This is a genomic window from Pseudomonas sp. O39 (assembly GCF_045447295.1).
Lineage (GTDB): Bacteria > Pseudomonadota > Gammaproteobacteria > Pseudomonadales > Pseudomonadaceae > Aquipseudomonas > Aquipseudomonas antarctica_A.
Genome location: NZ_JBJGXV010000012.1, coordinates 56,067 through 159,805, shown reverse-complemented (window position 1 = coordinate 159,805; position 103,739 = coordinate 56,067). Strand labels below are relative to the sequence as shown.

At 58.7% G+C, this 103,739-nt stretch carries 86 protein-coding genes, 2 tRNA genes and 1 other RNA gene (1 of these 89 only partly in view); 37 read left to right on the top strand and 52 right to left on the bottom strand.

Annotated features, from left to right (window positions below):
- Positions 1–7 precede the first annotated feature (7 nt).
- From msrQ to mrcB, 9 genes are all read right to left on the bottom strand, one after another.
- Entirely contained in the window at positions 8–628 is a 621-nt protein-coding gene (gene msrQ, locus ACI77D_RS17325; RefSeq protein ID WP_064454147.1) for a protein-methionine-sulfoxide reductase heme-binding subunit MsrQ, read from the bottom strand.
- Positions 628–1,641 (bottom strand): protein-methionine-sulfoxide reductase catalytic subunit MsrP, encoded by a 1,014-nt coding sequence (gene msrP, locus ACI77D_RS17320; protein WP_407017114.1) that lies wholly within the window; start codon positions 1,639–1,641, stop codon positions 628–630. The genes msrQ and msrP overlap by 1 nt, the downstream gene beginning before the upstream one ends.
- Before the next feature lie 63 nt (positions 1,642–1,704).
- Positions 1,705–2,562, bottom strand: a complete 858-nt coding sequence (gene pssA / locus ACI77D_RS17315; RefSeq protein WP_128587615.1) for a CDP-diacylglycerol--serine O-phosphatidyltransferase — start codon at positions 2,560–2,562, stop codon at positions 1,705–1,707.
- Between the two features lie 144 nt (positions 2,563–2,706).
- Positions 2,707–3,723 carry a ketol-acid reductoisomerase gene (gene ilvC, locus ACI77D_RS17310; RefSeq protein WP_407017113.1) on the bottom strand — a complete coding sequence of 339 codons (1,017 nt, stop codon included), beginning with the start codon at positions 3,721–3,723 and terminating at the stop codon, positions 2,707–2,709.
- A 46-nt stretch (positions 3,724–3,769) separates the two neighbouring features.
- Positions 3,770–4,261, bottom strand: coding sequence for an acetolactate synthase small subunit (gene ilvN / locus ACI77D_RS17305; protein ID WP_003176102.1), 492 nt, complete (start codon positions 4,259–4,261; stop codon positions 3,770–3,772).
- 2 nt (positions 4,262–4,263) lie between these two features.
- Entirely contained in the window at positions 4,264–5,988 is a 1,725-nt protein-coding gene (locus tag ACI77D_RS17300; RefSeq protein WP_407017112.1) for an acetolactate synthase 3 large subunit, read from the bottom strand.
- Between the two features lie 431 nt (positions 5,989–6,419).
- Positions 6,420–6,749 carry a YqcC family protein gene (locus tag ACI77D_RS17295; RefSeq protein WP_064454151.1) on the bottom strand — a complete coding sequence of 110 codons (330 nt, stop codon included), beginning with the start codon at positions 6,747–6,749 and terminating at the stop codon, positions 6,420–6,422.
- Positions 6,749–7,483 carry a hypothetical protein gene (locus tag ACI77D_RS17290; protein WP_221295651.1) on the bottom strand — a complete coding sequence of 245 codons (735 nt, stop codon included), beginning with the start codon at positions 7,481–7,483 and terminating at the stop codon, positions 6,749–6,751. The genes ACI77D_RS17295 and ACI77D_RS17290 overlap by 1 nt, the downstream gene beginning before the upstream one ends.
- Positions 7,484–7,500: 17 nt before the next feature.
- Positions 7,501–9,825, bottom strand: coding sequence for a penicillin-binding protein 1B (gene mrcB, locus ACI77D_RS17285; RefSeq protein WP_407017111.1), 2,325 nt, complete (start codon positions 9,823–9,825; stop codon positions 7,501–7,503).
- Positions 9,826–9,943: 118 nt separating this feature from the next.
- Here mrcB and ACI77D_RS17280 point away from each other — a divergent pair, with 118 nt between their 5' ends.
- The 3 genes from ACI77D_RS17280 (at position 9,944) to ACI77D_RS17270 (ending at position 12,414) form a co-directional block, all read left to right on the top strand.
- Positions 9,944–11,500: an AAA family ATPase gene (locus tag ACI77D_RS17280; RefSeq protein WP_407017110.1), complete on the top strand. Its 1,557-nt coding sequence runs from the start codon at positions 9,944–9,946 to the stop codon at positions 11,498–11,500.
- 93 nt (positions 11,501–11,593) lie between these two features.
- The gene (locus tag ACI77D_RS17275) at positions 11,594–11,938 is read left to right on the top strand and encodes a pentapeptide repeat-containing protein (protein ID WP_064454155.1); all 345 of its coding nucleotides are present in this window, start codon (positions 11,594–11,596) and stop codon (positions 11,936–11,938) included.
- A 203-nt stretch (positions 11,939–12,141) separates the two neighbouring features.
- Positions 12,142–12,414 (top strand): TfoX/Sxy family protein, encoded by a 273-nt coding sequence (locus ACI77D_RS17270; RefSeq protein WP_010562703.1) that lies wholly within the window; start codon positions 12,142–12,144, stop codon positions 12,412–12,414.
- A gap of 243 nt (positions 12,415–12,657) precedes the next feature.
- On the opposite strand, the gene ACI77D_RS17265 is transcribed toward ACI77D_RS17270, so the two are convergent.
- From ACI77D_RS17265 to ACI77D_RS17255, 3 genes are read right to left on the bottom strand one after another with little or no spacing between them, the layout of a single operon-like run.
- Positions 12,658–13,380 (bottom strand): heme ABC transporter ATP-binding protein, encoded by a 723-nt coding sequence (locus ACI77D_RS17265; RefSeq protein ID WP_407017116.1) that lies wholly within the window; start codon positions 13,378–13,380, stop codon positions 12,658–12,660.
- 44 nt (positions 13,381–13,424) lie between these two features.
- Positions 13,425–14,462, bottom strand: a complete 1,038-nt coding sequence (locus ACI77D_RS17260; protein ID WP_259763430.1) for an iron ABC transporter permease — start codon at positions 14,460–14,462, stop codon at positions 13,425–13,427.
- On the bottom strand, positions 14,459–15,337 hold the full coding sequence (locus ACI77D_RS17255; protein ID WP_407017109.1) for a hemin ABC transporter substrate-binding protein: 879 nt from the start codon (positions 15,335–15,337) through the stop codon (positions 14,459–14,461). Before ACI77D_RS17255 ends, ACI77D_RS17260 begins: the two co-directional genes overlap by 4 nt.
- Positions 15,338–15,493: 156 nt before the next feature.
- Here ACI77D_RS17255 and ACI77D_RS17250 point away from each other — a divergent pair, with 156 nt between their 5' ends.
- The gene (locus tag ACI77D_RS17250; protein ID WP_064454159.1) at positions 15,494–15,811 is read left to right on the top strand and encodes a Rieske 2Fe-2S domain-containing protein; all 318 of its coding nucleotides are present in this window, start codon (positions 15,494–15,496) and stop codon (positions 15,809–15,811) included.
- Here the strand turns inward: ACI77D_RS17250 and sfsA are convergent.
- Positions 15,808–16,521, bottom strand: a complete 714-nt coding sequence (sfsA, locus tag ACI77D_RS17245) for a DNA/RNA nuclease SfsA (protein WP_053258056.1) — start codon at positions 16,519–16,521, stop codon at positions 15,808–15,810. The genes ACI77D_RS17250 and sfsA overlap by 4 nt on opposite strands.
- Entirely contained in the window at positions 16,521–17,693 is a 1,173-nt protein-coding gene (locus ACI77D_RS17240) for a pyridoxal phosphate-dependent aminotransferase (protein ID WP_262666279.1), read from the bottom strand. Before ACI77D_RS17240 ends, sfsA begins: the two co-directional genes overlap by 1 nt.
- Before the next feature lie 320 nt (positions 17,694–18,013).
- On the opposite strand from ACI77D_RS17240, the gene dksA reads away from it, so the two are divergent.
- The 14 genes from dksA to ACI77D_RS17170 all read left to right on the top strand — a co-directional run bounded on the left by dksA (position 18,014) and on the right by ACI77D_RS17170 (position 37,598).
- On the top strand, positions 18,014–18,457 hold the full coding sequence (gene dksA / locus ACI77D_RS17235; protein WP_025857127.1) for an RNA polymerase-binding protein DksA: 444 nt from the start codon (positions 18,014–18,016) through the stop codon (positions 18,455–18,457).
- A gap of 83 nt (positions 18,458–18,540) precedes the next feature.
- A complete protein-coding gene (gluQRS, locus tag ACI77D_RS17230; protein WP_407017108.1) occupies positions 18,541–19,428 on the top strand; it encodes a tRNA glutamyl-Q(34) synthetase GluQRS in 888 nt (295 codons plus the stop codon).
- Between the two features lie 62 nt (positions 19,429–19,490).
- A complete protein-coding gene (locus ACI77D_RS17225) occupies positions 19,491–19,667 on the top strand; it encodes a hypothetical protein (protein WP_003176118.1) in 177 nt (58 codons plus the stop codon).
- Positions 19,651–22,605, top strand: a complete 2,955-nt coding sequence (locus tag ACI77D_RS17220; protein WP_407017107.1) for a sensor histidine kinase — start codon at positions 19,651–19,653, stop codon at positions 22,603–22,605. Before ACI77D_RS17225 ends, ACI77D_RS17220 begins: the two co-directional genes overlap by 17 nt.
- Before the next feature lie 22 nt (positions 22,606–22,627).
- Positions 22,628–24,067: a sigma-54 dependent transcriptional regulator gene (locus tag ACI77D_RS17215; RefSeq protein WP_053258060.1), complete on the top strand. Its 1,440-nt coding sequence runs from the start codon at positions 22,628–22,630 to the stop codon at positions 24,065–24,067.
- A gap of 697 nt (positions 24,068–24,764) precedes the next feature.
- A complete protein-coding gene (locus ACI77D_RS17210; RefSeq protein WP_407017106.1) occupies positions 24,765–26,168 on the top strand; it encodes a polynucleotide adenylyltransferase PcnB in 1,404 nt (467 codons plus the stop codon).
- A 2-nt stretch (positions 26,169–26,170) separates the two neighbouring features.
- Positions 26,171–26,656: a 2-amino-4-hydroxy-6-hydroxymethyldihydropteridine diphosphokinase gene (folK, locus tag ACI77D_RS17205; RefSeq protein WP_407017105.1), complete on the top strand. Its 486-nt coding sequence runs from the start codon at positions 26,171–26,173 to the stop codon at positions 26,654–26,656.
- A gap of 365 nt (positions 26,657–27,021) precedes the next feature.
- The gene (panB, locus tag ACI77D_RS17200; RefSeq protein WP_064454165.1) at positions 27,022–27,822 is read left to right on the top strand and encodes a 3-methyl-2-oxobutanoate hydroxymethyltransferase; all 801 of its coding nucleotides are present in this window, start codon (positions 27,022–27,024) and stop codon (positions 27,820–27,822) included.
- Positions 27,819–28,670, top strand: a complete 852-nt coding sequence (panC, locus tag ACI77D_RS17195; RefSeq protein ID WP_407017104.1) for a pantoate--beta-alanine ligase — start codon at positions 27,819–27,821, stop codon at positions 28,668–28,670. The genes panB and panC overlap by 4 nt, the downstream gene beginning before the upstream one ends.
- A 241-nt stretch (positions 28,671–28,911) precedes the next feature.
- The gene (gene pgi, locus ACI77D_RS17190) at positions 28,912–30,576 is read left to right on the top strand and encodes a glucose-6-phosphate isomerase (RefSeq protein ID WP_064454167.1); all 1,665 of its coding nucleotides are present in this window, start codon (positions 28,912–28,914) and stop codon (positions 30,574–30,576) included.
- Between the two features lie 105 nt (positions 30,577–30,681).
- Positions 30,682–32,619, top strand: coding sequence for an acetate--CoA ligase (gene acs, locus ACI77D_RS17185; RefSeq protein WP_064454168.1), 1,938 nt, complete (start codon positions 30,682–30,684; stop codon positions 32,617–32,619).
- Positions 32,620–32,635: 16 nt separating this feature from the next.
- A complete protein-coding gene (locus ACI77D_RS17180; protein WP_078827335.1) occupies positions 32,636–33,505 on the top strand; it encodes an oxygenase MpaB family protein in 870 nt (289 codons plus the stop codon).
- A gap of 55 nt (positions 33,506–33,560) precedes the next feature.
- Entirely contained in the window at positions 33,561–34,577 is a 1,017-nt protein-coding gene (locus ACI77D_RS17175) for a class I SAM-dependent rRNA methyltransferase (RefSeq protein ID WP_064454170.1), read from the top strand.
- 87 nt (positions 34,578–34,664) lie between these two features.
- On the top strand, positions 34,665–37,598 hold the full coding sequence (locus ACI77D_RS17170; protein WP_407017103.1) for a DUF748 domain-containing protein: 2,934 nt from the start codon (positions 34,665–34,667) through the stop codon (positions 37,596–37,598).
- 327 nt (positions 37,599–37,925) lie between these two features.
- On the opposite strand, the gene ACI77D_RS17165 is transcribed toward ACI77D_RS17170, so the two are convergent.
- The 16 genes from ACI77D_RS17165 to rlmE form a co-directional block, all read right to left on the bottom strand.
- Positions 37,926–38,525, bottom strand: coding sequence for a BON domain-containing protein (locus tag ACI77D_RS17165; protein ID WP_064454172.1), 600 nt, complete (start codon positions 38,523–38,525; stop codon positions 37,926–37,928).
- 294 nt (positions 38,526–38,819) lie between these two features.
- Positions 38,820–40,925 carry a polyribonucleotide nucleotidyltransferase gene (gene pnp, locus ACI77D_RS17160; RefSeq protein WP_053258071.1) on the bottom strand — a complete coding sequence of 702 codons (2,106 nt, stop codon included), beginning with the start codon at positions 40,923–40,925 and terminating at the stop codon, positions 38,820–38,822.
- Between the two features lie 194 nt (positions 40,926–41,119).
- A complete protein-coding gene (rpsO, locus tag ACI77D_RS17155; RefSeq protein ID WP_003176135.1) occupies positions 41,120–41,389 on the bottom strand; it encodes a 30S ribosomal protein S15 in 270 nt (89 codons plus the stop codon).
- A 115-nt stretch (positions 41,390–41,504) separates the two neighbouring features.
- Positions 41,505–42,422 (bottom strand): tRNA pseudouridine(55) synthase TruB, encoded by a 918-nt coding sequence (truB, locus tag ACI77D_RS17150; protein ID WP_407017102.1) that lies wholly within the window; start codon positions 42,420–42,422, stop codon positions 41,505–41,507.
- A 3-nt stretch (positions 42,423–42,425) separates the two neighbouring features.
- Positions 42,426–42,821 carry a 30S ribosome-binding factor RbfA gene (gene rbfA / locus ACI77D_RS17145; RefSeq protein WP_016973761.1) on the bottom strand — a complete coding sequence of 132 codons (396 nt, stop codon included), beginning with the start codon at positions 42,819–42,821 and terminating at the stop codon, positions 42,426–42,428.
- A gap of 159 nt (positions 42,822–42,980) precedes the next feature.
- On the bottom strand, positions 42,981–45,506 hold the full coding sequence (infB, locus tag ACI77D_RS17140) for a translation initiation factor IF-2 (RefSeq protein ID WP_064454173.1): 2,526 nt from the start codon (positions 45,504–45,506) through the stop codon (positions 42,981–42,983).
- Positions 45,507–45,533: 27 nt separating this feature from the next.
- Complete coding sequence (gene nusA, locus ACI77D_RS17135; RefSeq protein WP_003212187.1) at positions 45,534–47,015, bottom strand: transcription termination factor NusA; 1,482 nt, start codon at positions 47,013–47,015, stop codon at positions 45,534–45,536.
- Positions 47,016–47,062: 47 nt separating this feature from the next.
- Entirely contained in the window at positions 47,063–47,521 is a 459-nt protein-coding gene (gene rimP, locus ACI77D_RS17130) for a ribosome maturation factor RimP (RefSeq protein ID WP_159442625.1), read from the bottom strand.
- 140 nt (positions 47,522–47,661) lie between these two features.
- Positions 47,662–47,738, bottom strand: a tRNA-Met gene (locus ACI77D_RS17125).
- A gap of 96 nt (positions 47,739–47,834) precedes the next feature.
- Positions 47,835–47,920 (bottom strand) — tRNA-Leu (locus ACI77D_RS17120).
- A gap of 22 nt (positions 47,921–47,942) precedes the next feature.
- Entirely contained in the window at positions 47,943–48,326 is a 384-nt protein-coding gene (gene secG, locus ACI77D_RS17115) for a preprotein translocase subunit SecG (protein ID WP_010206600.1), read from the bottom strand.
- A gap of 4 nt (positions 48,327–48,330) precedes the next feature.
- Positions 48,331–49,086 carry a triose-phosphate isomerase gene (gene tpiA / locus ACI77D_RS17110; protein ID WP_064454174.1) on the bottom strand — a complete coding sequence of 252 codons (756 nt, stop codon included), beginning with the start codon at positions 49,084–49,086 and terminating at the stop codon, positions 48,331–48,333.
- A gap of 66 nt (positions 49,087–49,152) precedes the next feature.
- Positions 49,153–50,490 carry a phosphoglucosamine mutase gene (gene glmM, locus ACI77D_RS17105; protein ID WP_064454175.1) on the bottom strand — a complete coding sequence of 446 codons (1,338 nt, stop codon included), beginning with the start codon at positions 50,488–50,490 and terminating at the stop codon, positions 49,153–49,155.
- Between the two features lie 16 nt (positions 50,491–50,506).
- Positions 50,507–51,358, bottom strand: coding sequence for a dihydropteroate synthase (gene folP / locus ACI77D_RS17100; RefSeq protein ID WP_064454176.1), 852 nt, complete (start codon positions 51,356–51,358; stop codon positions 50,507–50,509).
- 8 nt (positions 51,359–51,366) lie between these two features.
- Positions 51,367–53,277 carry an ATP-dependent zinc metalloprotease FtsH gene (gene ftsH / locus ACI77D_RS17095; RefSeq protein ID WP_218264335.1) on the bottom strand — a complete coding sequence of 637 codons (1,911 nt, stop codon included), beginning with the start codon at positions 53,275–53,277 and terminating at the stop codon, positions 51,367–51,369.
- Between the two features lie 200 nt (positions 53,278–53,477).
- The gene (gene rlmE / locus ACI77D_RS17090) at positions 53,478–54,128 is read right to left on the bottom strand and encodes a 23S rRNA (uridine(2552)-2'-O)-methyltransferase RlmE (RefSeq protein WP_015885924.1); all 651 of its coding nucleotides are present in this window, start codon (positions 54,126–54,128) and stop codon (positions 53,478–53,480) included.
- Between the two features lie 105 nt (positions 54,129–54,233).
- Between rlmE and ACI77D_RS17085 the strand changes: the two genes are divergently transcribed.
- The gene (locus ACI77D_RS17085) at positions 54,234–54,542 is read left to right on the top strand and encodes a YhbY family RNA-binding protein (protein ID WP_017139256.1); all 309 of its coding nucleotides are present in this window, start codon (positions 54,234–54,236) and stop codon (positions 54,540–54,542) included.
- 20 nt (positions 54,543–54,562) lie between these two features.
- Here the strand turns inward: ACI77D_RS17085 and ACI77D_RS17080 are convergent, their stop codons facing one another.
- The 8 genes from ACI77D_RS17080 to grpE all read right to left on the bottom strand — a co-directional run bounded on the left by ACI77D_RS17080 (position 54,563) and on the right by grpE (position 65,030).
- The gene (locus ACI77D_RS17080) at positions 54,563–54,967 is read right to left on the bottom strand and encodes an MFS transporter (protein WP_407017101.1); all 405 of its coding nucleotides are present in this window, start codon (positions 54,965–54,967) and stop codon (positions 54,563–54,565) included.
- Positions 54,968–54,995: 28 nt separating this feature from the next.
- A complete protein-coding gene (greA, locus tag ACI77D_RS17075; protein WP_064454178.1) occupies positions 54,996–55,472 on the bottom strand; it encodes a transcription elongation factor GreA in 477 nt (158 codons plus the stop codon).
- A complete protein-coding gene (gene carB, locus ACI77D_RS17070) occupies positions 55,469–58,690 on the bottom strand; it encodes a carbamoyl-phosphate synthase large subunit (RefSeq protein WP_407017100.1) in 3,222 nt (1,073 codons plus the stop codon). The genes greA and carB overlap by 4 nt, the downstream gene beginning before the upstream one ends.
- A gap of 105 nt (positions 58,691–58,795) precedes the next feature.
- Positions 58,796–59,932: a glutamine-hydrolyzing carbamoyl-phosphate synthase small subunit gene (gene carA, locus ACI77D_RS17065; RefSeq protein WP_064454180.1), complete on the bottom strand. Its 1,137-nt coding sequence runs from the start codon at positions 59,930–59,932 to the stop codon at positions 58,796–58,798.
- A gap of 259 nt (positions 59,933–60,191) precedes the next feature.
- Entirely contained in the window at positions 60,192–60,998 is an 807-nt protein-coding gene (gene dapB, locus ACI77D_RS17060) for a 4-hydroxy-tetrahydrodipicolinate reductase (protein WP_064454181.1), read from the bottom strand.
- 10 nt (positions 60,999–61,008) lie between these two features.
- Positions 61,009–62,133 carry a molecular chaperone DnaJ gene (gene dnaJ, locus ACI77D_RS17055; RefSeq protein WP_053258081.1) on the bottom strand — a complete coding sequence of 375 codons (1,125 nt, stop codon included), beginning with the start codon at positions 62,131–62,133 and terminating at the stop codon, positions 61,009–61,011.
- 317 nt (positions 62,134–62,450) lie between these two features.
- Positions 62,451–64,367, bottom strand: coding sequence for a molecular chaperone DnaK (gene dnaK, locus ACI77D_RS17050; protein WP_064454182.1), 1,917 nt, complete (start codon positions 64,365–64,367; stop codon positions 62,451–62,453).
- A 102-nt stretch (positions 64,368–64,469) separates the two neighbouring features.
- Positions 64,470–65,030 carry a nucleotide exchange factor GrpE gene (grpE, locus tag ACI77D_RS17045; protein ID WP_053258083.1) on the bottom strand — a complete coding sequence of 187 codons (561 nt, stop codon included), beginning with the start codon at positions 65,028–65,030 and terminating at the stop codon, positions 64,470–64,472.
- A 254-nt stretch (positions 65,031–65,284) separates the two neighbouring features.
- On the opposite strand from grpE, the gene recN reads away from it, so the two are divergent.
- On the top strand, positions 65,285–66,958 hold the full coding sequence (gene recN / locus ACI77D_RS17040; RefSeq protein ID WP_064454184.1) for a DNA repair protein RecN: 1,674 nt from the start codon (positions 65,285–65,287) through the stop codon (positions 66,956–66,958).
- A gap of 98 nt (positions 66,959–67,056) precedes the next feature.
- Here recN and fur read toward each other — a convergent pair whose 3' ends face one another.
- Positions 67,057–67,461 carry a ferric iron uptake transcriptional regulator gene (gene fur, locus ACI77D_RS17035; RefSeq protein WP_053258085.1) on the bottom strand — a complete coding sequence of 135 codons (405 nt, stop codon included), beginning with the start codon at positions 67,459–67,461 and terminating at the stop codon, positions 67,057–67,059.
- A gap of 98 nt (positions 67,462–67,559) precedes the next feature.
- Here fur and ACI77D_RS17030 point away from each other — a divergent pair, with 98 nt between their 5' ends.
- Positions 67,560–68,087, top strand: a complete 528-nt coding sequence (locus ACI77D_RS17030) for an outer membrane protein assembly factor BamE (protein ID WP_053258086.1) — start codon at positions 67,560–67,562, stop codon at positions 68,085–68,087.
- Between the two features lie 63 nt (positions 68,088–68,150).
- Here the strand turns inward: ACI77D_RS17030 and ACI77D_RS17025 are convergent, their stop codons facing one another.
- Entirely contained in the window at positions 68,151–68,453 is a 303-nt protein-coding gene (locus tag ACI77D_RS17025; RefSeq protein WP_407017099.1) for an RnfH family protein, read from the bottom strand.
- Complete coding sequence (locus ACI77D_RS17020) at positions 68,446–68,880, bottom strand: type II toxin-antitoxin system RatA family toxin (protein ID WP_049711477.1); 435 nt, start codon at positions 68,878–68,880, stop codon at positions 68,446–68,448. Before ACI77D_RS17020 ends, ACI77D_RS17025 begins: the two co-directional genes overlap by 8 nt.
- Positions 68,881–69,046: 166 nt before the next feature.
- Between ACI77D_RS17020 and smpB the strand changes: the two genes are divergently transcribed.
- A complete protein-coding gene (gene smpB / locus ACI77D_RS17015) occupies positions 69,047–69,529 on the top strand; it encodes an SsrA-binding protein SmpB (protein WP_003176160.1) in 483 nt (160 codons plus the stop codon).
- Between the two features lie 38 nt (positions 69,530–69,567).
- Here the strand turns inward: smpB and ACI77D_RS17010 are convergent, their stop codons facing one another.
- Entirely contained in the window at positions 69,568–70,335 is a 768-nt protein-coding gene (locus ACI77D_RS17010) for a GntR family transcriptional regulator (RefSeq protein ID WP_053258089.1), read from the bottom strand.
- 262 nt (positions 70,336–70,597) lie between these two features.
- Between ACI77D_RS17010 and ACI77D_RS17005 the strand changes: the two genes are divergently transcribed.
- The 6 genes from ACI77D_RS17005 (at position 70,598) to ACI77D_RS16980 (ending at position 79,105) form a co-directional block, all read left to right on the top strand.
- Positions 70,598–72,292, top strand: coding sequence for a lactate permease LctP family transporter (locus tag ACI77D_RS17005; protein WP_407017098.1), 1,695 nt, complete (start codon positions 70,598–70,600; stop codon positions 72,290–72,292).
- A gap of 70 nt (positions 72,293–72,362) precedes the next feature.
- On the top strand, positions 72,363–75,173 hold the full coding sequence (locus ACI77D_RS17000; RefSeq protein ID WP_407017097.1) for an FAD-binding and (Fe-S)-binding domain-containing protein: 2,811 nt from the start codon (positions 72,363–72,365) through the stop codon (positions 75,171–75,173).
- 136 nt (positions 75,174–75,309) lie between these two features.
- The gene (locus ACI77D_RS16995; protein ID WP_221295667.1) at positions 75,310–75,588 is read left to right on the top strand and encodes a hypothetical protein; all 279 of its coding nucleotides are present in this window, start codon (positions 75,310–75,312) and stop codon (positions 75,586–75,588) included.
- 104 nt (positions 75,589–75,692) lie between these two features.
- Positions 75,693–76,089: a transfer-messenger RNA gene (gene ssrA, locus ACI77D_RS16990) on the top strand.
- A gap of 428 nt (positions 76,090–76,517) precedes the next feature.
- Complete coding sequence (locus ACI77D_RS16985; RefSeq protein WP_407017096.1) at positions 76,518–77,543, top strand: hypothetical protein; 1,026 nt, start codon at positions 76,518–76,520, stop codon at positions 77,541–77,543.
- A 128-nt stretch (positions 77,544–77,671) separates the two neighbouring features.
- Positions 77,672–79,105, top strand: a complete 1,434-nt coding sequence (locus ACI77D_RS16980; RefSeq protein WP_407017095.1) for an ArnT family glycosyltransferase — start codon at positions 77,672–77,674, stop codon at positions 79,103–79,105.
- 15 nt (positions 79,106–79,120) lie between these two features.
- On the opposite strand, the gene ACI77D_RS16975 is transcribed toward ACI77D_RS16980, so the two are convergent.
- The gene (locus tag ACI77D_RS16975; protein ID WP_064454204.1) at positions 79,121–79,609 is read right to left on the bottom strand and encodes a TIGR00645 family protein; all 489 of its coding nucleotides are present in this window, start codon (positions 79,607–79,609) and stop codon (positions 79,121–79,123) included.
- A gap of 162 nt (positions 79,610–79,771) precedes the next feature.
- On the opposite strand from ACI77D_RS16975, the gene ACI77D_RS16970 reads away from it, so the two are divergent.
- The gene (locus tag ACI77D_RS16970; protein WP_262666304.1) at positions 79,772–81,595 is read left to right on the top strand and encodes a hypothetical protein; all 1,824 of its coding nucleotides are present in this window, start codon (positions 79,772–79,774) and stop codon (positions 81,593–81,595) included.
- A gap of 3 nt (positions 81,596–81,598) precedes the next feature.
- On the opposite strand, the gene ACI77D_RS16965 is transcribed toward ACI77D_RS16970, so the two are convergent.
- Positions 81,599–81,928 (bottom strand): hypothetical protein, encoded by a 330-nt coding sequence (locus ACI77D_RS16965; protein ID WP_262666305.1) that lies wholly within the window; start codon positions 81,926–81,928, stop codon positions 81,599–81,601.
- A gap of 317 nt (positions 81,929–82,245) precedes the next feature.
- Positions 82,246–84,684, bottom strand: a complete 2,439-nt coding sequence (locus tag ACI77D_RS16960; RefSeq protein WP_064454206.1) for a Lon protease family protein — start codon at positions 84,682–84,684, stop codon at positions 82,246–82,248.
- Between the two features lie 267 nt (positions 84,685–84,951).
- Between ACI77D_RS16960 and ACI77D_RS16955 the strand changes: the two genes are divergently transcribed.
- The 3 genes from ACI77D_RS16955 (at position 84,952) to ACI77D_RS16945 (ending at position 88,409) form a co-directional block, all read left to right on the top strand.
- Positions 84,952–85,440, top strand: coding sequence for a DUF3015 domain-containing protein (locus ACI77D_RS16955; protein WP_017139294.1), 489 nt, complete (start codon positions 84,952–84,954; stop codon positions 85,438–85,440).
- Between the two features lie 91 nt (positions 85,441–85,531).
- Positions 85,532–87,385 (top strand): DUF4105 domain-containing protein, encoded by a 1,854-nt coding sequence (locus tag ACI77D_RS16950; protein ID WP_221295670.1) that lies wholly within the window; start codon positions 85,532–85,534, stop codon positions 87,383–87,385.
- A gap of 718 nt (positions 87,386–88,103) precedes the next feature.
- Entirely contained in the window at positions 88,104–88,409 is a 306-nt protein-coding gene (locus ACI77D_RS16945) for a chorismate mutase (protein WP_064454208.1), read from the top strand.
- A gap of 50 nt (positions 88,410–88,459) precedes the next feature.
- On the opposite strand, the gene ACI77D_RS16940 is transcribed toward ACI77D_RS16945, so the two are convergent.
- Positions 88,460–88,750, bottom strand: coding sequence for a DUF3077 domain-containing protein (locus tag ACI77D_RS16940; RefSeq protein ID WP_064454209.1), 291 nt, complete (start codon positions 88,748–88,750; stop codon positions 88,460–88,462).
- A gap of 429 nt (positions 88,751–89,179) precedes the next feature.
- Here ACI77D_RS16940 and ACI77D_RS16935 point away from each other — a divergent pair, with 429 nt between their 5' ends.
- A complete protein-coding gene (locus tag ACI77D_RS16935; RefSeq protein WP_221295672.1) occupies positions 89,180–89,536 on the top strand; it encodes a hypothetical protein in 357 nt (118 codons plus the stop codon).
- 70 nt (positions 89,537–89,606) lie between these two features.
- Complete coding sequence (locus ACI77D_RS16930) at positions 89,607–90,104, top strand: GreA/GreB family elongation factor (protein WP_064454211.1); 498 nt, start codon at positions 89,607–89,609, stop codon at positions 90,102–90,104.
- On the opposite strand, the gene gdhA is transcribed toward ACI77D_RS16930, so the two are convergent.
- Both gdhA and ettA read right to left on the bottom strand, forming a co-directional pair.
- Positions 90,101–91,438: an NADP-specific glutamate dehydrogenase gene (gene gdhA, locus ACI77D_RS16925; RefSeq protein WP_259763422.1), complete on the bottom strand. Its 1,338-nt coding sequence runs from the start codon at positions 91,436–91,438 to the stop codon at positions 90,101–90,103. The two genes, ACI77D_RS16930 and gdhA, sit on opposite strands and share 4 nt — an antisense overlap.
- Before the next feature lie 352 nt (positions 91,439–91,790).
- Positions 91,791–93,455, bottom strand: coding sequence for an energy-dependent translational throttle protein EttA (gene ettA / locus ACI77D_RS16920; RefSeq protein ID WP_407017094.1), 1,665 nt, complete (start codon positions 93,453–93,455; stop codon positions 91,791–91,793).
- Positions 93,456–93,738: 283 nt separating this feature from the next.
- Between ettA and ACI77D_RS16915 the strand changes: the two genes are divergently transcribed.
- Both ACI77D_RS16915 and glyA read left to right on the top strand, forming a co-directional pair.
- Positions 93,739–97,590, top strand: a complete 3,852-nt coding sequence (locus tag ACI77D_RS16915) for a bifunctional diguanylate cyclase/phosphodiesterase (RefSeq protein ID WP_221295674.1) — start codon at positions 93,739–93,741, stop codon at positions 97,588–97,590.
- Positions 97,591–97,794: 204 nt separating this feature from the next.
- On the top strand, positions 97,795–99,048 hold the full coding sequence (gene glyA, locus ACI77D_RS16910) for a serine hydroxymethyltransferase (RefSeq protein ID WP_064454215.1): 1,254 nt from the start codon (positions 97,795–97,797) through the stop codon (positions 99,046–99,048).
- Between the two features lie 197 nt (positions 99,049–99,245).
- Here glyA and yjiA read toward each other — a convergent pair whose 3' ends face one another.
- The 3 genes from yjiA to ACI77D_RS16895 form a co-directional block, all read right to left on the bottom strand.
- Entirely contained in the window at positions 99,246–100,205 is a 960-nt protein-coding gene (gene yjiA / locus ACI77D_RS16905) for a GTPase (RefSeq protein WP_407017093.1), read from the bottom strand.
- 170 nt (positions 100,206–100,375) lie between these two features.
- Positions 100,376–100,573, bottom strand: a complete 198-nt coding sequence (locus tag ACI77D_RS16900; RefSeq protein WP_003176208.1) for a YbdD/YjiX family protein — start codon at positions 100,571–100,573, stop codon at positions 100,376–100,378.
- Positions 100,574–100,588: 15 nt separating this feature from the next.
- Positions 100,589–102,655, bottom strand: a complete 2,067-nt coding sequence (locus tag ACI77D_RS16895) for a carbon starvation CstA family protein (protein WP_064454217.1) — start codon at positions 102,653–102,655, stop codon at positions 100,589–100,591.
- Positions 102,656–102,839: 184 nt separating this feature from the next.
- Between ACI77D_RS16895 and ACI77D_RS16890 the strand changes: the two genes are divergently transcribed.
- The gene (locus ACI77D_RS16890; RefSeq protein WP_064454218.1) at positions 102,840–103,208 is read left to right on the top strand and encodes a PilZ domain-containing protein; all 369 of its coding nucleotides are present in this window, start codon (positions 102,840–102,842) and stop codon (positions 103,206–103,208) included.
- A 4-nt stretch (positions 103,209–103,212) separates the two neighbouring features.
- On the opposite strand, the gene ACI77D_RS16885 is transcribed toward ACI77D_RS16890, so the two are convergent.
- Positions 103,213–103,739: the 3' portion of a hypothetical protein gene (locus ACI77D_RS16885; RefSeq protein ID WP_407017115.1), read on the bottom strand. 208 nt of this gene lie beyond the right edge of the window; the window shows 527 of its 735 coding nt (coding positions 209–735); the start codon falls outside the window, past its right edge — the gene reads right to left on this strand; its stop codon occupies positions 103,213–103,215.

Genomic DNA, 103,739 nt, shown 5'->3' with positions numbered 1-103,739 from the left:
GCGCTAATTACGCTTTTGTCGTAGAAAGTGGTTTTTTCGCAATAAGGCGGGGAATTCGACGCATCACTGGTGGAATCCGCAAGAGCAAAAGCAACGCGCCTATAGATGCATAGATAGCCCACTCCTTCAGGTCGGCCCGCACGATCCAAAGCATATGCAGCAAACCAAGCCCAAGAATCACATACACCAGACGATGCAGCTTCTTCCAACGGCTGCCGAGCCGACGCTGGCTATAACGATTTGACGTCACCGCCAGCACCAATAAACAGAGAAAACCCAGCGCGCCCACAATAATGTAAGGCCGCTTGCGCAGCTCTACACCAAATTGCGACCAATCAAGTCCAAGGATGAACACACAATAAGCCGCCAGGTGCAGAGCCACATACGCAAAACACCAGAGCCCCAACTGTCGGCGGACGGCTATCCACCCCGCCCACCCGCTGAGTTTCTGCAGTGGCGTCATGCACAGCGTGATCAGCAACAGAATCAACGTTCCAAGCCCCAGTCGATCCATCAACACTTTCCCGGGATCCGGCCCGAGCACAGAGCTCCACGCCTCATACAGCCAGAAAAATGGCCATATCGCCGCGGCTATAAAGACGCCAACGCGCCAGATCGGATAACGCATCAGTAGTTCTTCCGCAAATCGAGGCCTGTATAAAGAGAAGCGACCTCATCCGAGTAGCCATTGAACATCTGCGTCTCGCGCACATTCGGACTGAACAAGCCGCTCGGCAGACGACGCTCCCGCGCCTGGGTCCAGCGAGGATGATCGACTGTAGGATTCACGTTCGCGTAGAACCCATACTCATTGGCCGCAATACTCTGCCACGTGGTCTTAGGCTGCTCGCTCACCAGACTGATACGCACAATGGACTTCACACTCTTGAATCCATACTTCCACGGCACCACCAAACGCAATGGCGCACCGTTCTGGTTAGGCAACTCACGCCCATACATGCCAACCGCAAGGATCGCCAACGGATTCATCGCCTCATCCAGACGCAGCCCTTCTACATAAGGCCAGTCGATCAAGCCGAAGCTGGAGCGCTGCCCCGGCATGCTTTTGGGGTCCTGGAGCGTTTCAAAGCGTATGTACTTGGCCTTGGAGGTTGGCTCAACCTGTTTGAGCAAGGCTGATATTGGAAAGCCCATCCACGGAATCACCATCGACCACGCCTCGACACAGCGCAGCCGGTAAATGCGTTCTTCCAACTGATAAGGCTTCATGAAGTCTTCCAGCGCATAACGCCCAGGCTTCGCGACCTCCCCATCAATGACCACACTCCAGGGCTCAGTCTTGAGTGAACCCGCGTTCTTCGCTGGGTCGCCCTTATCCGTGCCGAACTCATAGAAGTTGTTGTAGTGGGTTGCATCCTTGAACGGAGTGATGGCTTCGCCCTTGACCGTGACAGCCTGCCACTGGGTACTCGGCAGTTTCTCGGCAAACCAGCTCGGAGCGTTACTCGGTTCGACATCAGCGTAACGCGCAGCATCGTCCGCACTCGCCCAACGCGGCAACGTACTTGCAGCGACACCGGCAAGCGCACCGCCGAGCAAGCTACGGCGAGAGAGATAGAAGGATTCAGGGGTGACATCCGATTCGTGGCAATCGGACGCTTTGGGGATCTTGATTAACATGGCAACTCCGCAGCATTGGAGAACTGATGCACCAATAGACTGCGGAGTATGGGGAATATTACATTAAGGCAATGTTTTGTCCCGGCGAAGATGCAGCAGGTACTGAACCGGCCCCGAAGCGGCATAGACCAAAAATGCCAGCAGCAATATGCGCGGCGGGTCACTGAACACGACGGCAAATACCAGTACCACCACCAGGATAGCCACGAAAGGCACGCGCCCCTTGAGGTCAAACTCCTTGAAGCTGTTGTACTTGATGTTACTGACCATCAACATCCCGGCCGCGGCAACCATCAAGGCCACCAGAAAAGACATCTTCGATCCCTGTATCCCGTAGTCACTGAACGCCCAGACGATACCCGCCACCACTCCCGCAGCAGCGGGGCTCGCGAGACCAATGAAGTAACGCTTGTCGGCGGTACCCACCTGGGTATTGAAGCGCGCCAGCCGCAAAGCTGCGCCCGCGACGTAGATAAAGGCAACCATCCAGCCGACCTTACCCATATCACCCAGCGCCCAAGCGAACGCCAGCAGTGCAGGCGCCACACCAAAGGCGACCATGTCCGACAACGAGTCGTACTCGGCACCGAAGGCGCTTTGGGTATTGGTCATGCGCGCGACACGACCATCAAGGCCGTCGAGCACCATGGCCACAAAAATTGCGATGGCAGCAAAACCGAAATACTTGCTGGCACTCGCCGCATCACCCGCCGCCAATGCGCTCTGAGCGCTCATGGAGTTGATGATGGAATAGAACCCGGCAAACAGGTTCGCGGTGGTGAACAGATTGGGCAGGAGATAGATGCCACGATGCCGGACCTTGCGGCCTTCCGCGTCATGCCCTTCTTCGACATGTTCATCGATCGGTAGCAGGCTATCGGCGCCAGAAGCCTGGCTTGGCTCGTCGGGACGTTCGCTCATGGACTTTACCTTGCAACGGTGTGAAAAAATTCGACAAATACTTGCGGCGAGTGTTCGCCCGCAAACGATGCAGCTTTATACCAGAACCTGCCTCCCAAACGAAAAAACGCGGCCTAAGCCGCGTTTTCTCTTGATGCGTACGACTTAGTTTTTGGCTTTGTCGACGATCTTGTTGGCACCGATCCACGGCATCATGGAGCGCAGTTGCTCGCCGATGATTTCGATACCGTGAGCGGCGTTGTTACGACGCTTGGCGGTCATCGAAGGGTAGCCGGTTGCGCCTTCGCTGATGAACATTTTGGCGTATTCGCCGTCCTGAATACGTTTCAGGGCGTTGCGCATAGCCTGACGGGACTCGGCGTTGATGACTTCCGGGCCAGTCACGTACTCGCCGTATTCGGCGTTGTTGGAGATCGAATAGTTCATGTTGGCGATACCGCCTTCGTACATGAGGTCAACGATCAGCTTCAGTTCGTGCAGGCATTCGAAGTAGGCCATTTCCGGCGCGTAGCCAGCTTCAACCAGGGTTTCGAAACCGGCTTTAACCAGTTCAACGGTACCGCCGCACAGAACAGCTTGCTCGCCGAACAGGTCGGTTTCGGTCTCGTCCTTGAAGGTGGTTTCGATGATGCCGGTACGACCGCCACCAACACCCGCTGCGTAGGACAGTGCAACGTTTTTGGCGTTGCCCGAAGCGTCCTGGTAGATCGCGATCAGGTCAGGAATACCGCCGCCTTTGACGAACTCGGAGCGCACAGTGTGGCCCGGGGCTTTCGGCGCGATCATGATCACGTCGAGGTCGGCACGCGGCACAACCTGGTTGTAGTGAATCGCGAAGCCGTGGGAGAAGGCCAGGGTTGCGCCCTTCTTGATGTTCGGCTCGATTTCGTTCTTGTACAGCACGGACTGGAACTCGTCCGGGGTCAGGATCATGACCAGGTCGGCAGCAGCAACAGCGGAAGCAACGTCAGTTACTTTCAGGCCATGAGCTTCAGCCTTGGCAACAGTGGCCGAGCCTTTACGCAGGCCAACAGTCACGTCAACGCCGGAATCTTTCAGGTTGCACGCTTGAGCGTGGCCCTGGGAACCGTAGCCGATGATGGCGACTTTTTTGCCCTGGATGATCGACAGGTCACAATCTTTTTCGTAATAAACTTTCATGAGGTTCCTCTATATATCCAGGCCGTTAGGCCATTCACTAATTGGGTTAGATGCTGAGTACTTTGTCGCCACGAGCAATCCCGGTGACGCCACTGCGTACAGTTTCCAAAATCGAGGCCGTCCCGATCGACTGGATGAAGCTGTCCAGCTTGTCGCTTGTACCGGTCAGTTGCACGGTATAAACGCTGGCGCTCACATCGACGATCTGCCCGCGATAAATGTCGGTAGTCCGTTTGATTTCGGCACGCTGGGCACCCGTGGCCTTAACCTTCACCAACATCAGCTCACGCTCGATGTGGGCACTTTCCGACAGATCGACCAGCTTGACCACTTCGATCAGTTTGTTGAGGTTCTTGGTGATCTGCTCGATCACCTCATCGTGACCCACGGTGGTCAACGTCAGGCGCGACAGGGTCGGGTCTTCGGTCGGGGCCACGGTCAGGCTTTCGATGTTGTAGTTGCGTTGCGAAAACAGGCCGACAACACGAGACAGAGCGCCGGGTTCGTTCTCCAGAAGCAGGGAGATAATGTGCCGCATGATTAAGTACGCTCCGTCTTGTTCAGCCACATATCGCGCATAGAGCCGTCTTTGATCTGCATCGGGTAGACGTGCTCGCTGGTGTCAACCTGAATATCAAGGAACACCAGGCGGTCCTTCATGGCGAACGCCTCTTCCATCATCGGTTTCAAATCCTTCAAATCAGTGATGCGCATGCCGACGTGGCCATAGGCTTCAACCAATTTGACGAAATCTGGCAGCGATTCCATGTAGGAGTGGGAGTGACGGCTACCGTAGCTCATGTCCTGCCACTGACGAACCATGCCCAGCACGCCGTTGTTCAGGCAGACGATCTTCACCGGGAGGCCGTACTGCAAGCACGTCGACAGTTCCTGGATGTTCATCTGGATGCTGCCCTCACCGGTGACGCACGCGACGTCGGTGTCGGGGAAGCTCAGCTTTACACCCATGGCCGCAGGAAAACCAAAGCCCATCGTGCCCAGGCCACCGGAGTTGATCCAGCGGTTAGGCTTGTCGAACTTGTAGTACTGCGCGGCGAACATCTGGTGCTGGCCCACGTCGGAGGTCACAAAGGCGTCGCCCTTGGTCACTTCGCAGAGGGTTTCGATCACGGTTTGCGGCTTGATGATGCTGCCGTCGCCCTTGTCGTAAGGGAACAGGCCGCGATCACCGCGCCATTCGTCAATCTGCTTCCACCAGCTGGCAACGGATTCCTTGTTCGGCGTTTCGCCGATGTCCTTGAGGGCGGAAACCATTTCAGTCAACACGCTTTCCACTGGGCCCACGATTGGCACGTCGGCCTTGATCGTCTTGGAGATGGACGCCGGGTCGATGTCGATGTGGATGATCTTGGCATTCGGGCAGAATTTGCTCGCGCCATTGATCACTCGGTCATCAAAACGCGCGCCTACAGCCAGGATCACATCGGCATGGTGCATCGCGAGGTTGGCGGTGTAGCTACCGTGCATACCGAGCATGCCGACGAACTGGCGGTCCGTGCCCGGAAATGCGCCGAGGCCCATCAAGGTGTTGGTCACCGGCAGATTGAGCAGTTTGGCCAGTTCGGTCAAAGGCGCCGAACCGCCACCCAGAATCACGCCACCACCCGAGTACAGCACAGGACGCTTGGCCGCCAGGAGCATTTCTGCCGCCTTGCGAATTTGCCCCGAGTGCCCACGAACGGCCGGGCTGTAGGAACGCAGCTTGGCTTTCTTCGGGAAGACGTATTCAAATTTCTCAGCCGGGTTGGTCATGTCTTTCGGGATATCGACCACTACAGGGCCCGGGCGACCGGACTGTGCAAGGTAGAACGCCTTTTTCATGACTTCCGGGATTTCCGAGGCATGCTTGATCATGAAGCTGTGTTTCACGATCGGCCGAGAGATACCGATCATGTCGGTTTCCTGGAATGCATCGGTACCGACCATGGTGCTTGCGACCTGGCCGGAAATGATCACCATCGGGATGGAGTCCATATAAGCAGTCGCGATGCCAGTAATGGCATTGGTTGCGCCTGGGCCGGACGTTACCAGTACCACGCCGGCTTTACCGGTGGCACGGGCGTAACCGTCAGCCATATGGGTCGCAGCCTGTTCGTGGCGCACCAGGATGTGGGTAACAGCCGGTTCCTTGAACAGTGCGTCGTAGACATGCAGCAGAGCACCACCTGGGTACCCGTAGATATAGTCGACGCCTTCGTCACGCAAAAAGCGGACGAGCATCTCCCCACCAGATAAAAGCTCCACGTTGTTCACCTCTAAAACGCCAGAATACCGTCCGTTAAAAACCGACGGGTCTTAATAGGTTTACTTCTCAACAGAGCATGAGCGACGGTGGTCGCCGACTACGTCAGCACTGACTGAGCAAGTATTGGGATCGTCCCAAGTGTTGCGGGCTTTTCCCACCCAGCGCGAGGTAACGCGTTGCGGGTGTTACAGGTCGGCGCGGGTGTGCGCCTCATGATCTGCTGAGCGGGCCTGCTTCTGGCAGTCCCGATACAGCGGACTTTGGATTCTTCTGTTTCAGCCCCTTCAAGTCAAGCAATAATTGCGCTTTTTTCCAACTAAGCGCATGAGAACGTAGAAGAAAGGGGTTTGAGGAGGGATAAAACTCGCCTGAATGTCGTCAAGCGGTAGAAATGTGCGCAAGACTGCCGGAAAAACCGGCAGTCAGGCAATTAACGAGCGTCGACGATCAGTTGGTCGAACTTTTTCAGCGCATTTCGTAAACCCAGGCTCTCGACCGGCCGATCGGCATAGACCATCTCGGCCATTTCCATGATCCCTGACGCATTGGGCAAGGGCAGGTCCTGCTGCAGAATCTGCTTCATGCGCACCAGGAAAATCCACTGCAGCCACTGGTGAAAGTCCAGGGTATCAACCGAGAAAGGCTCGACGCTGCTGAGCGCCTCGGCGCTGGGGGACACTTCGTCCCACCAACCCTGCACGCGCAACTCGCGCTCAATCAGCAATAACTGTTCAGCAATCGCTGGAAAACGTGCATCCATCAGAGGCTGACCTTGGCTTTTTGCCGAGCTTGAGCGGCCCCGGCAGCATCGCCTTGTGCGGCACGCGCGTCACCAATCAAGGCCCACAGGTTGGCTTGCAGGTCTGGACGACCATTGGCCATGGTCAGGCCGCGACGTGCGAACTGTTCGGCCTGCGGCGCATCACCCTGAGCCATACGCACTTGGGCGAGGCGATACAACACTTGCGGCTCGCGAGGTGCCACACGCTGGGCACGCTCAAGGCTCGACGACGCACCGTTCAAGTCGCCGCCGGCCTGCTGCTGCTGGGCAGTGGTCAGCAAAGCCAACACCGGACCATCCAGCTGCTCGTCAGCCGACAGACCGCCAGCGCTCGAACGCGACGGAATACCGCTCGGCGTGGACGGCATGTTGTAGTTGCCCTGGTTGACCGGCGCCGTTTGGATCGGCGTGGCGTCGATTGGCCCCGACGTGCTTGGCCCCGGGGTCCAAGGCTCCGCACTGATCGGTGCCGACGTAGCGGCACCCGCGCCCGGCACCATCACCACCACGCCCGAATCCTGCGGTATGGCTTGCGGTGTGGCTTGGGCAGGACGCTTGACTACGGTCTGACGGAAGCCGCCAGTGGCCGAAATGCGGTCGCTGTTGGAAACGGTCGTGCTCGAATCCACCACTGGAATCGAACCACGCTGCACGCTGGAGCAACCGCTGAGCACCGCCAGAGCTGTAATAGCTGGAATCAACCACTTGTTCACTTGAAACCCTCTTTAGCTTAATTCATCCAGCCCTTGACCCAATCCATCACCGATTCCGCGTCAGCAGGGGCACTGCCACCGCACGCGGCGCCGGGTGGTGGCTCGCTGCCGCGAATATACGGCATCTGTACCGCGCCCGGACAGTTGGCATCAGAACCTTGGCCGGTGTGTGGATCAATCCAAGCCTGCACGATGTTATCCGGCTGCGGCATGTTCAGCGGCAGCGGGTCGGCCTTGCGCATGAAACTGGTCCAGACCTGCAGGGCACCGGTCGCGCCGGTGAACGGCGTCTTGCCATTGTCGTCACGCCCAAGCCACACCACCGCCAGCACGTCCTGGCCGAAGCCGGCGAACCAGCTGTCACGCGAATCGTTACTGGTACCGGTCTTGCCCGCCAGCGTCAGGTTCGACGGCAGCACGCTGTAGACCGAGCGCCCGGTGCCTTCACGCATTACGCGCTGCATGGCGTTCTGGATCAGGTAGATGGAACCCGCATCAAAACGCTGCTGAATCTGGAACGGGTAGCGTTTGAGCGGCTCGCCCTCGGCGGTCAGCACACTGCGAATGCCGCGCATCGGAGTATTGAAACCACCGTTGGCGAGAGTCTGGTACATCGTGGCCACTTCCATCGGGGTCATGGCGCCAGCCCCCAGGAGCATGGACGGGAACGCCGGGAACTCACGGGTAACGCCCAGGCGCCCCAAGGTTTTCAGCACATTCGGTACACCCACTTCAAGCCCGAGGCGCGAGGTGGAGATGTTGTAGGAATGCGCCAGGCCCTGGTACAGGAACACGGTGCCGTGGGAGCGTCGATCGAAGTTCTGCGGCGTCCACACTTGGCCATCAGCACCTTTGACCGAGAGCGGATCATCCGACAACCAACTGGTCAGGGTGTATTTGCTCGGTTTTTCCAAAGCCGTCAGGTAGACCGCCGGCTTAACCAGCGAGCCAATCGGCCGCACGGCATCCAGTGCGCGGTTGAAACCGGCAAAACTGGCTTGTCGACTGCCGATCATGGCCTGGACTTCGCCGGTTTCCGGGTTGGTCACGACCATCGCCGCCTCGACTTCATCCGAGCCTTTACGGCCGGTCAGGCGCTTGAATGTGTCGTTCACCGATGCTTCGGCCTTCATCTGCAGAATCGGGTCGAAACTGGTGAAGATCCGCAGGCCTTCTTCGGTCAAGTCTTCGTCGCGGTAATCTTCACGCAACTGGCGTTTGACCAGGTCGATAAAGCCTGGGAAGGAGCTGTCCGCCAGCTTGCCGCGAGTGGTTACACCCAGTGGCATTTTCTTCGCGGCAGCGACTTGTTCGGCAGTGGCAACACCCTGCTGCTCCAGCACATCCAACACCAGGTTACGACGCTCGAGCGCACGCTCCGGGTTGCGGCGCGGGTTGTAATAGGACGGCCCTTTGACCATCCCCACCAACAACGCGACTTGATGCAACTTCAGCTCGGACAAAGGCTGGCCAAAGAAGAACTGACTGGCCAAGCCAAAACCGTGCACGGCGCGCTGGCCATCCTGACCGACGAAGACCTCGTTGAGGTACGCCTCAAGGATTTCCTGCTTGCTGTAATGCAGTTCCAGCAGCATTGCCATCATGGCTTCGGTGAGCTTACGGGTCAGGCTGCGCTCGTTGGTCAGGTAGAAGTTCTTGACCAATTGTTGCGTCAGCGTACTGCCACCCTGAGTCATCTTCCCGCCGGAGGTGTTGACCCAGATGGCGCGAGCAATCGACTTCGGTGACACACCCCAGTGGCTATAAAAGTCGCGATCTTCTACTGCAACCAAGGTTTCCAGCAGGTATGGCGGCACTTGGTCAAGCTTGATCAGGATGCGATCTTCAAGGTTCTTCGGGTAAATCCCGCCGATCATCAAGGGTTCCAGACGCACCACGGGCAACTTCGAGCCATTGAGCGACGACAGCTCTGCAACGTAATCGCCAGAGAAGCGCACGCGCACCGGCTGGGCTTTTTCCAGGCCTTCATAGAACTGGAAGCCGCGAGTGTTCAAATCGACGGTGTTGCCACTGACGGCGGCGGCACCCGGGCCGTTGCTCACGGGCTCGCGGCGGTAACCCAGGGCATCGAGTTCAGTGAGGAAGTCATCCTTGCTCAGCTTCTGGCCGGTGAACAGTTCCAGCGGGCGGGCGTACACCTTGGCCGGGATGGTCCAGCGCTTGCCGGAGAACTTCTCCTGGACCACGGCGTCGAGGTAAACCGCGAAGCCGGCGAGCACGACAAGGCCCACCAGGCTTAGCTTGAGCGCCCAGCCCAGCCACGGGCGCAGGCCGCGGGAAGGAGGTTTTTTACGGGAACGGGGAGATCGGGTTCGAGTCATGGCGGCGGATTATACGCACTTTATCGATGATCAACATGAGCCGGACAGCGGTTTGCACGACCGGCTGTAACCGCCATAATGCCAGCCATGATTTCCCCCAGACTTTGAAGGATCGCCTGTGAGCCAGTCCCTGATCGCTGCACTGCAAAACCCGGCTTTGTATCCGCATCCGGTTGAAGCGTTTCAAGTCATCGAGACCCATATTTCCTGGGTCATACTGACGGGCCCCTTCGCTTATAAACTGAAGAAACCGATGAATTTCGGCTTTCTGAATTTCACTGAGCTGGCCGATCGTGGTCATTTTTGCAACGAAGAGTTGCGACTCAACCAGCGCCTGACCGAAGACTTGTATCTCGAAGTGTTGCCGATCACCGGCACTGCCGAAGCCCCGCAACTGAACGGCGAAGGCCCGGTAATCGAGTACGCGCTGAAAATGCGCCAGTTCCCGCAAAGCCAAATGCTGAGTACCTTGCAAGCCAACGGCGAACTGACCAGCGCGCACATTGATGAGATGGCCAAGCAGATTGCGCATTTCCACCTGACCGCACCGAAAGTGCCGCAAGAACACCCAGCCGGCACCCCGGACGAAGTGATGGCGCCGATACGCCAGAACTTCGAGCAGATTCGCCCATTTCTCAGCGACAAGGCTGACCTGGCTCAACTGGAAGCCCTGCAAGCCTGGTCTGAAAGCAGCTTCGAACGCCTCAAGCCGCTGCTGGCACAGCGCAAGCTGGAGGGTTTCACTCGCGAATGCCACGGTGATATTCACCTGGGCAACGCCACGCTGATCGATGGCGAGGTCGTGATCTTTGACTGTATCGAGTTCAACGAACCCTTTCGCTTCACCGACGTCTACGCCGACACCGGCTTCCTGGCCATGGACCTGGAAGACCGCGGCCTCAAATCCCTGGCACGCCGGTTTATCAGCCAATACCTGGAGTTGACCGGCGACTACCAAGGCCTTGAACTGCTGAACTTCTATAAAGCCTACCGTGCGTTGGTCCGCGCCAAGGTGGCGCTGTTCAGCATGCCGAGCGAGGCAAGCCCGGTGCAGCGCGCCACCACCCTGCGCCAGTACCGCAACTACGCCAACCTGGCGGAAAGCTACAGCACCATTCCTTCGCGTTTCCTCGCCATTACCCACGGCGTATCGGCAGTCGGCAAAAGCCACGTTGCCATGCGCCTGGTGGAAGCACTCGGCGCTGTGCGCCTGCGCTCGGATGTGGAGCGCAAGCGCCTGTTCGGCGAGCAGAAGGTAGAGAACACGCCGCAAGCCGGTATCTATGCTGCCGATGCCAGCGCAGCGACCTACGCTCGCTTGAACGAAATCGCCGACACCCTGTTGCGTGCCGGGTATCCGGTGGTACTGGATGCCACCTTCCTGAAACGCGAGCAACGCGACGCCGCAGCGAAGATTGCTGAAGCCACCGGCGCGCCCTTCCTGATCCTGGATTGCAATGCGCCGCAAGCCGTTATCGCCAGCTGGCTGGCACAGCGTCAGGCCGATAAAAACGATCCTTCCGACGCAACGCTGAGCATCATCGAAGAGCAGCAAGCCAGTCGCGACCCGCTGACGGCCGAGGAGCAGCTCCTCAGCAAGCGTGTCGAGACGAATGAAAGCGGAACGCTGGACGCGTTAGTCGCGCACATTCGTCAGCACCTGCCCGGTCTGTAAGAAATATTTCTTGGTCGTGTCACCGATCTTGGGTGCACGACCCAGCAATAGTGGCACTATAATGGCGTCATAATTCCAACGGGAGTCGCCGTCATGAGTCAGCCCAAGCTTCTTGATACCCCGCTCTACGCGCTCCTGCACAAGGACGACATTCGAGGCTTCAACCAGGAACGCCCAATAGACGGGATTATTGACATGCGCGGTGGCGACTTCCGAGGGCTGGACCTGCGCGATTTGAATGCCATAGGCGTGGACTTCACCGACGCGTACTTCCGCTCTGCCGACCTGCGCGGGCTGGATTTGCGCGATTGCTCACTGGAAGGCGCCAGCCTGGCCCATGCGCAGATCTCCGGCACCTACTTCCCTGCCGAATTGACGGCTGACGAGATCTTGATGTCGGTTAATTTCGGCACTCGTCTGCGTTACCGCACCAGGTAACATCACACTCTGGGCCCCGGGTACGTATCGTGCGTACCGGGTGCCTCCTGCCTGCTTATCGTCAAAATTCCTGTGCCACTCTTATAGCGTTTCAGCCGCGCCTGACCAAAGAATCACGCTTTTCCTACTGAGCGCTACACTCCCTTTCAGGCCTGCCTGGTCACGATACCCACCGCACCATTCGGCCGTCGCAAGGAGGCTTGATGAACGATGAGCTGCAACACTTGAAAAATCTGGGAAAGACGTCAGCGCAGTGGCTGCACGCGGTGGGCATCCACAGCGCGTCCGACTTGCGCCGGCTGGGAGCGGTCGATGCCTATCGGGCCGTAAGGACTCGCGGGTTCCGAGCGTCGAAAGTCCTGCTGTATGCGATTGAAGGGGCGCTGATGGATGTGCACTGGAACGATATCCCGGCGGAGCGCAAGGAAGCTCTGAACCGTCAATTGGATGCGATTTCAGCGCGCCAGAAGAATTAGGTGAGTTAGCAAACCCAATATTTACAGGCGGTTCTAACGCTCGTTTGAGAAAAACGAAAGGACGTTCAAAAACAAATGTTGACTCTCAAATGAGAATCGTTATGATTATCACAACTGGTCGCGAGATCAGCCGATAACTGAAAGACCATTGGTTCGGACTCTCAGATTATCTCCTCATCAGGCTAATCACGGTTATTTGACCCGGCTCTTGCCGGGTCTTTTTTTGCCTACGAAAAACTGATTTCAGCGCGCAATAATCAGTGGATGCCCGCGCTCGGGGTGTGGCTGCACTAATACGTCCAGGCCAAACACCGCCTTGAGTGGCCCAGGCCGCATCACCTGTGCCGGCGTGTCCAGGGCATGTGGACGCCCGCCTTCCAGCAGCAGAATGCGATCACAGTAACGCGCCGCCAGATTCAGGTCATGGAGGATCACCAACACTGCCGCTCCCCGGTCGGCAAATGTACGTATTGCCTGCAAGGTCGTGTGTTGGTGCAAGGGATCGAGCATCGATGTCGGCTCATCCAACAGCAACGTCTGCCCCGCTTCCCCCGGCCACAATTGCGCCAGAACCCGCGCCAGGTGCACACGTTGGCGCTCACCGCCCGAAAGGGCCAGGTAACTGCGACCGCTCAAGTGCCCGATATCCGCCGCCTGCAGCGCCGCATTAATAATCTCGTCATCACGCACCCGCCCGGTCTGATAGGGCAAGCGGCCCATACCTACAACCTCTTCGACACGAAAAGCGAAGTCCAGGGTGGAAGTCTGCGGTAACACTGCCAGACGCTGGGCGCGCTGCGGTCCGCTCCAGTCCTGCAAGGCTTGCTGATCCAGCCACACATTGCCCTGATCCGGCTGAAGCTCTCCGCACAGCGCACCGAGCAACGTGCTTTTGCCAGCACCATTCGGGCCCAGCACACCGAGCACCTCGCCCGGTAACACGTCCAGGGTGACGTCCGACAGCACGGTTTTGCGACCACGCCTCACCTGCAACGCTTCGACTCGCAGCATCAGGCGCGCCCTCGCAGCAACAAATACAGAAAAAATGGCGCACCAATAAACGCCGTCACGATGCCGATCGGCAATTCAGCCGGCGCCAGGGCCAAGCGGGCCACCAGATCAGCAAACAGCAACAAGCTCGCCCCGGCCAGCACCGAGGCCGGCAACAGCACCCGATGATCAGGCCCCGCCAACAGCCGCACAAGATGCGGCACTACCAGCCCGACAAACCCGATCATTCCCGCCGCCGCTACCGCCGCGCCAACCCCCAAAGCCGTACAGAACACCAGTTCACGCTTGAGACGCTCCACATCAATCCCAAGGTGATTGGCCTCCGACTCACCCAGTAACAACGCATTCAACGCTTTCGCCCGGCGCGGCAACCACAACGCAACACCGGCACTTACCAGCAACAGCGGCCACAACCGCGAATAGCTTGCGCCATTGAGGCTGCCCAGGTTCCAGAAGGTCAGAGTGCGCAACGTGGCGTCATCCGCCAAATAGGTAAACAACCCCACCGCCGAGCTGGCGAGGGCCGTGAGGGCGATACCGGCGAGCAACATCGTCGCGACGTTGGTCTGGCCGTTGCGGCGGCCCAGCCGGTAAACCAGTGCAGTGACGCCCAAACCGCCGAGAAACGCGCACAACGACAGTAGGTAAGGACCGAACGCATCCGGTAGGCCGCCAAAAAACGAGCCGCCGACGATAGCGATCGCCGCGCCCAACGCCGCACCACTGGAAACACCGACCAACCCCGGATCGGCCAACGGGTTGCGAAACAGCCCCTGCATCGCGACGCCCGACAATGCCAGGACACCGCCAACGGCCAGCCCCAATAAGGTACGCGGCAAACGAATCTGCCCTAAAATCAGCTCTGCCTGCTCCAGGCCCTGAGCTTCAATCGGTGCCCCCATCATGCGCAAGGCGGCCTTCAGTGTATCCAGCAAAGGCAAGCTGACGGGCCCCAAGGCCAAGGAAAGCCAGGTTGCCAAAAGACATAACAGCGCCAGCCCAATAAATAGCGTTTTCGGTTTAACCAAAGTCGTCATGGGGCAGGTTTAGCCTGGGACGAATAAAACCCGGCAGACAGTTTCACCAGACTTTGCGGCAGGCGTGGCCCGAGCCCACCGACCAGCAGGGTCGGGTCCAACTCAAACACCCGACTATTCTTGGCCGCCGGCGTCGAAGCCAAAATCGGGTTCTCCTTGAACAAGGCGGCCCTCGCGGCGTCACCGGTTAAGGCGCGGTCAGCAAACACCAGCACATCGGGGCTCAACCCCGCCAACGACTCCACCGAAAATGGCTTGTAACCCGTATGGGTCGCCAAGTTTTTGCCGCCCGCCAGCTGCAACATCCAGTCGGCAGCCGTGTTTTTACCGGCGATCAGCGGTTTGCCACCCGCGTGACCGAGCAACAACAACACGCCCGGTGTCTTTTGGGTGGATTGGGCCTTGGCAACCCAGGCTTTTTGCTGCTCAAGCGCCTGCTCATACCCGGCAAACAATTCGTTGGCCTTGGCCTCACTGCCCAACAACTTGCCCAGATGCTGAAGATTCCCCTTCAACGTCGGTAAATCGGGCTGCGCCGAGAACATCTCCACCTGCACACCAGCCCCCCGAATCTGCGCCAGCACCGGTGGTGGGCCCATTTCTTCAGTGCCGACCAGAACCTGCGGGCGCAGGCTCAAAATACCTTCAGCCGACAACTGCCGTTGGTAGCCAATACTGGGCAACTTCTTGAGAGCATCAGGATGCTGACTGGTGGTATCGACGCCCACCAACTTCGACTCACCACCCAGGGCCGTCACCCATTCCGATAGCGCCCCACCGGCACTGACCCAGCGTTGTGGCAGTTCAGAGGCTTGCGCCCCGTGATTGACCAGCAGTGAGGCAACGAGCGCAATAGCGCTGGTACTCAGGCGCATATCAGGGTTTCCTTCCAAGGGCAGGGCCACTCAAGCACTCACCGATGTGACAGATTAAACCCGTCTGGCATCGTACTGAGCGCCCAATCAGCTAACGGGCGAAGCCGGCATTTGATAATTGTTTGCATTTGAACGTCAAGGCACTTAAGGATTGAAATGAAGTTTCTCTGCTCCTCCGACAGGCTCGCACCCAACAGCAGCCTCGGTTTCGAGATCGACGGCTGCAAGCTGTTGGCCGTGCGCCGGGACGGCGTTGCCTACTTCTATATCAACCGTTGCCCACATCGCGGCATCCCGCTGGAATGGCAGCCTGACCACTTCCTCGACGCCAGCGCCAGCCTGATCCAGTGCGCGACCCATGGCGCGCTGTTCCTGATCGAAAACGGCGAATGCATCGCCGGGCCGTGTGCAGGCCAAAGCCTCAAAGCCCTGCACGGCCGCGAAGATGCAAAGGGCCTGTGGGTTGAACTCTAGTCGCCGATCAGCACTTCCAAGCGGCGGTCGACGTAAATTTCCTCAGGCGTGACCTGTACACCATAAGCCAGCACTTCCACACCGGCCGCCTTGGCCTCACGCAACGCGGCAGCGTAACCAGCGTCGATTTCCACGGCCGGGCGCACGGCCTCGATACCCGACAGGTTGACGCAATACAGCTGCACCGCCCGCACGCCGTCGCGGGCCAGGTGCGCCAACTCGCGCAGATGCTTGGCACCACGTTGCGTCACCGCATCGGGGAAGGCCGCCACCGCCGAGCCATCGAAACCCAGGGTTACACTTTTAACTTCCACGTACGCCGCGCCCTGCGGGTATTCCAGGCGAAAGTCGATGCGGCTTTTTTCCTGGCCGTAAGGCACTTCACGTTTCAGCGCGGTAAAGCCATTGAGCTCAGTAATAACCCCGGCGCGCAGTGCCTCCTCAACCAACTGATTCGCGCGTGCCGTATTGACGCACGCAAGTCGGCCCTGCGGCGTTTCGGCAATTTCCCAGGTGCCTGGCAACTTGCGCTTGGGGTCGTCGGAACGACTGAACCAGACCTGGCCGCCCTCCACCATGCAATTGAGCATCGAGCCTGTGTTCGGGCAGTGAATAGTCAACAACTCGCCGGTAACGGTTTCGATATCCGTGAGAAAGCGCTTGTAGCGGCGAATCAGCCGCCCTTCTTCGAGGGGAGGATGAAAGCGCATCAGCCTTGCCAACTCCGCAGGCCACGCGCGATCCGGTCCACCGCCTCTTGTAGTCGATCGAGGTTTTGCGTGTAGGCGAAACGCACATGGTGACTGGCTTGATAGCGGCCGAAGTCCAGCCCCGGCGTAAAAGCCACATGTTCAGTTTCGAGGAAATGGCGGCAAAACGCGAAGGCATCGCCGCCGAACGCGCTGATATCGGCATACAAATAGAACGCCCCTTCAGGCTCCACGGCGATGCCGAACCCCAGCTCGCGCAAGGCGGGTAACAGGAAGTCACGACGGCGACCAAATTCGGCGCGGCGCTCTTCCAGAATGCTCAGGGTTTGCGGGGCAAAACAGGCCAAAGCCGCGTATTGGGCCATGCTCGGCGCGCTGATGTAGAGGTTTTGCGCCAGCTTCTCCAATTCACTCACCGCATCCGGCGGCGCTACCAGCCAGCCCAAGCGCCAGCCGGTCATGCCGAAATACTTCGAAAAACTATTCAGGACGAAGGCCTCGTCGTCGACTTCCAGCACACTGGCGGCGTCAGTGCCGTAAGTGAGGCCGTGATAAATCTCGTCCACCACCAGATGCCCATTGCGCGCCTTGATTGCACTCGACAACCCGGCCAATTCGTCGCGGGTGAGGACGGTGCCGGTGGGGTTTGCAGGGGACGCGACCAATGCGCCAACGCTGTCCTGGTCCCAATGCCTGGCAACCAGATCGGCGGTCAATTGGTAGCGCACTTCCGGGCCTACCGGCACCAGTTGCGCCGCACCTTCCACCAGCCGCAAAAAGTGCCGGTTGCACGGGTAACCCGGGTCCGCCAGCAGCCAGTGCTTGCCTGGGTCCACCAGCAGGCTGCTGGCCAGCAATAAGGCGCCGGAGCCACCGGGGGTGATCAGAATGCGCTCGGGATCGACGCTCAGCCCATAGCGTTGCTGGTAAAAACCACTGATGGCCTCGCGCAACTCCGGCACCCCACGTGCCGCGGTGTAGCGAGTCTTGCCGCTGGCCAGCGCAGCCTGGCCGGCCTGGATGATAGGTTCGGCCGTGGTGAAATCCGGCTCGCCGATTTCCAGGTGGATGACATCATGACCGGCTGCCTGCAGCTCATTGGCTCGCGCCAGCAACGCCATGACATGAAAAGGTTCGATGGCGCGACTGCGCGCACTGTAGGGCTGAGCCATTAGCCTTCCTTAGACGGTGAGGACAAAGTTTGGATTCTACCGAACCCGCGACGTAAAACATGTTCTATTGCCTGCTCGGCCACCTGTGCGGCCCGGGCAAGCGCGCGCAAAACGACTAAAATCAATATTCAGGCCCATGCATACCCAGCCATGGCGGGCTGCAGCAGTTTGCAACCCCCTGGCGATGGGCCACGACAACCGGGAGTGGCGCACCCCGAATCTATCTGGTAAGTTCGCCCGCTTGCAGCCGCAGGGCCGGCAGGTGTCGGTGACGTTGCAATCCTGCGCAATGGATTAGAAGAGTGAGAGGCGGTCTATTCATGTCCACCCAAGCAAAGCAACAGCAGACTCAAGGCCTCAATGGCTTCGAACCTTACGTCGAAAAGAAAGGTGAGGAGTACATGGGCGAGCCCATGCGCGAGCACTTCACCAAAATCCTCAACAAGTGGAAACAGGACTTGATGCAGGAGGTTGACCGCACCGTTGACCATATGAAGGACGAAGCAGCCAACTTTCCTGACCCGGCCGACCGTGCCAGCCAGGAAGAAGAGTTCGCCCTCGAACTGCGCGCCCGTGATCGCGAGCGCAAGCTGATCAAGAAAATCGACAAGACGCTGCAACTGATCAAGGACGAAGAATACGGCTGGTGTGAATCCTGCGGCGTCGAGATTGGTATTCGTCGTCTGGAAGCCCGCCCAACTGCGGACCTGTGCGTAGACTGCAAGACCTTGGCTGAAATCAAGGAAAAACAGGTCGGCAAGTAACCCTGCCGGGCTGAACGAATGGGGCGTGCGAACGCCCCATTTTTGTTTCTGGGATTTACCGTTTTTCCAGTAGTATCCGGCCCATGACAGCCTCTACCTATATCGGGCGTTTCGCCCCCACGCCCAGCGGCCATTTGCATTTCGGCTCGCTGGTTGCCGCCCTCGCCTCCTACCTCGATGCCCGCGCCAATCACGGCCGCTGGCTGATGCGCATGGAAGACCTCGACCCACCCCGTGAAGAGCCCGGCGCCCAGGCAGCGATTCTCCATGCCCTGGAAAGCTATGGCTTCGAGTGGGAGGGTGAACTGGTCCGACAAAGCGAGCGGCATGAGGCCTATGCCAAAGTCCTGAACGATCTGTTCAACCACGGCCTGGCCTACGCCTGCACCTGCTCGCGCAAACAGCTGGAACCCTACAACGGGATCTACCCAGGGCTGTGCCGAAATGCCGGGCATGATCAACAAGATGCGGCTATCCGCTTACGTGTCCCTGAGCTGGAATACCACTTTACCGACCGCGTACAGGGCGAATTCCGACAGCACTTGGGGCGTGATGTAGGCGATTTCGTCATCCGTCGCCGCGACGGCCTGTATGCCTACCAGTTGGCCGTGGTACTCGACGACGCCTGGCAAGGTGTTACCGACATCGTGCGCGGTGCCGACCTGCTGGATTCCACACCGCGCCAGCTTTACCTGCAAGAACTCTTGGGGCTGCGCCAACCGCGCTACCTGCACGTGCCGCTGATCATCCAGCCGGACGGTCACAAGCTGGGCAAATCCTACCGCTCCCCACCGTTGACACCCGACCAGGCCACGCCTTTGCTAGTGAGGGCCCTGCGCGCGCTCGGCCAACAACCCGGCAGCGAACTTCTCCACGCCAGCCCACGGGAGCTGCTGGATTGGGGCATTGCGCACTGGGATGCCACAATGATCCCGCGCACACTCACACTGGCCGAAGCGCAATTGAGCTGAAGGCGCTTGCAGCTTCCCAGCCATCCGTTACCATCGCCGCAGTTTTTTACTCAGAGGCCAACATGTACATCTATCGATTGGTCCTGCTGCTGGTCGTCGGGATCTACCTGTTTTCCCCCGCCATCATGGATTGGTGGATCGACGCCACGGGCGCCTGGTACCGCCCTTATCTGCTGTGGCTGATCCTGATCGTCGTGACCTTCATCCTGCAGAGCCAAAAAGATGCCGATGAGCTTTAGCCTCACCCAGATGCTGCTGATCAGCGCCGCCTACCTGGCAGCATTGTTCGGCGTCGCCTGGATCAGTGAGCGCGGAATGATTCCGCGGGCGATCATTCGCCATCCGTTGACCTACACCTTGTCCTTGGGCGTATACGCCAGCGCCTGGGCGTTTTATGGCACGGTGGGCCTGGCCTATCAGTACGGCTACGGCTTTCTTTCCAGTTATCTCGGGGTGTCCGGCGCATTCCTGCTGGCGCCGGTGCTGCTGTACCCGATCCTGAAAATTACCCGTACATATCAGCTGTCCTCCCTTGCGGACTTGTTTGCCTTTCGCTTTCGCAGCACCTGGGCTGGCGCACTGACCACGATCTTCATGCTGATCGGCGTGCTGCCGCTGCTGGCCCTGCAGATCCAGGCTGTGGCGGACTCCATCAGCATCCTCACCCGCGAGCCGGTGCAGCATCGCGTTGCCCTGGCCTTCTGCGCGCTGATTACGCTGTTCACGATTTTCTTTGGCTCACGCCATATCGCCACCCGTGAGAAACACGAAGGCTTGGTGTTTGCGATTGCCTTTGAGTCGGTCATCAAGCTGATCGCCATCGGCGGTGTCGGCCTCTATGCGCTGTACGGCGTATTCGACGGCCCGCAACAGTTGGAACTGTGGCTGCTGCAAAACCAGACCGCCCTCGCCGCCCTGCACACCCCGCTGCAGGAAGGCCCGTGGCGCACGCTGTTGCTGGTGTTCTTCGCCTCGGCAATTGTGATGCCGCACATGTACCACATGACGTTCACCGAGAACCTCAACCCGCGCTCACTGGTCAGCGCCAGCTGGGGCTTGCCGTTGTTCCTGCTGCTGATGAGCCTGGCGGTGCCACTGATTCTCTGGGCTGGCCTCAAGCTGGGGGCGACCACCAACCCCGAATACTTCACCCTCGGCGTCGGGATTGCCGCCAACAGCAAATCCCTGGCATTGCTGGCTTACGTCGGCGGCTTATCGGCGGCCAGTGGCTTGATCATCGTCACCACGCTCGCGCTCTCGGGCATGGCGCTCAATCACCTGGTGCTACCGCTTTACCAGCCGCCAGCTGAAGGCAATATCTACCGCTGGCTGAAGTGGACACGGCGCGCGCTGATCGTCGCAATCATCATGGCCGGCTTTGGTTTCTACCTGTTGCTGGGCCCCGGACAAGACCTGGCCAACCTCGGCATCGTCGCGTTTGTCGCCACGTTGCAGTTCCTGCCCGGCGTGCTGTCGGTGCTGTACTGGCCAACCGCTAATCGCCGTGGATTCATCGCCGGGCTGCTGGCCGGGATCCTTGTGTGGATTGTCACCATGCTGCTGCCGCTGGTCGGCAACCTGCAGGGCTTTTACATTCCCCTGTTGAACATGATCTACGTGCTGGACGACACCAGCTGGCACATGGCGGCCATTGCCTCCCTCGCTGCCAACGTGCTGATGTTCACCCTGATCTCGCTGTTCACCAACGCCAGCCCGGAAGAAACCAGCGCTGCCGAAGCGTGCGCGGTGGACAACGTGCGGCGCCCGCAACGGCGCGAACTGCATGCCGCCTCACCCCAGGAGTTCGCCACCCAATTGGCCAAACCACTGGGCGCCAAGGCCGCACAGAAAGAAGTCGAACAGGCGCTGCGCGATCTTTACCTGCCGTTCGACGAGCGTCGCCCGTATGCCTTGCGCCGCCTGCGTGACCGTATCGAAGCCAACCTGTCCGGCCTGATGGGGCCGAGCGTGTCTCAGGACATGGTAGAAACGTTCTTGCCCTACAAGGCCGGGGGCGAAAACTACGTCACCGAAGACATCCATTTCATCGAGAGCCGGCTGGAGGATTACCACTCACGCCTCACCGGTCTCGCCGCCGAACTCGATGCCCTGCGCCGCTATCACCGTCAAACCCTTCAGGAACTGCCGATGGGCGTGTGTTCCCTGGCCAAGGATCAAGAGATCCTGATGTGGAACAAGGCCATGGAAGAGCTGACCGGCATCGCTGCTCAGCGCGTAGTGGGTTCGCGCCTGAATACGCTGGCCGACCCGTGGAAAGAACTGCTGCAAGGCTTTATCAACCTGCCCGACGAGCATTTGCACAAGCAGCATCTGGCGCTGGACGGCCAGACCCGCTGGCTCAACCTGCACAAGGCTGCCATCGATGAGCCACTGGCGCCTGGCAACAGTGGCCTGGTGCTGCTGGTAGAGGACCTGACCGAAACCCAGATGCTGGAAGACAAGCTGGTGCATTCCGAACGCCTGGCGAGCATTGGCCGCCTGGCAGCGGGTGTTGCCCATGAAATCGGCAACCCCATCACCGGCATTGCCTGCCTGGCGCAGAACCTGCGCGAGGAGCGCGAAGAGGACGGTGAAATCGCCGAAATCAGCGGGCAGATCCTTGAGCAGACCAAGCGCGTTTCCCGCATCGTGCAGTCGCTGATGAGCTTTGCCCACGCGGGCGCTCATCAGAATCAGGACGAGGCGGTGTGCCTCGCCGAAGTGGCGCAGGATGCCATTGGCCTGCTGGCCTTGAACCGGCGCAATTTCGAAGTACAGTTCTTCAACCTGTGTGATCCGGACCACTGGGTTGACGGCGACTCCCAACGCTTGGCGCAGGTGCTGATCAACCTGCTTTCCAACGCCCGTGACGCCTCCCCGCCGCACAGCGCGGTACGCGTCAAGAGCGAGGCTTTCGAGCACACGGTCGATCTGATCGTGGAGGACGAAGGCAGCGGTATTCCACAGAACATCATGGACCGATTGTTCGAACCCTTCTTCACCACCAAGGACCCAGGTGAAGGTACCGGTCTGGGCCTTGCACTGGTCTATTCCATCGTTGAAGAGCATTATGGACAAATCACCATCGACAGCCCGGCTGACACTGAAAGCCAACGCGGCACCCGTATTCGGGTGACCTTGCCGCGTCATGTCGAAGCGACGTCCGCTGTGAACTGAGACCGTCGAGAGAATTGAATCAATGCCGCACATTTTGATCGTCGAAGACGAAACAATTATCCGCTCTGCCTTGCGTCGCCTGCTTGAACGTAATCAATACCAGGTCAGCGAAGCCGGCTCGGTGCAGGAAGCCCAAGAGCGATTCAGCATTCCCACGTTCGACCTGATTGTCAGCGACCTGCGCCTGCCGGGCGCGCCGGGTACCGAGCTGATCAAGCTTGGCCAGGGCACTCCCGTGCTGATCATGACCAGCTACGCCAGCCTGCGTTCGGCAGTGGACTCGATGAAGATGGGCGCGGTGGACTACATCGCCAAGCCGTTCGACCACGACGAAATGCTCCAGGCCGTGGCCCGCATCCTGCGCGACCGCCAGTCGGCCAGCAGTGCACCGGCCGAACAGCGCCCCGCCGGCAAAGGCGCCAACGGTGCGGACAAGCCAGGCGTCGACAACAGCAACGGCGAAATCGGCATCATCGGTTCCTGCCCTCCGATGCAGGACCTGTACAGCAAGATCCGCAAAGTCGCGCCGACCGACTCCAATGTATTGATTCAGGGCGAATCGGGCACTGGTAAAGAACTCGTCGCCCGCGCGCTGCACAACCTGTCCAAGCGCGCCAAGGCGCCGATGATCTCGGTGAACTGCGCGGCGATCCCTGAATCCCTGATCGAGTCCGAACTGTTCGGCCACGAGAAAGGCGCGTTTACCGGCGCCAGCGCCGGGCGCGCGGGTTTGGTGGAGGCGGCGGACGGCGGCACCTTGTTCCTCGACGAAATCGGCGAACTGCCTCTGGAAGCCCAGGCACGTTTGCTGCGCGTGCTACAGGAAGGCGAAATTCGCCGCGTAGGTTCGGTGCAATCGCAGAAGGTCGATGTTCGCCTGATCGCTGCGACCCACCGGGACCTGAAGAGCCTGGCCAAGATCGGCCAGTTCCGTGAAGACTTGTATTACCGCCTGCACGTGATCGCCCTTAAGCTGCCGGCCCTGCGCGAGCGTGGCGCCGACGTCAACGAGATCGCCAGCGCCTTCCTGCTGCGCCAGAGCGCGCGTATCAACCGTACCGACCTCAAGTTTGCCCCGGACGCTGAGCAGGCAATTCGGCACTACTCGTGGCCGGGTAACGTGCGAGAGCTGGAGAATGCGGTCGAGCGCGCAGTGATTCTGTCGGAAAGCCCGGAGATTTCCGCCGAGCTGCTGGGTATCGATATCGAGCTCAGTGACCTGGAGGACGACGATTTCATCGGCCTGGCCCCGCAACAGGGCGGCGCCAGCAATACCAGCCATGAGCCGACTGAAGATTTGTCACTGGAAGACTACTTCCAGCATTTCGTCCTTGAGCATCAGGACCACATGACCGAGACCGAGCTGGCCCGCAAGCTGGGCGTAAGCCGCAAGTGCCTGTGGGAGCGACGCCAGCGCCTGGGCATTCCACGGCGCAAGACCGGGGTTGCCAGCGAAAGTTGAGGGTGCGCCCTCACAGGTAACACCCTCAGATGTGAAAAAACTGTTACCGCTGAATTTTCACGTAACAAAAGCCGGGGCTTACGGTAACGAAGCCCCGGCTTTTTTTGGTCCATCAAAAAGCCAAAACCACCTCAACCCCCCGTTTTTGCTGGGCGGCACAAAAGTTGGCACGCACCCTGCTATATGCTTAGTACAAAAACAATAACAAGCTTTGTACAAGACAATAAAAATAAGACGAATCGACTCACGCATAACAAAAACAACACGGCGGAGGCGCAGCTAACTGATTCTTTTGGAGAGGCGTTGCATTTGGGGTTTGCCCCGCAACCAGGCCGAGAACAACAAAAACTGCCCTAAGGCAGAGCCTGAACTGGTTGGATCGTAGATCAGCAACACAGCGACCAAAGCAATCCGTTTGCTCTTGACTCCCGATTGGGAGTGTCATGAAGGTGAAGCTTCATGGCGAGGGCGATCAACAAAAACAAGAAGCCCGCAATCAATAATAAAAATAGAGCACGCAACTACTTCTGGGGGAGCTTCGGCTCCCCTTGTAGTTTCCGGGATTTGACAATTTTAGGCTTCTGGCTCAAGCCTTGCAGCTTGTTCCTACACCATCCCCCGACTAAATGCTAGAATCCCGGCCCATCATGCGGTCATTCTTCGTTATGGCCGAACATTCCTTCAAACAGTGCATCCCATGCTGAAGAAGTTGTTCCAGTCATTCCGTTCCCCCTTGCGTCGTACGCAACACATTCGCAGCACGCCTGAAGTGCTTAACAGCAATCAGCATTCATTGCAGCGCGCCCAATTCAGCCGTTATGCGGTGAACATCGTCGAACGTTTGCAGAACGCCGGCTACCAGGCTTACCTGGTGGGCGGGTGCGTGCGCGACATGTTGCTCAACATCACACCCAAAGATTTCGACGTCGCCACCAGCGCCACGCCCGAGCAAGTGCGTGCCGAATTCCGCAATGCGCGAATCATCGGTCGCCGCTTCAAATTGGTGCACATCCACTTTGGTCGCGAAATCATCGAGGTCGCAACCTTCCGTGCAGGCCATCCGCAAAACGATGAAGAGGAAGACACTAACCAGTCTTCCCGCAACGAGAGCGGACGCATCCTGCGCGACAACGTTTACGGCACCCTGGAAGAAGATGCGCAACGCCGCGACTTCACCATCAACGCGCTGTATTACGACCCGGTCAGCGAGCGCATCCTCGATTACGCCAATGGCGTACACGACATTCGCAACAACCTGATCCGCTTGATCGGCGACCCGACTCAGCGCTACCAGGAAGACCCGGTGCGCATGCTGCGCGCCGTGCGGTTTGCCGCCAAGCTGAACTTCGGCATCGAAAAACACACCGCCGCGCCCATTCGTGAGCTGGCGCCGATGTTGCGTGAGATTCCTTCCGCGCGCCTGTTCGAAGAAGTGCTCAAGTTGTTCCTGTCGGGCTATGCCGCCGACACGTTCGAAATGCTCGTCGACCTGCAGTTGTTCGATCCGTTGTTCCCGGCGAGCGCCGAGGCTCTGGAATACAACCCGACGTACACCCACACCTTGATCAGCGAAGCGTTGATCAACACCGACCTGCGCATCAAGCAGAACAAACCGGTGACCCCGGCGTTCCTGTTTGCCGCCTTGTTGTGGCCAGCCCTGCCCAAACGCGTCCTGCGTCTGCAAGACCGTGGCATGCCGCCGATCCCGGCCATGCAGGAAGCCGCGCACGAGCTGATCGCCGAGCAGTGCCAGCGTATTGCTATCCCGAAACGCTTTACCATGCCGATCCGCGAGATCTGGGACATGCAGGAGCGCCTGCCGCGCCGCAGCGGCAAACGCGCCGACCTGCTGCTGGACAATCCGCGTTTCCGCGCCGGCTATGACTTCCTGTTGCTGCGCGAAAGCGCGGGTGAGCAGACCGACGGCCTGGGCGAATGGTGGACTGACTACCAGGACGCCAATGACAGCCAGCGTCGCGACATGATTCGTGACCTCGGCAGCAAAGGCGATGGCGCCGGCGAAGGGCCGAAGAAGCGTCGCCGCAGTGGCGGCAAGCGCAAACGCAGCTCCACCGATGCCTCGGGCGCCACAGGCGAATAAACGTGGACCGTATCTACATCGGCATGGGCAGCAATCTCGCTGCCCCGGACCAACAATTGCGCAGCGCCGTCGAGGCGTTAGCGTTATTGCCAGGCACCACCGTCGCCGGCGTGTCGGCGTTTTATCAAAGTGACTCCCTGCTCCCGGGCCAACCGCGCTATACCAATGCGGTCGCCGCCCTGGAGAGTAGTCTCGCGCCACTGGCGTTGCTTGATGCGTTGCAAGCCATCGAGAACGACCAGGGCCGCGAGCGCCTTGAGCGCTGGGGCCCACGCACCCTGGACCTGGATATCCTGCTGTTCGGCGATCGCCTGATCGATGAACCGCGCCTCAAGGTGCCCCATTACCAGATGCACCTGCGCGCGTTCGTGTTGTACCCGCTGGCCGAGCTGGCACCCGCCAACCAGCAACTGCCAAACGGCCAAACGCTCAGCGAACTGCTGGCAGCTTGCCCGTTTGTCGGCCTGGAACGCCTCCCGGAAGCTTGATGCGATCCCGTTGGAAGCTGGCTTGCCTGCGATAGCGTCAACTCGGGGTGACGGATGTACCGAGTCGCCTGCATCGCCGGCAAGCCAGCGCCCACACTTGATCTCTGGCGTGACTCAAAGCGGCGGTCAACCTGCTGAATCGCGTCAGTAACAGCGGTAACACCCCACTCGTAACAATGCGGTAACACATCCAATTGACTTCCCGTGTCCTCATCACGACTATAGGCGTCCCGCTGCCGCCGACCCGGCGCTAAAGGGCGCAATCCAGGCCTTATAAGCACTGCTCTCAAGACAGTGCGCCTGTATAAACGAAGACTCGCGCGCGTTACTCGCTGTTTCCAAGCGCCTGAACGAGGACCCTTTTCATGCCAGACATTACCCTGACCACCTTGCAGAGCCTGAAGCTCAAAGGTGAAAAAATCACCATGCTGACCTGCTATGACGCCACCTTCGCCCAGGCCTGCTGCCAGGCCGGAGTCGAGGTGCTACTGGTGGGTGACTCCCTGGGCATGGTTCTTCAAGGGAATGACAGCACCCTGCCCGTCACCACCGATGAACTCGCCTACCACACCGCCAGCGTTAAACGCGGTAACGACGGCGCCTTCATCATCGCCGACCTGCCGTTCATGGGTTACGCCACGGTCGAACAGACCTTTCAAAACGCCGGCAAACTGATGCAAGCCGGTGCGCACATGATCAAAGTGGAAGGCGCCGTATGGCTCGCCGAGTCGATCCGACTGCTGGCTGAGCGCGGCGTACCCGTGTGTGTGCACATGGGCCTGACACCGCAGTCGGTCAACCTCCTCGGCGGCTACAAAGTACAAGGTCGCAATGAAGCCCAGGCGCGCCAGATGCGTGCGGACGCCATCGCCCTGGAACAAGCAGGTGCGGCGATGATTCTGCTGGAATGCGTGCCGAGCGAACTGGCGGCGGAAATCACGCAGGCTGTCAAAGTGCCGGTGATCGGCATTGGCGCAGGTTCCGCCACCGACGGCCAGGTCCTGGTGATGCACGACATGCTCGGCCTGTCGCTGACCGGCCGTGCGCCAAAGTTCGTGAAGAACTTCATGGCCGGCCAGGACAGCATCCAGGCGGCGTTGAGCGCTTACGTGGACGAAGTCAAAGCCGTTACTTTCCCAGGTGCCGAACACGGATTCTCTGCATGAACACCGTTAAAACCGTACGAGAACTGCGAGCCGCCGTCGCTCACGCGCGCAGTGCCGGCAAGCGCATCGGCTTTGTGCCCACCATGGGCAATCTGCACAGCGGTCACGCCACCCTGGTGACCAAGGCCGCGCAGCAATCGGACTTCGTGGTGGCGAGCATTTTCGTCAACCCGCTGCAGTTCGGTGCAGGCGAAGACCTGGACAAATATCCCCGCACACTGGCTGCCGACCAGGAAAAGCTGCTGCAAGCCGGTTGCAACCTGCTGTTCGCGCCGACCGTCGAAGAAATGTACCCCGGCGGCATGACCGGCCAGACCCGCGTGAGTGTCCCGCAGCTGTCCGAAGGCCTCTGCGGCGCCAGTCGCCCAGGGCATTTCGAAGGTGTGGCCACGGTAGTCAGCAAGCTGTTCAATATGGTCCAGCCGGACATGGCCGTGTTTGGCCAGAAGGACTACCAGCAACTGGCGGTTATTCGCGCCATGGTCCATGACCTGAACATGCCGATCCAGATCATCGGCGAACCGACCGTACGTGCCGCCGACGGCCTCGCGCTGTCATCGCGCAACGGTTACCTCACCGAAGAACAACGCGCCATCGCCCCCGTGCTGTACCGCAGCCTCAGCCAGATCGCTGCCGCCATCAAAGCGGGTGACCACGATTTCGCCAAGCTGCGCGCCGAACAGATCCAGCACATCGAAGCGGCCGGCTTGCGCATGGATTACCTGGAAGTGCGCCAAGGCGTGCACCTGCGTCCGGCCACGACTGAAGACCGTGATGTCGTTATCCTGGTGGCCGCGTATTTGGGCGCTACGCGCCTGATCGATAACTTGCACTTGAATCTGGCCTGACCCACCCGGCCTTTCCCCCTTAAAAACCGCTAAACAGTTGCCCTCCCTGCTGCGCCGGTATAAAAAAGTACCGGCTACAGCGCAGACAAAGCCAAGACATATCGACACGCTAGGTTTAATGTAATCGCCCTGCGCCATTATTGGCGCTGACCGGAACCCAACGCCTGATGAAAGACTGGACGTTCCGGATTTAGAAGTGTCCTAAAGGCAAGTCCCCGTAATAAAAAGGAAACCCGCAGCGATGGCGTACTACCGCACCCCTCATGACGTTACCGCTCTGCCCGCTTGGCAAGCGCTCAATCAACACCGCCACGCCATGCAGGATTTCAGCATGCGCGAAGCGTTTGATGCCGATCCCCAGCGCTTCTCCCAATTCACCCTGAGCAGCTGCGGGCTGTTCCTCGATTACTCGAAAAACCTGATCACCAGCGAAACCCGTGACCTGCTGGTGGCGCTGGCCAAGGAAGTCGACCTTAAAGGCGCGATCGAAGCGCTGTATGCCGGCGAACCGGTGAACTCCTCCGAAGGCCGCCCGGCCCTGCACACCGCCCTGCGCCGCCCAGTGGGCGACAAGCTGTCGGTCAACGGCGTCAACATCATGCCGGATGTGCACAAGGTGCTGAACCAGATCACCGACCTCGTGGGCCGTATCCACGATGGCCTGTGGCGTGGCTACACCGAAAAGCCGATCACTGACGTGGTCAACATCGGCATCGGTGGTTCGTTCCTTGGCCCGGAGTTGGTCTCCGAGGCGCTGTTGTCGTACGCCCACAAAGGCGTGCGTTGCCATTACCTGGCGAACATCGACGGCAGCGAATTCCACGAGCTGACCCAGAAGCTACGCGCCGAGACCACGCTGTTTATCGTCTCGTCGAAGTCCTTCAACACCCTGGAAACCCTGAAAAACGCCCAGGCTGCACGCGCCTGGTACCTGGCCCAGGGTGGTTCGGAAGCCGAGCTGTACCGCCACTTCATCGCCGTATCGAGTAACAACGCGGCGGCGGTAGCTTTCGGTATCCGCGAAGAAAACATCTTCCCGATGTGGGACTGGGTCGGTGGCCGTTATTCGTTGTGGTCCGCCATCGGTTTGCCAATTGCCCTGGCCATCGGCATGTCCAACTTCAAGGAGCTGCTGTCCGGGGCCTACACCATGGACCAGCATTTCCAGAATGCTCCGTTCGAAGCCAACATGCCGGTGCTGCTGGGTCTGTTGGGCGTGTGGTACGGCAACTTCTGGGGTGCGCGCAGCCACGCGATCCTGCCGTACGATCACTACCTGCGTAACATCACCAAGCACTTGCAACAGCTGGACATGGAATCCAACGGCAAGAGCGTGCGCCAGGATGGTTCGCCAGTGTCCACCGATACCGGCCCGGTTATCTGGGGCGGCGTAGGTTGCAACGGTCAGCACGCTTACCACCAGTTGCTGCACCAAGGGACCCAACTGATTCCGGCCGACTTTATCGTGCCGATCGTCAGCTTCAACCCTGTGTCCGACCACCATCAGTGGCTGTTCGCCAACTGCCTGTCGCAAAGCCAGGCACTGATGCTCGGCAAGACACGCAGCGAAGCCGAAGCCGAACTGCGCGAGAAGGGCATGCCGGAAGCCGACGTGCAGAAGCTGGCCCCGCACAAGGTGATCCCGGGCAACCGCCCGAGCAACACCCTCGTGGTCGAGCGCATCAGCCCGCGTCGCCTCGGCGCACTGGTGGCCATGTATGAACACAAAGTGTTCGTGCAGAGCGTGATCTGGGGCATCAACGCCTTCGACCAATGGGGCGTGGAGCTGGGTAAAGAGCTGGGCAAAGGCGTGTACAACCGTCTGACCGGCGCCGAAGAAACCTCGGCCGAGGATGCTTCGACCCAGGGCCTGATCAACTACTTCCGCGGTCGTCACCGCGGCTGATCCAGGTATCGCAAGGCCAACGTCCGTTTGGACGTCGGCCTTGAACCCTCCCCCCAGTGCGCGCATCTTTATGGCTTGTTCCGAAAACAAGAATAAGGACCGCTCATGTTCGATATCAGCACATTTCCCACCGCCGATGCCGTGCGCCGGGCGGCGCAGCTTAGTCAAGAAGACTACCAGCGCCTCTATCGCCAATCGATTGAGCAACCCGACATCTTCTGGGCCGAACAGGCCAAGCGCTTTCTCCACTGGATTACTCCGTGGCATACCGTTCAACACTCGGACATCAACACCGGCGCGGCCCAATGGTTTGCCGGCGGCCAACTGAACGTCAGCTACAACTGCATCGACCGTCATCTGGCGCAACGCGCTGACCAGCCCGCTTTCATCTGGGAAGGCGACGACCCTGCAACGTCTTCCAAAATCACCTACCGCCAACTCCACCAAAACGTCAGCCGCTTGGCCAATGTGCTGAAAAGTCGTGGCGTGAAGAAAGGCGACCGGGTGTGCATCTACATGCCGATGATCCCGGAAGCCGCCTACGCGATGCTGGCCTGCACGCGCATTGGCGCAGTGCATTCGGTGGTGTTTGGCGGGTTCTCGCCGGACGCCTTGCGCGATCGCATTCTCGATGCCGACTGCCGCACGGTCATCACCGCTGACGAAGGCGTACGCGGTGGCAAGCCGGTGGCCCTGAAAAAAAATGTCGACAAGGCCCTGGCCAGCTGCCCGAACGTCAGCACGGTAGTGGTGGTGGAACGCACCGGTGCGGACCTTGCCTGGGTAGAAGGCCGCGACCTCAAGTATCAACAGGCTCTGGAGGCCGCCAGCGACGACTGCCCGCCCGAGCCGATGGACGCCGAAGACCCGCTGTTCATCCTCTACACCTCCGGCAGCACCGGCAAACCCAAGGGCGTGTTGCACACCACGGGTGGCTACCTGCTGCAAGCGGCGATGACCTTCAAGTACGTGCTCGATTACCGCGACGGCGAAGTGTTCTGGTGCACCGCCGATGTGGGCTGGGTTACCGGCCACAGCTACATCGTGTACGGCCCGCTGGCCAATGGCGCCACTTCGCTGATATTCGAAGGTGTGCCGAGCTACCCGAACAGCTCGCGTTTCTGGCAGGTGATCGACAAACACAATGTGAATATCTTCTACACCGCGCCCACCGCATTACGCGCCTTGATGCGTGAGGGCCACGGCCCACTGGAGAGCACCTCCCGCGCCAGCCTGCGCCTGTTGGGCAGCGTCGGCGAGCCGATAAACCCGGAAGCCTGGGACTGGTATTTCAACGCCGTGGGCGAGCAGCGTTGCCCGATCGTCGATACCTGGTGGCAGACCGAAACCGGCGGCATCATGCTCAGCCCGCTGGTCAGCGCCCAACGGATCAAACCGGGGTGCGCAACCCAGCCCATGTTTGGCGTACAGCCTGTATTGCTCGACGAACAAGGCAAGGAGTTGAGCGGCGCCGGCAGTGGCGTACTCGCCATCAAAGCCAGCTGGCCTGGGCAAATCCGCAGCATCTACGGCGACCCGCAGCGCATGCTCGACACCTATTTCAAACCCTACCCCGGCTACTACTTCACCGGCGACGGCGCGCGGCGCGATGACGACGGCGACTACTGGATCACCGGGCGCATCGATGACGTTATTAACGTGTCCGGCCACCGTATCGGCACCGCCGAAGTGGAAAGCGCGCTGGTGCTGCATGACCAAGTGGCCGAAGCGGCCGTGGTCGGCTATCCCCACGACGTTAAAGGCCAAGGGATTTATGCCTTTGTCACACCCATGAATGGGGTCGAGCCCAATGACGAGCTGAAAAAGCACCTGCTTGACCTGGTCAGTAAGGAAATCGGCAGCTTTGCCAAGCCGGAACTGATCCAATGGGCACCCGCCTTGCCGAAAACCCGTTCCGGCAAGATCATGCGACGGATCTTGCGCAAGATTGCCTGCAACGAACTGGACAGCCTCGGCGACACCTCAACCCTGGCTGACCCCAGTGTCGTCGACGGCCTGATCGACAAACGCCTGAATCGATAGGACCCCCCGAGTCGCCATGGAATTTATCCGCAGCCGTATCGAAACCCAGCTGATGAGCCTCACCGGTCTGTCACTGGGCCAGTTGGACCTGGAAAACCCCAAGGGCGACCCAGGCCTGTTCGGACCGGACTCGGTCAGTTGGCAAGTCCATGGCGACTTCAGCAGCATGCTCATCGGGGGCATCAGCGCGTTGATGCTGCAAGCCTTGCATCCGCTGGCCCTGGCCGGTGTGTGGGACCACTCCAACTTTCGCCAGGACATGCTCGGACGCTTACGGCGGACCTCGCAGTTTATTTCCGGCACCACGTTCGGTTCGCGCAAGGACGCCGAATGGCTGATTGAAAAAGTCCGCACCATCCACCTGCAAGTGGTCGGACACGCCCCGGACGGGCGAGCCTACGCGGCCAGCGACCCGGAGCTGCTGACCTGGGTGCATGTGGCGGAAGTCAGCAACTTTCTCGCAGCGCACCTGCGTTATCGAAACCCGCACCTCAGCGGGCGGGACCAGGATCGTTACTACAGCGAAATCGCGCTGGTAGCCGAAAGGCTTGGCGCGCGACATGTTCCGCGCTCACGGCAGGAAATTTCGGATTATCTGGCGCGCATTCGTCCGCAATTGCTGTGCGACGAGCGCAGCCGCGAAGTGCTGCGCCTGTTGGTCAATGCGCCCGCCCCCAGCACACTGGCTAAACCCTTTGGCAGCTTGATGATGCAAGCAGGGATCGACCTGCTGCCGGACTGGGCCAGCACGATGCTCGAACAGCACCAGAGCCCGCTGCAACGCCAGATGATCCGCGCCGGGGTCAAGCGTAGCGCGCCGTTACTGCGTTGGGCGATGCGCAATGGTTCGGTACAGCGCGCCCATCGGCGGATGGGGTTGATGTAGGCCAGCGCCTATAGCTGTTAAACTCCGCGCCCCCATTTACAGCAAGGCGCGCTCCATGACTCCCTTGAATCAGGCGCTGCGCGCCGCCCTCGACCACCGCCAAGACCTGATCAACGAGCTGCATGCCCAAGGCACCGACTGCTACCGGCTGTTCCATGGCAGCCAGGAAGGCGCCGGTGGCCTGACCATCGACCGTTATGGCCCGCAACTGCTGGTGCAAAGCTTCCATCAGTCCCTGCACACCGAGGAACTGCTGGACCTGCACCAACAGGTCAATCAGTTCATGGGCCTGGAATTGCTGCTGGTGTACAACGACCGTTCCCGTGGCAACTCGCGAATCGACCGTGAAGACACGGTGTATCGCGCCGAACCCGTGGCCCTGGAAGACAAGGTCGGCCACGAATGGGGACTCAATTACCGTGTACGTGGGCGCCATGCCGGGCAGGACCCCCTGCTGTTCCTGGATCTGCGCAACACCCGCGGCTGGGTCAAGGACCACAGCGCCGGCAAAAGCGTACTGAACCTGTTCGCCTACACCTGTGGCGTAGGCTTGAGCGCGGCAGCCGGTGGCGCAAGTGAGGTGTGCAACCTGGACTTCGCTGAGGGCAACCTGGCAGTCGGTCGCGAAAACGGCCTGCTCAACCCGCACTTGCCGACCATGGATTTTGTGCAGTCCGACTACTTCCCGGCGATTCGCCAACTGGCGGGCTTGCCGATCACCCAGCGGCGCGGCCAAAAGCTGCCGAGCTATCCACGCCTTGAGCAACGTCAATATGACTTGGTGTTGCTCGACCCCCCGGCCTGGGCCAAGAGCGCTTTCGGCACCGTTGACCTGTTGCGCGACTACCAGAGCCTGCTCAAACCCGCGTTGCTGGCGACGGCCGACAATGGCGTGCTGATCTGCTGCAACAACCTCGCAAAAGTCAGCATGGATGACTGGCGTGAACAGGTGCTGCGTTGCGCCGAAAAAGCCGGTCGCCCGGTACGCGACTGGCAAATCATCACGCCGGGGGCGGACTTTCCTTCCCAGGACCAGCAGCCCCCCCTGAAAACACTGATGCTGCAACTGTAAGACTTGTCTCAACAGACCCGCTTCTTCGGAACCGAAATCCCGTGCCATACTCCAAGGCACTCTCGTTCGACATAGATGGCGTCACCCATGCCCAAAGGATTGATTCGCGCCATAGGCGCCTTGTTGACTGCCCTTGCTTTGTACAGCTTGCTGGGCTTTTTGATTCTGCCGGGCATCGCCCTTCGTATAGCCAACCAGCAACTGGCCAATTACGCCACGGTGCCGGCGCGGATCGAACGGATCGAGCTCAACCCGTTCAGCCTGGAGCTGACACTGTGGGGCCTGAAGATCGGTGAACCTGGCAAGGAACAGGTTGGCTTCGAGCGTCTTTACGCCAACCTGCAGATCGACAGTCTCTGGACGCGCGCCCTGCACCTGGCGGATGTGCAACTGGACCAGCCCAAGACCGAATTGCTGTTCGATAAATCCGGCCAACTGAATCTGGCGCAACTGTTCAAGCTGCCGCCGAGCGAGCCGACGCCGGCCGACCCGAATGCCAAACCCTTCCCGCTGCGTATCGACAGCATCAAGCTGGCCGGCGGTTATGTGCACTTCAAGGATCTGCGCCCGAGCGAGCCGATCGAATTCCTCTACAACAAACTCGACTTTGAGTTGAAAAACCTCAGCACCTTGCCGGAAGACAACGCCGACATGACGCTGGTGGCTGCCGGTCCTGAAGGTGGGCAGATCGACTGGAAAGGCAATTTCAGCCTGGTGCCGATCACTTCCGAAGGCACGCTGAAAGTCACCGACGGCAAGATGAAAGCATGGTGGCCGTACGTACGAGACGCCGTGCCGTTGGTACTTGAGGACGGTGTGTTGAATTTCAGCACCGACTACAAGTTCAGCCTGGCCAAAGAAACCGAGCTTAACCTGACCAACACGGCTGCGAGCATCGCGCCCTTTGCCATCAAGGCACCGGATGGCCGGCCATTGGTGCGGCTGGAACGCCTGGATGTCAGCGAAACCACTGTAGACCTGGCCAAGCAGCAAGTTGTTGTCGGCAAGATTCGCAGTAACAAGCTGGAAACCTGGGCCGCCCGCGAGGCCGATGGGCAACTGGATTGGCAAAAACTGTTTGCCGGCCAACCGAGCAAACCGGCCAAGGCGCCGGAACCCGCCACTGCGCCAGCCACCGCCGACTCGCCAAAAGCTCAACCGGCAGCGCCCAGCAAACCCTGGCAAGTGCTGCTCAAGGACGTGCAACTGCGTAATTACCAGGTACACCTGGCTGACCGTCAGGCCAAACCCGCTGTCGCACTGGAACTGGGCCCGTTGAATGTCGATGTGCAGAACTTCGACAGCCTCAACCAGAAGCCCTTTAGCCTGAAAGTCGACTCCGGGCTGGGCAAGCAAGGCAAGATCCAGGCGGCCGGTGAGGTCAACCTCAACCCGGTCAGCGCCAGACTGAAAGTGAATACTCAGGATATCGACCTGCGGGTCGCTCAATCCTATATCAACCCCTTTATTCGCCTGGAATTGCGCAGCGGCATGCTGGGCAGCAATCTGGATGTGAACCTGAAAAGCACGGACCCACTGGCCCTTCAGGTCACCGGCAGCGCTCAGGTCGATCAATTACACACCCTGGACACTCTCAAGAACCGCGACTTCCTCAAATGGCAACGCCTGATGCTGGAGGGCGTGAACTATCAGCACGGCAATAGCCTGTCGATCGACAAGGTCAACCTGCTGCAGCCTTATGCACGTTTCATGATCAACGATGATCGCACCACCAACATCGATGACTTGCTGATCCCGCAACCAGCCGACAGTGGCAACAAGACGGCGGCCAAGCCTGCGACCAGTAAAGAGAAGCCGTTGGGCATTCATATCGGGCAGATTGCGATCAATGACGGTTCGGCCAACTTCGCCGACTTCAGCCTCACGCCCAACTTCGCCACCGCCATCCAACAACTCAACGGGCAGATTGGCACCATTGACAGCCGCCAGGCCAAACCGGCGAGCGTCGACATCAACGGTAAGGTGGATCGCTACGCCCCCGTAACCATCAAGGGCAGCGTGAACCCATTTGATCCGATGGCGGCGCTGGATATCGCCACCAGTTTCAAACGCGTCGAACTCACCACATTGACGCCGTACTCCGGCAAGTTCGCGGGCTTTCGTATCCGCAAGGGCCGTCTCAACCTCGATCTGCACTATGTCATCACCAAAGGCCAGTTGAAGGCCGAAAACAAAGTTGTGGTCGAACAGCTGCAATTGGGTGAGAAGGTCGACAGTGCCGACGCCGTGGACTTGCCGATTCGCCTGGCAATCGCCCTGCTCAAGGACTCTGACGGCAAGATCTCCATCGAACTGCCGGTGACCGGCGACCTGAATAACCCGCAATTCAGCGTGATGCCGATTGTGTGGCAGACCCTGCGCAACCTGGTCGTACGCGCGGCAACGGCGCCGTTCAAGTTTATCGGCGGGCTGGTAAGCGGTGGGGGCTCGGAAGACCTCGGTAATGTGTCTTTCGCCGCAGGCTCCAGTGAGTTGAACAAAGACGCCGAAGGCGCCCTGAACACCCTGGCCAAGGCGCTGAAAGAGCGCCCTACCCTGCGCCTGGAAATCGAAGGTACGGCGGCTGCCAGCAGTGATGGGCCATTCCTGGCCGCAGAGCGTCTGGAGCGCGAATACCAATACAACTACTACAAGATCCTCCAGCGCCGTGGTGACAAGGTTCCAGCCCAGGCATCGCTGCTGGTTGTACCGGAGAAGGAAAAGGCGCCGTTGCTCGAAGGCATCTACCGCACTCGCCTGAAACAACAACCACCGGCTGAATGGAAAGACCTGAGCAGCGATGATCGCACCGCGAAGCTGAAGGATGGTTTGATCAAGTTCTGGAGCGCCAGTGACGTGCTGCTGCGCCAGTTGGGCCAAGACCGCGCCAGCACCATCAAGGACTACTTGGTGGACAAGGGAAAACTGGAAGATGACCGGGTTTACTTCATTGACGCCAACCTGGGGCAGGCTGAAAAGGATGGTCGAGTAGTGACGCCGATGCATCTGGATGCCGAGTAACGCCTGAACGACATCATCCAAATGTGGGAGCTGGCCTGATACAAATGTGGGAGCTGGCTTGTCGGACCGCCGAACCGCTGCGATGGCATCACCTCGGTTCAACTGAACGACCGAGGTGCCTGCATCGCAGGCAAGCCAGCTCCCACTTTGATGTATGTCGGCCTTGAAGTTTTGTTCCGGCCCACAATAGAACAGGCCCCGACACAAGTGCCGGGGCCTGTAATGACCACATCCGTGTGGTCGGTCGCATGAACTCAAGAGGTGCAGCGGGTGGAAATCTAACTCACCCTAAGCCGCCGCCGTCCAGTTCAGACGAATAGTTGAGCGTTACTCTGCCTTCAGGCCATCGGCCGAAACAGCTTTAACGCCTTTGATTTTCTTGGCAATCGCAACAGCAGTGGTTTTCTGAGCTTCGGTCACTGCGACAGAAGAGGACAGGGAAACAACACCTTTGTTGGTTTCAACTTTGATGTCGGTGCCAGGAATACCTTTCTCGGTAACCAGGTCAGCCTTCACTTTGGTAGTGATCCAAGTGTCCGAAGTGGCGTCTTTGGATTTGTCGATGTTGTCAGCTTTCATCGCACCGCCAGCCATCAGGCCATCAGCGGATACAGCGGTAACACCTTTGATTTTCTTGGTGATCGCTACAGCAGTCGCTTTCTGCGAGTCCGAGATAGCTACAGTCGACGACAGGGAAACCACGCCTTTGTTGGTTTCAACCTTGATGTCCGAGCCAGGAATACCTTTTTCAGTCAGCAGGTCAGCTTTGACTTTGGTGGTGATCCAAGTGTCGGAAGTGGACTCTTTGGCTTTGGTCATTTCGCCAGCGGCCAGGGTCATTGGCGCTTGGGAAGTCTGAGCAAAGGCCACGTTAGCACCCATGGCCAGGGTCAAAGCGGTAGCAGTAGCGAGAGCGAACTTCTTCATACGAGTAACTCCTGTTTTATTGAAAGTCTGCAGTGTGTGAACCTTGATGCTGCAGCGTTAACAGGGTTATTGCAGGCACTGTGCCAAGTTCTGAATTCGAATATTCCCCTTATAAAACAGCAACTTACAAAAACATCCAAATCTCGGAATCGTGCAAGTTGCATGAAACTGATCGTGCCTGCGTGCAAGTTGCGGCTTTTTGAATTAACTAAGCGACTGATTTCCCGACATTTTCCTCCGCGCATAAAAAAAGGACTCCGAAGAGTCCTTTTTCAGCTTAAAGCGAAGGGGTAATTAAACGCCCGAAGCCTTGGCTGCTGCTACGTCCTTGATGGACAGCTTGATACGGCCGCGGTTATCCACGTCCAGTACCAGCACTTCCACTTCCTGGCCTTCTTTCAGAATGTCGGTCACTTTCTCAACACGAGCGTCGCTCAGCATAGAGATGTGAACCAGACCGTCTTTGCCTGGCAGGATGTTGACGAACGCGCCGAAGTCGACGATGCGCTCAACTTTACCGACGTAGATCTTGCCGATCTCGGCCTCAGCGGTGATACCCAGAACGCGCTGACGTGCAGCTTCTGCAGCTTCCTTGGTTTCGCCGAAGATCTTGATCGAGCCGTCGTCTTCGATGTCAATCGAAGCCTTGGTCTCTTCACAGATTGCACGAATGGTCGCGCCGCCTTTACCGATAACATCACGGATTTTGTCGGTGTCGATTTTCATCGCAATCATGGTCGGAGCATTTTCCGACAGTTCGGTACGGGACTGACCAATGATCTGGTTCATCTGACCGAGGATGTTCAGGCGCGCTTCCAGGGCTTGGCCCAGAGCGATTTCCATGATCTCTTCGGTGATGCCCTTGATCTTGATGTCCATCTGCAGCGCGGTAACACCTTTAGCGGTACCGGCTACTTTGAAGTCCATGTCGCCCAGGTGGTCTTCGTCGCCCAGGATGTCAGTCAGGATGGCGAACTTCTCGCCTTCTTTAACCAGGCCCATGGCGATACCGGCAACCGGTGCCTTCATCGGTACACCAGCATCCATCAGCGCCAGGGAAGCACCGCAGACCGAAGCCATGGAGCTGGAACCGTTGGACTCGGTGATTTCCGACACAACACGGATGGTGTACGGGAACACGTCAGCAGCCGGCAGCATGGCTGCAATCGAACGACGAGCCAAACGGCCGTGACCGATTTCGCGACGGCCAGCGCCACCCATGCGACCACACTCACCTACCGAGAACGGAGGGAAGTTGTAGTGCAGCATGAACGGGTCTTTTTTCTCGCCTTCCAGGGTGTCCAGCAACTGTGCGTCACGCGCAGTACCCAGGGTCGCAACTACCAGAGCCTGAGTTTCACCGCGGGTGAAGAGCGCCGAACCGTGAGTCTTCGGCAGAACACCCACTTCGATGTTCAGCGGACGTACGGTGCGAGTGTCGCGGCCGTCGATACGTGGCTTGCCGTTAACGATGTTTTCGCGAACGGTGCGGTATTCGATTTCACCGAATGCAGCTTTGACGTCGCTGGAAGAAGGCTGGCCTTCTTCACCGGACAGCTTGGCCACAACCTGATCCTTCAACTCGCCCAGGCGAGCGTAACGGTCGGCCTTGACGGTGATGGTGTAGGCATCGGAGATCGCTGCGCCGAACTCGGAGCGAATAGCGCCCAGCAGTTCAGTCGCTTCAGCTTGTGGAGCCCAGGTCCACGTTGGCTTGGCAGCTTCGGCAGCCAGTTCTTTAACAGCGTTGATCACAACCTGGAACTCGTCGTGAGCAAACAGTACCGCGCCCAGCATCTGGTCTTCGGTCAGCTCTTTGGCTTCCGATTCAACCATCAACACGGCTTCCGAAGTACCGGCAACGACCATGTCCAGGCTCGAAGCTTTCTGTTGTTCGTAAGTCGGGTTCAGCAGGTAGCCGGTGCTTTCGTGGAACGCAACACGGGCAGCGCCGATTGGACCATCGAAAGGAATACCGGAGATGGCCAGGGCAGCCGAGGTACCGATCATCGCAGCGATGTCCGGATCGGTCTTCTTGCTGGTGGAAACGACGGTGCAGACAACCTGCACTTCGTTCATGAAGCCTTCTGGGAACAGCGGACGGATCGGACGGTCGATCAGTCGGGAAGTCAGGGTTTCTTTCTCGGAAGGACGGCCTTCGCGCTTGAAGAAACCGCCAGGGATCTTACCGGCAGCGTAAGTCTTTTCCTGGTAGTGAACGGACAGAGGGAAGAAGCCCTTGCTTGGGTCCGCGTGCTTGGCGCCAACAACAGTCACCAATACGGTGACGTCGTCGTCAACGGTGACCAGCACTGCGCCGGAAGCTTGACGGGCGATACGGCCTGTCTCGAGGGTAACGGTCGACTGACCGAACTGGAATTTTTTGATAACCGGGTTCACGGTGTCCTACCTTCTTTGTGGCTCTTGGGGAACTTGTCTTCTTGCGAAATTCTTGGGCAATGTCGGGAATCGGCCCGAGCCTGGTCCAGGGTAAAACGTGTATCCAGATAAAACTTGAGGCTGGGAGCCTGCCATGGGCCAGCGGGAATCCCACTGACACACGGCAGACAACCAACCTCTAGCGCAATCGCTTATTAGCGACGCAGACCCAGGCGACCGATCAGAGCCTGATAACGACCCAGATCCTTGCCTTTCAGGTAGTCCAGCAGCTTACGGCGCTGGTTTACCATGCGGATCAGACCACGACGGGAGTGGTGATCTTTACCGTTGGCCTTGAAGTGACCTTGCAGCTTGTTGATGTTGTGGGTCAGCAGTGCAACTTGCACTTCTGGCGAACCAGTGTCACCAACAGCTTGCTGATAGTCAGCAACGATTTGTGCTTTTTCTTGAACGTCGAGAGCCATGAGGCAATCCTTTTTTCAGGAAACCACCCAAAGGGCAGTTTCAACAGGCCAGGGACAAATCCCTGTATCTAAAAATGAGTGTTGACCGTGCCTGTTAACAGCCACACTCGTCCGGTCATTCTGACCGAATCAGTCGACGCGGCGCGATGCGCCCGTCTTCGCTCACTTCACCGATACCGATAAAGCGACCGTTATGATCCTGTACCCGCACCATACCGAACTTCGGAGCGTCCGGAGCGCGTACCGGCTGGCCGTTTAGCCAATAGAACGCGCTGTGCTCCGAGAAGTGCAGCAACGGCCAGTCCAGCAAACCGCTGTCCGATGGCATCAGGAAGCGATCAACTGCTTCATTGCCGCCTTCGGCATGTACTGCTTCCAACTCTTCCAGCGAGACCGTCTGGGCAAGGCTGAAAGGCCCTGCCTGCGTGCGTCGCAGCTCTGCAACGTACGCGCCGCAACCGAGCTTTTCACCAATATCTTCCACCAGGGTACGGATATAGGTGCCTTTGCTGCAGTCCACGGCCAAGCGGGCAGTGTCGCCCTCGCAGGCGAGCAATTCCAAGCGCGCAATAGTAACAGAACGCGGTTCGCGCTCCACTACTTCGCCCGCACGTGCCAGCTTGTAAAGAGGCTGCCCATCACGCTTGAGCGCCGAGTACATCGGTGGTATCTGACTGATTTCCCCACGAAAACCGGGTAAAGCAGCTTCAATATCAGCACGACCAACGGTCACGTCGCGAACCTGCAAAACATCACCCTCGGCATCGGCCGTGGTGGTGGTCTTGCCCAGTTGCATCAGGGTTTCGTAACCCTTGTCGGAATCGAGCAGGTATTGCGAGAACTTGGTGGCCTCACCAAAGCACAACGGCAATACGCCGGTGGCCAAGGGATCGAGGCTGCCGGTATGCCCGGCCTTCTCGGCGTTCAGCAACCAGCGAACCTTCTGCAATGCGGCATTGGAGGTAAAACCAATGGGCTTGTCGAGCAGAATGATGCCGCTGACGTTGCGACGGATACGTTTGACCTGAGCCACCGCTTACTCCTTGGCGTCTTCAGGTGTGGACGGGTGCTGGCTGTCTTCCGCCACGGCGCGCTCGATCAGTGCCGACAGGTGCGCACCACGCACGACGCTTTCGTCGTAGTGGAAGTGCAACTGGGGCACGCTGCGCAGCTTCATTTCACGGGCCAACTGCATGCGCAGGAAGCCTGCGGCGGAGTTGAGCACCTTGATGCTTTGCGCGATTTCTTCGCTGCTGTCCTGGCCCATCACAGTGATGAAAATCTTGGCGTGACCTACGTCACGGCTCACTTCAACAGCGGTGATGGTGACCAGGCCAACGCGTGGGTCTTTGACTTCGCGACGGATCAGTTGGGCCAACTCGCGCTGCATCTGATCGCCGATTCGCTGGGTACGGCTGTATTCTTTTGCCATGTCTTGTTACCTGTTACTGCCACACGGTGAAACCCGTGGGGTCTGAAAGCGGCAAACGCCCGGCCTGACAAAAGCCAGACCGGGCGTTGCGTTTAGAGTCCGGACACGGCGCGGGACATTTGCATGCCCACACGCTGTGTGGCTCCTGAAGTGCGCGAGTTAGAGGCTGCGAGCAACCTGAACCTTCTCGTAGACTTCGATCTTGTCACCAGCTTTGACGTCGTTGTAGCTCTTGACGCCGATACCGCATTCCATGCCGGCACGTACTTCAGAAGCGTCATCCTTGAAGCGGCGCAGGGATTCCAGCTCGCCTTCGAAGATAACGATGTCTTCACGCAATACACGGATTGGACGGTTACGGTGCACAGTGCCTTCGATAACCATACAGCCGGCAATCGCACCGAATTTCGGCGAACGGAACACGTCACGCACCTCGGCAACACCCAGGATGTTCTCCCGGACGTCACTGCCAAGCATGCCGGTAAGGGCTTTCTTGACGTCTTCGATGATGTCGTAGATGACGTTGTAGTAACGCATGTCCAGGCCTTCCTGCTCGACGATCTTGCGAGCGCCAGCATCGGCACGCACGTTGAAGCCAAACAGTACAGCGTTGGAAGCCAGTGCCAGGTTGGCGTCGGACTCGGTGATACCACCGACACCGCCACCGACAACACGCACTTGCACTTCGTCGTTACCCAGGCCGTTCAAGGCGCCGTTCAACGCTTCGAGGGAACCACGGACGTCAGATTTGAGGACGATGTTAAGCGTCTTCTTCTCTGCCTGGCCCATGTTCTCGAAGATGTTCTCCAGCTTACCGGCGTGAGCACGGGCCAGTTTGACTTCGCGGAACTTGCCTTGACGGAACAGAGCCACTTCACGGGCTTTCTTCTCGTCGGCAACTACGCTCATCTCGTCGCCAGCGTCCGGAGTACCGTCCAGGCCGAGGATCTCGACAGGGATGGAAGGACCGGCTTCTTTGATTGGCTTGCCGTTCTCGTCGAGCATGGCACGTACACGGCCATAGTTCGAACCGACCAGCACCATGTCGCCTTGGCGCAGGGTACCGTCTTGAACCAGTACGGTTGCAACCGGGCCACGACCTTTGTCGAGACGCGATTCAACCACAACACCGCGACCCGGGGCCGATGGCGTTGCTTTCAGTTCGAGTACTTCAGCTTGCAGCAGGACCGCTTCGAGCAGTTCGTCTACACCGGTACCGACTTTCGCCGAGACCGAGACGAATGGCGTATCACCGCCCCACTCTTCGGAAGTCACGCCGTGAACCGACAGTTCGCTACGGATGCGATCAAGGTCGGCGCCCGGCTTGTCGATTTTGTTCACTGCAACAACCAGTGGAACACCAGCAGCCTTGGCGTGCTGGACAGCTTCAATGGTCTGCGGCATCACGCCATCGTCTGCTGCAACGACCAGGATCACGATGTCAGTTGCCTTGGCACCACGGGCACGCATTGCGGTAAACGCGGCGTGACCTGGGGTGTCGAGGAAAGTGACCATGCCGCGTTCGGTTTCAACGTGGTACGCGCCAATGTGCTGAGTAATACCGCCGGCTTCGCCAGCAGCTACCTTGGCACGACGAATGTAGTCGAGCAGCGACGTCTTACCATGGTCAACGTGGCCCATTACGGTCACGACTGGCGCACGGGAGAACGTCTCACCTTCAAACTTCAAGGACTCGGCCAGGGAGTCTTCCAGAGCGGTATCGCTGACCAGGGTCACTTTGTGGCCCAGTTCTTCGGCTACCAGCTGAGCAGTTTCCTGATCAAGCACCTGGTTGATGGTCGCTGGGGTACCCAGTTTGAACATGAACTTGATGATTTCAGCAGCCTTGACCGACATCTGATTGGCGAGATCGCCAACAGAAATGGTCTCGCCGATCTGCACATCACGCACGACAGGGCCTGTTGGGCTCTGGAAACCGTGGGCGTTGCGTTTTTTCAGCTTGGCCTTGCCGCGACCACCGCGACGGAAGCTATCGCTTTCTTCGTCGGTAGTACGTGGGGCAACGCGTGGAGCGGGCGCTTTCTCTTTGACCGAGGCACGATGTGGAGCGTTTTTACGCTCGCCATCGCCACCACCACCGCGACGATTGTTATCGTCGGCACGTGGCTTGTCCGGACGACGAGGTTCGTCGCGCTTGCGAGCGTCTGCTGCTGGAGCAGGTGCGGCGGCAACCGGAGCGGCCTCACGCACAGCTTCAACAGGTGCGCTAGGCGCGGCGACCGCTTCAGTACCAGCAGGTTGCGCAGCAGCAGGCTGGCGACGCGCTTCTTCTTCGGCGCGACGCTTGGACTCTTCTTCAGCCTTCTGACGAGCAGCATTTTCTACTGCGCGACGTTCTTCCAGTTCGCGTTTGCGCTCGGCTTCGATTTCTTCCGGGCTGCGCTGTACGAAGACTTTCTTCTTGCGTACTTCAACGCTGATGCTCTTGCTACCAGCAACACGCAGTGTGCTGGTGGTTTTGCGCTGCAATGTAATCTTGCGCGGTTCTTCCACTTTCGCCTTGTGGCTGCTCTTCAAGTGAGTCAGCAAAGACTGCTTCTCACTGTCGCTCACACCTTCATCGGCGGCGGTGTGCGGCAGACCTGCCTCACGCATCTGCTGCAACAGGCGCTCTACCGGTGTTTTGACCTCATCGGCCAGTTGTTTCACCGTGACTTGCGTCATGCACTTCTCTCCTCAGGCCGCGCCTAGTTACTCGAACCAATGGGCTCGGGCGGCCATGATCAACTTGCCGGCACGATCATCGTCAATGCCGTCGATGTCGAGCAGATCGTCAATAGACTGCTCGGCCAGGTCTTCGCGGGTAATTACGCCGCGCACCGCCAGTTCCATCGCCAAATCCTTGTCCATACCCTCAAGCGAGAGCAGGTCTTCGGCCGGATGGGCGTCTGCCAGCTTTTCCTCAGTAGCGATGGCTTTAGTCAACAAACGATCCTTGGCCCGAGCGCGAAGCTCGTTGACGGTGTCTTCGTCAAAGCCGTCGATGTTGAGCATTTCTTCCAACGGTACGTAGGCAATCTCTTCCAGGCTGGTGAAGCCTTCATCTACCAGCACCTGTGCCAGGTCTTCGTCGACTTCCAGCTCGTCGATGAAGTTGCGCAGGATGTCGCCGGTTTCAGCTTGCTGCTTAGCCTGGATGTCCGATTCGGTCATCACGTTCAGGGTCCAACCGGTCAGTTGGCTGGCCAGACGCACGTTCTGACCACCACGACCAATGGCCTGAGCCAGATTGTCTGCGCCAACGGCGATGTCCATTGCATGGGCATCTTCGTCAACGATAATTGCCGCCACTTCAGCTGGCGACATGGCGTTGATCACAAACTGCGCCGGGTTATCGTCCCACAGCACAATATCCACACGCTCACCACCCAATTCGCCCGACACTGCCTGGACGCGTGAACCACGCATACCAATGCAAGCGCCCTGCGGGTCGATGCGTTTGTCCTTGGAACGGACCGCGATCTTGGCGCGCGAACCCGGGTCGCGGGACGCAGCCATGACTTCGATCAGGCCTTCGGCGATCTCCGGCACTTCGATACGGAACAGCTCGATCAGCATTTCCGGCGCGGTACGCGACAGGATCAACTGAGGGCCGCGGTTCTCGGTGCGGATTTCCTTGAGCAGCGCACGCAAACGCACGCCAACACGGAAGGTTTCGCGAGAGATGATGTCTTCGCGGGCCAGCAACGCTTCTGCGTTGTTGCCCAGGTCGACGATCACGTTGTCGCGGGTGACTTTTTTCACGGTGCCGGAGATGATTTCACCCAGGCGCTCGCGATAAGCGTCAACGACTTGAGCGCGCTCGGCTTCGCGAACCTTCTGCACGATGACCTGCTTGGCGGTCTGTGCAGCAATACGGCCGAATTCGATCGATTCGATCTTTTCTTCGACGACATCACCGACCTGAGCCCCAGGGTGCGTTTCGGCAACCTTGCTTGGCCAGGTTTCGATGGCCGGATCATCAAGGTCGGCTTCTTCGACGACCGTCCAGCGACGGAAAGTCTCATAGGCACCGGTGTGGCGGTTGATTTCCACACGCAGATCCACTTCGTCTTCAAAACGCTTTTTGGTAGCAGTGGCCAGGGCCAGCTCCAGCGCTTCAAAAATCACGTTTGCCGGTACGCCCTTTTCATTGGATACCGACTCAACAACCAGCAGTACTTCTTTGCTCATCGTACGCCTCGCCTTTCGCAAGCCATTGGATCCGCGGGATCCGCGTCTCAGTCAAAACTGGGAATAATGTTGGCCTTGTCGATCATATCGATCGGCAACAGGAATTCATGGTCTTCTACCTGCACCACGACATCCTGTTCTTCTACACCGCGCAGAAGGCCCTGAAAGTTGCGTCGCCCTTCGAACGGGGAACGCAGCTTGATCTTCACTTGTTCACCGGCAAATTTTGCAAACTGATCAATAGTGAACAGTGGGCGTTCCATGCCTGGCGAGGAAACTTCGAGGGTATATTCAACGGAGATTGGATCTTCAACATCCAGGACACCGCTGATCTGACGGCTGACAATGGCACAATCGTCCACCAGCACACCGCCCTCTTTATCGATATAAACGCGCAACATTGAGTGGCGACCTTGAGCCGAAAACTCAATACCCCAGCATTCATAGCCTAGGGCCACGATCACCGGGGCCAACAAGGCCTGCAACTCTTCTAGCTTGCTCGACACCTGAACCCCCTCGTGCATGTATGTGCATGCTGTGCAAAATAAAAAAATGGGCGAAACGCCCATCCTTGAAACGCCGTCGAATAGCGGCGTTGAAAGTGTCCAGCTAACAAAAAGCCCCTTAAAAGGGGCTCCGCTAAAACTGGTTGCGGGGGCCGGATTTGAACCGACGACCTTCGGGTTATGAGCCCGACGAGCTACCAGACTGCTCCACCCCGCGACAAAGCTGGGGCGGAAGTATACGACCGATCCCTTACAGGGTCAATGTAACCTTCCACCTACAAGAAAGCCCGCAACAGCGGGCTCTCCTGATAATTGGTACCGAGAAGGGGACTCGAACCCCTACACCCTATGGGCACAACCACCTCAAGGTTGCGTGTCTACCAATTCCACCACCTCGGCAATACAGCGTTTACAACCCTTATTACTTTTGCTCTTGAGCTGGAGGTACGTCAGTCGCTGGAGTAGCCGACTTTTGCTCTTGAAGCACCGGGACATCATCAGAAGCCGGTTTTGCTTTTGGTACTTCCAACACTGCTGGGTTTGGCAAACCTACTTGAGTCAGCACATGAGCCTTCTCTTTAGCAAAGTAACCTAACCCTAAGCTGGTTATGAAGAAACCGGCGGCAAGTATAGCAGTAAACTTACTAAGAAAGGTAGAGGAACCTTGGCTTCCGAACACAGTATTTGAAGCACCTGCACCGAAAGACGCACCAGCATCCGCACCTTTACCCTGTTGCAACAAAACCAGGGCAACTACGCCCAGGGCAGCCAACAGATGAAAAACGACTACGACTGTTTCCAGCATTTTTTCAGTTTCCCGCGGCGCGACAAATCGCACCGAACTCATCTGCATTCAGGGAAGCTCCACCAATGAGCCCCCCATCGATATCCGGCATGCCGAACAGTTCGACCGCATTGGCCGCCTTCACGCTGCCGCCGTATAGAAGCCGCACACCTTGTGCGACCTCAGAATTCTCTGCCGCCAACTGTGCGCGAATGGCTGCGTGCACATCCTGCGCCTGTTGCGGTGTAGCAGTCAGCCCGGTGCCAATGGCCCAGACCGGCTCGTAAGCAATTACTGCCTTTGCAAACGCACCAACACCCAGCTCCTCGATAATGCTGCCCAGCTGACGCGAGACAACTTCAAGAGTCTTGCCCGATTCGCGTTGCTCAAGGGTCTCCCCTATGCACAACACCGGAATCAAGCCACAAGCCTGTGCCGCTGCAAACTTGCGATTGAGTGTCCCATCACGTTCGCCCATCATCTGACGGCGCTCGGAGTGCCCGACAAGCACATAGGAACAACCCGCATCTACCAACTGACTCGGCGAAATCTCACCGGTCAAAGCACCTTGCATGGGCTCCACCGCAGAATTCTGCGCGCCGACCTGGATCGACTTACCTTTCAAGCCATCAACCACCTGGTTGATATGCAAGCAAGGCGGGAAAACCGCAATATCAACACCGCTAGGCAAGGCCAAGTGACGAAGGCCATTGATCAGCTCAGCGACACTGGCGCGGGTACCGTGCATCTTCCAGTTACCAGCTACCATAGTGCGACGCATGCTGTACCCCGTCGGTCAAAGTGGGCGCAGATGTTACCCAACCACATCATCACTGGCAAGCCGAATTCAGGCGCAAATTTCAGTTACCAGTTTTGCCAGGTCTTCGGCATGGCCGCGAACCTGTGTTTCGTCCTCACCTTCGACCATGACGCGCACCAGAGGCTCCGTGCCGGACTTGCGCAGCAACACCCGCCCACGCCCCGCCATTGCCAGGGTCACGCGCTCGCAGGCGTCTTTGACCGCAGGGTGTTCGATCGGGTTTTCGCCACCGGCGAAACGCACATTGAGCAAAACCTGCGGGCACTTACGCAGAGCCTGTCGCGCCTGAGCGAGGCTCTCCTCACGACGACGCAAGGACAGCAACACCTGCAACGCGGCAATAATTGCATCGCCAGTCGTCGTGTGCTGGAAGCAAACCACATGCCCCGAGTTCTCACCGCCCACCTGCCAGTTACGCTCCAGCAGCTCGGCGATTACATAGCGGTCACCGACATTGGCGCGAACGAAGGGAATTCCAAGATCTGCCAAGGCCAGTTCCAGGCCCAGGTTACTCATCAGAGTGCCAACGACGCCGCCCTGCAACTTGTCACGCTCATGCAGGTCGCGAGCAATGATGAACAACAAATCATCACCATCCACGACAGCCCCAGTGTGATCCACCATCAGGACACGATCACCATCCCCGTCAAAAGCAATACCGAGATCAGCATGCTCAGCCAGGACGGCCGCCTGCAGTTGCTCCATATGGGTGGAGCCGCAGTTTTCGTTGATGTTCAAACCATTCGGCTGAGCCGACAGCACGGTCACATCGGCGCCCAGCTCCTTGAATACACTCGGAGCCACTTTGTAGGTCGCACCATGAGCGCAATCGACAACAATCTTCAGCCCGGCAAAATTGGTACTGGTCGGCACGCTGCTCTTGCAAAATTCGATGTAGCGGCCAGACGCGTCGTTGATGCGCGAGACCTTGCCCAGCTTGCTGGACTCGACCACCGTCATCGGTGCATCCAGCAGCTCTTCGATCATCAGCTCGATCGCGTCCGGCAACTTGGTGCCCTGGCCAGAGAAAAACTTGATGCCATTGTCATCATGAGGGTTGTGCGAGGCACTGATCACGATACCGGCTTCAGCGTGGAAGGTACGCGTCAGGTAAGCGATCGCCGGCGTCGGCATTGGCCCCAGCAGCATTACGTCGGCACCGGCGGCGGACAAACCAGCCTCCAGCGCGGACTCAAACATGTAACCGGAAATACGGGTGTCCTTGCCCACCAGAATGCGGCAAGCGCCCATGCTGCGGAACGCCATACCTGCCGCCCAACCCAGCTTGAGCATGAAATCAGGCGTAATCGGAAATTCGCCGACCCGACCACGGATACCGTCGGTGCCAAAATATTTTTTAGTCATAAGTGCTCCATCGTTCTTATTCGGCTGATTCTACGGCGGCAAGCATACGCACCACATCGACCGTCTCGGCGACGTCATGCACACGCAAGATACGCGCGCCCTTGGTAACCGCGAGCGCTGCCAGAGCAAGGCCACCGTACAACCGCTCACCCACCGGTCGACTCAATGCGAGCCCTATCATGCTCTTGCGCGAAACACCGACCAACAGGGGCCGACCAAGCGCATGCAAGGCCTGCATATGTTTGAACAGACTTAAATTGTGCTGAAGGGTTTTGGCAAAGCCAAACCCAGGATCAAGGATGATTTTTTCGGCAGCAATTCCAACCTTGGCGCACTGAGCGATCCTTTCAGCAAGAAACCCACTCACTTCACCAACGAGATCGTCGTAGTGTGGACTGTCTTGCATATTGCCGGGCTCTCCCAGCATATGCATCAGGCATACAGGCAGACCGGTTGCCGCTGCCGCATCCAGGGCACCGTCTCGCTGGAGGGAGCGCACATCGTTGATGAGCCCCGCACCCAGGCGCGCCGTCTCGCGCATCACGGCCGGAGTCGATGTATCCACCGAGATGATCACGTCCAACTCACGAGCAATGCGCTCGACGATAGGCGCCACTCGCTCCAACTCCTCGAGAGGAGAAACAACGCGAGCACCAGGGCGAGTCGACTCACCACCGACATCAATCAAGGTCGCGCCCGCCGCCACCATCGCCTCGGCATGACGCAATGCCGCATCGAGTTGACTGAAGCGGCCGCCGTCGGAAAAGGAATCGGGGGTTACATTAAGAATGCCCATGACATGTGTATGGGCCAAATCAAGAACCCGGTTGCCGCAAGGCAACCGGGTTGAGGACAACGCAGAAGTCATTTCAAACCTTAGTGGTCAGCTGCCGGACCGCCGATCGGGGCTTCAGGGCGCTCGCTCTGAACTACTGGCGGAGTGCCAGAAGTGCCCGAACCACCTTCCCAATCGCGAGGCTCACGAGGCGTGCGACCCGCCATGATGTCGTCGATCTGGTCGGCATCAATGGTCTCGTACTTCATCAACGCATCAGCCATTGCATCCAGCTTGTCGCGATTGTCGGTCAGGATCTGTTTGGCCGTGCCGTAGCACTGGTCAATGATGCTGCGCACTTCGGAGTCGATCAGCTTGGCCGTTTCACCCGAGAAGCTGGCAGCTTGACCGCCACCGCCACGACCCAGGAACACTTCACCTTCTTCTTCGGCATACATCAAAGGCCCGAGTTTTTCAGACAAGCCCCACTTGGTCACCATGTTCCGTGCAATCTGGCTGGCACGCATGATGTCGTTGGAGGCACCGGTGGTTACGCCATCGAAGCCAAGGGTCATCTCTTCAGCAATTCGGCCACCATACAGTGAGCAGATCTGACTGATCAGCGCACGCTTGGAGAGGCTGTAACGATCCTCTTCAGGCAGGAACATGGTGACACCCAACGCCCGACCACGAGGAATGATCGACACCTTGTAAACCGGGTCATGCTCAGGCACGACACGACCAACAATGGCGTGACCGGCTTCGTGATAAGCGGTGTTCTGCTTCTCTTTCTCGGACATAACCATGGATTTGCGCTCAGCGCCCATCATGATCTTGTCTTTTGCCAGTTCGAACTCTTTCATTTCAACGATGCGCTTGCCGGTACGGGCAGCGAACAGCGAGGCCTCGTTCACCAGGTTGGCCAAGTCAGCACCGGAGAAGCCTGGAGTACCACGGGCAATGACGGCCGGAGCCACGTCGTCGCCCATCGGCACTTTGCGCATGTGCACTTTCAAAATCTGTTCGCGACCACGGATGTCCGGCAGACCCACTACCACCTGGCGGTCGAAACGGCCTGGACGCAGCAGCGCAGGGTCCAGTACGTCCGGACGGTTGGTTGCGGCGATGACGATAATGCCGTCATTCATTTCAAAGCCGTCCATCTCCACCAGCAACTGGTTGAGAGTCTGCTCACGCTCATCGTGACCACCGCCCATGCCCGCACCACGATGGCGACCAACAGCGTCGATTTCGTCGATGAAAATGATGCATGGGGCGTGTTTCTTGGCCTGTTCGAACATATCGCGAACACGGCTGGCACCGACACCGACAAACATCTCGACGAAGTCAGAACCAGAAATGGTGAAGAACGGCACCTTGGCTTCGCCGGCAATCGCCTTGGCCAGCAAGGTTTTACCGGTACCCGGAGGACCCACCATCAGCACCCCGCGAGGAATGCGGCCGCCCAGACGCTGGAACTTGCCCGGGTCACGCAGGAACTCGACCAGCTCGCCAACTTCTTCCTTCGCTTCATCACAACCCGCGACATCCGCGAGGGTGGTCTTCACCTGATCCTCGGAGAGCAGGCGTGCCTTGCTCTTGCCGAAGCTCATCGGCCCGCCCTTGCCTCCCGCACCACCCTGCATCTGGCGCATGAAGAACATGAACACGGCGATAATCACCAGGATCGGGAAGCTGGCCACCAGGAGTTGGGTCCAGATGCTCTGCTGCTCAGGCTGCTTGCCTTCAACGACTACATGGTTATCCACCAGGTCGCCGATCAGACCGTTGTCCTGAATTGCCGGACGAATGGTCTTGAAGCTGTCGCCATCGTTGCGTTTGCCGGTAATCACGTAGCCATCAACCGCTACGCGCTCGACCTTGCCATCCTTAACTTGCTGGATGAAGTCGGAATAGTTGAGGGTCTGCGGCTCGTTAGGGCTGGAGAAGTTGTTCATCACCGTCACCAGGACAGCCGCGATGATCAACCACAGGATCAGATTCTTTGCCATATCGTTCAATTAACTACCCTCTGAAGCAAGCTCCGCTACTGGCGCGCGCTTCGCATGATATTCACCGGCCTAACTTACTACATTACCTACAACTCTGGCAGGCGCCGTCTGTAACCCTTTGTGAAACTTTGACTACACAATATTCGTAAAGCTTCATGACGAAAGCGATATAAAAAAACCTATCGCCTTCCTCGAATTCCTCAAAAACGCTCTTCACTCGCCGCACCTTCAACACCGCGGAAGCCGCGGCACAGCAGGTATTGCTCACGAGACCTGTCCCGGGAAGAGTCAGGCTTGCGCGTTTGCACCTTGTCGAACAACTTGCGGATGTTCTTGTGGTACTCGTCAAAACCTTCGCCCTGGAAGACCTTCACCAGAAAATCACCACCAGGACGCAAAACCCGACCTGCCAAATCCAGCGCCAGCTCACAAAGGAACATCGCGCGCGGCATATCAACAGCCGGTAATCCACTCATATTGGGGGCCATGTCGGAAATCACAAGGTCTACCTGCGAATTTCCCACAGCTTCAAGGATCTGTGCGAGCACCGTGTCCTGGGTGAAATCACCATGAACAAAGGTCACATCCGGGATGCTGTCCATTTCCAGGATATCGGAAGCGATCAAGCGGCCTTGCCCACCAATCAGACGACTGGTCACCTGGGACCAGCCACCAGGGGCTGCGCCAAGATCGATAACGCTCATGCCTGGACGAATCAATTTGTCCTTGTCCTGGATCTCCAGCAGCTTGTAGCTGGCCCGGGAACGGTAGCCGTCCTTTTGCGCCTTTTTGACGTAAGGGTCGTTGAAATGCTCTTGCAGCCACTTAAGACTAGTTTTGGAACGGGCCACGGGCCACCTCGAAAATAAAACGGGTCGTGATTAACTGGGCGGTCCCGGACTCGCTCGGGTAAACTGGCCGCCGCTTTTTACAAGATCAGACGCAGGGGTCAGATTATGCCGCTCACTCAAGAGCAGAAGAAACAGTACAAATCCATTGGCCACCATCTGAAACCAGTTCTGATTGTGGCAGACAACGGTTTGACTGAAGGTGTGTTAGCCGAACTTGAACGCGCATTGGGCGATCACGAACTGATCAAGATCAAGGTCAACATCCTTGACCGCGAAGCGCGTTTGGCCGCCATTGCAGAACTGTGCAAGGTCGGCAAAGCGGATCTGGTTCAGGTCATCGGCAAGATGGCGCTGCTGTATCGCAAGAACTTCAGCGTCAACAAGCAACTGTCAAACGTACACCGCTTCAAATAGCTTTCAAATGACAACAAGGGTCACGGGCGTGCTTCGCGCGCCCTGCCACTCCATCCCGGCGCAGGCTGTATTACCAGCACCAGGCCGGAGAACCCTAGCACAAGATAGCTGAATAGCTGCCAGCGCAACGCTTCCGGCAGCCACACATGCACCACGCAAAACATTGCACATGCATACAGCGCCATCAACAGCAGTTGGCCGCGAATATCCCGCCACAAACTCCCCAAGCCTTCGGCCTTGATCAGCACCAGCACCTGGAGCGTCACGCACGCCGCTGCAAAACCCACCAGCAACGCACTGAGCAATCCATCGAGCTCATCGATCAGCAACGGCGCCAGGCCAATCATGCCCAACACCGGCAGTACACCAATGTGCAATAGCCACAGGCCACCCACCCAAAGCATCTGGGCGAGCTGCCAAAGCATGGCGCCCGCACGAAGCGGGCGCCGCCTTTCAGACGTGACGAACTTCGACAATCTCGTACTCGATCACGCCACCAGGCGTCTTGACGGACACCACGTCACCCTCTTCCTTGGCAATCAAGGCACGCGCGAGTGGTGACCCGACGGAAATCTTGCCGAGTTTAAAGTCAGCCTCGTCCTCACCCACGATGTGGTAAACGACGCGCTCATCCGTCTCGACGTTGGCGATTTCGACGGTGGTGCCGAAAATCACTTTGCCGGTGTGCGGGATGGTCGTGACGTCGATGATCACCGCATTCTGCATACGGCCTTCGATGTCACGGATCCGCGCCTCGACCATACCTTGCTGCTCACGAGCAGCATGGTATTCAGCGTTTTCCTTCAAGTCGCCCAGCTCGCGGGCCGTACCGATGTCCTGGCTCAGCTTTGGACGTACGACCTTGGTCAGGTGGGCGTGTTCCTCTTCCAGGGCCTTGGCGCCCTGGACGGTCATAGGGTATTTGATCATGCCTTCAATCCTGCGTGTAGATCCTGCAAGCGACGCACGGTCTTTTCCGGACCGAACTTGAGCGCTTCGCAGATAGCTTCGCCTGCAGCAATGGTGGTGGTGCAGTAGATCTTGTGCTGCAAGGCATTACGACGAATGGAGTAGGAATCCGCGATCGACTGGCGACCTTCGGTGGTGTTGATGATCAGGGTGACTTCGTCATTCTTGATCATGTCGACCACATGCGGACGGCCTTCCGTCACCTTGTTCACGCGACGCACTTTCAGGCCGGCAGCTTCGATCAGCTTGGCGGTCCCGGCGGTGGCCACGACTTCAAAGCCCAAGTTGATCAGATCACGGGCCACGCCTGCAACCAGCGGCTTGTCGTCGTCACGCACACTGATGAATGCAGTACCACCGGTCGGCAGCACTTCACTGGCACCCATCTGGGCCTTGGCGAATGCTTCACCGAAAGTGTCACCCACACCCATCACTTCACCGGTGGACTTCATCTCTGGGCCCAGGATCGGGTCCACACCAGGGAATTTGGCGAATGGGAACACCGCCTCTTTCACGCTGTAGAAGTTAGGAATGATTTCCTTGGTGAAGCCGATTTCCTTCAGGGTCTTACCCGCCATCACGCGGGCAGCGATCATGGCGAGGGACACACCGATGCACTTGGATACAAATGGCACGGTACGCGAAGCACGCGGGTTGACTTCGATGACGTAGATGTCTTCGCCTTGCAGCGCCAACTGAACGTTCATCAGGCCGACAACGCCCAGTTCCAGGGCCATTTTCTTGACCTGTTCACGCATCTCGTCCTGGATGTGCGCCGGCAGCGAGTACGGCGGCAGCGAGCATGCGGAGTCACCGGAGTGAACGCCCGCCTGTTCGATGTGCTGCATGATCGCGCCGATCACTACGTCGGTGCCATCGCAAACCGCATCCACGTCCATTTCGATGGCGCAGTTGAGGAAGTGGTCCAGCAGCACCGGGCTGTCGTTGGACACTTTCACCGCATCACGCAGGTAACGCTTGAGTTCTTCTTCTTCGTAAACGATTTCCATCGCACGGCCGCCCAATACGTAGGACGGACGCACCACCAGCGGGTAACCGATCTTGCTGGCTGCACGGATGGCTTCGTCTTCGCTGCGCACGGTAGCGTTAGGCGGCTGACGCAGGTTCAGGCGCTCAACCATTTGCTGGAAGCGCTCACGGTCTTCGGCACGGTCGATGGCGTCAGGGCTGGTGCCGATGATCGGCACGCCGGCAGCTTCCAGGGCGCGAGCCAGTTTCAGCGGAGTTTGGCCGCCGTACTGAACGATCACACCTTTTGGCTTCTCGACGCGGCAGATTTCCAGCACGTCTTCCAGCGTTACCGGCTCAAAGTACAGACGGTCGGAGGTGTCGTAGTCAGTGGAAACAGTTTCCGGATTGCAGTTGACCATGATGGTCTCGTACCCGTCTTCGCGCAGGGCGAGGGCGGCGTGTACGCAGCAATAGTCGAACTCGATGCCCTGGCCGATACGGTTTGGACCGCCACCCAGGATAATGATCTTGTCACGCCCCGACGGCGCAGCCTCGCACTCTTCCTCATAGGTGGAGTACAGGTAGGCGGTGTCGGTTGCGAACTCGGCCGCGCAGGTGTCAACGCGCTTGTAGACCGGGAAGATGTCCAGCTTGTGGCGATGCGTGCGCAGGTTCTTCTCGGTCACACCCAGCAGCTTGGCCAAACGCTGGTCGGAGAAACCTTTGCGCTTGAGGCGGAACATCAGGTCGCGGTCGATAGAGGACAGACCGAGGGTCTTGACCTTCTCTTCTTCCTTGATCAGATCTTCGATCTGTACCAGGAACCACGGGTCGATCATGTTCATGCCGAAGATATCTTCGACGGTCATGCCGGCACGGAATGCGTCAGCGACGTACCAGATGCGCTCAGCGCCAGGTACGGTCAGCTCGCGCTTGAGCACGCTCATGCTTTCAGGATTGCTCAGGTCGAGCTTCTCGTCCAGGCCGCAAACGCCTACTTCCAGGCCACGCAGGGCTTTCTGCAGGGATTCCTGGAGGGTCCGGCCGATGGCCATGACTTCACCAACCGACTTCATCTGAGTGGTCAGCCGTGCGTCGGCTTTCGGGAATTTCTCGAATGCAAAGCGCGGCAGCTTGGTCACAACGTAGTCGATGGACGGCTCAAAGGACGCCGGTGTAGCGCCGCCAGTGATTTCGTTTTGCAGCTCGTCCAAGGTGTAACCGATCGCCAATTTGGCAGCGATACGCGCAATCGGGAAGCCGGTAGCTTTCGATGCCAGCGCCGAAGAACGCGATACACGCGGGTTCATCTCGATCACAACCATACGACCGGTGTCCGGGCAGATACCGAACTGAACGTTGGAACCGCCGGTTTCAACGCCGATCTCACGCAATACCGCCAACGAGGCGTTACGCATGATCTGGTATTCCTTGTCCGTCAGGGTCTGTGCTGGAGCAACGGTGATCGAGTCACCCGTGTGCACGCCCATCGGGTCGAAGTTTTCGATGGAGCAGACGATGATGCAGTTGTCCTTCTTATCGCGGACAACCTCCATTTCGTACTCTTTCCAGCCGATCAGGGATTCGTCGATCAGCAGCTCTTTAGTCGGCGACAGGTCCAGGCCACGCGCGCAGATTTCTTCGAACTCTTCACGGTTGTAAGCAATACCGCCACCGGTGCCGCCCATGGTGAAAGATGGACGAATGATGCACGGGAAGCCCAGCTTTTCGAGTACCGCGTTGGCCTCTTCCATGCTGTGGGCGATACCGGAACGCGGGCAGTCAAGGCCGATGGACTTCATGGCCTTGTCGAAACGCGAGCGGTCTTCAGCCTTGTCGATGGTGTCGGCATTCGCGCCGATCATCTCTACGCCGAACTTTTCCAGGACGCCTTCGCGCTCCAGGTCCAGGGCGCAGTTCAGTGCAGTCTGGCCGCCCATGGTTGGCAGCAGTGCATCTGGACGCTCTTTTTCGATGATCTTGGCAACGGTCTGCCACTTGATCGGCTCGATGTAGGTGGCGTCGGCCATGTCCGGGTCGGTCATGATGGTGGCCGGGTTGGAGTTCACCAGGATGACGCGGTAGCCCTCTTCGCGCAGGGCTTTACAGGCCTGGGCACCAGAGTAGTCGAATTCACAGGCCTGGCCGATCACGATCGGGCCAGCGCCGAGAATCAGGATGCTTTTTATGTCTGTACGTTTTGGCATGGGTTTGTCACTCAAATCCGCAGGTCAGTCGGCAAGCCGTCTTGAACACTCTTTGAAGAGCCTGCGGGGGCCACCGAGGTTCGGGGCCGCCCGCAAGCCAGTCCGTCAGCGTCGCTTAGCCATTTCATTGATGAAACGGTCGAACAGCGGCGCTACGTCGTTCGGGCCCGGGCTTGCTTCAGGGTGGCCCTGGAAGCTGAACGCGCTCTTGTCGGTGCGCTCGATGCCTTGGAGAGAGCCGTCGAACAGCGACTTGTGAATCGCACGGACATTGCCCGGCAAGGTCGCTTCATCCACCGCAAAGCCGTGGTTCTGGCTGGTGATCATTACAACGCCAGTGTCCAGGTCTTGCACAGGGTGGTTGGCACCGTGGTGGCCGTGACCCATTTTGAGGGTCTTGGCGCCGGAGGCCAGGGCCAGCAGTTGGTGACCGAGGCAGATACCGAACACCGGAATCTCGGTTTCCAGCACTTCCTTGATCGCCTTGATGGCGTAGTCGCAAGGCTCAGGGTCACCCGGGCCGTTGGATAGAAACACACCGTCCGGCTGCAGGGCCAGCACGTCGCTGGCCGGGGTTTGCGCCGGCACCACGGTTACGCGGCAACCGCGCTCGACCAGCATGCGCAGGATGTTGTACTTGATGCCGTAGTCGTAGGCGACTACGTGGTATTGCAGGTCAGCAGCAGCGATGGTCTCGTGGCTGTCGGTCTTCAAGTCCCAGACAGTGGAGCGCCACTCGTACTGCTTTTTGGTGCTGACTTCTTTCGCCAGGTCCATGCCTTTCAGGCCAGGGAAGCCTTGCGCTGCAGCGATCGCCGCCGCTTCGGAAATATTGTCACCCGCCATGATGCAGCCGTTCTGCGAGCCTTTTTCACGCAAGATGCGTGTCAGGCGGCGCGTATCGATACCGGCGATTGCCACAACGTTATTGGCTTTCAGGTAATCGGACAGCGACATCGTGTTACGCCAGTTGCTCGCAACCAGTGGCAGGTCACGAATCACCAGACCGGCCGACCAGACACGATCAGACTCGACGTCTTCCGGTGTAGTACCGGTGTTGCCGATGTGCGGATAGGTCAGGGTAACGATCTGTTGGGCGTAGGAAGGATCGGTAAGGATTTCCTGATAGCCGGTCATGGCAGTGTTAAACACCACCTCTCCAACGGTTTGACCGTCGGCTCCAATGGCTTCGCCGCGAAAAATGCTGCCATCAGCAAGGGCGAGTATGGCTGGCTTAGTCAAGAAGACCTCCCGTAAATAAAGCCTGAAAGGGCGATCGCAGGTTGTAAAAAAGCGGAGTGACGTATGGACACGTCACCCCGCTTCTTCACTGAATTATTCTGCGCGCTTTTAGTGGACACACTAAAGCTGTAGCTTACAGAAAAAGGCTTTTTTGGTCCACCGCTAATGAGCCTTAAAGGCAGGGGAATGCGACAGGACGTCGCTTAGCGGTTAAAAACGGGGCCTCAGGATAATCCTGAGGCCCCGTTTTAGCTACTGATTAGTGCAGATCCAGCACATCGCGCATGTCATACAGACCAGGCTCGCGGCCTTCCAACCAGAGCGCGGCACGTACCGCGCCCTTGGCAAACGTCATGCGACTGGACGCTTTGTGTGTAATCTCCAAGCGCTCGCCTTCGGTAGCGAACAGTACGGTGTGATCGCCAACCACATCGCCACCGCGAACGGTGGCAAAGCCAATGGTGTCACGCGCACGCGCACCGGTATGGCCTTCACGCCCGTAAACAGCAACTTTCGACAGGTCACGCCCCAGCGCATCGGCGATAGCCTCGCCCATGCGCAGCGCGGTGCCAGACGGCGCATCGATCTTGTGGCGGTGATGCGTCTCGATAATCTCGATATCCGCATCCTCACCGAGCACACGAGCCGCCATATCGAGCAGCTTGAGCGACAGGTTCACACCGACACTGAAGTTGGCAGCGAAGACCACCGGGATATCTTTGCCCGCCTCGACCAACAACTGCTTCTGCTCGGCACTCAGGCCCGTAGTGCCGATTACCATGGCCTTACCCGCCTTGCGGCAGAACGCCAGGTTTTTCAGCATTACCTCTGGCAGAGTGAAGTCGATGAGCACGTCGAAATCGTCAGCCACCTTCTCCAGATTGCCCGACAACGAAACGCCAATGCGCCCTAACGAGGCCAACTCACCGGCATCCGCCCCCGTCAACGTGCTGCCGGGACGAACAATCGCCGCGGTCAACCCGCAAGCCGGTGAGCGCTGCTGCACCGCCTCGACCAGCGTCTTGCCCATGCGCCCGGCAGCGCCCATTACGGCTATACGTCGCATATTCACTTCCTTACAGGTCGCCGAAGAAGCGCTTCACGCCATCGAAAAAGCCCGTGGTTTTCGGCGAATGGGAGTCATCACCTTCCAACGAGCTGCGGAACTCTTCAAGCAATTCACGCTGACGACGGCCCAGATTAACCGGAGTCTCCACCGCTACACGGCACATCAGGTCACCAGCACCGCCACCGCGCACCGGCGCAACGCCTTTGCCACGGATACGGAACTGCTTGCCGGTCTGCGTCCCCTCAGGAATCTTGAGCTTGACTCGACCATCAAGCGTCGGGATCTCCAGCTCACCACCCAATGCAGCATCGACAAAGCTGATCGGCACTTCGCAGAACAGGTGCTTGCCATCGCGCTGGAAAATCGAGTGCTCGCGCACATTGATCACCACATACAGGTCGCCTGTAGGACCACCCTGAGTCCCCGCCTCGCCTTCGCCCGACAGACGAATGCGATCACCTGTGTCCACACCCGCCGGCACTTTCACCGAGAGGGTCTTGTACTCTTCGACACGGCCTTCGCCGTGGCAGGAATCGCACGGATCGGAAATGATCTTGCCCTGGCCATGGCAACGCGGGCAGGTCTGCTGCACCGAGAAGAAGCCCTGCTGCATACGCACCTGGCCGATACCGCCGCAGGTTGGGCAAGTGATCGGAGAGGAGCCTTTCTTGGCGCCCGAACCGTCGCATGGCTTGCAATTGACCAGCGTCGGCACACGGATATTGACGGTGGTGCCGCGTACGGCCTCCTCCAGATTCAGCTCCAGGGTGTAACGCAAGTCGCTGCCACGCTGGGCACCGCCGCGTTGGCCGCCACGGCCACCACCGAAGAAGTCGCTGAATACATCACCGAAAATATCGGAAAAGTTCTGACCACCAAAACCGGCACCGCCGCCACCCATACTTGGGTCGACACCGGCATGACCATACTGGTCGTAGGCCGCACGCTTGTTGGGATCAGACAGGCATTCGTAGGCCTCGTTGGCCTCTTTGAACATCTCTTCGGATTCTTTGCTATCCGGATTACGGTCCGGGTGGTGCTTCATCGCCAGGCGACGGTAAGCCTTTTTCAGGTCCGCCTCGCTGGAACCGCGCTCAACACCCAATACTTCGTAATAGTCACGCTTTGCCATAAGTCTTTGCACTCTTAAGGACGTTCGGCCAGACCCTCCTGAGCCTTGCCAAACTCGTTGAGCCCCAATACAGGCCCGGACCCAACTCACGTCAATTCAACGATCCTGGTCATTACTGCTTTTAGCCAGGGACCCGGCCAAAAACGCGGTGACTTTCGCCCGGAAAGCAGGAGCATTCCCAGTCACACCGCCAACATCCGACCCTTGTCGCATGTTGTAAAAATTCACATACCCCAGACACGCCAACGCGGGAGCAAGCTCCCGCGCGGCGACATCCTACCAGTCACCGCTTGATAGCGGTCAACCGGGCGACCAACTTACTTGTGGTCTTTGACTTCTTCGAACTCGGCATCGACAACGTCGTCGTGCTTGGCTTCAGGCTCTGCGTGTTGTGCAGCACCCTCTGCCGGCTGGCCTTGCTCGGCGTACATTTTCTGAGCAACTGGCGCGGAGACCTTCGACAGCTCCTCAACCTTGGCTTCGATGGCAGCCTTGTCGTCGCCTTTAACAGCGGCTTCCAGGGCAACCAAAGCGGCTTCGATTGCAGTTTTCTCTTCGGCAGTCACTTTATCGCCAGCTTCAGCGATCATTTTGCGCGTCGAGTGAACCAATGCATCACCTTGGTTACGGGCACCGGCCAGCTCTTCAAACTTCTTGTCAGCCTCGGCATTGGTTTCAGCATCACGAATCATCTGTTGAATTTCTTCATCAGACAGACCGGAGTTGGCCTTGATGGTGATCTTCTGCTCTTTGCCAGTGGCCTTGTCTTTAGCACCTACGTGCAAGATGCCGTTGGCGTCGATGTCGAAGGTCACTTCAATTTGTGGCACGCCACGTGGTGCTGGTGGAATCTCAGCCAGGTCGAACTTGCCCAAGGACTTGTTCTGAGCGGCTTGCTTACGCTCACCTTGCAGTACGTGAATGGTCACGGCGCCCTGGTTGTCGTCGGCAGTCGAGAACACTTGCGATTTCTTGGTAGGAATCGTGGTGTTTTTCTCGATCAGCGCGGTCATCACGCCACCCATGGTTTCGATACCCAGGGTCAGCGGGCTGACGTCCAGCAGCAGCACGTCTTTCACGTCGCCGGCCAGTACCGCACCCTGGATAGCAGCACCCATGGCAACGGCTTCGTCCGGGTTCACGTCTTTACGTGCTTCTTTACCGAAGAACTCGGTGACCAGCTTCTGAACCAGTGGCATACGGGTCTGACCGCCTACCAGGATCACGTCGTTGATCGAACCAACGTCGATACCCGAGTCTTTCAGCGCGATGCGGCAAGGCTCGATGGTGCGTTGAACCAGGTCTTCAACCAGCGCTTCCAGCTTGGAGCGCGAGATCTTCACGTTCAAGTGCTTAGGACCGGTAGCGTCTGCAGTGATGTACGGCAGGTTCACGTCGGTCGACTGAGCGGAAGACAGCTCGATCTTGGCTTTCTCGGCAGCTTCTTTCAGGCGCTGCATCGCCAGCGGGTCACCCTTGAGGTTCATGCCGCTTTCTTTCTTGAATTCGTCAACGAGGTAGTCGATCAGACGAATGTCAAAGTCTTCACCACCCAGGAAAGTGTCACCGTTGGTGGCCAACACTTCGAACTGGTGCTCGCCATCAACTTCAGCGATCTCGATCACGGAGACGTCAAACGTACCGCCACCCAGGTCGTAAACGATCACGGTGTGGTCGCCCTTGGCCTTGTCCATACCGTAAGCCAGAGCAGCTGCGGTCGGTTCGTTGATGATACGTTTAACGTCCAGACCCGCGATGCGGCCGGCGTCTTTGGTCGCCTGGCGCTGGCTGTCGTTGAAGTAGGCCGGAACGGTAATCACCGCCTCAGTCACTGCTTCACCGAGGTAGTCTTCCGCAGTTTTCTTCATCTTTTTCAAGATTTCAGCCGAGATTTGCGGCGGCGACATTTTCTGGCCGTTTACTTCAACCCACGCGTCACCGTTGTCAGCCTTGGCGATTTTGTAAGGGACCATCTTGATGTCTTTCTGTACGACTTCTTCGTCGAACTTACGACCGATCAGACGCTTCACCGCATACAGGGTGTTGTGCGGATTGGTCACAGCCTGACGCTTGGCCGACTGACCGACGAGGATTTCACCGTCGTTGGCGTAAGCAATGATCGACGGCGTGGTACGCGCGCCTTCGGCGTTTTCGATAACTTTTGCAACGCCGTTTTCCAGCACGGAGACGCAGGAGTTGGTAGTCCCCAGGTCGATACCGATAATTTTGCCCATGATTTACTCTCCCGAAACATGAATTTGGTTGCCGCAGCAGTGGTGGCTAACTGCGGTAGCACTTAAACGCTTGACTTATAAATGGGGGCCTTGCGGCGGATTTCAAGCCTGCTCATCAATAGAAGGTGCAACAGGTGCAGGAGCCTTGCTCACCACCACCATTGCCGGGCGCAGCAAGCGACCGTTGAGCTGATAACCCTTCTGGAACACTTTCAATACGCTGTTCGGCTCAAGGTCATGGCTTTCCTGCATGGCCATAGCCTGGTGATGCTCTGCATTGAACGGCTCGCCGCCTTGCGGATCGATGGCCTCCAACTGATAACGCTTCAGGGTGTCCTGGAACATTTTCAGGGTCAGCTCGATCCCTTCGCGCATCGGGCGAATGTTTTCGTCGGCCGGGTTGGACAATTCAAGGCCACGTTCCAGGCTGTCGATAATCGGCAGCAGGTCATTGGCGAATTTTTCCAACGCGAATTTGTGAGCCTTTTCGACATCCTGCTCGGCGCGGCGGCGGACGTTCTGCAGATCGGCAGCAACACGCAAAGACTGATCCTGCGCAGCGGCCAATTGCTCTTCGAGCACTTGCACACGAGTTGCCAGTTCATCACCGGCAGCCGAATTGGCGTCTGGAGTTTGCGTATCCTGCGTCTGTTCGTCAGCCATAGATTTCTCCTTTCAAAATCATGCGCGAACTAAACTCGCGCTTCTGTTCCGGTATATGGGGCCACAATTTCCAGGTTCAAGGGCGCAGGCGCTTCCATAAGCCTTTCACTTGCGCCAGATCAATTTCTGAGCAGTCATTCCCAATTGCGCTAATAAAGTCATTCGATCAAGCAAATTGAGCTAAGCGCCAGGATTGTCAGCCCTAAACAAAACACTGTATAAATAACCAGACCTAACGCCTGGGAGCGGCCGTCATGCTCGTGCACCTGTCTGTACATAACTACGCCATCGTTGAACATCTGGATCTCGAACTGGATCGCGGGATGAGCGTAATCACAGGCGAAACCGGCGCCGGTAAATCGATCATGCTCGACGCCTTGGGCCTGACCCTTGGCGACCGTGCCGATAGCGGCGTGGTGCGCCCAGGCGCGGACAAGGCCGATATACTGGCCACCTTTGACCTGGCAGATATTCCCGAAGCCGAAGCCTGGCTGGCCGAGCGCGACCTTAATAATGAAGGCCCATGCATCCTGCGCCGAGTCATCACCGCAGAAGGACGCTCACGCGGCTACATCAACGGCACGCCTTGCCCCCTTGGCGACTTGAAAGCCCTCGGCGAATTGCTGATCGATATCCACAGCCAGCATGAACACCAATCCCTGCTGAAAACCGATACCCATCGCCGTTTGCTCGATGAGTACGCCGGTGCCACCGATCTGGCCCGACAAGTACAACTTGCCGCCCAGCGCTGGAGACAGACACGCCAGGAGCTGGAGCGGCTCTCCAACTCCGGCGACGAACAACGCGCTCGTCACCAGCTGCTCAGCTATCAGCTCGAAGAGCTCGAAAGCCTGGGCCTGGGAGAAACCGAGCTGGAGCAGTTGGAACAGGAACACAAGAACCTGACCAACGCCGAAACCCTGCTGGGTATCTGCCGGCAAGTGGTGGAGCAATGCAGCGAAAGCGATTCCGGCAACGTGCTCAATGCACTGACCGCCAGCCTCAATCGCCTATCCAGCGTGAACAATGCATCCGGCTCGCTGAACGAAGCCACAACGTTACTGACCAGCGCACAGATCCAGGTTGAAGAAGCCGTGGGAGAGCTCAACCGCTTTCTCGACCACTTCGATGCCGACCCAGCCCGCCTGCAGGAAATAGAGGAACGCCTGGATACCATCTACACCCTGGCACGCAAACATCGCATTCAGCCGACCGAAGTGGCGACGATGCAGCAAAAGCTGCTGGATGAAATCGAAACCCTTAACGCCAACGACGAATCCATTGAGCGACTGGGCGATGAACTCGCCTCTTTCGCCCGACATTACCAAGAAAAGGCCCGCGAGCTGAGCGACCTGCGCCAGCAAGCAGCCACAAGCCTGGCCAGCGCCGTAGAGCAGGAAATTCAGCGCCTTGGCATGCCTGGCGGGCGCTTTACCATCGAACTGCGCACCAACACCAGCAATGAACTACAACCTCACGGCCTGGAACAGGTGGAACTGCTGGTGAGTGCCAACCCTGGGCAGCCGCTCAAGGCACTGGCGAAAGTGGCGTCCGGTGGCGAACTGTCGCGGATCAGCCTGGCAATTCAGGTGATTACCGCCCAGACATCACGGGTACCCACGCTGGTATTCGATGAAGTGGACGTTGGTATTGGCGGGCCGACCGCAGAGATTGTTGGCCAATTGTTGCGCCGACTAGGGGATCGTGGCCAGGTACTGACGGTGACTCACTTACCGCAAGTGGCGGCTCAAGGGCATCAGCATTTGTTTGTGCATAAAGTAAGAGGCAGCGATGCGACGCACACGGCCGTGTCCAAGCTGAACAAGTCGGAACGCGTAGAAGAAGTGGCGCGGATGCTGGGCGGTATCGACCTGACCAAGGAGTCCCTGGCCCACGCGAAGAAAATGGTCGTGGCTACCAAGGCCTGAACCGAGCATTTTTCGCTCTCTTTTCTCTACTATAGAAAGCACGAAGGCGACCCTAGGGTCGCCTTCTATCGTTTCGCAGAGCAAATCTGCGTCGATTTTTACTTTTTCTTACGGATGTACAGCACCAGATTATGGTCCACCAAATCGAACCCATGCTGCTCAGCGATAGTGTGCTGGAGCTTCTCGATTTCCGGACTGGTGAACTCGATAACCTCATTGGTATCCAGGTCAACCATGTGGTCGTGATGACCGCCGTCAGCCAATTCGAACACTGCATGACCGCCGTCGAAATTATGACGAACCACCAGCCCTGCGGCTTCAAACTGGGTCAGCACACGGTAAACCGTGGCCAGGCCAACGTCCTCGTTAGACTCCATCAGCGCCTTGTAAACATCTTCGGCACTCATGTGGCGCTGCTCAGCAGAATCGAGCATTTGTAGAATCTTGACTCGTGGCAGAGTCACTTTAAGACCGGCTTTGCGTAGTTCGCTATTTTCAACCATGGTTAGCTTTCTCGCGGATGCTGCTTCGCAGCTTCTCTTAATACGGGTATGATCGGCGTTTACGTTGTCCCAGCCAAGATAGTGGAAGTCGCCCACCGATGCAAAACACCAAGCTCTTGCTAACCAGTTTCACCCTTGTGGGACTGCTCGCACTCGCCGGTTGTTCATTCCCCGGGGTTTACAAAATCGACATCCAGCAGGGCAATGTCGTCACGCAGGACATGATAGACCAGTTACGTCCGGGAATGACCCGACGGCAAGTACGGTTTATCATGGGCAACCCCCTGCTGACCGACACTTTTCATGCCGATCGCTGGGATTATCTCTACAGCATCCAGCCAGGTGGCGGTGAGCGCCAGCAGGAACGCGTCAGCGTCATCTTCAATGGCAATGACCAGCTTGTCAGCCTGTCCGGTGACTTCATGCCCGGTGTAAGCCGTGATGAAGCCTTGCTGGGCAAGGACAACGGCACCAATGTGACTGCGCCCGCGCAGGAAGCAGAGAAGCCGAAGTCCGAGGTACCGGCCAAGCCAGGCTCGTTGCTGGATCAGATCCAGAAGGACGTGGATGGCGTGCAAACCGTTCCGGTCCCGACGCCACAGCCTCTGGACACCGCCCCGCAATAATTTTGCGGCGCGCAACAAAAAGCCCGGCATGCCGGGCTTTTTGTTGCCTGTCGATTGGCAACGTTATGAAGGTTGTTGCCTGGCCATCGCGGCCTTGGCCGCGCGCAGCCTGCGCACTTCCTTGGGGTCTGCCAGCAACGGCCGGTAAATCTCAATTCGATCACCCGACTGCACAGCACGCACATCCGCGTCCGCAACCACCTTGCCAAAAATCCCCAAAGGGCAATCAGCCAATACCAGCCCCGGAAATTGCACTGCAATGCCCGATGCCTGCACCGCCACCCTCAGGCTTGTGCCCGCAGGCACCGTCACCGCCAACAAGACCTGGCGATCCTCGGCGGCATACACCACTTCAATCTCAACCATGCAGTTGCTTGGCCCGCTGACAGAATGCATCGACCAGCGTATTAGCCGCCTGGTTAAACAATGGCCCCAACGTCGCGCGCACAATTGGGCCCGCATAATCAAATGACAGGTCGAGGCTGATCTTGCAGGCCTTGTCGGTCAGTGCCTTGAACACCCACACCCCATGCAACTGGGTGAATGGCCCTTCCTGCAGATTCATTTCAATGGATTTCCCAGGCACCAGCACATTGCGCGTAACAAAGTGCTGGCTAAGACCGCCCTTGGCCACCCCAACACTGGCAACCATGTGCTCATCACTGCCTTCCAGTACCTCGGCAGTGGAGCACCAAGGCAGGAATTCCGGGTAACGCGCAACGTCGTTGACCAGGTCATAGAGCGCCTGCGCCGGATAAGGCAGTAAGGCCGAACGTTGAATATGCGTCGTCATGTGAGCGTTATTTCCACTGCTGAAGCAAACATCGCGAAAGAACAGCCCGATCCGCGAGAGAAAAAAACCTAAGAACTGCCCGTATTGTCCGGGATTCGTCCAACACGCTCAAGCACGCAGGTTGACCGTAGCCGACACGCTCGCAACTCCCTATAATGCCGCCCCTATGGCTAAACAAAAGAAACACCCTACAGGGACCATCGCGCAAAATAAAAAGGCGCGACACGATTACTTCATCGAACATCGGTTCGAGGCTGGTCTGGTCCTGGCCGGCTGGGAAGTAAAGAGTCTGCGTGCCAGCAAGCTGCAACTGGTCGACAGCTACGTATTGCTCAAGGATGGCGAGGCATGGCTGCTGGGCAGTCATATCACCCCGCTGACGACCGCGAGCACCCACGTAATCGCCGACCCGGTGCGCACGCGCAAGCTATTGCTCAACGCCCGCGAACTGGAAAAGCTCGCTGCCGCCGTACAGCAGAAAGGCTATGCCTGCATCTGCCTGTCCTGGTACTGGAGCAAGCACCTGGTCAAGTGCGAGATCGCGCTCGGCAAGGGCAAAAAGGAATACGACAAGCGCGACACCGAGCGCGAACGCGACTCCAATCGTGAACTGCACCGTGCCGTGCGCAACAAGGGCAAGGAAGAGTAATCCTTGTGACACTGTAGCCTCGGGTGACTCACCCCGGGCTACATGCCTTTACGCCGCTCCGCCCGCGCCACGCGCTGAACTTCCTGACGCACCTCTTCCAACACTTCCTGCACATACAACAGGTGACGCGTTGAGACTTCCCGCGCCTGCTCGGCACGCCCCTCGATAATTGCCAGGTACAAATCTCGGTGCTGACTGATCAGCATGTCACGGGTCTCCGTACGCTGCTGGTACATGCCGCCGATGTTGGTCACCACGTTCCGCTTGAGCAGATCAAACAGTCCGCGAATGGTGTGCAGCAACACCGCGTTATGACTGGCCTCAGCGATGGCCAAGTGAAACCGCGCATCCGCCGCGCCCTCTTCCACCCGGCTGACCTCATCAACACGCGTATAGCAATCCTGTAACGCTTCAAAAGCCGACGTCAGCCGCTCACGGTCGACCTCGGTAGCCCGCAACGCCGCGTAATAGGCACAGGACGCTTCTAGAGTCTGACGAAACTCGAGCAAATCACGCTGAGCCTCCGGGTTATTTTCCAGCAGGTGCAGCAGCGGATCACTGAAGGTAGACCCCAGAGAATCCGCCACATAGTTACCGCCACCCTGACGACTGACCAACAGCCCCTTGGCCGCCAGCTTCTGAATCGCCTCACGCAACGAAGGGCGCGACACGCCAAACTGCTCAGCCAAAGCGCGCTCGGCCGGCAAGCGCTCGCCCGACTTCAGCGTGCCCTCGAGGATCATGCCCTCGAGCTGCTCGACAATATCGTCAGACAAACGGCGCTGACGCACCTGATCAAACCCCATAACTCACTCTCCACAATCCCGACCACTCGCCGGGGCCTCTATTCTGGCCTATCGCCGCGCTTGCGGCACCTATCAGAACGCCTTCGATAGACCCGAGCAGGACACCTCGGCTACGTCGCTACGACCAAAGTTTCGTCAGCGGCAAATTGACACAGCCACGCCAACACTTTTACTCTAGCCAACAGCGGCTGCAAATTGGTCTTACCAATTATCCAAGCTGACTAAACAGTGCCTGACCAACAACAATTAGGGGCCACCCCACATGCAAACCTGGCAACAGCTCTACAGCCCGCTCGGCAGCCTCGGCCTGTCCGCACTGGCCGCCGTCATTCCGATCGTATTCTTCTTCCTCGCCCTGGCCGTGTTTCGCCTCAAAGGCCACGTCGCCGGGAGTATTACGCTGGCATTGTCGATCCTGGTGGCAATCTTCGCCTTCAAGATGCCGGTCGACATGGCGCTGGCCGCCGCCGGTTATGGTTTTGCCTACGGCCTGTGGCCCATCGCATGGATCATCGTCGCCGCCGTTTTCCTCTACAAACTAACCGTCAAGAGCGGCCAATTTGAAATCATCCGCAGCTCGGTCCTGTCGATCACCGACGACCAGCGCCTTCAGGTGCTGTTGATCGGTTTCTGCTTCGGCGCGTTCCTCGAAGGTGCGGCCGGTTTCGGCGCCCCCGTGGCGATTACTGCCGCACTGCTGGTCGGCCTGGGTTTCAACCCGCTGTATGCCGCCGGCTTGTGCCTGATCGCCAACACCGCGCCTGTAGCCTTTGGCGCGCTGGGCATTCCGATCATCGTCGCCGGCCAAGTAACCGGCATTGATTCCTTCAAAATCGGCGCCATGGCCGGCCGCCAACTGCCGTTGCTGTCGCTGTTTGTACCGTTCTGGCTGGTGTTCATGATGGACGGCCTGCGCGGCGTTCGCGAAACCTGGCCGGCGGCGCTGGTGGCGGGCTTGAGCTTTGCCGTCACCCAATATTTCACGTCCAACTTCATCGGCCCGGAGCTGCCGGATATCACCTCGGCCCTTGTCAGCCTGGTAGCCCTGACCCTGTTTTTGAAAGTCTGGCAACCCAAGCGTGCCGCGGGCGCACAGATTGCGGGGGCCACCTCCGGGGCTGCGGTCACCGCCAGCATCGGCGGCTTCGGTCAGCCGCGCCAAACGGTCGCTTCGCCCTACGGCCTGGGGCAGATATTCAAGGCCTGGTCGCCGTTCCTGATACTGACCGTACTGGTCACCATTTGGACCCTCAAGCCATTCAAAGCGATGTTCGCTGCAGGTGGCGCGATGTACAGCTGGGTCTTCAACTTCGCGATCCCGCACCTGGATCAACTGGTCGTCAAGGTCGCCCCGATTGTCGCTAACCCGACGGCGATTCCGGCGGTGTTCAAACTGGACCCGATCTCTGCAACGGGCACCGCGATTTTCTTCTCCGCGCTGATCTCGATGCTGGTGCTCAAGATCGATGTAAAAACTGGTCTGACCACCTTAAAAGAAACCTTCTACGAATTGCGCTGGCCCATCCTGTCCATCGGCATGGTGCTGGCCTTCGCCTTCGTCACTAACTACTCGGGCATGTCCTCGACCATGGCGCTTGTGCTGGCAGCCACGGGTGCAGCCTTCCCGTTCTTTTCGCCTTTCCTTGGCTGGCTGGGGGTTTTCCTGACAGGCTCCGACACTTCGTCCAACGCCCTGTTCAGCTCGCTGCAAGCCACCACCGCGCACCAGATTGGCGTTAATGACGTGCTGCTGGTCGCCGCCAATACCAGCGGCGGCGTGACCGGCAAAATGATCTCGCCGCAATCGATCGCCGTGGCGTGCGCCGCGACCGGCCTGGTAGGCAAGGAATCCGATCTGTTCCGCTTTACCCTCAAGCACAGCCTGTTTTTCGCCACCATCGTCGGGCTGATCACCCTGGCGCAGGCCTACTGGTTCACCGGTATGCTGGTGCACTGAGACCTGCGCGCAATAGGGTAAGAATCGACGCCGGAACACGGTTCCGGCGTCTGCTATTTCTGGAGGACCGATGAGCCTGCCTGCTGCTTTTCTGAGCGACGCCGCACAACTGATTCCAAAAAATCGCCGCTTCGACGACCCACTTTCCACCCTCGCCTTCGGCACCGACGCCAGTTTTTACCGACTGATCCCACAGCTGGTGATTCGCGTGGAATCGGAAGAGGAAGTCGTGGCGCTGCTGCAACTCGCCCAGCGTGACCGCGTCCCCGTGACCTTCCGCGCGGCGGGCACCAGCTTGTCCGGCCAAGCCATCAGCGACTCGGTGCTGATCGTGCTGGGTGACAATTGGAATGGCCGCGAGATTCGCGGGCAAGGCACGCAGATCCGCCTGCAACCCGGCGTGATCGGCGCGCAAGCCAATGCCTGGCTGGCACCGTTCGGGCGCAAGATCGGGCCGGACCCGGCGTCGATCAATGCCTGCAAAATTGGCGGCATTGTTGCCAACAATGCCAGCGGCATGTGCTGCGGCACCGCGCAAAACACCTATCACACCCTGGCAGGTATCCGCCTGGTACTGGCGGACGGCAGCCGTCTGGATACCGAAGATGCAGCCAGCGTTGCTGCATTTCGCGAAGAGCACGGCGCACTGCTGGAGCGCCTGGCGAATCTGGGTCGCGAAACGCGGGCAAACGCTGCACTGGCTGCAAAAATCCGCCACAAATACCGTCTGAAAAACACCACAGGCCTGTCACTCAATGCTCTGGTGGATTTCGACGAGCCACTGGATATCCTCAGCCATCTGCTGGTGGGTTCCGAAGGCACCCTCGGTTTTATCAGCGCAGTGACTTACGACACCGTCATTGATCACCCGAACAAAGCATCGGCGCTGATTGTGTTCCCGGATGTCGAGACCTGCTGCAACGCGGTAACGGTGCTCAAAACTCAACCGGTGTCGGCCGTCGAGTTGCTGGACCGGCGCAGCATGCGCTCGGTACAGGACAAACCGGGCATGCCCGCTTTCGTACAGCAGCTATCGGAAAATGCCTGCGCACTGCTGATTGAATCCCGCGCCGCGTCGCCGGCGTTGCTGCATGAGCAACTGGGGCTGATCATGGCGTCCCTGGCTGCATTCCCTGTGGAAAAACAAGTCGACTTCACCGAAGACCCCGTAGAAAACGCCCGCCTGTGGGCTATCCGCAAAGACACCTTCCCGGCCGTTGGCGCGGTGCGTAAAACCGGCACCACGGTCATCATCGAAGACGTGACCTTCCCGGTCGAGCAACTGGCCACCGGTGTAAACCGCTTGATCGCGCTGTTCGACAAACATCACTACGACGAAGCCATCCTTTTCGGACATGCCCTGGAAGGCAATCTGCACTTTGTATTCACTCAAGGCTTCAATAGCAGCGAAGAAGTCGCACGCTATCAAGCGTTCATGGACGATGTCGCGCAACTGGTGGCGGTGGAATTTGGCGGCTCGCTGAAAGCCGAACACGGCACCGGCCGCAACATGGCACCGTTCGTTGAGCTGGAATGGGGCAGTGATGCCTATCAGCTGATGTGGCAGCTCAAACGCCTGCTCGACCCTAACGGCATTCTCAACCCCGACGTGGTGCTCAGCGAAGACCCGCAAATCCACCTCAAGCACCTCAAACCATTGCCCGCTGCCGACGAGCTTGTGGATAAGTGCATCGAATGTGGTTTCTGCGAGCCGGTCTGCCCATCGAAAGGTCTGACGTTGAGCCCACGCCAGCGCATTGTGATCTGGCGTGACATTCAGGCGAAGAAACGTGCGGGCGTCGATACCACCGAACTGGAAGCGGCCTATCACTATCAAGGCATCGACACCTGCGCCGCCACCGGGTTATGCGCCCAACGCTGCCCTGTAGGCATCAATACCGGCGACCTGGTGAAAAAACTCCGCGCACGCGATGCCGACCGTACGAAGACCGCCGATTGGCTCGCCAGCCATTTCGCCACGGCCATGCAAGGTGCGCGCTTCACCCTGCACGTCGCCAACGGTGCACGGATGCTCTTGGGCGCGCCACGCCTGGCCAAGCTGTCGGCCACACTGACCAGACTGTCCAAAGGGCAGATCCCGCAGTGGAGCAACGCCATGCCGCAGCCGGAAAAAGCCATTCGCTTCAGTCCGGCCGTGACAGACCCGCGCCCGCGCGTGGTCTACCTGGCGGCCTGTGTCTCACGCGCCATGGGCCCGGCAGCGGGTGATAAAGAGCAGATGTCGCTGTACGACAAAACCCGGGGTCTACTGGAAAAAGCCGGTTACCAAGTGGTCTTCCCCGACAACCAGGACAGCCTGTGCTGCGGCCAACCCTTTGCCTCCAAAGGCTACGCCGAACAGGCCGAGCACAAGCGCCAGGAACTGATCGGTGCCCTGCTCCATGCCAGCCGTGGCGGCCTCGACCCGATCTATTGCGACACCAGCCCCTGCACCCTGAGGCTGGTACAAGACCTCGGCGAAACGCGCCTGGACCTCTACGACCCGGTGCGCTTTATCCGCACCCACCTGATGGACCGCCTCGACTTCACGCCTCAGGAAGCCCCTATTGCTGTGCACGTCACTTGTAGCACTCAACACCTGGGCGAGAGCCAGGCATTGATTGATCTCGCGCGGCGCTGCGCCAAAACCGTGGTGATTCCGGAAGGCATCCACTGCTGCGGATTTGCCGGCGACAAAGGCTTCACCACGCCGGAACTCAACGCCCACTCACTGCGATCACTCAAGGACGCGGTGCAATATTGCAGCGAGGGCATCTCCACCAGCCGAACCTGCGAGATAGGCTTGAGCCAGCATGGCGGCATCGATTACCACGGGTTGGTGTATCTCGTGGACCGGGTCACCCAGGCCCGCGCACATTAAACCTGCAAAAAAACAGAACCCCTGCGCGCCGGCGTAGTCATCTGCATAGGCCTCGGCGAACGAGGCTCATCAGTGATGTCGCTGGCAGCCGTTGAACGCCAGCAGCCTCGAGCCCTTTTTCGCAAGGAGATACCCTATGAAGCGTTCCGCTCTTGCTGGTTTGTTCGTTACCGCTGCGATCATGGCCTCCCCTGTTTTCGCTGCAGGTGAGCCTGACCTGTGCAGAATCAATCTGGACAAAATCAACAACGGCAAAGCATTGCTAGCCACCGACACCAGCGGCAAAAGCGGCGAAATCGACACCGCCGTCTCCCAAGCCAAGGCAGCCCACGCAGCCGGTGATGACAAGAAGTGCATCGAGATCACGTCCAAAGCACTGCAGGATATGCAGAACAGCGAAAAAGGCGGCCAATAAGCGCTTCACTCGGTCGCGGCCAACCTTCGGGTTGGCCTTCTGCGAGCGTTTGGCGTACACTGCACAGGCTTGTCACTCAACAAGAAACAACGAGTTACAAGCACGGGGCCGTTTAGGATTCGACGCCGGTCGCGAAACTTTAGGTGCATGCCGAGTTGGTAACAGAACTCGTAAATCCACTGTTGCAACTTCTTATAGTTGCCAATGACGAAAACTACGGCCAGGAATTCGCTCTCGCTGCGTAAGCAGCCTTAGCCCTGAGCTTCTGGTACCTTCGGGTCCAGCAATCACCAGGGGATGTCTGTAAACCCAAAGTGATTGTCATATAGAACAGAATCGCCGTGCAGTACGTTGTGGACGAAGCGGCTAAAACTTACACAACTCGCCCAAAGCACCCTGCCCTTCGGGTCGCTGAGGGTTAACTTAATAGAAACGGCTACGCATGTAGTACCGACAGCGGAGTACTGGCGGACGGGGGTTCAAATCCCCCCGGCTCCACCAATTCGAAGCATCGACAAAACCCGCCTAGTGCGGGTTTTGTTGTTTCTCGAGGATGGAAAGCCCAACCGGCGGGCCTTCGGATTTTTCCTTCAAGATGTCCCGCTGTCAGTGAACCAGCTCCCCTCCACCCACGCGGCTACCTCCCCCAGTCGACGTAAAACCTGCCGCCGGGTTTAGCCACTCGGCAATATCACGGCCTGCAACACCCACATCCGCTCAGCACCTGCTGGACCGCGTTACGGCGGCTGTGCGTGAGGCACTTTCGGATGCACTGGGTTCCTTGATTCCTGGTCTGCTAACCCGCGTACAGTTGCCACCCTGTTTCGATCAGCAGGGCGAGACGCCTCACAACGCCTCGCCCGCTGGAATCCCCTCACACTTCCCATTACCCTGACCGCCTTTATCAGACAACCGGAAGTCCGATACCCGTGCTCAAGCCCTTCGCTGTCATCGCCCTCGCCTGCGCGCCCTTGCTCACCCACGCTGCCGACCTGGCAGGTGTGTGGAAAGGCACCTTGGGTAAATCCGCCGTTACGGCCTGTTTTAATGGTGCCCATGGCGCCAACGGCAGTTATTACTACCAGCGCATCCTCACCCCCATCCAACTGACTCAGGCCAACGCCAGTGAACCGTGGGCCGAAGAAGGCAACACGGGTTTCTGGCAGCTGGATGAGCCCCAAGGTGACACGCTGACGGGAACCTGGAGCAAAAACCCGGGGGGCAAAGACCTGGCATTGCTGCTGAAACGGGCGGATACGGAAAGCTGCGCCAGCGACGCCTATAACACGCCACTCGAGGCGGTGCCGCCGAAGGTGACGGTCGAGAAGAAGTCCTTTGGCGAGCACGCCTACCAAGTGCACACCCAAGGTGGGCAGGTCACCTTGAAGCTCGAAGGCGAAGGGCCGGCTATCGAGAAGATCAACCGCGACCTCGCGCGGTTAGCGGTTAGCCCGGACGGCCAGGCCGACTTCTATCGTGAGCGGCGCAATGCACTGGACCAGAGCGGCGGCACGACCACCAGTGAGATTACGGTGGAGCCGTTTTACTGGTCCTCGCAATGGATCACGGTGCGGTTCTACCGCTGGACGGCAGGTTATGGACGCGGCGGTATCAGTTGGGGCCTGCACAGCTGGAACCTGCAAACCGGCGACAGCGTCGACCCGTGGACGTGGCTCGGCGGGCAGCAGGAATGGTACGACGCCTACTCCGGCCAGGTGAAATTGCCCACCCCATTCAGCGACTGGCTGGCCAAGCAAACCACCACCGACGAAGGCTGCCCGGCGGTGACCAGCTACTCCACCTTCGACCTGAGCTTCAACACCCAAGGCCTGCAACTTTCAACGCCCGCCACCGGCGACGGCTGCGACAACGCGTTGAGTTTCACCTGGGCGCAATTGGAACCGGTGCTGACCGAGCCAGGCAAAGCGGCGCTGCCAAGCTTAAAACGGCCGTGAATACCCGGCTCAGCGAGCCTTACAAAAACCCCACATTCATTCACGAAATATTAAGAATCCGTTACATATACTAGCCGATCGCCACGGCCGTTCCCCCGAACGGCCCCTTGCCCCGGTAGCCAGAACCTATGACGCGTCCCGTTTCTCTGCTGCTCCTTCTCGTTGGTGTGTTGTTCTTCTTCGCCCTTGGCAGTCATGAGCTGCAAGGCTCCACCGAAGCCCGCGTTGCCGGGATCGCCATGGCCATGCACCTGGACAATGACTGGGTTATCCCACGCCTGTTTCGTGAGCCGTTCCTTGAAAAACCACCCCTGAGCCTTTGGTTGGATGCCGGAGCGATTCGCCTGTTCGGTGGCACAACGTGGGCGGTGCGCTTGGCGTCAGCGTTTGCCGGGCTGTTCAGCGTGATGCTGTTTTACGCAATGCTGCGCAAGTTCGGGCGGCCACAGACTATGGCGTTCTGCGCGGCGCTGATCCTCGCAACCATGGCCAGTTACTGGGGCAACGTGCGCGGCGTGGGTGAGGATTCATTGCTCAGCCTCGGTGTGACCACTGCGTTGCTGGCGTTCTACCAGGCCGTGCGGCCCGAGCGTCAAGGTTCCAGTGTTTGGGCGTGGGCGTTGTTTACCGTCGGGATGGCCATCGCGACGTTGAGCAAAGGCGTGCTCGGCCTGGCGATGCCGGGCATTGTGATTTTTGTGTACCTGCTCAGCACCAGCGTAATGGACAAGCGCCTGCGCATCGGCGACTGGCTCAAGCCTGGGCTATTCACGCTGCTGGCGCTGGTGCCGCTGCTGATCTGGCTGGGCTTTCTGTTCCAGCGTGGCGGCATGCAGGCCGTGGCCGAAGTGTTGTGGACCAACAGCGTCGGGCGTTTCAGCGGCTCGTTTGTCGAAGCCGGGCACTACGAACCGTTCTATTACTACATTGCAAAACTGCCCGAGGCCTTCCTGCCCTGGAACATTCTGGTGTACCTGGGCCTGTGGCATTTCCGCAAAAGCCTGGTACGTAACCGCTACCGCCTGTTTTTCAGCGTGTGGCTGGTGGCGCAATTCACCCTGCTGACCCTGGCGTCCAGCAAGCGCGTGGTTTACCTGATGGCACTGACACCGGCAGCCGCCGTACTTGCAGCGGAATATGCAGGGGTGCTGTTGGAATGGCTCAAAGCGCATAAACCGGCGCTGTACCGTTATCACCGCGGCGTGATCAGCGGTGTGTTCACGCTGTTGATCGTCAGTTACATGACGGCCGCCTTCTGGTTTGCACCAAAAGCTGACTTGCGCGAGTCCTTCGTACCGGTGGTCAGTCAGGCCAAGGCTTATCAAACCGAAGGCAAGGAGGTGGTGCTGTTCCAGCCCAACGAACGCATCGCCGGGGCCAGCGTGTTCTATCTGCAGGGCTATTTGCCGATCCTGCAAACCGAAGCTGAGCTGCGTAGTTTTCTTGCAGCCAAGCCCGGCAACATGGCGCTGCTGGACCGCCCCGAGCAACTGGCTGAGAAGGTCAGCGTGATCAAGCAGATGGCAATCGGTCGCCAGCCTTACTACTTCGTCGAGCAGTAAGGCCGGCGCCGGGCATCAGTGCTTGGTGACTTTGTCCAGGTAACCCATGGCGAACGCCGAGATCACGAAGGTCATGTGGATGATCACGTACCACATCAAATGCTGCGGATCGACGTTCTTGGCGTCCATGAAGATGCGCAGCAGGTGAATGGACGAAATCGCCACGATGGAGGCTGCCACCTTCATCTTCAGTGACGAGGAGTCCATGGTGCCCAGCCAGTTGAGCTTTTCCTTATCCTCATCGATATCCAGCTGCGAGACAAAGTTCTCGTAGCCGGAGATCATCACCATCACCAACAAGCCACCGACCAGCGCCATATCGATCAACGACAGCAGCACCAGGATCAGTTCCGACTCGGCCATCGAGAACACGCTCGGCAGCAGGTGAATCACTTCCTGGAAAAATTTCAGCGCCAGCGCCAGCAACCCCAGGGACAGGCCGAAATAGATCGGGGCCAGCAGCCAACGCGAGGCGTACATAGCATTTTCAATAAAGCGTTCCATCGGATCTCACACAGCGTGGCTAAAAATGGCGGCGAGTATACCAGCCGCTACCAAACACCTGTAACCGCGAGAAAACTGACCTGGGCGGCATCTGTAAGAGAATTTTTCTGCTAGTGTCGAGTCCATTAACTCGGCTCGATGATGTCGGACAGGAAGATTCAGATGATGGATGTGCGATCCCCTTTGGCCACAATCGGCCTGTGTGCGGCGTTGCTGATGGCCGGCGGCTGCTCTCCCAAAGAAGAGCAGAAGCAGGTCACCCTCGAAGAAAAAACCGCGAAATTCGAACAGTCACTGGACACCATTCAAGACCCCAAACTCAGAGATGCCATCGCCGACCTCGGCGGCTCGCTGCTGTTGCTGGAGCGGGCGCGCGTCAAACTCGCCAACAAGCCCATCGAAGCCGAATACGGCGAAGACACCCTCGCCCTGCTCAAGCACTACCCCACGCCCCAAGCCTTGGTGGACACCTACATCAATGGCCTGTTCGTGCTGCGCAAAGCGTCACACTCCGACTACCTGACGGATTTGCAGCCGGTGTTCCCGTTCAACTTCAACACCCCGGACCAGTTCCCCTTCCCCCACGGCCTGGAATGGCAGTCGGTGACCTTGAGCAACAATAAAGTCATCCCCTTTCAGCCGGAATGGTCGGAAACCGATCCAGGCATCCAACTGAGCCCGAGCAGTTCCAACCTGACCAACCCCGATGACCTGACCGTGACTTACCCGTTCATCGAGGGTATCGAGACCGACAACAAGAGCCAGCCGCAGCCCGTCAGCCTCAAGGGCGCGGTTGAAGTGGTCGCGCCAGGCAAGGTGCTGACGTTCGACTTGTCGAAAAAAGACGTGGGCCACAAACGCACCGAGGGCAATATCACCCTCAACCTGCTGCTGCTTGAGAAAAACTACGCCGAGATCGAACTGACCAACAGCGAGCCGCTCGCACCGGAGGTCGGCGACGAATCACCGAACCCCTTACTGGTACAGGCACGTGACAGTACCGGGCAATTTCTCACCCGCTCGGGCTCGATCAACGAGAATGCTGCGCAAGTGGCGTTCTACGAGAAACAACTGGCCGAGATGCAAAAACAGACGACCTGGTCGGATGCCTTTGAAAAGCAACTGACGGACGAGCAAAAAGCCTTCGAACATAAACAAGGCAGCCACTACGCCAAGGTGTATTTCAATGGCCTGATCGACACCCTGCAGGTCGATGTACTGGACTTCTCCAAGGCCACGCTCACCCGCAAGGACCTCGACCTGCCGGTGATGCGCTTCGACAAGAACAGCCTGCAGAAGACCGTGCAAGCCCTGCCGATGCCGGTCACGGTGTATGACGACGGCGCCGCCAGTTGGCTCAAAGACGCCGCGATGACCGAGGACCAGCTGAAAAAAAGCGTGACGATCAGCCAGTCGACCGAAGACGCCAGTGCCGCGAAAATCGTGTTTGACCACCCTTTCACGTTCAATGACGATCTGGTCGGCGCTGATCGCAACAGCGGCGAGTCGCCCATTACCTTCTTCACAGCGGACGACAAAGGCGAACGCGGCGAGCCCATCGAGTTGCCGACCGAAGCCTTCGAGTTGAACGCAGGCAGCGGCACGCTCACTTACGACCTCAACCTCTTCCCGGAAAACCCGGCCTTTGTGGTGGGCTCGGTACCGCTGTTCCTGGCCACGATCGAAAAAGCCACGATTGACGTGGGCAAGCTGCCTAAAGGCCTGTCGCTGAAGGACAACGCGCTGATTGTCGATCAAAAAGAGTTCCCCGCCGACAGCTGGCGTTTCTACGCCAAGGACGCGAGCGGCAACTATCTCAAGGAAATTCTCGGTGTGAGCCACCGCGCCGAGGAGTACGGCACGGCGCTGTTTGACGTGTTTTATTTCTACGGCCAGCCGACGACGCTGGAAAGCTACCAGCGCACCGACCTCGGCACCGTGCAATACGGTTTTGAAGTGAAGCTGGACAAACCCGAAAGCAAATAATGCTCAGTGATGGGTATCACTGACCGTCTGGGCTCGCCCACCATTGAGTTGTCGCAGATGTGCCTGCAAGTGCAGGCACCAGATCTGCGGGTCATCGGCCAGCGCATACCCGTGCAGGGTCAGGCTTTCAACAATCGATTGCAGGATGGTTTCTGCCACGAAGGGCCCATGAAACGGGCCTTGGGACTTGATGGTGGAAGGCTGTTCGCCGGTCATTCCAGCGGCAAACAACAACGTCCACATCCCGTTATCCCCCGCGAGAGGGCGAATGGAGCATTCGATACGGGTAACCAGGCCCAAACATTGGCGGGTAAGGCAAAGGTTGCGCGGCATGGCGGCGACCCTCGGTAGATCGGTGTTCAACCTCGCGCGTGGCGAAGCTGTCTCTGTCCAGCGACTCCTGTAGATATCCCTTAAGCTCAGAATAGAATAAAACCAGTACAAACCAAGGCTGTAGGGACCAACGGGCGTTGGTCCCTGAGAGGCGAGTCAAAAATGTGGCGTTTTTAACAATTTTCCGAATACACCACTGTTCCAATGTGGGAGCTGGCTTGCCTGCGATGACTGACTTACAGCCAACATTTCTACTGACTGACACACCGCTATCGCAGGCAAGCCAGCTCCCACACTTACCGAGCTGCCACAAAAAATCAGCTCGGCTTGGCTTCCGCCAACGCCTGCTGCGCCAGCTCCTTCTCCGCTTCCTTCAAGTCGTCCTCGCTGATCATCTCGGCAATTGCGCGCAAACGCTCCACCACGCGCGCATTCACCGTGCCTTCCGGGAATTGCCCCTCTTCGTCCGGCTCACCGGCCGGCTCACCGACCAACAAGCTCAACGCCTCATCCGCCTGACGCACGGCGTAGATGTGGAACTGCCCGTCGCGCACGGCCTGCAGCACCTTCTCGTCGAGCATCAACGTAGCGACGTTGGCTTGCGGAATGATCGCACCCTGCTCGCCGGTCAACCCGCGCGCTTCGCACAGGCGGAAGAAGCCTTCGATCTTCTCGTTGACCCCACCCACCGCCTGCACTTCGCCAAACTGGTTGATCGAGCCGGTGATGGCAAAGCACTGCTTGAGCGGCGTCTTCGATAACGCCGAAATCAGGGTGCACGCCTCGCCCAGGGAGGCACTGTCGCCGTCCACATAACCGTAGGACTGCTCCAGCGCGATACTCGCCGAGATCGCCAGCGGGAATTCCTGGGCATAACGGCTGCCCAGGTAACCGGTAAGGATCATCACGCCTTTGGAGTGAATCGGCTGGCCAAGGTTAACCTCGCGCTCGATGTCGACAATGCCACTGCCGCCCGGGTACACCGTGGCGGAAATCCGCGCCGGTACGCCGAAGGCCGAGTCGCCGACTTCCAGCACCGTCAGCCCGTTGCATTTGCCCACGGCCGCACCGGCGGTATCGATCAGGATGACCCCGGCGAGCATGTCGTCGAGAATCCGCGCCGACACACGCCCGGTACGCGTGGCCTTGGCCTTGAGCGCGCGTTCGATATGCCCGGCATCGGTCATCTCATCGCCCGCCAGATGGCGAATGAAATCCGCCTCGCTCACCAGCTGGAACAAATCGCCGATACGCGCCGACAAACGCCCCTGGTGTTCCGCCAGGCGTGCGCTGTAGGTCGCCAGACGCGCCACTGCGTCCGACGTCAGCGGCGCCATGCCTTCTTCCGAGGTGCGGGTTTTGAGCAACTGGGCGAACTGCTCCAGGCTCTCGTCCACCATCGGGATGTCTTCGTCGAAATCCACCAGTACGCGGAACATCTCCTGGAAGTCCGGATCGGCATCCTGCAACGCGTAGTACAACTGGCGCGAACCGATAATGATGACCTTGACCTGCAACGGAATCATTTGCGGGTTGAGGGTCACGGTGGCCAGGCGGCCGAGCTCGCCCAGTGGCGATTCCATCTTCAGTTTGCGCGACTGCAGGGAACGCTTGAGGGCGTCCCACACAAACGGCTCGCTGAGCATTTTTTCGGCTTCCAGAATCAGGAAACCGCCATTGGCACGGTGCAAAGCGCCCGGACGCAGCTGGCGATACGTGGTGTAGAGCGCGCCCTGGTCGGTGCTGTATTCGATACGGCCGAACAGGTTGTCGTAGGTCGGGTGCGGCTCAAACACTACCGGCGCACCGCCGTTGACCGGGTGGCCGACCACCAGGCTCGGGCAATATTGCTCTTCGAGCAGCTTGCGGGCCTGGGCGTCGGTCTTGGCGTCGTCCACCAGTTGCTCGACCACGGTTTTGAGCAGGTACACCTGCATGGCTTGCAGGTAACCGCAAACACCCGCGTTTTCCGCGTACTTTTCCGACAGCGGCGCCAGCAAAGGTTGCAGGGCCAGGGTGATGGTTTCTTCGTTGAACTGACGCAGTTGGTTGTTGGATTCACGCTTCCACTGCGGCAGGCTCGCCAGTTCTTCGTTAAGGCGTTCTTCCAGTTCGGAAATATCCGTGTGGAAACGCTCGCGATCAGCCTCTGGCAGTTGCGAGAACTCCGCTTCGTCCAGCGCTTTGCCGTCGAGCATCGGGGTGAAGGCGATGTTGGAGCTGTCGCGGTACAGCGCAACGTCCTTTTCCAGGGCCAGGCGTTCGATCACGTCCAACGCCTTGTCGTAACGCTGGTTGAAGGCGCGGTCGATGGCGCTTTTGCGCTGTTGATAGGTCGGGTGTTCGAAAACAGCGGGGAACGTAGCGACCAGGTTGTCGACCAACCCATTGATGTCGGCAATGAAAGCCGCAGCAGCACCGCCGGGCAATTCCAGGGCGCGCGGTTCGCGCGGCTCATCGAAATTATTCACATAGACCCAGTCCGCCGGGGTCTGCAGGCGTTTGCCTTCGGCCTTCAGGTAGCGTTTGACGAACGAAAAGCGGCCGGTACCCGGCTCGCCCATGACAAACACGTTGTAACCGGGGCGTGGCATGGCCACGCCGAACTGCAAGGCTTCAACCGCACGTTCCTGGCCAAGCACACCGCGAAAGGGCTCCAAATCATTAGTGGTCGAGAAGCTGAACTGTTCAGCGGAGAAAGGGCGAGTCAGCGCTTCAGGCGCTAGACGCAGGCTGGCAGCAACAGGATCAGGCATCGGGCTTCCTTACATCAGGCGGGGCAGATGACGGCATTCTGGCTCTCGGTTACGCGCTCTGGCAAGGCGCGCCTTTGGGAAAGCATAGACACGGGAGGCCTCCTACAAAAAAAACGCGACAACTCGGTTTGTTTTATAAAAAATAACGGAACCCCAGGAACGTGCCTAAACTCCAAACTGCGCGGGTTGGACTAATAACTGGCCCCTAGGGCGCTGCGACGCGCCTGAACCCTTGTCCATTGGTTTGCACACAAAGAGAACAAAGCTATGAAACGGATCCTTCTTGGTACTCTCTTCACCGTTGTCTCCCTCAATGCAATGGCTGAATCACCAGGTGGCCCGAACTGCGGTTGGGGCAACATGTTGTTCGAAGGCCAGCGCGGTACGCCAGCTCACTTCCTCGCTTCCACCACCAACGGCACCTCGGGTAACGCCACCTTCGGCATGACCTCGGGCACCAACGGTTGCAGCACCAACAGCGCCCTGACCTACGGCGGCAAGTCCTGGATTGCCATGAATGGCATGATGAACGAGCTGTCCGAAGACATGGCCAAGGGCAACGGCGAAGCGCTGACCACCTATGCCGTGGTACTGGGCGTTGCACCGGAAGATCGCGAGCACTTTGCTGCCGTGACCCACGAGCACTTCCAGCAAATCTTCAGCAAGGCTGACGTGACCGCTGACGACGTGCACAACAACACCCTGGCTGTACTGAAAAGCGATACCCGCCTGGCGAAATACGCTACCCAGGCTTAAGCTCGACCCGCCCGCGCCTTACGAGGCGCGGGTTTTACTTTTGGGCCCGCCTCCCCTTTGGGTCTCACTATTTCCGACTTAAGTTGCCCCTATGCTCAAACGCTTTGCCTGGTTGGCACTCTTCGCCTGCGCCCCGCTATACGCGGCCCCGCATATTGATGATCAACGTTTGCAGCAATTGGCCAACGATCCATTCTGGCTGTCTTTGGGCCATTACGAAGCCGGCAAGCTCAAAGGCTGGCGCAGCTATGTCAGCGACAAGAAATTCTTCCTCGCTCCCGATGGCGCCCACCACCCGGACGCCGAGCTCAAGGCCACCGTTGAAGCGCTGTATGCTCCGGCAAGCCTGGGTGAAAAACATGCCCAATGCGTTTACCCTGCACGCACCCGCTGGCTGAAGGAACAGTTGCACCTGACCGATCTGCCTGCCCTGGAGTGCAAAGAATTCACCCAATGGTTCAAGGACGTCGCGCCCCACAGCGCGGTGATGATCTTCCCGGCGGCCTACCTCAACAGCCCGTCGTCGATGTTCGGCCACACGCTGCTGCGCATCGACCAGGCTGACGTACAAAGCAACAACACCGCCCTGCTCAGCTACGCGATCAACTTCGGCGCCTATATCGAAGGCTCCGACAACAGCATTCTCTATGCCTGGAAAGGCCTGATGGGCGGCTATCCCGGCCTGTTCGCCCTGGTGCCGTACCAAGAAAAGCTCTCGGAATACCGTAGCCTCGAGAACCGCGACCTGTGGGAATACCGCCTCAACCTGACCCAGCTCGAGACCGAGCGCATGGTCAGGCACGTGTGGGAGCTCAAGCAGATCCAGTTCGACTACTTCTTCTTCGACGAAAACTGCTCCTACCGCCTGCTGGAACTGCTGCAAGTGGCGCGCCCGAGCCTGCGCCTGACCGAGCAATTCCCACTGACGGCAATTCCGACCGATACCGTAAAGGCGGTAAAAGAAGCGGGTTTAGTCGAGAAAATTGATTACCGCCCGTCGCGTGAACGTGAGCTGCTGGAACGCGCCAAACCGCTGGATGGCGACGAGCAACAATGGGTGCTGAAAGTCAGCGACGACCAGAAACAATTGCAGGCGCCGGCCTTCAAAGCCCTGCCCCGCGATCGCCAGGCACTGATCATCGACGCCGCCTATCGCCTGGGCCGCTACCGCGCCAACGGCCTGGAGCGCGACACCGAACGCTCCCAACGCAGCTTCGAGCTGCTGCGTGCGATCAACCAGAACCCCGCGCCCGACCTCAAAATTGAGCGCCCGGGCCTGCCCGAAGATGGCCATGAATCACGCACCTGGCAAGCCGGCGTCGGCACTCGTGGTAACAAAACTTTCGGCGAATACGGCCTGCGCATGGCCTACCACGACCTTAACGACAACGCCGAAGGTTTCCCCTTGGGCGCGCAGATTGAAATCCTGCAAATGAAACTGCGCCAGTACGAAGGCAATCACTGGCAACTGCAACAACTGGACCTGGCCACCATCCGCTCCCTGACCCCACGCAACGCCCTGTTGCAGCCTTGGTCATGGCAAGTCACCGGTGGCCTGGAGCGCGTGCCGGGTAAACACGACGACCAAACCCTGGTCTCTCACGTCAACGGCGGCGCCGGCGGCACCTGGCAACTGAGCGACGACATGCTCGGCTTCGCCCTCGGCACCGTGCGCGTGGAACACAACAACGATTTCAGCGAGGCCATCTCCCCTGCTGCCGGTTTCAACACGGGCCTGCTGTGGAAAAATCCGCTGGGGAATTTGAGCCTGGAAGCCAAAGGGGATTTCTTCACCAATGGTGAAGTGCGCCGTAGTGTGAGCCTGAACCAGCAGTGGGAATTGTCGCGCAACCTCGGCCTGCGCCTTAGCGCCCAGCGCGAATACAGCCACTTGTCGACACCCGTGAATGAAGTGATGCTTGAAGTGAAGTGGTACCACTACTGATCTGTAAGCCCCGGCGATGACCCAATGTGGGAGCGGGCTTGCCCGCGAAGGCGGTGTATCAGCGCGAATAGTCTGACTGACCCACCGCCATCGCAGGCAAGCCAGCTCCCACACTGGTTTTGTGCCTGGCCTGAATTCTGTGCCCGCCGCAGTTCAAAAATGTGGGAGCCGGGCTTGCTCGCGAAGGCGGTGCATCAGTAACGGCCAGGCTGACTGACCCACCGCCATCGCAGGCAAGCCAGCTCCCACACTTGTTTTGTGCCTGGCCTGAATTCTGTGCCCGCCGCAATTCAAAAATGTGGGAGCCGGGCTTGCCCGCGAATGCGGTGTATCAGTAACGGCCAGGCTGACTGACCCACCGCCATCGCAGGCAAGCCAGCTCCCACACTTGTTTTGTGCCTGGCCTGAATTCTGTGCCCGCCGCAGTTCAAAAATTTGGGAGCCGGGCTTGCTCGCGAATTCGGTGTATCAGCACCGGATAGTCTGACTGACCCACCGCCATCGCAGGCAAGCCAGCTCCCACACTTGTTTTGTGCCTGGCCTGAATTCTGCGCCCGCCGCAATTCAAAGGTGGGAGCCGGGCTTGCCCGCGATGGCGGCGGTTCAGGCAATGATGTATTGATTGACCCACCGCATTCGCGAGCAAGCCCGCTCCCACATTTGGCTCGCGTATAGTCAGATGCACTGCATTTCCCGCCCAGTCAGGAGCTCCATCAACATGGCCGTTAACTGCACCACCCTTGAAGAAGTCCGCGCAAACATCGACCGCCTCGACAAGCAAATCGTCACCCTGCTCGCTGAACGCGGCCACTACGTTTCCCAGGCCGCTCGCTTCAAAAAAGACTCGGACGGCGTCAAGGCGCCGCAACGGGTTGAACAGGTGATCGCCAAGGTCCGGGGTTTATCGCAGACCGTGGGCGCGAACCCTGAGGTCACTGAGCAGGTGTATCGCGCGATGATTGCAGCGTTTATCCAGCAGGAATTGGCTGAGCATGCCGCACTGGCGATCAACCAGGCGACATAACCCCTGTGGCGATTCGACAAGCCTGCTCGCCACAATGGCAGTGCCAGCCTTTAGGTGGCGGGCGTCATCGCTTGGGTCAGGTCGTCTACGACGGCCTTGCCCATCTCACACAGATAATGCGCAGCCCAGGCGTATTGTTCGCCGCGCACATCCATGGCGGCTTCCATCGCGAGTTTCTTGGAGTAGAAAAGCAAAGTGGAGGCGTGTTCCAGCGCTTCATCAATCGGCATGCCGGCATTGACGCGGAACAGCGGTTTTGCGTTTTCGCCGTAGTCGCCGAAGGTGACGACGCCTAGGGTGGTAATTGAAGACAGGGGTGGATCAGGGACGACTTTAGACATGGTGTACCTACTAAGTGAGATAAAGGACCACCACAACACGTCGCTAAACATAAAGGGGTGGCAGCTGTACGCAGGTTAGCGAACCGGTCACCTAGACACCCGGCAGATCCGAAGATCTCCCGCGCACAGCCGCCATAACACGATATCGACAAGCACAAAAACCGCCTGCCAAGTGTGTAAAGAGGATGAGTCTTAGTGATTCGGGTCGCTAAACCCGGTCGCTGCTTTCACAGCGAAGCCAGGAGACTAGTGACCCAAACCCTAAGGCACAATAGGCCAGGGATTCTCTAGGAAACGTCCTGCAATTTAAAGAGAATCGTCGTTGATGGCCCTTTAGCCCAACACCTTTCTCACCTCTCTTTCACACCGCCCCAACAAATCCCTGACTAGACTTCCCCTATCAGCCGGGAAACGGCCAGGGAGTACGCCATGTGGCGGTCTGCGGTAATGCTGTGCGCGGTAGTGTGGTTGTCGGGTTGCCAATCAACCCACCAGGAGTTGCTGGCCAAAGGTTATCCACCGGCCTTTGCCGATGGCTTTGATGACGGTTGCAGCAGCGGTCGCCAGGCCGCAGGGGTGATCAGCGGGGAGTTTCGCAAGAACGTTCCGCGCTATCTGAAGGACCGCGAGTACGCCGAAGGCTGGGAAGATGGCTTTCGCCAGTGCAAGGCCATGCGCGAGAACGAAGAGTTGCGTGACTACAAGGACAACCACTGGGATGACCGTGAGCGTGCCTGGCAGCAAGAGAAAGACCGCGACGCAGGCAGGGCTTATCGCGCGCAATAGGTCGCTTTCAGACATCCAGCGAAACTAAAGCCCGGCGACTATGGCCCAAACTCCATAGAGGGAGAATGTCATGAGCCGAGCTTTTGTTAACGAGGACAACGCCGCCGCCCAGGCCGATCAGCCGGTGGAGCGCCAGGTCAGTGAGCAACCCAATCGCCTGACCGCAAAAGGGTTGGCGCAGTTGCAGGCCAAGGTCGCGCAGTTACAGCAGGAATACAGCGTGGAGTCCGCCAAAGGCGAAACAGCCGATAAGCAGCGCCAAGCGGATCTTGAGCGGGATTTGCGCTACTTCAACCAGCGCGTGCAAAGCGCCCAAGTCGTGGCGCCGGCCACCTCCACCGATAAGGTGCAGATCGGCAGTTGGGTCACCTTCGCCAACGAGCAGGACGAGCAGCAGCGCATTCAATTGGTGGGGGAAGACCAGGCCGATGCCCACGCTAACCTCATCAATTGGGGCTCGCCTTTGGGCCGCGCATTGCTGGGCGCCCAGGTGGGCGACGAGGTGCTGTGGAAACGCCCCGTCGGCGATCAAATGATTGAAGTGCTGCAGGTCGAACCCGAGACTTAAACGATACCTTGCGCCAGCATCGCGTCAGCCACCTTCACGAAGCCTGCGATGTTCGCGCCCTTCACATAATTGACCCGACCGTTTTCTTCACCGTAATGCACGCAGGCATGGTGGATCGACTGCATGATGCTGTGCAGCTTGCTGTCCACCTCGCCTGCCGTCCACAGCAGGCGCATGGCGTTCTGCGACATTTCCAGGCCACTGACGGCCACGCCGCCGGCATTGGATGCCTTGCCCGGCGCGAACAGAATGGCCGCCTCGATAAAGATATCCACAGCCTCAAGCGTGGTCGGCATATTGGCGCCTTCGGCCACGCAGATGCAGCCGTTGCGTAGCAACGTGCGGGCGGCGTCGGCGTCCAGTTCGTTCTGGGTGGCGCACGGCAGGGCGATGTCGCAGGCCAACTCCCAAGGGGCTTTGCCTTTGCGGAACTCCAGGCCAAAACGCTCGGCTAATTCACTGATGCGACCGCGCTGCACGTTTTTCAACGCCAGCAGGGCCGACCATTGCTCCTCGGTCAAACCGCTTTCGGCGTACAGGGTGCCTTCGGAGTCGGACAGAGAAATGACCTTGCCGCCCAGGTCCATGACCTTGCGTGCCGCGTATTGCGCCACGTTACCCGAGCCGGACACAGCCACGCGTTTGCCTTCAACTCGCTGACCACTGCGCTTGAGCATTTCTTCGGCGAAGTACACGCAGCCGAAACCGGTGGCTTCGGGGCGAATCAGGCTGCCGCCGTAAGTCATGCCTTTGCCGGTCAGCACGGAGGTGAATTGGTTGCTGAGGCGCTTGTACTGGCCAAACAGGAAGCCGATTTCGCGGGCGCCCACGCCGATATCACCGGCCGGCACGTCCACGTCCGCACCAATGTGGCGGTACAACTCGCTCATGAACGCCTGGCAGAAACGCATGACTTCGGCGTCGCTCTTGCCCTTGGGATCAAAGTCCGAACCGCCTTTGCCGCCGCCCATGGGCAACGAAGTCAGCGAGTTTTTGAAGGTCTGTTCGAAAGCGAGGAACTTGAGCACGCCCAGGTTCACCGACGGGTGGAAGCGCAGGCCGCCTTTGTAGGGACCGATGGCGCTGTTCATCTGGATGCGGAACCCGCGATTGACCTGAACCTTGCCGTGATCATCCACCCACGACACCCGAAAGGTGATCGCACGTTCCGGTTCGCAGATGCGCTCCAGGATGCCCGAGGTCAGGTAGTGGGGGTTGGCTTCAAGAAACGGCCACAAACTGCGCAGGACTTCCTCTACGGCTTGGTGGAATTCCGGCTGGTCGGGGTCGCGTTTCTTGAGGCGGGCAAGGAAGGATTCGACAGATTCGATCATGGAAATGTCTCGGCAAATTGATTGTTTTTAAAGGAGATTGAGCCGGACCTTAGCAATTCATGTTGCACCTGAAAAGCGCAAAATGTCGCTTTTGTGAATTTAAATGGTGCATTAGATATAAATTATTGTGCTTTTTTGCACCATGAGAGGGATTTCAACTCAAGGCATGCACCAACCGTTAAAGCGCCTTCGCGAGCAAGCCCGCTCCCACATTTGATCGGGTTCCCACTTTGGAATGCGGTCGAATGTGGGAGCGGGCTTGCTCGCGAATGAATTCAACGCGGTCCACCTGAATAACGCGCGCAAAAAAAAGCGGAACCCGAAGGCTCCGCTTTTTTCAAACCAGCCCGACTCAGGCCAGTTTTTTGTGCCGTACACGGTGCGGCTGGGCAGCAGCTTCGCCCAAACGCTTTTTACGGTCCGCTTCGTACTCGGTGTAGTTACCTTCGAAGAACACTGCTTGGGAGTCGTCTTCGTACGCCAGGATGTGGGTCGCGACGCGGTCAAGGAACCACCGATCGTGAGAGATCACAATGGCGGCGCCCGGGAAGTCGAGCAGGGCTTCTTCCAGGGAACGCAGGGTTTCAACGTCGAGGTCGTTGGACGGTTCGTCGAGCAGCAGGACGTTGCCGCCCTCTTTCAGGGTCAGGGCCAGGTGCAAGCGACCGCGCTCACCACCGGACAGGTCCTTGACGAACTTCTGTTGGTCGCCGCCCTTGAAGTTGAAACGGCCGACGTAGGTGCGCGACGGGATTTCATAGTTGCCGATGCGGATCTGGTCAGAGCCGTCGGAGATCTGCTGGAACACGGTCTTGCTGCCATCCAGGTCATCGCGGCTCTGGTCGACACAGGCCAACTGCACGGTTTCGCCGACTTCGATGGTGCCAGAATCCGGGGTTTCCTTGCCCATCAGCATGCGGAACAGCGTGGATTTACCCGCACCGTTACCACCAATAACGCCGACGATCGCGCCTTTTGGCATCGAGAACGACAGGTTATCGATCAACACGCGGTCGCCATAGCCTTTGGAAACGTTCTTGAACTCGATGACCTTGTCACCCAGGCGCGGACCCGCCGGGATGTAGATCTCGTTGGTTTCGCTGCGCTTCTGGAATTCCTGCGACTGCATTTCTTCAAAGCGTTGCAGACGTGCCTTGGATTTGGACTGGCGGGCCTTGGCGCCTTTGCGCACCCACTCCAGTTCTTCCTTCATGGCTTTTTCGTGAGCCGATTGCTGCTTGGATTCGGCGGCCAGACGGTCGGACTTGGCTTCCAGCCAACCGGAGTAGTTACCCTCGTAAGGAATACCGGCGCCACGGTCGAGCTCGAGGATCCAGCCGGCGACGTTGTCCAGGAAGTACCGGTCGTGCGTGATCGCAACCACGGTGCCCGGGAAGTCGTGAAGGAAGTGTTCCAGCCAGGCGACAGAATCGGCGTCCAAGTGGTTGGTCGGTTCGTCGAGCAACAGCATGTCGGGTGCCGACAGCAGCAGGCGGCACAGGGCCACACGACGCTTTTCACCACCGGACAGGAATTCGACCTTGGCGTCCCACGCTGGCAGGCGCAGCGCATCGGCGGCGACTTCCAGCTGGCGCTCCAGGTTGTGACCGTCGCCGGCCTGCAGGATGGCTTCGAGCTTGGCCTGTTCGGCGGCCAGCTTGTCGAAGTCGGCATCTTCTTCGGCGTAGGCGGCGTAAACCTCGTCCAGGCGGGCCTGGGCGTTCTTGATCACGCTGACCGCTTCCTCGACCACTTCGCGCACGGTTTTGGTCGGGTCCAGGATTGGCTCTTGCGGCAGGTAGCCGATGTTCAGTTCGGGCATCGGGCGGGCTTCGCCTTCGAACTCGGTGTCGACGCCGGCCATGATTTTCAGCAGTGTGGACTTACCCGAACCGTTGAGGCCGAGCACGCCGATCTTGGCGCCTGGGAAGAAGGACAGCGAAACGTTTTTCAGGATTTCCCGCTTCGGCGGAACAACTTTTCCCAGCCGATGCATGGTGAAGACGTATTGAGCCATGGTGAACCTAGCGTCAGTGACTGATGAGTTAAGCGGGCGAAGCCCGTGCAGGCCATGCGCCGCGCGGGCCGTTGATGGTGATCAATGCCTGCGTGCGAAAAAAGCCTGAAGTCTGGGGCTGGAACGCCCTCGCGTAACCGGCAAAGCTACCTGAATGCGCTTGGGCAGTCCAGCCAGGCGGGACTGGCACTTTGCCACAACTCAAGGCATGCTAGCCGCCCTCCGGGCGTCCGGCTTATAGTGCACGTCGCGCGCCAATCCAGCCAAACCGCAGGATCACAGCTTGTCCAAAGTCACGCCGCCCACTCCTCTGCGCGCCGCTCATATAGCGCCGGGAGCGCCCCTGCACGGTACCCTGAAAGGCGCATTGGCGACGCTTGTCCTTATGTTGCTCGCGTTATTGTTCTGGCAACTGCTGGACCAATTGCAGCAAAACCAGAAAAACCAGCAGCAATACACCATTGACTACAGCGCCGACCTGGCTGAACAGATCAGCCTGAACATGGCCCTGAGCGCAAAAATCGCCCTGAACCTGTTACCGATGGTCGAGCCGCCGCGCAACGACGAACAACAGCAAGCGCTGATGCGCACCTTGCAACGCTCGCTGCCGGAGCTGCGCAGTTTCGCCTTGCTGGCGCCAAGCGGCGCATTGATCAGTGACAGCGCCAAAGACAGCCAGGACCGCGCCTGGCTTGAAGAGCTGGTACAGCGCAGCCACTCGCAACCTTATTACCTGAGCAACAATGCCGACGGCACCCTCATTTATCTGTTGCTGCAACAGCCCAGTGGCGGCTCGAAAATGTACTGGGCCCTGCGCCTGGCGCCCAGCTACCTGAGCAACCTCACCCGCCAGGATGGCCAGGGCCAGCGCCCAATGTGGGCCATCGAGAATCGCTTGAACCACCGCGTGGTCAGCCGCGATTCCGGCATGCCGGCACAGTGGGCGTCTGCGCTGACGCCGGATGAGCTGAATAAAAGCGTGTTGGTCACGCCCCTGAGCAAAAGTGACTGGCAATTGCGCGGGCTGTTCGACCGCGGCGCCGTGCTGGAGCAACTGCTGCCGGCGTTTATCGGCAAATGCCTGTTGGGCCTGGCCTTCTCGCTGATTCCGGTGATTGTGTTGCTCAATATGCGTCGCCGTCAGCGTCAGGTGCATGAAGGCCGCAGACGTTATCAGGATATTTTCGAAGGCACCGGCGTGGCCCTGTGCGTACTTGACCTGTCGGGCCTGAAGGTTTTTTTCGACAAGACCAAAGTGCAGACCCGCGAACAATTGCAGGCCTGGTTGCGCAACAACGCCGAAGAGCGCCAACAACTGCTCAAGGAGTTGCGCGTCACCGAGGTCAACCAGGTGGCCGTGCGCCTGCTGAACGTCAGTTCTTGCGAGCAAGCGTGGGAGCGGCTGATCGATGATTGCCCGCGCAACGCCACGGCCATCGGTTACCAGGTGCTGGAGGCCGTCCTGACCCAGCAAAAACAGCTGGAGTTGGAAATCCAGCTCAACGACGTCGTCGGCAATGACCAATACCTGTGGCTGGTGATGCGCCTGCCGGAGCAGCAAGACGACTTCAAGGCGGTGATCCTCAGCATCAGCGACATCACCAGCCGCAAGTTGATCGAGCTGTCGCTGGTCGAGCGCGAAAGCTTCTGGTCGGACGTGGTGCGTACCGTGCCCGATCACCTGTATGTGCAGGACGTGATCAGCCAGCGCATGATTTTCAGCAACCATCACTTGGGCCACACACTCGGCTACAACAAAGTCGAACTGCAGCAAATGGGTGAGTATTTCTGGGAAATCCTGCTGCACCCCGAAGACGCCGAGCATTACCACGACTTGCGCCAGCGGCAACGTGAAGTCGGCTACAGCACCCAATTGCAATGTCAGCTGCGCTTTCGTCACCGCAATAACCAATGGCGATGCTTCGATATCCGCGAGCAGGCCCTGGCCCGTGACAAATCTGCGCAGGTCACGCGGATCATCGGCGTGGCCAAGGACATTACCGATCAGATCGAAGCCAGCGAATCCCTGCGCGACAGCGAGCAACGCTACCGCATGCTGGCCGAAAGCATCAGCGACGTGATCTGCTCCACCGACAGCCACCTGGCCCTCAACTACGTCAGCCCGTCAGTCAGCGCCGTACTGGGTTATGACGTGGACTGGGTATTCAAGAACGGCTGGCAGTCGATCATTGCCAACCCCCAACAACTGAGCGGCATTTACAGCCTGGTGGAACACGTCAGCCGCGCGCTGGGCGACGTGGCCGCGTTGAACAAGCTGCGCGATGAAGTACAGACCCAGTTGTTCCTGTTCGACTGCCTGCGCGCCGATGGGCGCAAAGTGCCAATCGAGTTGCGCCTGGTGCTGGTGTGGGATGAGCACGGCGCGTTTGAAGGCATCCTCGGTGTGGGCCGCGATATCAGCCAGCAACGCCGCGCAGAGAAAGACCTGCGCATGGCGGCCACGGTATTTGAACACTCAACCTCAGCCATTTTGATCACTGACCCTGCGGGCTATATCGTGCAGGCCAACGAGGCGTTCAGCCGGGTCAGCGGCTATGCCGTGGCAGACGTGCTCGACCAGTTGCCAAACATGCTCACTGTCGATGAGCAACAGGAAGCTCACCTGCGCTACGTGCTCAAGCAACTGCACCAGCACAGCACCTGGGAAGGTGAAGTCTGGCTCAAACGACGCAATGGCGAGCATTACCCGGCCTGGGTGGGCATTACCGCCGTATTTGACGATGAAGGCGACCTGGCCAGCTACGTGTGTTTCTTCAGCGATATCAGCGAGCGCAAGGCCAGCGAACAGCGCATCCACCGTCTGGCGTATTACGACGCCTTGACCCACCTGCCCAACCGCACCCTGTTCCAGGACCGCCTGCACACGGCGCTGCAGTCGGCTGAGCGACAGAAGTCCTGGGTGGTGCTGATGTTCCTCGACCTCGATCGCTTCAAGCCGATCAACGATTCCCTCGGCCACGCCGCCGGCGACCGCATGCTCAAGGAGATGGCCACCCGCCTGCTGGGCTGCGTGGCCGAAGACGACACCGTGGCGCGCATGGGCGGTGACGAATTCACCTTGCTCCTGCAACCGCGAGTCAGCCGTGAGATGGCGCTGAACCGTGCGATCTCGGTGGCCGAGCAGATTCTGGCGAGCCTGGTGAAGCCGTTTGTACTGGAAGGCCGCGAGTTCTTTGTAACCGCCAGTATTGGCATCGCCTTGAGCCCGCAGGACGGCAACGAGCTGAGCCAACTGATGAAAAACGCCGATACTGCGATGTATCACGCCAAAGAGCGCGGCAAGAACAACTTCCAGTTTTACCAGGCTGATATGAACGCCAGTGCCCTGGAGCGCCTGGAACTGGAAAGCGACCTGCGCCACGCCTTGGAACAGAACGAATTCGTGCTGTATTACCAACCGCAATTCAGCGGCGACGGCAAACGTTTGACCGGCGCCGAAGCCCTGCTGCGCTGGCGCCACCCGCGCCGAGGCCTGGTGCCGCCCGGGGACTTCATTCCCGTGCTGGAAGAGCTGGGGCTGGTGGTGGACGTGGGCGACTGGGTGATCAGCGAAGCGTGTCGCCAGCTCAAGAGCTGGCACCAGAACAAGGTGCGCGTGCCGAAAGTCTCGGTAAACATCTCGGCGCGGCAATTCTCGGATGGCCAACTGGGCGAACGCATCGCCACCATTCTCAAGGACACCGGCCTGCCCCCGGCGTGCCTGGAGCTGGAGCTGACCGAAAGTATCCTGATGCGCGAAGTCAACGAAGCCATGCAGATCCTCGCCAGCCTGAAAAACCTCGGCCTGAGCATTGCGGTGGACGACTTCGGCACCGGCTATTCGTCGCTCAACTACCTCAAGCAATTCCCCATCGATGTGCTGAAGATCGACCGCACCTTTGTCGACGGCCTGCCCTCTGGCGAGCAAGACGCGCAGATCGCCCGTGCCATTATCGCCATGGCCCACAGCCTGAACCTGGCGGTGATCGCCGAGGGCGTGGAAACCCATGAGCAGTTGGACTTCCTGCGTGAGCATGGCTGCGATGAAGTGCAGGGCTACTTATTCGGGCGGCCGATGCCGGCGAATCGGTTTGAAGCGCAGTTCAGCAATGATGCGCTGTTCATGTTCGACTGAATAAGAGCAGCGGCAAGTTGCAAGCTACAAGCAGCAAGAACGAGCGGAACTGCTTTTACTTGAGGCTTGTGGCTTGCAACTTGAGGCTTGTGGCTTGCAACTTGAAGCTGGCGCTTCATCGCCATGACTATGTTTCATATCCCTTCTAATAAGCGCTTGGGTTAGAATGCCCTCCTTTTCTGCCCCCGATCCTTGAGGACCGCCATGTTCAGCCGTGATTTGACTATTGCCAAGTACGACGCCGATCTCTTTGCCGCCATGGAGCAAGAAGCCGTGCGCCAGGAAGAGCACATTGAGCTGATCGCTTCGGAAAACTACACCAGCCCTGCGGTTATGGAGGCTCAAGGTTCGGTTCTGACCAACAAGTACGCCGAAGGCTACCCAGGCAAGCGCTACTACGGCGGTTGCGAGTACGTCGACGTGGTTGAGCAACTGGCCATCGATCGCGCCAAGGAACTGTTCGGCGCCGATTACGCCAACGTCCAGCCACACGCCGGCTCCCAAGCCAACAGCGCCGTGTACCTGGCCCTGCTGCAAGGCGGCGACACCATCCTGGGCATGAGCCTGGCCCACGGCGGTCACCTGACCCACGGCGCCAGCGTTTCCTCCTCCGGCAAGCTGTACAACGCCGTTCAATACGGTATCGATGCCAACGGCCTGATCGACTACGACGAAGTCGAGCGTCTGGCAGTTGAACACAAGCCAAAAATGATCGTGGCCGGTTTCTCTGCCTACTCGCAGATCCTGGACTTCCCGCGTTTCCGCGAAATCGCTGACAAAGTCGGCGCTTACCTGTTCGTCGACATGGCTCACGTAGCCGGTCTGGTCGCCGCAGGCGTCTACCCGAACCCGGTGCCTTTCGCTGACGTCGTGACCACCACCACGCACAAGACCCTGCGCGGTCCACGTGGCGGCCTGATCCTGGCTCGCGCCAACGCCGAGATCGAGAAGAAGCTGAACTCCGCGGTATTCCCAGGCGCCCAAGGTGGCCCGCTGGAGCACGTGATCGCGGCTAAAGCGATCTGCTTCAAAGAAGCCCTGCAGCCTGAGTTCAAGACTTACCAGCAGCAAGTCGTGAAAAACGCCAAGGCCATGGCCGGTGTGTTCATCGAACGCGGCTACGACGTTGTCTCCGGCGGTACTGAAAACCACCTGTTCCTGCTGTCGCTGATCAAGCAGGACATCTCCGGTAAAGACGCTGACGCCGCCCTGGGCAAAGCCTTCATCACCGTGAACAAAAACTCCGTGCCGAACGACCCACGTTCGCCGTTCGTCACTTCCGGCCTGCGCTTCGGCACCCCGGCTGTGACCACTCGTGGCTTCAAGGAAGCAGAGTGCAAGGAACTGGCCGGCTGGATCTGCGACATCCTGGCTGACCTGAACAACGAAGCCGTGATCGACGCGGTCCGTGAGAAGGTCAAGGCCATCTGCAAAAAGCTGCCGGTATACGGCGCTTGATTGCAGTTGCTTGAATGAAAAGCCCGGCCTTGCGCCGGGCTTTTTTATGCCTGAAAACCCTGCTTGCTCAACCTGCAATACAGTCACATGTGGGAGCGGGCTTGCTCGCGAAAGCGGTGGACCTGCCAGCTTATTTGTAACTGATACACCGTATTCGCGAGCAAGCCCGCTCCCACATTTTTTGATCGCATTTCAAGTCAGGGTTGATAGACCCGGGCAAAGCCCTCGCGAATCTTGTCTTCCGGCAATTCGTCAGCAATAAACACAATCACACTTTCGCGCTGCTCTCCCTCGGCCCATTCGGTATCCCAATCGAAACCGTAGAGTTTGAGCACGCCCTGGAACACCATGCGCCGGTCTTCCCAGGCAATATTCAGCACGCCCTTGTAGCGCAGCAGTTGCTTGCCGTGGTCTTCCAGCAGCTCGTTCATGAACGCGCTGAGGCGGTCGATATCCAGCGGCTGGTCGGTGCGCAGCACCAGGCTTGAGATGCGGTCGATGGACGGCGCAGCGCTGACCGGGCGCAGGCTCATGCCAGCGTTGAGGTTGAAGCCGCGAACATCAAGCAACTCAGCCAGGTCGATGGCGCCGTGGTCGACCACCCGAATCGGCGCTCGGCGGTTGATACGGGTCAAGCGTTGGCTGAGGGCGTCGAAGGTCGCCTCATCCACCAGGTCGCGCTTGCTCACCAGCAAGCGGTCGGCGAAACCGATCTGGGCCTGGGCGATGGTCTGGGTCAGGTGATGCTCGGCGTGCGCCGCATCCACCAGGGTGATGATGCCGTCGAGGATGTAGCGCTCGCGCAGTTCTTCATCGATAAAGAAGGTCTGGGCCACGGGCGCGGGGTCCGCCAGGCCGGTGCACTCGATCACCAGCCGGTCGAAGGCAATCTCGCCGCTGTCCAGGCGTTCAAGCAGCAGGTACAGGGCTTTGGTCAGGTCGGTGTGGATGGTGCAGCACACACAGCCGTTGGACAGGGTCATGACTTGCACCGGTTCGGCGCCCAGCAGCTGGGTATCGATACCGGCGTCACTGAATTCGTTCTCGATCACGGCGATTTTAAGGCCGTGCTCGGCTTTAAGCAGGTGGCGCAGCAAGGTGGTTTTGCCGGCGCCGAGGAAGCCGCTGAGGATGGTGACGGGGATGGGAGAGGACAAAGACAGTTCTCCTGATAACTGAAGGAACACAAAACAAATGTGGGAGCAGACCTATGTGGGAGCTGGCTTGCCTGCGATGCAGACAACTCGGTCCTCCCGTCAGACCGAGCTGATGCTCTCGCAGGCAAGCCCGCTCCCACATGGGATCACTGCAAGCCCAACTTACCGGGTTAGCAGCATTTAGGCCCACCCTTGCCACCGTAACGGGCTTCCTGGCGTTCCCGGAAGAACGCCTTGTAGTCCATCATCGGTTTGTCCGGGTGCTTGGTTTGCATATGCTCGACGTACGTATCGTAGTCGGGCATGCCGACCATCAGGCGCGCGGCCTGACCGAGGTATTTACCGAGGCGACTGATGTCATTGAACATGGTTGCAATCCTCGATTACGCGTCCGGTACGGCCTGGAACGGGGCTTCTTTATCCGTACGCTCTTTGTTGCCCCAAGCGGCGACGCCGACTTTGAGCGCATAGAACAGGATGCTGAACACCACGAACAGGAACAGCGCCGTCAGCGTTGCGTTGGTGTAGGCGTTCCAGATCACGTGCTGCATCTGGTCGATGTTCTTGGCCGGGGCGAGGATCTGGCCGCCGGCCAGGGCATCGCTGTACTTCTTGGCCAGCGACAGGAAGCCGATCGCCGGGTTAGCGTCGAACAGCTTGATGAAGCCTGCGGTCACGGTGCAGATCAGCAGCCAGACAGCCGGCAACATGGTCACCCAGATGTAGCGTTGGCGTTTCATTTTGATCAGCACAACGGTGGCGAGCATCAGCGCGATACCGGCCAGCATTTGGTTGGAGATACCGAACAGCGGCCACAAGGTGTTGATGCCACCGAGCGGGTCGATCACGCCTTGGTACAGCAGGTAACCCCACATCGCCACGCAACCAGCGGTCGCAATCAGGTTGGCCGGCCAGGAGTCAGTCCGCTTGAGGGACGGCACGAAGGAGCCGAGCAGGTCTTGCAGCATGAAGCGACCCGCACGTGTACCGGCATCCACCGCCGTCAGGATGAACAAGGCTTCGAACAGGATCGCAAAGTGGTACCAGAATGCCATGGTGTTTTCACCCGGCAGCACACTGTGCAGGATCTGCGCGATACCCACCGCAAGCGTCGGCGCACCGCCTGCACGCGCCAGGATGGTGGTTTCGCCTATGTCATGCGCCACCGCCGTCAAGGCTTCCGGGGTAATCGCAAAGCCCCAGCTGCTGACGGTTTGTGCCACAGTCACCACATCCGCACCCACCACGGCAGCCGGGCTGTTCATGGCGAAGTACACGCCTGGCTCGATCACCGAAGCAGCAACCATGGCCATGATGGCAACGAACGACTCCATCAGCATCGCGCCGTAGCCGATGTAACGGGCGTTGACTTCGTTATCCAGCAGCTTGGGCGTGGTGCCCGAGGAAATCAGCGCGTGGAAACCCGAGACCGCGCCACAGGCAATGGTGATGAACAGGAACGGGAACAGGCCGCCCTTCCACACCGGGCCGGTGCCGTCGATGAATTGGGTCAGGGCCGGCATTTTCAGCACGGGCATGGTGACCAGGATGCCGATCGCCAGGGCGATGATGGTGCCGATTTTGAGGAAGGTGGAGAGGTAGTCGCGTGGTGCCAGGATCAGCCACACCGGCAGTACCGCCGCGACGAAACCGTAGCAGATCAGCATCCAGGTGATCTGGATTCCGGTGAAGGAGAAGGCCTTGGCCCAGACCGGGTCAGCGGCAATCTGCCCGCCCAGCCAGATCGAACCCAGCAGCAACAGCACGCCGATCACCGAGATTTCACCAATGCGGCCCGGGCGGATGTAGCGCATGTACACGCCCATGAACATCGCGATCGGGATAGTTGCCATCACCGTGAAGATGCCCCATGGGCTCTCGGCCAGGGCCTTGACCACGATCAGCGCCAGCACCGCGAGGATGATGATCATGATCAGGAAACAGCCAAACAGCGCGATGGTCCCGGGAATGCGGCCCATCTCTTCGCGAACCATGTCCCCCAGGGAACGGCCGTTGCGACGGGTGGACAGGAACAGGACCATGAAGTCTTGCACCGCACCGGCCAGCACCACCCCGGCAATCAGCCACAGGGTGCCTGGCAGGTAGCCCATTTGCGCCGCCAGTACCGGGCCGACCAACGGGCCTGCACCGGCAATCGCCGCAAAGTGGTGACCGAATAGGATGTGTTTGTTGGTCGGCACGTAGTCCAGACCATCATTATTGAGCACTGCCGGGGTGGCCCGCAGTGGATCAAGTTGCATCACATTGTTAGCGATGAACAGACTGTAGTAACGGTACGCAACCAGATAGATGGCCACTGCAGCGACCACAATCCACAAGGCGTTGATCGCCTCGCCGCGGCGCAAGGCCACTACGCCCAGGGCGCACGCTCCTACGATTGCCAGCAGCAGCCAGGGTAGGTGGCGTAGCAGGCTATTATTATTTTTCATTTTTATATTCCAGCCAGGGTGGACAGAAAGGACAGCCAGCCCGAGTTTAGCGCTACTGGCCTCAAAGACCAGCCCCCTACATTGGTCTAGAGCCTTGCCAAGGAAAAAAACGGTAAAAAAATCAGAAATAAAAGCCCGAGGGTGGCGCAGGGCTACAATCTTTCTACCCACAGAGGAATTGACCATGAGCGAGCAGCCCTCAGATCGACGCCGTTTCCGGCGTATCGCCTTCGATGCGCGGACGACCCTTGCACAAAACGGCTGGAATTGGCCGGTGCAACTGGTGGATTTGTCGCTGAAAGGTTTGTTGGTGCAACGGCCCGAAGACTGGCAGGGTAATCGCGCAGAACTGTTCGACGTGGATATTCGCCTGGACCCACAGGCGCATATAAAGATGCAGGCCAGGCTGACCCATGACGACGATGGCCAGTTGGGGTTTGTGTGCGAGCACATCGACTTGGAGTCGATCAGCCATTTGCGGCGGTTGATCGAACTTAACCTCGGCGATCAGGAAGAACTTGAGCGGGAACTCGGCGCGCTGCTGCAGGTGTGACGATTCAGGGAAACGCCGTGCGCGCAGGGAATTCGTTTTCTGCGTCCCAGTAGCCCGCCTTCTGACTCGACTCAGCCTGCCATTGCCCGTCGACAAAACGATAGGTCGTATAGCGGGTCGCGAAATCGTCGTCGCCGTCACCGTCCATAAAGGACGACACTTGCAGTAGCTCATCCGCGCCACCGCTGGCCGGCGTAGCAATCTGCCACGCGGCTTTGCCGGTCTGGGCCAGGGTCAGAGGCTCGACCTTACCGTCGGCGCCCTTATAGCTCATCGGCTTGAGTTGCTGTTTGGCCGGCAGCAGCAGTTGAGTCGCCGGGCCGCTGTAACTGCCCATCGGTGCCGTCTGGTCGATGATCAAAAAGTACACCGGTTCCGGCAGGCCTTTGAGCGGAGCCTTCTGGACCTTGGCCAAGGGATAGCCAAGATCGTCGTGCGCCAGCATCGTGCCGGAGGCCGACAGTAAGCGTACCTGAGCGTTGAGCAACGGGTTCTCCACCAGATCGCCGGGCTCGTCAAACGAGTCCTCAT

Coding starts and splice junctions, on each gene's coding strand:
- msrQ (WP_064454147.1), bottom strand. CDS start 628: ATGCGTTATCCGATCTGGCGCGTTGGCGTCTTTATAGCCGCGGCGATA.
- msrP (WP_407017114.1), bottom strand. CDS start 1,641: ATGTTAATCAAGATCCCCAAAGCGTCCGATTGCCACGAATCGGATGTC.
- pssA (WP_128587615.1), bottom strand. CDS start 2,562: ATGAGCGAACGTCCCGACGAGCCAAGCCAGGCTTCTGGCGCCGATAGC.
- ilvC (WP_407017113.1), bottom strand. CDS start 3,723: ATGAAAGTTTATTACGAAAAAGATTGTGACCTGTCGATCATCCAGGGC.
- ilvN (WP_003176102.1), bottom strand. CDS start 4,261: ATGCGGCACATTATCTCCCTGCTTCTGGAGAACGAACCCGGCGCTCTG.
- ACI77D_RS17295 (WP_064454151.1), bottom strand. CDS start 6,749: ATGGATGCACGTTTTCCAGCGATTGCTGAACAGTTATTGCTGATTGAG.
- mrcB (WP_407017111.1), bottom strand. CDS start 9,825: ATGACTCGAACCCGATCTCCCCGTTCCCGTAAAAAACCTCCTTCCCGC.
- ACI77D_RS17275 (WP_064454155.1), top strand. CDS start 11,594: ATGAGTCAGCCCAAGCTTCTTGATACCCCGCTCTACGCGCTCCTGCAC.
- ACI77D_RS17270 (WP_010562703.1), top strand. CDS start 12,142: ATGAACGATGAGCTGCAACACTTGAAAAATCTGGGAAAGACGTCAGCG.
- ACI77D_RS17260 (WP_259763430.1), bottom strand. CDS start 14,462: ATGACGACTTTGGTTAAACCGAAAACGCTATTTATTGGGCTGGCGCTG.
- ACI77D_RS17255 (WP_407017109.1), bottom strand. CDS start 15,337: ATGCGCCTGAGTACCAGCGCTATTGCGCTCGTTGCCTCACTGCTGGTC.
- ACI77D_RS17250 (WP_064454159.1), top strand. CDS start 15,494: ATGAAGTTTCTCTGCTCCTCCGACAGGCTCGCACCCAACAGCAGCCTC.
- sfsA (WP_053258056.1), bottom strand. CDS start 16,521: ATGCGCTTTCATCCTCCCCTCGAAGAAGGGCGGCTGATTCGCCGCTAC.
- ACI77D_RS17240 (WP_262666279.1), bottom strand. CDS start 17,693: ATGGCTCAGCCCTACAGTGCGCGCAGTCGCGCCATCGAACCTTTTCAT.
- dksA (WP_025857127.1), top strand. CDS start 18,014: ATGTCCACCCAAGCAAAGCAACAGCAGACTCAAGGCCTCAATGGCTTC.
- gluQRS (WP_407017108.1), top strand. CDS start 18,541: ATGACAGCCTCTACCTATATCGGGCGTTTCGCCCCCACGCCCAGCGGC.
- ACI77D_RS17225 (WP_003176118.1), top strand. CDS start 19,491: ATGTACATCTATCGATTGGTCCTGCTGCTGGTCGTCGGGATCTACCTG.
- ACI77D_RS17220 (WP_407017107.1), top strand. CDS start 19,651: ATGCCGATGAGCTTTAGCCTCACCCAGATGCTGCTGATCAGCGCCGCC.
- ACI77D_RS17215 (WP_053258060.1), top strand. CDS start 22,628: ATGCCGCACATTTTGATCGTCGAAGACGAAACAATTATCCGCTCTGCC.
- ACI77D_RS17210 (WP_407017106.1), top strand. CDS start 24,765: ATGCTGAAGAAGTTGTTCCAGTCATTCCGTTCCCCCTTGCGTCGTACG.
- panB (WP_064454165.1), top strand. CDS start 27,022: ATGCCAGACATTACCCTGACCACCTTGCAGAGCCTGAAGCTCAAAGGT.
- panC (WP_407017104.1), top strand. CDS start 27,819: ATGAACACCGTTAAAACCGTACGAGAACTGCGAGCCGCCGTCGCTCAC.
- pgi (WP_064454167.1), top strand. CDS start 28,912: ATGGCGTACTACCGCACCCCTCATGACGTTACCGCTCTGCCCGCTTGG.
- acs (WP_064454168.1), top strand. CDS start 30,682: ATGTTCGATATCAGCACATTTCCCACCGCCGATGCCGTGCGCCGGGCG.
- ACI77D_RS17180 (WP_078827335.1), top strand. CDS start 32,636: ATGGAATTTATCCGCAGCCGTATCGAAACCCAGCTGATGAGCCTCACC.
- ACI77D_RS17175 (WP_064454170.1), top strand. CDS start 33,561: ATGACTCCCTTGAATCAGGCGCTGCGCGCCGCCCTCGACCACCGCCAA.
- ACI77D_RS17170 (WP_407017103.1), top strand. CDS start 34,665: ATGCCCAAAGGATTGATTCGCGCCATAGGCGCCTTGTTGACTGCCCTT.
- ACI77D_RS17165 (WP_064454172.1), bottom strand. CDS start 38,525: ATGAAGAAGTTCGCTCTCGCTACTGCTACCGCTTTGACCCTGGCCATG.
- rpsO (WP_003176135.1), bottom strand. CDS start 41,389: ATGGCTCTCGACGTTCAAGAAAAAGCACAAATCGTTGCTGACTATCAG.
- rbfA (WP_016973761.1), bottom strand. CDS start 42,821: ATGGCAAAAGAATACAGCCGTACCCAGCGAATCGGCGATCAGATGCAG.
- infB (WP_064454173.1), bottom strand. CDS start 45,506: ATGACGCAAGTCACGGTGAAACAACTGGCCGATGAGGTCAAAACACCG.
- nusA (WP_003212187.1), bottom strand. CDS start 47,015: ATGAGCAAAGAAGTACTGCTGGTTGTTGAGTCGGTATCCAATGAAAAG.
- secG (WP_010206600.1), bottom strand. CDS start 48,326: ATGCTGGAAACAGTCGTAGTCGTTTTTCATCTGTTGGCTGCCCTGGGC.
- tpiA (WP_064454174.1), bottom strand. CDS start 49,086: ATGCGTCGCACTATGGTAGCTGGTAACTGGAAGATGCACGGTACCCGC.
- glmM (WP_064454175.1), bottom strand. CDS start 50,490: ATGACTAAAAAATATTTTGGCACCGACGGTATCCGTGGTCGGGTCGGC.
- folP (WP_064454176.1), bottom strand. CDS start 51,358: ATGACTTCTGCGTTGTCCTCAACCCGGTTGCCTTGCGGCAACCGGGTT.
- ftsH (WP_218264335.1), bottom strand. CDS start 53,277: ATGGCAAAGAATCTGATCCTGTGGTTGATCATCGCGGCTGTCCTGGTG.
- ACI77D_RS17085 (WP_017139256.1), top strand. CDS start 54,234: ATGCCGCTCACTCAAGAGCAGAAGAAACAGTACAAATCCATTGGCCAC.
- ACI77D_RS17080 (WP_407017101.1), bottom strand. CDS start 54,967: ATGCTTTGGCAGCTCGCCCAGATGCTTTGGGTGGGTGGCCTGTGGCTA.
- greA (WP_064454178.1), bottom strand. CDS start 55,472: ATGATCAAATACCCTATGACCGTCCAGGGCGCCAAGGCCCTGGAAGAG.
- carB (WP_407017100.1), bottom strand. CDS start 58,690: ATGCCAAAACGTACAGACATAAAAAGCATCCTGATTCTCGGCGCTGGC.
- dapB (WP_064454181.1), bottom strand. CDS start 60,998: ATGCGACGTATAGCCGTAATGGGCGCTGCCGGGCGCATGGGCAAGACG.
- dnaJ (WP_053258081.1), bottom strand. CDS start 62,133: ATGGCAAAGCGTGACTATTACGAAGTATTGGGTGTTGAGCGCGGTTCC.
- dnaK (WP_064454182.1), bottom strand. CDS start 64,367: ATGGGCAAAATTATCGGTATCGACCTGGGGACTACCAACTCCTGCGTC.
- grpE (WP_053258083.1), bottom strand. CDS start 65,030: ATGGCTGACGAACAGACGCAGGATACGCAAACTCCAGACGCCAATTCG.
- recN (WP_064454184.1), top strand. CDS start 65,285: ATGCTCGTGCACCTGTCTGTACATAACTACGCCATCGTTGAACATCTG.
- fur (WP_053258085.1), bottom strand. CDS start 67,461: ATGGTTGAAAATAGCGAACTACGCAAAGCCGGTCTTAAAGTGACTCTG.
- ACI77D_RS17030 (WP_053258086.1), top strand. CDS start 67,560: ATGCAAAACACCAAGCTCTTGCTAACCAGTTTCACCCTTGTGGGACTG.
- ACI77D_RS17025 (WP_407017099.1), bottom strand. CDS start 68,453: ATGGTTGAGATTGAAGTGGTGTATGCCGCCGAGGATCGCCAGGTCTTG.
- ACI77D_RS17020 (WP_049711477.1), bottom strand. CDS start 68,880: ATGACGACGCATATTCAACGTTCGGCCTTACTGCCTTATCCGGCGCAG.
- smpB (WP_003176160.1), top strand. CDS start 69,047: ATGGCTAAACAAAAGAAACACCCTACAGGGACCATCGCGCAAAATAAA.
- ACI77D_RS17010 (WP_053258089.1), bottom strand. CDS start 70,335: ATGGGGTTTGATCAGGTGCGTCAGCGCCGTTTGTCTGACGATATTGTC.
- ACI77D_RS17005 (WP_407017098.1), top strand. CDS start 70,598: ATGCAAACCTGGCAACAGCTCTACAGCCCGCTCGGCAGCCTCGGCCTG.
- ACI77D_RS17000 (WP_407017097.1), top strand. CDS start 72,363: ATGAGCCTGCCTGCTGCTTTTCTGAGCGACGCCGCACAACTGATTCCA.
- ACI77D_RS16995 (WP_221295667.1), top strand. CDS start 75,310: ATGAAGCGTTCCGCTCTTGCTGGTTTGTTCGTTACCGCTGCGATCATG.
- ACI77D_RS16980 (WP_407017095.1), top strand. CDS start 77,672: ATGACGCGTCCCGTTTCTCTGCTGCTCCTTCTCGTTGGTGTGTTGTTC.
- ACI77D_RS16975 (WP_064454204.1), bottom strand. CDS start 79,609: ATGGAACGCTTTATTGAAAATGCTATGTACGCCTCGCGTTGGCTGCTG.
- ACI77D_RS16970 (WP_262666304.1), top strand. CDS start 79,772: ATGATGGATGTGCGATCCCCTTTGGCCACAATCGGCCTGTGTGCGGCG.
- ACI77D_RS16965 (WP_262666305.1), bottom strand. CDS start 81,928: ATGCCGCGCAACCTTTGCCTTACCCGCCAATGTTTGGGCCTGGTTACC.
- ACI77D_RS16960 (WP_064454206.1), bottom strand. CDS start 84,684: ATGCCTGATCCTGTTGCTGCCAGCCTGCGTCTAGCGCCTGAAGCGCTG.
- ACI77D_RS16955 (WP_017139294.1), top strand. CDS start 84,952: ATGAAACGGATCCTTCTTGGTACTCTCTTCACCGTTGTCTCCCTCAAT.
- ACI77D_RS16950 (WP_221295670.1), top strand. CDS start 85,532: ATGCTCAAACGCTTTGCCTGGTTGGCACTCTTCGCCTGCGCCCCGCTA.
- ACI77D_RS16945 (WP_064454208.1), top strand. CDS start 88,104: ATGGCCGTTAACTGCACCACCCTTGAAGAAGTCCGCGCAAACATCGAC.
- ACI77D_RS16940 (WP_064454209.1), bottom strand. CDS start 88,750: ATGTCTAAAGTCGTCCCTGATCCACCCCTGTCTTCAATTACCACCCTA.
- ACI77D_RS16935 (WP_221295672.1), top strand. CDS start 89,180: ATGTGGCGGTCTGCGGTAATGCTGTGCGCGGTAGTGTGGTTGTCGGGT.
- ACI77D_RS16930 (WP_064454211.1), top strand. CDS start 89,607: ATGAGCCGAGCTTTTGTTAACGAGGACAACGCCGCCGCCCAGGCCGAT.
- gdhA (WP_259763422.1), bottom strand. CDS start 91,438: ATGATCGAATCTGTCGAATCCTTCCTTGCCCGCCTCAAGAAACGCGAC.
- ettA (WP_407017094.1), bottom strand. CDS start 93,455: ATGGCTCAATACGTCTTCACCATGCATCGGCTGGGAAAAGTTGTTCCG.
- glyA (WP_064454215.1), top strand. CDS start 97,795: ATGTTCAGCCGTGATTTGACTATTGCCAAGTACGACGCCGATCTCTTT.
- ACI77D_RS16900 (WP_003176208.1), bottom strand. CDS start 100,573: ATGTTCAATGACATCAGTCGCCTCGGTAAATACCTCGGTCAGGCCGCG.
- ACI77D_RS16895 (WP_064454217.1), bottom strand. CDS start 102,655: ATGAAAAATAATAATAGCCTGCTACGCCACCTACCCTGGCTGCTGCTG.
- ACI77D_RS16890 (WP_064454218.1), top strand. CDS start 102,840: ATGAGCGAGCAGCCCTCAGATCGACGCCGTTTCCGGCGTATCGCCTTC.